The 115,343-nt window shown below is 70.7% G+C and carries 99 protein-coding genes, 2 tRNA genes, 1 other RNA gene and 2 pseudogenes (2 of these 104 running past the window's edge); 59 read left to right on the top strand and 45 right to left on the bottom strand.

From position 1 onward, the window contains the following. From IE250_RS03505 to IE250_RS03495, 3 genes are all read left to right on the top strand, one after another. Positions 1-900 carry the 3' portion of a M15 family metallopeptidase gene (locus IE250_RS03505; protein ID WP_189667845.1) on the top strand. The gene continues 222 nt to the left of window position 1, outside the view, so the window shows 900 of its 1,122 coding nt (coding positions 223-1,122); its start codon lies beyond the left edge, outside the window; the stop codon is at positions 898-900. A gap of 139 nt (positions 901-1,039) precedes the next feature. Next, positions 1,040-1,189, top strand: a complete 150-nt coding sequence (locus tag IE250_RS03500) for a hypothetical protein (RefSeq protein ID WP_189667844.1) — start codon at positions 1,040-1,042, stop codon at positions 1,187-1,189. A 405-nt stretch (positions 1,190-1,594) separates the two neighbouring features. Continuing rightward, positions 1,595-4,654: a right-handed parallel beta-helix repeat-containing protein gene (locus IE250_RS03495; RefSeq protein ID WP_229872100.1), complete on the top strand. Its 3,060-nt coding sequence runs from the start codon at positions 1,595-1,597 to the stop codon at positions 4,652-4,654. A gap of 239 nt (positions 4,655-4,893) precedes the next feature. On the opposite strand, the gene IE250_RS03490 is transcribed toward IE250_RS03495, so the two are convergent. From IE250_RS03490 to IE250_RS03475, 4 genes are all read right to left on the bottom strand, one after another. Beyond that, positions 4,894-5,106 (bottom strand): hypothetical protein, encoded by a 213-nt coding sequence (locus IE250_RS03490; RefSeq protein ID WP_189667842.1) that lies wholly within the window; start codon positions 5,104-5,106, stop codon positions 4,894-4,896. A 75-nt stretch (positions 5,107-5,181) separates the two neighbouring features. Further along, positions 5,182-5,712 carry a hypothetical protein gene (locus tag IE250_RS03485; RefSeq protein WP_189667841.1) on the bottom strand — a complete coding sequence of 177 codons (531 nt, stop codon included), beginning with the start codon at positions 5,710-5,712 and terminating at the stop codon, positions 5,182-5,184. A 113-nt stretch (positions 5,713-5,825) separates the two neighbouring features. After that, entirely contained in the window at positions 5,826-6,398 is a 573-nt protein-coding gene (locus tag IE250_RS03480; RefSeq protein ID WP_189667840.1) for an RNA polymerase sigma factor, read from the bottom strand. A 416-nt stretch (positions 6,399-6,814) separates the two neighbouring features. Further along, positions 6,815-6,891, bottom strand: a tRNA-Ile gene (locus IE250_RS03475). Positions 6,892-7,105: 214 nt separating this feature from the next. Here IE250_RS03475 and IE250_RS03470 point away from each other — a divergent pair. The 5 genes from IE250_RS03470 (at position 7,106) to IE250_RS03450 (ending at position 12,620) form a co-directional block, all read left to right on the top strand. Beyond that, complete coding sequence (locus IE250_RS03470; RefSeq protein WP_189667839.1) at positions 7,106-8,704, top strand: MFS transporter; 1,599 nt, start codon at positions 7,106-7,108, stop codon at positions 8,702-8,704. Between the two features lie 99 nt (positions 8,705-8,803). Beyond that, positions 8,804-10,042: an RtcB family protein gene (locus IE250_RS03465; protein WP_189667838.1), complete on the top strand. Its 1,239-nt coding sequence runs from the start codon at positions 8,804-8,806 to the stop codon at positions 10,040-10,042. A gap of 157 nt (positions 10,043-10,199) precedes the next feature. Further along, positions 10,200-10,739: a potassium channel family protein gene (locus tag IE250_RS03460; protein ID WP_229872099.1), complete on the top strand. Its 540-nt coding sequence runs from the start codon at positions 10,200-10,202 to the stop codon at positions 10,737-10,739. 55 nt (positions 10,740-10,794) lie between these two features. Beyond that, on the top strand, positions 10,795-11,703 hold the full coding sequence (locus IE250_RS03455; RefSeq protein ID WP_189667836.1) for a DUF5819 family protein: 909 nt from the start codon (positions 10,795-10,797) through the stop codon (positions 11,701-11,703). Beyond that, positions 11,700-12,620, top strand: coding sequence for an HTTM domain-containing protein (locus IE250_RS03450; protein WP_189667835.1), 921 nt, complete (start codon positions 11,700-11,702; stop codon positions 12,618-12,620). Before IE250_RS03455 ends, IE250_RS03450 begins: the two co-directional genes overlap by 4 nt. Before the next feature lie 30 nt (positions 12,621-12,650). Here the strand turns inward: IE250_RS03450 and IE250_RS03445 are convergent, their stop codons facing one another. The 3 genes from IE250_RS03445 to IE250_RS03435 form a co-directional block, all read right to left on the bottom strand. Next, the gene (locus tag IE250_RS03445) at positions 12,651-13,148 is read right to left on the bottom strand and encodes a DUF3145 domain-containing protein (RefSeq protein WP_189667834.1); all 498 of its coding nucleotides are present in this window, start codon (positions 13,146-13,148) and stop codon (positions 12,651-12,653) included. A 277-nt stretch (positions 13,149-13,425) separates the two neighbouring features. Continuing rightward, the gene (gene def / locus IE250_RS03440; RefSeq protein ID WP_189667833.1) at positions 13,426-13,911 is read right to left on the bottom strand and encodes a peptide deformylase; all 486 of its coding nucleotides are present in this window, start codon (positions 13,909-13,911) and stop codon (positions 13,426-13,428) included. A 116-nt stretch (positions 13,912-14,027) separates the two neighbouring features. After that, on the bottom strand, positions 14,028-14,693 hold the full coding sequence (locus IE250_RS03435; RefSeq protein WP_189667832.1) for a TetR/AcrR family transcriptional regulator: 666 nt from the start codon (positions 14,691-14,693) through the stop codon (positions 14,028-14,030). 104 nt (positions 14,694-14,797) lie between these two features. Here IE250_RS03435 and IE250_RS03430 point away from each other — a divergent pair, with 104 nt between their 5' ends. From IE250_RS03430 to IE250_RS03410, 5 genes are all read left to right on the top strand, one after another. Next, complete coding sequence (locus IE250_RS03430) at positions 14,798-16,471, top strand: ABC transporter substrate-binding protein (RefSeq protein ID WP_189667831.1); 1,674 nt, start codon at positions 14,798-14,800, stop codon at positions 16,469-16,471. Between the two features lie 100 nt (positions 16,472-16,571). Next, a complete protein-coding gene (locus tag IE250_RS03425; protein ID WP_229872098.1) occupies positions 16,572-17,579 on the top strand; it encodes an ABC transporter ATP-binding protein in 1,008 nt (335 codons plus the stop codon). Then, the gene (locus IE250_RS03420; RefSeq protein ID WP_189667829.1) at positions 17,576-18,556 is read left to right on the top strand and encodes an ABC transporter permease; all 981 of its coding nucleotides are present in this window, start codon (positions 17,576-17,578) and stop codon (positions 18,554-18,556) included. Before IE250_RS03425 ends, IE250_RS03420 begins: the two co-directional genes overlap by 4 nt. 1 nt (position 18,557) lies before the next feature. Next, positions 18,558-19,565 carry an ABC transporter permease gene (locus IE250_RS03415; protein ID WP_189667828.1) on the top strand — a complete coding sequence of 336 codons (1,008 nt, stop codon included), beginning with the start codon at positions 18,558-18,560 and terminating at the stop codon, positions 19,563-19,565. After that, entirely contained in the window at positions 19,562-20,653 is a 1,092-nt protein-coding gene (locus IE250_RS03410) for an ABC transporter ATP-binding protein (protein ID WP_189667827.1), read from the top strand. The genes IE250_RS03415 and IE250_RS03410 overlap by 4 nt, the downstream gene beginning before the upstream one ends. A gap of 85 nt (positions 20,654-20,738) precedes the next feature. On the opposite strand, the gene fabF is transcribed toward IE250_RS03410, so the two are convergent. The 5 genes from fabF to IE250_RS03385 form a co-directional block, all read right to left on the bottom strand. Then, on the bottom strand, positions 20,739-21,983 hold the full coding sequence (gene fabF / locus IE250_RS03405; RefSeq protein ID WP_189667826.1) for a beta-ketoacyl-ACP synthase II: 1,245 nt from the start codon (positions 21,981-21,983) through the stop codon (positions 20,739-20,741). 125 nt (positions 21,984-22,108) lie between these two features. Continuing rightward, complete coding sequence (locus tag IE250_RS03400; RefSeq protein WP_189667825.1) at positions 22,109-22,357, bottom strand: acyl carrier protein; 249 nt, start codon at positions 22,355-22,357, stop codon at positions 22,109-22,111. 127 nt (positions 22,358-22,484) lie between these two features. Next, the gene (locus tag IE250_RS03395; protein ID WP_189667824.1) at positions 22,485-23,486 is read right to left on the bottom strand and encodes a beta-ketoacyl-ACP synthase III; all 1,002 of its coding nucleotides are present in this window, start codon (positions 23,484-23,486) and stop codon (positions 22,485-22,487) included. Beyond that, positions 23,483-24,469, bottom strand: a complete 987-nt coding sequence (locus tag IE250_RS03390; RefSeq protein WP_189667823.1) for an ACP S-malonyltransferase — start codon at positions 24,467-24,469, stop codon at positions 23,483-23,485. The genes IE250_RS03395 and IE250_RS03390 overlap by 4 nt, the downstream gene beginning before the upstream one ends. Positions 24,470-24,587: 118 nt before the next feature. Beyond that, a complete protein-coding gene (locus tag IE250_RS03385; protein WP_189667822.1) occupies positions 24,588-25,913 on the bottom strand; it encodes a PucR family transcriptional regulator in 1,326 nt (441 codons plus the stop codon). 99 nt (positions 25,914-26,012) lie between these two features. Between IE250_RS03385 and IE250_RS03380 the strand changes: the two genes are divergently transcribed. Then, a complete protein-coding gene (locus IE250_RS03380) occupies positions 26,013-26,705 on the top strand; it encodes a hypothetical protein (RefSeq protein ID WP_189667821.1) in 693 nt (230 codons plus the stop codon). Positions 26,706-26,802: 97 nt separating this feature from the next. On the opposite strand, the gene aceE is transcribed toward IE250_RS03380, so the two are convergent. Beyond that, positions 26,803-29,550 (bottom strand): pyruvate dehydrogenase (acetyl-transferring), homodimeric type, encoded by a 2,748-nt coding sequence (aceE, locus tag IE250_RS03375; protein ID WP_189667820.1) that lies wholly within the window; start codon positions 29,548-29,550, stop codon positions 26,803-26,805. 438 nt (positions 29,551-29,988) lie between these two features. On the opposite strand from aceE, the gene IE250_RS03370 reads away from it, so the two are divergent. The 9 genes and pseudogenes from IE250_RS03370 to IE250_RS03330 all read left to right on the top strand — a co-directional run bounded on the left by IE250_RS03370 (position 29,989) and on the right by IE250_RS03330 (position 36,248). Continuing rightward, positions 29,989-30,396 (top strand): DUF3052 domain-containing protein, encoded by a 408-nt coding sequence (locus IE250_RS03370; protein WP_189667819.1) that lies wholly within the window; start codon positions 29,989-29,991, stop codon positions 30,394-30,396. Between the two features lie 61 nt (positions 30,397-30,457). Then, positions 30,458-30,913 (top strand): peroxiredoxin, encoded by a 456-nt coding sequence (locus IE250_RS03365; RefSeq protein ID WP_189668314.1) that lies wholly within the window; start codon positions 30,458-30,460, stop codon positions 30,911-30,913. Between the two features lie 76 nt (positions 30,914-30,989). Further along, positions 30,990-31,063: transfer RNA gene (locus IE250_RS03360), tRNA-Val, on the top strand. Positions 31,064-31,253: 190 nt separating this feature from the next. After that, positions 31,254-31,589, top strand: a complete 336-nt coding sequence (locus tag IE250_RS03355; RefSeq protein ID WP_229872097.1) for a hypothetical protein — start codon at positions 31,254-31,256, stop codon at positions 31,587-31,589. A gap of 77 nt (positions 31,590-31,666) precedes the next feature. Beyond that, positions 31,667-32,236 (top strand): YcxB family protein, encoded by a 570-nt coding sequence (locus IE250_RS03350; protein ID WP_189667817.1) that lies wholly within the window; start codon positions 31,667-31,669, stop codon positions 32,234-32,236. 200 nt (positions 32,237-32,436) lie between these two features. Next, positions 32,437-32,934: pseudogene (locus IE250_RS03345) on the top strand (GNAT family N-acetyltransferase); the annotation flags it as partial. Between the two features lie 262 nt (positions 32,935-33,196). After that, on the top strand, positions 33,197-35,044 hold the full coding sequence (locus tag IE250_RS03340) for a polymorphic toxin-type HINT domain-containing protein (RefSeq protein ID WP_189667815.1): 1,848 nt from the start codon (positions 33,197-33,199) through the stop codon (positions 35,042-35,044). A gap of 3 nt (positions 35,045-35,047) precedes the next feature. After that, the gene (locus IE250_RS03335; protein WP_189667814.1) at positions 35,048-35,575 is read left to right on the top strand and encodes an SMI1/KNR4 family protein; all 528 of its coding nucleotides are present in this window, start codon (positions 35,048-35,050) and stop codon (positions 35,573-35,575) included. Between the two features lie 133 nt (positions 35,576-35,708). Then, positions 35,709-36,248, top strand: coding sequence for a hypothetical protein (locus IE250_RS03330; protein WP_189667813.1), 540 nt, complete (start codon positions 35,709-35,711; stop codon positions 36,246-36,248). 106 nt (positions 36,249-36,354) lie between these two features. On the opposite strand, the gene IE250_RS03325 is transcribed toward IE250_RS03330, so the two are convergent. Next, positions 36,355-37,176, bottom strand: a complete 822-nt coding sequence (locus IE250_RS03325) for a cation-transporting ATPase (RefSeq protein ID WP_189667812.1) — start codon at positions 37,174-37,176, stop codon at positions 36,355-36,357. 168 nt (positions 37,177-37,344) lie between these two features. Between IE250_RS03325 and treY the strand changes: the two genes are divergently transcribed. Continuing rightward, positions 37,345-39,888, top strand: a complete 2,544-nt coding sequence (gene treY, locus IE250_RS03320) for a malto-oligosyltrehalose synthase (protein ID WP_189667811.1) — start codon at positions 37,345-37,347, stop codon at positions 39,886-39,888. Next, entirely contained in the window at positions 39,885-41,696 is a 1,812-nt protein-coding gene (treZ, locus tag IE250_RS03315) for a malto-oligosyltrehalose trehalohydrolase (protein ID WP_189667810.1), read from the top strand. The genes treY and treZ overlap by 4 nt, the downstream gene beginning before the upstream one ends. A 20-nt stretch (positions 41,697-41,716) precedes the next feature. Here treZ and IE250_RS03310 read toward each other — a convergent pair whose 3' ends face one another. Then, entirely contained in the window at positions 41,717-42,943 is a 1,227-nt protein-coding gene (locus IE250_RS03310; RefSeq protein WP_189667809.1) for a tetratricopeptide repeat protein, read from the bottom strand. A 113-nt stretch (positions 42,944-43,056) separates the two neighbouring features. Between IE250_RS03310 and IE250_RS03305 the strand changes: the two genes are divergently transcribed. Both IE250_RS03305 and IE250_RS03300 read left to right on the top strand, forming a co-directional pair. After that, on the top strand, positions 43,057-44,346 hold the full coding sequence (locus IE250_RS03305) for an ATP-binding protein (protein WP_189667808.1): 1,290 nt from the start codon (positions 43,057-43,059) through the stop codon (positions 44,344-44,346). Positions 44,347-44,359: 13 nt separating this feature from the next. Next, the gene (locus IE250_RS03300; protein WP_189667807.1) at positions 44,360-44,722 is read left to right on the top strand and encodes an HAD domain-containing protein; all 363 of its coding nucleotides are present in this window, start codon (positions 44,360-44,362) and stop codon (positions 44,720-44,722) included. Between the two features lie 62 nt (positions 44,723-44,784). Here IE250_RS03300 and IE250_RS03295 read toward each other — a convergent pair whose 3' ends face one another. After that, on the bottom strand, positions 44,785-46,194 hold the full coding sequence (locus tag IE250_RS03295) for a family 43 glycosylhydrolase (RefSeq protein ID WP_229872096.1): 1,410 nt from the start codon (positions 46,192-46,194) through the stop codon (positions 44,785-44,787). Between the two features lie 83 nt (positions 46,195-46,277). Here IE250_RS03295 and IE250_RS24785 point away from each other — a divergent pair, with 83 nt between their 5' ends. Continuing rightward, on the top strand, positions 46,278-46,514 hold the full coding sequence (locus IE250_RS24785) for an ADP-ribosylglycohydrolase family protein (RefSeq protein WP_268247774.1): 237 nt from the start codon (positions 46,278-46,280) through the stop codon (positions 46,512-46,514). A gap of 267 nt (positions 46,515-46,781) precedes the next feature. On the opposite strand, the gene IE250_RS03285 is transcribed toward IE250_RS24785, so the two are convergent. After that, on the bottom strand, positions 46,782-47,600 hold the full coding sequence (locus IE250_RS03285; protein ID WP_189667806.1) for a TIGR02452 family protein: 819 nt from the start codon (positions 47,598-47,600) through the stop codon (positions 46,782-46,784). Between the two features lie 123 nt (positions 47,601-47,723). Here IE250_RS03285 and IE250_RS03280 point away from each other — a divergent pair, with 123 nt between their 5' ends. From IE250_RS03280 to IE250_RS03270, 3 genes are all read left to right on the top strand, one after another. Further along, the gene (locus tag IE250_RS03280; RefSeq protein WP_189667805.1) at positions 47,724-48,326 is read left to right on the top strand and encodes a hypothetical protein; all 603 of its coding nucleotides are present in this window, start codon (positions 47,724-47,726) and stop codon (positions 48,324-48,326) included. 162 nt (positions 48,327-48,488) lie between these two features. Beyond that, on the top strand, positions 48,489-48,905 hold the full coding sequence (locus IE250_RS03275; RefSeq protein ID WP_189667804.1) for a hypothetical protein: 417 nt from the start codon (positions 48,489-48,491) through the stop codon (positions 48,903-48,905). A gap of 253 nt (positions 48,906-49,158) precedes the next feature. After that, complete coding sequence (locus IE250_RS03270; protein WP_189667803.1) at positions 49,159-50,580, top strand: ricin-type beta-trefoil lectin domain protein; 1,422 nt, start codon at positions 49,159-49,161, stop codon at positions 50,578-50,580. 83 nt (positions 50,581-50,663) lie between these two features. On the opposite strand, the gene IE250_RS03265 is transcribed toward IE250_RS03270, so the two are convergent. Continuing rightward, positions 50,664-50,897 carry an anti-sigma factor gene (locus IE250_RS03265; RefSeq protein ID WP_189667802.1) on the bottom strand — a complete coding sequence of 78 codons (234 nt, stop codon included), beginning with the start codon at positions 50,895-50,897 and terminating at the stop codon, positions 50,664-50,666. Continuing rightward, complete coding sequence (locus tag IE250_RS03260; RefSeq protein WP_189667801.1) at positions 50,894-51,553, bottom strand: RNA polymerase sigma factor; 660 nt, start codon at positions 51,551-51,553, stop codon at positions 50,894-50,896. Before IE250_RS03260 ends, IE250_RS03265 begins: the two co-directional genes overlap by 4 nt. A 495-nt stretch (positions 51,554-52,048) precedes the next feature. On the opposite strand from IE250_RS03260, the gene IE250_RS03255 reads away from it, so the two are divergent. The 4 genes from IE250_RS03255 to IE250_RS03240 all read left to right on the top strand — a co-directional run bounded on the left by IE250_RS03255 (position 52,049) and on the right by IE250_RS03240 (position 55,421). Further along, a complete protein-coding gene (locus IE250_RS03255; protein WP_189667800.1) occupies positions 52,049-52,465 on the top strand; it encodes a hypothetical protein in 417 nt (138 codons plus the stop codon). Then, positions 52,462-53,094 carry a GTP cyclohydrolase I FolE gene (folE, locus tag IE250_RS03250; protein ID WP_189667799.1) on the top strand — a complete coding sequence of 211 codons (633 nt, stop codon included), beginning with the start codon at positions 52,462-52,464 and terminating at the stop codon, positions 53,092-53,094. The genes IE250_RS03255 and folE overlap by 4 nt, the downstream gene beginning before the upstream one ends. Further along, the gene (locus IE250_RS03245) at positions 53,091-54,281 is read left to right on the top strand and encodes an NAD(P)/FAD-dependent oxidoreductase (RefSeq protein ID WP_189667798.1); all 1,191 of its coding nucleotides are present in this window, start codon (positions 53,091-53,093) and stop codon (positions 54,279-54,281) included. Before folE ends, IE250_RS03245 begins: the two co-directional genes overlap by 4 nt. A 129-nt stretch (positions 54,282-54,410) precedes the next feature. Beyond that, positions 54,411-55,421, top strand: coding sequence for a zinc-dependent alcohol dehydrogenase (locus IE250_RS03240; protein ID WP_189667797.1), 1,011 nt, complete (start codon positions 54,411-54,413; stop codon positions 55,419-55,421). Between the two features lie 90 nt (positions 55,422-55,511). On the opposite strand, the gene IE250_RS03235 is transcribed toward IE250_RS03240, so the two are convergent. Beyond that, the gene (locus IE250_RS03235; RefSeq protein ID WP_189667796.1) at positions 55,512-55,820 is read right to left on the bottom strand and encodes a hypothetical protein; all 309 of its coding nucleotides are present in this window, start codon (positions 55,818-55,820) and stop codon (positions 55,512-55,514) included. 212 nt (positions 55,821-56,032) lie between these two features. Between IE250_RS03235 and IE250_RS03230 the strand changes: the two genes are divergently transcribed. Continuing rightward, a complete protein-coding gene (locus IE250_RS03230; protein ID WP_189667795.1) occupies positions 56,033-56,623 on the top strand; it encodes a uracil-DNA glycosylase family protein in 591 nt (196 codons plus the stop codon). 144 nt (positions 56,624-56,767) lie between these two features. Further along, positions 56,768-57,784 carry a M15 family metallopeptidase gene (locus IE250_RS03225; protein ID WP_189667794.1) on the top strand — a complete coding sequence of 339 codons (1,017 nt, stop codon included), beginning with the start codon at positions 56,768-56,770 and terminating at the stop codon, positions 57,782-57,784. 38 nt (positions 57,785-57,822) lie between these two features. Here IE250_RS03225 and IE250_RS03220 read toward each other — a convergent pair whose 3' ends face one another. Then, the gene (locus IE250_RS03220) at positions 57,823-58,440 is read right to left on the bottom strand and encodes a VOC family protein (RefSeq protein WP_189667793.1); all 618 of its coding nucleotides are present in this window, start codon (positions 58,438-58,440) and stop codon (positions 57,823-57,825) included. 74 nt (positions 58,441-58,514) lie between these two features. Between IE250_RS03220 and IE250_RS03215 the strand changes: the two genes are divergently transcribed. Next, on the top strand, positions 58,515-59,477 hold the full coding sequence (locus IE250_RS03215) for a squalene cyclase (RefSeq protein ID WP_229872095.1): 963 nt from the start codon (positions 58,515-58,517) through the stop codon (positions 59,475-59,477). A 15-nt stretch (positions 59,478-59,492) separates the two neighbouring features. Here the strand turns inward: IE250_RS03215 and IE250_RS03210 are convergent, their stop codons facing one another. The 4 genes from IE250_RS03210 to IE250_RS03195 are packed head-to-tail and all read right to left on the bottom strand — an operon-like array spanning position 59,493 to position 64,649. Continuing rightward, the gene (locus tag IE250_RS03210) at positions 59,493-61,490 is read right to left on the bottom strand and encodes a glycogen debranching N-terminal domain-containing protein (RefSeq protein WP_189667792.1); all 1,998 of its coding nucleotides are present in this window, start codon (positions 61,488-61,490) and stop codon (positions 59,493-59,495) included. Beyond that, complete coding sequence (locus tag IE250_RS03205; RefSeq protein ID WP_189667791.1) at positions 61,487-62,341, bottom strand: carbohydrate ABC transporter permease; 855 nt, start codon at positions 62,339-62,341, stop codon at positions 61,487-61,489. The genes IE250_RS03210 and IE250_RS03205 overlap by 4 nt, the downstream gene beginning before the upstream one ends. Then, positions 62,338-63,387 (bottom strand): carbohydrate ABC transporter permease, encoded by a 1,050-nt coding sequence (locus IE250_RS03200; RefSeq protein ID WP_189667790.1) that lies wholly within the window; start codon positions 63,385-63,387, stop codon positions 62,338-62,340. Before IE250_RS03200 ends, IE250_RS03205 begins: the two co-directional genes overlap by 4 nt. 5 nt (positions 63,388-63,392) lie before the next feature. Continuing rightward, entirely contained in the window at positions 63,393-64,649 is a 1,257-nt protein-coding gene (locus tag IE250_RS03195) for a sugar ABC transporter substrate-binding protein (protein ID WP_189667789.1), read from the bottom strand. Between the two features lie 191 nt (positions 64,650-64,840). On the opposite strand from IE250_RS03195, the gene IE250_RS03190 reads away from it, so the two are divergent. Next, positions 64,841-65,854 carry a LacI family DNA-binding transcriptional regulator gene (locus tag IE250_RS03190; RefSeq protein WP_189667788.1) on the top strand — a complete coding sequence of 338 codons (1,014 nt, stop codon included), beginning with the start codon at positions 64,841-64,843 and terminating at the stop codon, positions 65,852-65,854. Positions 65,855-65,951: 97 nt separating this feature from the next. Here the strand turns inward: IE250_RS03190 and IE250_RS03185 are convergent, their stop codons facing one another. Together IE250_RS03185 and IE250_RS03180 are read right to left on the bottom strand one after the other, a co-directional pair. Next, positions 65,952-66,839 carry a zf-HC2 domain-containing protein gene (locus tag IE250_RS03185; protein ID WP_189667787.1) on the bottom strand — a complete coding sequence of 296 codons (888 nt, stop codon included), beginning with the start codon at positions 66,837-66,839 and terminating at the stop codon, positions 65,952-65,954. Next, the gene (locus IE250_RS03180) at positions 66,836-67,384 is read right to left on the bottom strand and encodes an RNA polymerase sigma factor (RefSeq protein ID WP_229872094.1); all 549 of its coding nucleotides are present in this window, start codon (positions 67,382-67,384) and stop codon (positions 66,836-66,838) included. Before IE250_RS03180 ends, IE250_RS03185 begins: the two co-directional genes overlap by 4 nt. A 112-nt stretch (positions 67,385-67,496) precedes the next feature. Between IE250_RS03180 and IE250_RS03175 the strand changes: the two genes are divergently transcribed. Both IE250_RS03175 and IE250_RS03170 read left to right on the top strand, forming a co-directional pair. Further along, the gene (locus IE250_RS03175) at positions 67,497-67,949 is read left to right on the top strand and encodes a hypothetical protein (RefSeq protein WP_189667786.1); all 453 of its coding nucleotides are present in this window, start codon (positions 67,497-67,499) and stop codon (positions 67,947-67,949) included. Then, positions 67,933-68,616, top strand: coding sequence for a cytochrome b/b6 domain-containing protein (locus IE250_RS03170; RefSeq protein WP_189667785.1), 684 nt, complete (start codon positions 67,933-67,935; stop codon positions 68,614-68,616). Before IE250_RS03175 ends, IE250_RS03170 begins: the two co-directional genes overlap by 17 nt. Positions 68,617-68,692: 76 nt before the next feature. Here IE250_RS03170 and IE250_RS03165 read toward each other — a convergent pair whose 3' ends face one another. From IE250_RS03165 to IE250_RS03135, 7 genes are all read right to left on the bottom strand, one after another. Further along, positions 68,693-70,429: an FAD-binding protein gene (locus IE250_RS03165; RefSeq protein ID WP_189667784.1), complete on the bottom strand. Its 1,737-nt coding sequence runs from the start codon at positions 70,427-70,429 to the stop codon at positions 68,693-68,695. Positions 70,430-70,516: 87 nt separating this feature from the next. Further along, on the bottom strand, positions 70,517-71,317 hold the full coding sequence (locus IE250_RS03160) for a glucosamine-6-phosphate deaminase (protein ID WP_229872093.1): 801 nt from the start codon (positions 71,315-71,317) through the stop codon (positions 70,517-70,519). Further along, positions 71,314-72,660, bottom strand: coding sequence for an alpha-L-fucosidase (locus IE250_RS03155; protein ID WP_189667783.1), 1,347 nt, complete (start codon positions 72,658-72,660; stop codon positions 71,314-71,316). Before IE250_RS03155 ends, IE250_RS03160 begins: the two co-directional genes overlap by 4 nt. After that, complete coding sequence (locus IE250_RS03150; protein WP_189667782.1) at positions 72,657-73,544, bottom strand: carbohydrate ABC transporter permease; 888 nt, start codon at positions 73,542-73,544, stop codon at positions 72,657-72,659. Before IE250_RS03150 ends, IE250_RS03155 begins: the two co-directional genes overlap by 4 nt. After that, entirely contained in the window at positions 73,544-74,503 is a 960-nt protein-coding gene (locus IE250_RS03145) for a carbohydrate ABC transporter permease (protein ID WP_189667781.1), read from the bottom strand. The genes IE250_RS03150 and IE250_RS03145 overlap by 1 nt, the downstream gene beginning before the upstream one ends. Next, complete coding sequence (locus IE250_RS03140) at positions 74,500-75,780, bottom strand: ABC transporter substrate-binding protein (RefSeq protein ID WP_189667780.1); 1,281 nt, start codon at positions 75,778-75,780, stop codon at positions 74,500-74,502. Before IE250_RS03140 ends, IE250_RS03145 begins: the two co-directional genes overlap by 4 nt. A 104-nt stretch (positions 75,781-75,884) precedes the next feature. After that, positions 75,885-76,991: a carbohydrate kinase family protein gene (locus IE250_RS03135; protein WP_229872092.1), complete on the bottom strand. Its 1,107-nt coding sequence runs from the start codon at positions 76,989-76,991 to the stop codon at positions 75,885-75,887. A 122-nt stretch (positions 76,992-77,113) separates the two neighbouring features. On the opposite strand from IE250_RS03135, the gene IE250_RS03130 reads away from it, so the two are divergent. The 3 genes from IE250_RS03130 to IE250_RS03120 are packed head-to-tail and all read left to right on the top strand — an operon-like array spanning position 77,114 to position 82,324. Continuing rightward, a complete protein-coding gene (locus IE250_RS03130; RefSeq protein ID WP_189667779.1) occupies positions 77,114-77,860 on the top strand; it encodes a DeoR/GlpR family DNA-binding transcription regulator in 747 nt (248 codons plus the stop codon). Next, the gene (locus tag IE250_RS03125; protein WP_189667778.1) at positions 77,857-79,197 is read left to right on the top strand and encodes a 6-phospho-beta-glucosidase; all 1,341 of its coding nucleotides are present in this window, start codon (positions 77,857-77,859) and stop codon (positions 79,195-79,197) included. The genes IE250_RS03130 and IE250_RS03125 overlap by 4 nt, the downstream gene beginning before the upstream one ends. Positions 79,198-79,231: 34 nt before the next feature. Beyond that, positions 79,232-82,324 carry an alpha-mannosidase gene (locus IE250_RS03120; protein WP_189667777.1) on the top strand — a complete coding sequence of 1,031 codons (3,093 nt, stop codon included), beginning with the start codon at positions 79,232-79,234 and terminating at the stop codon, positions 82,322-82,324. A gap of 25 nt (positions 82,325-82,349) precedes the next feature. Here IE250_RS03120 and IE250_RS03115 read toward each other — a convergent pair whose 3' ends face one another. Further along, a complete protein-coding gene (locus tag IE250_RS03115) occupies positions 82,350-83,000 on the bottom strand; it encodes a biliverdin-producing heme oxygenase (protein WP_189667776.1) in 651 nt (216 codons plus the stop codon). Positions 83,001-83,158: 158 nt separating this feature from the next. On the opposite strand from IE250_RS03115, the gene IE250_RS03110 reads away from it, so the two are divergent. The 9 genes from IE250_RS03110 to IE250_RS03070 all read left to right on the top strand — a co-directional run bounded on the left by IE250_RS03110 (position 83,159) and on the right by IE250_RS03070 (position 99,188). Next, complete coding sequence (locus IE250_RS03110; protein ID WP_229872091.1) at positions 83,159-84,049, top strand: alpha/beta fold hydrolase; 891 nt, start codon at positions 83,159-83,161, stop codon at positions 84,047-84,049. Positions 84,050-84,266: 217 nt separating this feature from the next. Beyond that, positions 84,267-85,634 carry an aspartate--tRNA(Asn) ligase gene (aspS, locus tag IE250_RS03105; protein ID WP_189667775.1) on the top strand — a complete coding sequence of 456 codons (1,368 nt, stop codon included), beginning with the start codon at positions 84,267-84,269 and terminating at the stop codon, positions 85,632-85,634. A gap of 85 nt (positions 85,635-85,719) precedes the next feature. Continuing rightward, a complete protein-coding gene (locus tag IE250_RS03100) occupies positions 85,720-89,574 on the top strand; it encodes a DUF4132 domain-containing protein (RefSeq protein ID WP_189667774.1) in 3,855 nt (1,284 codons plus the stop codon). 101 nt (positions 89,575-89,675) lie between these two features. Continuing rightward, positions 89,676-90,863 (top strand): ATP-binding protein, encoded by a 1,188-nt coding sequence (locus IE250_RS03095; RefSeq protein WP_229872090.1) that lies wholly within the window; start codon positions 89,676-89,678, stop codon positions 90,861-90,863. Further along, entirely contained in the window at positions 90,860-93,718 is a 2,859-nt protein-coding gene (locus tag IE250_RS03090) for a DUF5682 family protein (RefSeq protein WP_189667773.1), read from the top strand. The genes IE250_RS03095 and IE250_RS03090 overlap by 4 nt, the downstream gene beginning before the upstream one ends. Continuing rightward, a complete protein-coding gene (locus IE250_RS03085) occupies positions 93,715-94,881 on the top strand; it encodes a VWA domain-containing protein (RefSeq protein ID WP_189667772.1) in 1,167 nt (388 codons plus the stop codon). The genes IE250_RS03090 and IE250_RS03085 overlap by 4 nt, the downstream gene beginning before the upstream one ends. Beyond that, positions 94,878-96,701: a hypothetical protein gene (locus tag IE250_RS03080; RefSeq protein WP_189667771.1), complete on the top strand. Its 1,824-nt coding sequence runs from the start codon at positions 94,878-94,880 to the stop codon at positions 96,699-96,701. Before IE250_RS03085 ends, IE250_RS03080 begins: the two co-directional genes overlap by 4 nt. 30 nt (positions 96,702-96,731) lie before the next feature. Continuing rightward, a complete protein-coding gene (locus tag IE250_RS03075) occupies positions 96,732-97,271 on the top strand; it encodes a GNAT family N-acetyltransferase (RefSeq protein ID WP_189667770.1) in 540 nt (179 codons plus the stop codon). Positions 97,272-97,340: 69 nt separating this feature from the next. Further along, positions 97,341-99,188, top strand: coding sequence for a bifunctional 3'-5' exonuclease/DNA polymerase (locus IE250_RS03070; protein ID WP_189667769.1), 1,848 nt, complete (start codon positions 97,341-97,343; stop codon positions 99,186-99,188). Between the two features lie 20 nt (positions 99,189-99,208). On the opposite strand, the gene mtnN is transcribed toward IE250_RS03070, so the two are convergent. After that, positions 99,209-99,937 carry a 5'-methylthioadenosine/S-adenosylhomocysteine nucleosidase gene (gene mtnN / locus IE250_RS03065; RefSeq protein WP_229872089.1) on the bottom strand — a complete coding sequence of 243 codons (729 nt, stop codon included), beginning with the start codon at positions 99,935-99,937 and terminating at the stop codon, positions 99,209-99,211. Positions 99,938-100,035: 98 nt separating this feature from the next. Further along, positions 100,036-100,479, bottom strand: a pseudogene (locus IE250_RS03060) (S-ribosylhomocysteine lyase); the annotation flags it as partial. Between the two features lie 135 nt (positions 100,480-100,614). Here IE250_RS03060 and IE250_RS03055 point away from each other — a divergent pair. The 3 genes from IE250_RS03055 (at position 100,615) to IE250_RS03045 (ending at position 104,274) form a co-directional block, all read left to right on the top strand. Beyond that, positions 100,615-101,598, top strand: a complete 984-nt coding sequence (locus IE250_RS03055) for a Nif3-like dinuclear metal center hexameric protein (protein WP_229872088.1) — start codon at positions 100,615-100,617, stop codon at positions 101,596-101,598. An 85-nt stretch (positions 101,599-101,683) separates the two neighbouring features. Continuing rightward, positions 101,684-102,445 (top strand): zinc ribbon domain-containing protein, encoded by a 762-nt coding sequence (locus tag IE250_RS03050; RefSeq protein WP_189667768.1) that lies wholly within the window; start codon positions 101,684-101,686, stop codon positions 102,443-102,445. Positions 102,446-102,612: 167 nt separating this feature from the next. Next, entirely contained in the window at positions 102,613-104,274 is a 1,662-nt protein-coding gene (locus IE250_RS03045; protein ID WP_189667767.1) for a PHP domain-containing protein, read from the top strand. 6 nt (positions 104,275-104,280) lie between these two features. Here IE250_RS03045 and IE250_RS03040 read toward each other — a convergent pair whose 3' ends face one another. After that, positions 104,281-105,585, bottom strand: a complete 1,305-nt coding sequence (locus tag IE250_RS03040) for an MFS transporter (RefSeq protein ID WP_229872087.1) — start codon at positions 105,583-105,585, stop codon at positions 104,281-104,283. 131 nt (positions 105,586-105,716) lie between these two features. Further along, complete coding sequence (locus tag IE250_RS03035; RefSeq protein WP_189667766.1) at positions 105,717-106,544, bottom strand: YaaA family protein; 828 nt, start codon at positions 106,542-106,544, stop codon at positions 105,717-105,719. Positions 106,545-106,594: 50 nt separating this feature from the next. On the opposite strand from IE250_RS03035, the gene IE250_RS03030 reads away from it, so the two are divergent. The 3 genes from IE250_RS03030 to IE250_RS03020 all read left to right on the top strand — a co-directional run bounded on the left by IE250_RS03030 (position 106,595) and on the right by IE250_RS03020 (position 108,676). Further along, positions 106,595-106,978: a tautomerase family protein gene (locus IE250_RS03030; RefSeq protein WP_189667765.1), complete on the top strand. Its 384-nt coding sequence runs from the start codon at positions 106,595-106,597 to the stop codon at positions 106,976-106,978. A 64-nt stretch (positions 106,979-107,042) separates the two neighbouring features. Then, an RNA gene (gene rnpB, locus IE250_RS03025) (RNase P RNA component class A) lies at positions 107,043-107,441 on the top strand. 716 nt (positions 107,442-108,157) lie between these two features. Then, entirely contained in the window at positions 108,158-108,676 is a 519-nt protein-coding gene (locus IE250_RS03020; RefSeq protein ID WP_189667764.1) for a hypothetical protein, read from the top strand. 492 nt (positions 108,677-109,168) lie between these two features. Here the strand turns inward: IE250_RS03020 and IE250_RS03015 are convergent, their stop codons facing one another. The 6 genes from IE250_RS03015 to IE250_RS02990 form a co-directional block, all read right to left on the bottom strand. Beyond that, positions 109,169-109,429: a hypothetical protein gene (locus IE250_RS03015; protein WP_308434102.1), complete on the bottom strand. Its 261-nt coding sequence runs from the start codon at positions 109,427-109,429 to the stop codon at positions 109,169-109,171. Between the two features lie 65 nt (positions 109,430-109,494). Continuing rightward, positions 109,495-109,881 (bottom strand): hypothetical protein, encoded by a 387-nt coding sequence (locus tag IE250_RS03010; RefSeq protein ID WP_189667763.1) that lies wholly within the window; start codon positions 109,879-109,881, stop codon positions 109,495-109,497. 529 nt (positions 109,882-110,410) lie between these two features. Beyond that, positions 110,411-111,334, bottom strand: coding sequence for a phosphotransferase family protein (locus IE250_RS03005; protein WP_189667762.1), 924 nt, complete (start codon positions 111,332-111,334; stop codon positions 110,411-110,413). Between the two features lie 653 nt (positions 111,335-111,987). Continuing rightward, positions 111,988-112,410: a hypothetical protein gene (locus tag IE250_RS03000; protein ID WP_189667761.1), complete on the bottom strand. Its 423-nt coding sequence runs from the start codon at positions 112,408-112,410 to the stop codon at positions 111,988-111,990. Between the two features lie 117 nt (positions 112,411-112,527). Next, positions 112,528-113,091 carry a dihydrofolate reductase family protein gene (locus IE250_RS02995; protein ID WP_189667760.1) on the bottom strand — a complete coding sequence of 188 codons (564 nt, stop codon included), beginning with the start codon at positions 113,089-113,091 and terminating at the stop codon, positions 112,528-112,530. A gap of 261 nt (positions 113,092-113,352) precedes the next feature. Then, on the bottom strand, positions 113,353-115,343 hold the 3' portion of the coding sequence (locus IE250_RS02990) for a beta-L-arabinofuranosidase domain-containing protein (protein WP_189667759.1). 745 nt of this gene lie beyond the right edge of the window; the window shows 1,991 of its 2,736 coding nt (coding positions 746-2,736); the start codon falls outside the window, past its right edge; its stop codon occupies positions 113,353-113,355.

The raw sequence follows: 115,343 nt of genomic DNA, 5'->3' as shown, positions 1-115,343 counted from the left end.
CTGCTGGCGTCCTCCGACGGGAAGGTGGCCGAGCAGACGACCCGCGTCGCCCTCTCCGCGCAGATCGGCGAGGTCGACTCGCTGCTGGCCGAGCCGATCCTCACGCGGCTGACGATCGGGAAGGCGGACGTACGGGCGTCCCTCGGGGCGGCGTCGGACGCCGTCCAGGCCTCGATGGTGGAGTTCGCCCGCAGCGAGGTCACGACCGCGCGCAAAGGCTTGGCGACCGCCGGGAACCTCGGCGAGGAGGTCTACGCCGCCACGAAGGGCAAGGGGGCCGACGCCGCCGTCCGGGCCCGGCTACGGGCGGCCCTGGACACGGTGACCGCTGTCGACGTCGCCGCGAACAGCAGCCTCAGCGGTACCGACCTGGCCGAGCTGGAACAGGCCGCACTCGACCTGAGCGCCAACCGCTCGGTGGTCACCGTGGCGACGCAGGCGCTGTACGACGCACAGGACGCGGTCACCTGCCCCGCACCGGACCAGGTGTGGGACCCGGACAGCGGCGCCGTGCCGAAGTCGGAGCTGGCCCCGATCCCGTGGTCGCCCACGAACCTCGTTCGGGCCGACGTGCTCGACGGGCTGATCGCGCTCGACGCCGCGTACAGCAAGGTGTTCGGCGAGCACCTGACCATCAACTCGTCCTACCGCACGTACGACGAGCAGAAGGCGCTGTACAACCCGTCGTCGCCGATCGCCGCCCCGCCCGGCTGCTCCAACCACGGCCTCGGGCTCGCGGTCGACATCGGGGGCGGCGTGGAGACGTTCGGCACCGAGCAGTACAACTGGCTCAAGACCCACGCCAAGGCCCACGGCTGGGTGCACCCGGCGTTCGCCGAGCCGGACGGGCGCGTGCCGGAGCCGTGGCACTGGGAGTCGGTGCTGGCGCGCGCGAGCTAGACGCGCCACCATCGCCGCTGGAGGCGACCCGTGCCGAACGCGAGGTAAGTCCGTCTCGACATGCGAGTGGGAGCCGACGGGGAGAGTGTCGAAGGTAGCGCGGCGCGACCGAGCGCCGCGACCGAAGAAGGAGACAGTCGTGCCTACGTGGCTCATTCTCGTCCTGGTCGGCGTGGCCCTCGTAATTCTGGGGGTAGCCACCAACATTGGTCAGTTCCTCATCTGGATCGGCGTGATCGTCCTCGTAGTCAGCCTGATCCTCGGCCTCGTCGGCCGCAGCCGGGCCTAGCTTGTAACGGACCCCGTTGACTTCCAGGGCACGCAGCGCAAGCTGCGTGCCCTGTTGGTCTGTCCGACCCGCCGGCCGTAGCACGTGGCACCACTACATCAGGTCGAGGGGTATAGGGCTTGCCATCTGAGAAACCGGTTACTAGGATCCGGGAAACCGGTTACCCGCGGTCCTGCTTTTCATCTGGGTGTCTCGCTCCAGCGCCGGGGCGGAGGCGCTCGGTGATGCCGCCGGCGACAAGTTGCGTATCGATGCAGCCGGCAATGCCGGGAACCCCGGGTGAGACCGGTGCGGCGGATCGTCCGCCGAGACAGTACGGAACGCAGCACAGCAATGTCCCGCATTCAACGACGAACGTGAGGCAAAACGATGAGACGACCAAGAGCTGTCCAGATCCTCTCGGCGGTGGCTGCGGTAACCCTCGCAGTCACGATCGGAGTGACTGCCCAGTCCGCTCCCGACGCCGCGGCAGCCACCGGCCCGGTGACGGGGTTCGCCACGCAGAACGGCGGGACCACGGGCGGCGCCGGCGGGCAGACGGTACGGGCCACGACCGGAACCGGCATCCACACGGCCCTGTGCAACCGCGCCACCAAGAGCACCCCGATCATCATCGAGGTCACGGGGACCATCAACCACGGCAACACGAGCCAGGTCTCGGGACCGGGCTGCAGCACAGCTTCGGGCGTGATCGAGCTCAAGCAGATCAGCAACGTCACGCTCGTCGGCGTCGGCAGCGGTGCGGTCTTCGACCAGATCGGCATCCACATCCGCGAGTCCAGCAACATCATCATCCAGAACGTGACCGTGCAGAACGTGAAGAAGTCGGGCTCGCCCATCTCCAACGGCGGCGACGCCATCGGCATGGAGAGCGGTGTCCGCAACGTCTGGGTGGACCACGTCAGCCTGCTGGCCTCGGGCGGCGAGGCGGAGGGGTACGACGGCCTCTTCGACATGAAGAACGACACCAAGTACGTGACCCTGTCCTACAGCACCCTGCGCAACTCCGAACGCGGCGGGCTGGTCGGCTCCAGCGAGACCGACCTGACGAACAGCTTCATTACGTACCACCACAACCTGTACCAGAACCTCAATTCCCGCGTGCCGCTTCTGCGCGGCGGCACGGCCCACGTCTACAACAACCACTACGTGGGCATAGTCGAGTCCGGCATCAACTCGCGGGCCGGTGCCAAGGCGAGGGTGGACAACAACTACTTCAAGGACTCGAAGGACGTGCTCGGCACGTTCTACACGGACCAGGCCGGCTACTGGCAGGTCGCCGGCAACGTCTACGACAACGTGACGTGGTCGGGCCGCAGCAGTGACTACAACCCGGCCGGCCCCAACCCGACGTCGAACACCTCGGTGAGCATCCCGTACTCGTTCACGCTGGACGGGGCGAGCTGCGTGCCGGCGGTCGTCAGCCAGACGGCGGGTGCCAACAAGGGCAACCAGGTGTCGGACGGCAGCTGCACGCCGACCAACCCGACCCCGACACCGACCCCGACCCCGACTCCGACCCCCACGCCGACGAACCCGCCGACCGGCACCAACCTGAGCCTCGGCGCGGGCGCCGACGGCTCCAGCAAGGCCGACGGGACGAGCTACGGCAGCGTGCTGGACGGCAACACCAGCACCTACTGGTCGCCGGCGGGCTCGACCGGCCGCGTGTCGATCAAGTGGGCAACGGCCACCACGGTGTCGTCGATCAACATCCGTGAGGCTGCCGGCGCCGTCGGCAACATCGGTTCGTGGCGGGTCGTCAACAACGACAACGGCGCCGTCCTGGCGACGGGCAGCGGGGCAAAGGTCGTCAGCTTCCCGGCGACCTCGATGAGCAAGATCAACTTCGAGATCCTCAGCTCCACCGCAACACCGCGTATCGCCGAGTTCGAGACCTACGCCGGTTCGTCGTCGTCGGCCACCGCTGCCACCTCTTCGTCCGCCGCAGGGACCATGGAGCCACTGGCTGCCGCCGCGGTGCAGCGGATCGAGGCCGAGTCGTCGGCGGCGACCTGCGACGGCACCATCGACTCCAACCACTCCGGCTACTCCGGCAGCGGGTTCTGCAACTCCACCAACGCGTCCGGCGCGGCACTGCAGTTCAGCATCGGCGGCGCGACCGCCGGCACCGCCACCCTCACGGTCGGGTTCGCCAACGGCGGCACCTCGGCGCGCACCGCGGACCTGATCGTCAACGGCACGAGGGTCCAGTCGGTCTCGTTCGAGCCCACCGGGGCGTGGAACACCTGGTCCACGAAGTCCCTGACGGCCCAGCTGAGCTCGGGCACCAACACCGTCCGGCTCGTCGCGACCAACTCGGGCGGCCTGCCGAACATCGACTACCTCGAATCCCCGACCGGCGGGACCACCGAGCCGCCTACCGGGGACGCGCTGTACGTTGCGCCCGGCGGGACCGACGGCGCCGCGGGGACACAGGCGAACCCGACGACGCTGACCGCGGCGATCGACCGGATCGCGTCCGGCGGGACGATCTACATGCGCGGGGGGACCTACAACCTCTCGCAGACGGTGAACATCGAGCCGGGCAACAACGGCACCTCGGGCAACCGCACGGAGCTGTTCGCGTACCCCGGTGAGCGGCCGGTGGTGAACTTCTCGGCGCAGAGCGAGGACCCGGCCAACCGCGGGATCGCCATCGGCGGCGACTGGTGGCACCTGCGCGGCATCGTCGTCGAGCACGCCGGCGACAACGGGATCCTCCTCGGCGGGGACAACAACATCATCGAACGGGTGGTGACCCGGCACAACAACGACAGCGGCCTGCAGCTCTCCCGCTACACCGCAGGGGCGCCCAGCAGCGACTGGCCCTCGAACAACCTCATCCTGTCGTCGGAGTCGCACGACAACGTCGATTCCGACGGCGAGGACGCCGACGGGTTCGCGCCGAAGCTCACGGTGGGTCCGGGGAACGTCTTCCGGTACACGGTGTCCCACAACAACATCGACGACGGCTGGGACCTGTACACCAAGCCCGACACCGGCCCGATCGGAACGGTGACCATCGAGGACTCGCTCTCGTACGAGAACGGGACCCTGTCGGACGGCTCCCAGGCCGGGAACGGCGACCGCAACGGCTACAAGCTCGGCGGCGAGGGCATCGGGGTCAACCACATCGTGAAGCGCAGCATCGCCTTCGACAACGGCAAGCACGGGTTCACCTACAACAGCAACCCCGGGTCGATGACCATCGAGAACAACCTGAGCATCGGCAACACCGAGCGCAACTTCAACTTCGACGCCGGCACCTCGACGTTCCGCAACAACACCTCCTGCAACAGCGGGTCGTCCGACCGGATCATCGGCAACGACGCCGGCGGGAACCAGTGGTGGTCCGGCTCCAACGGCTCCCGGTGCGCGCAATACTCCGGGTCCCTGGCCTGGTCCTTCGCCTCCGACGGTCGCCTGGTGGTGACGATCGGGGGAACCACCGTCAACCTGTGACCGATCCGGCCGGGGGGCACATCGCCAAACCATGCCGGGTAGGGAGGTGCGGATGAACTGACTGTCTTGAGCGGTGTCCTGGGGGCGTGCGGCGCTGCATTCCCCCGGGACACCACCCGTTTCGGTGCCCCTACCGGTGGCCGCCGCTCGCGGTCAGTCCCTCCGCTGTCGGCCTGCTAAGGGAGAGGTCCCACGGAGGAGTCCGGCTCGGCGTCGAGCTCAGCGGCGGCGGCGTCCAGCTAGGCGACCCACCACCAGAACCGGGGTCCGGCGCCAGCGAGCAGCCAGCCGGGCAGGAGTGTCAGGGACATGCTCGACCAGTCCATGAGGAACGCGTCGCCCAGCGTGCTCAGGAGCGCTGCGCTACCGAACAGGAGTACCGCCGAGACCAAGGCGACGACCAACAGCTTTAGCGTCGCCCGGCGCACGCGGCGCCCGCAGACCTCACCCATGAGCGACCCTGCGTGGACCGCCCGTCCATGCCGTCGTACGGGTATGGACGGGCGGTCGTGATTGTCGCTGTGTCGTCAGCGTGTGCCGAATGCCTCTTCGAAGGACGCGAGGAGGTCGGGGGTCAGCTCGCCGGTGTAGCCGCAGCTGTTGACGAACCCGTCCTGCGCGGAGACCAGGTAGGTCTTTCCCTGGGTCATCTCCACGCCCTCCGACATCTCGGGGCCAGGCTTGGACACGCGCACTGTGGTGACGTCGTCCTGACCGCCGCGGAACCAGCGGTCAACCTTCAGGACCGCGCTGGTGTCGCCGACGTCGACGACCTCGCCCTGGAACGCCACCGGCATCCCCTGCAGGAACGCGAGCTCGAACTCCGCGCACGCCGGGGCGAGGCTCCCGTCCGGCAGCTGCAACGTCATCACCTGGGCTGCCTGGGGAGTCCGTTCCGGGGCCAGGGGCCCAAGCGCAATCGTCGTTCCCACTCCGCTGGTCACGAGGACGGCTGCGGCGAGGGCGAACACCACCCGACGGCGCGGCCGGCTCGGAACGGCGGCACGGGTGACGGGGACCGTCGTAGGGGTGCGGTGGTGGTCAACGGGGGTGCTCATGGTTCGCTCCCAAAGGGCTCGGGCCTGCGGGCTGGACGCGGCGTCGACCGGTTGGCCGGCCGCGGGGTCGCGGCGGGACAGGGCGGCCCTTAGCTCATCGTCATTCATCCGGCTCATCGGGCCTCCTTCTCGCTCACACGTACTTCCTGTCCCGCACTGGCCAGATCCTGTCGCGCGCCATGAGACGCGAGATACGACTTCATCCGTCGTTTGGCCCGCGACAAACGCAGGCTCACCGCATTCGCACTCGTTCCCAGGGCAACGGCAATCTCCCGGGGCGCCAGACCTTCCCAGGCCCACAGCATGACAACCTCCCGTTCCTTGGCGGGCAGCGACGCGAGCGCGGCATCCACGCCCTGCCCACTCTCCGCTGCCGACCCGTCGCGATCAGGTGTCACATGCAGCTCGTCCGCCAGCCGCAATGTCAGGCGCACGCGGCGATGGGCTGATCGCCGCAGGTTTGCCACGCAGTTGCGTGCCACGTTGTAGCACCACGGCAGCTCCGCCTCGGCGGGGACGTCATCGAGCCGTCTCCACAGAACCAACAGGGTCTCGGCGACGATGTCGTCAACGTCAGACGGATCGACCCGGCGCATGGCGTATCGATGTATCGGTTCGTGAACGAGCGCCGCCAGGCGTGTGAAGTGCGCCCGGCGGTCGTCCTCCCGTGGTTCGGCAGCTGTCATGTCTCTCTTCTGTCCGGCTCGGTCCGCGATCTGTCATCGTCCGCACACTCGGCCCGCAGAGATATTGGGCACTGAGATAGTGCTCCAGCAGCGACGCTGCCGCTGACGTCCCGTCTACCATCCGAGAACGATCCCCTCACTCAACAACGAGGCGAGAAAACCTCAGTGCAGTGCTGTCGCGTCCTTCGAGATCTTGTTCCGTGGCCATCGCGTCGCCTCGGGCTCGCTGGCCTCGGCTGCTCGCTAGCTTGCCCGCGCTGGTCCAGCCTCACACTGAGGTGTCCCTATTCGGTGGAACCCCGGGTGAAGCGCCGAGACAGTGTCCATGCTGGGTGTGATAGCGCTGGGTTTCCGCTGGGTCGGCACCGTGTAACGGAAGCAGAGAGAGGCCCGGAATCGGCGGGATTCCGGGCCTCTGGTGCCCCGTACAGGACTTGAACCTGTGACCGAGAGATTATGAGTCTCCTGCTCTGACCAGCTGAGCTAACGGGGCGTGCGCGGCACCATGCCGCGCAAGGATCCTACTGCCTCAGCCGGTCAGCGTAGGTGCGGCCCGCGTGGGCACGTCCAGGGCGCACTAGCGACGACGTCGACTTCAGGACGCTCGGGGCGACTGACGCCGTCCGCCTCGGTACGCTCGAAAGTGAGCGGCGGGCCGGCACCCGCAGGGTGCTACAGACCCCCCCGCGAGAGCCGAGGCGGGCGACATGAGTACCGGACCGGGCGAAGGAACCGAGCCTGGCGGCGCGAAGAGCCGACGGCTCATGCTGCTGCTGGCGGCAGCGATGTTTGTGCTCGTGGTCGACACCTCGTTGATGAACGTGTCGATCTCTGCGGTCATCACGGACCTGGACACCACGGCCGGAGGCGTGCAGTCCGCCATCGCGCTCGAAGCGCTGGTCTCGGCGGCGTTCATCCTGATCAACAGCAAGGTGGGCGATCTGATCGGTCGCAAGCGCGCCTACGTCCTCGGGTTGCTGGCGTACGCGACGGGGGCGGTGGCCATGACGCTCGCGCAGAGCCTCACGGCGATCGTCGTCTTCTGGGCCGTCATCGGCGGGCTCGGGGCCTCGTTGCTCCTGCCGGCGATGCAGTCACTGATCCATGGCAACTTCGCCGGTGCGGCCCAGAAACAGGCATACGCGCTGGTCGGCGCGGCGGCCGCCATCGCTGCCGCGATCGGCCCGCTGCTGGGCGGGTTCGTCACGACCTACCTGTCGTGGCGGGTCGGGTTCGCGCTGGAGGCGCTCATCATCGCCGTCGTCCTGAGCCAGATCAGACTGGTGCGCGAAGTCCCCTACACCGGCTCCCGCCAGGTCGACGTCGTCGGCGCGATCCTGTCCGTCGTCGGCATGGGCGGCGTGGTGCTCGGGATCCTGGTCTGGCAGGAGGGCGGTGAGCTCGTCGGCCTGCTCATCGTGGTCGGGGTCGTGGCGCTGGTGGCCCTCGCCTGGTGGCTCAAACGACGTGCGCGTGCGCACAAGGTCCCCCTGCTTGATCCCGACCTGTTCCGCCATCCCAGCTTCACCACCGGGGTCACAGGTCAGATGCTCCAGCAGATCACGCTCGGTGGGGCCATGATCGCCCTGCCGCTGTTCCTGCAGATGACCCTCGAGTACAACGCCCTCCAGGCGGGTCTGGCCCTGACCCCGCTCTCGCTGACGATGTTCGCGGCCGCGGTCGTGGCGGGCAAGAGGGCCGGACGCCGGCGTCCGGCCGCGATCATCCGCGCCGGGTTCCTGCTGGCCAGCCTCGGGATCGCCGTCATCATCCCGTTCGTCTCCCGCGTGGACAGCGGCTGGTACCTCGTGCTCCCGCTCGCCGTCGCAGGCTGCGGACTCGGCCTGCTCGTCTCGCAGCTCAACAACTACACCCTCGCCCCCGTCGAGGAGGAACGGGTCAGCGAGGCCGCCGGCGTCAACTCGGCTGCCGGTTCCTTCGGCCTCTCCTTCGGCCTCGCCATGTCGGGAGGTATCTTGCTGGCCGCCCTCGTGCTCAACTTCAACCAGCTGACCGAGGACAGCTCGATCATCCCCCTCGCCCAGCAGCAGCAGATCGCCGCCGCGCTCGAGGCCGACGCCGAGGTCATGAGCAACACCCAGCTCGCAGAGCAGATCACGGGCCAGCCCCCGGCAGTCGAGGCCGAGGTACTGGCCATCAACGACGACTCCCGCAACCGCTCGCTGCAGGTTGCCCTGCTGGTACCGCTGCTCGCCGGCCTCGTCGGACTCGTCAACTCCTTCCGCATGATGCGACTGCCCGACTACAAGCCGTCGTCCTCGCTCGACGGGACAGAGCTCGGCTGACCTCGCTCGGCCCGGGCGGTCCGCGAAATGCCTGGCGCGCGCTCGCCGTCGGCACTTAGGTTCTGCGAGCCATTCCCCTCAAAGACCTGGAGCACTCCCATGTCGTCGAACTTCCCGGTCGCCCTGTCGGGCGCCCGGGCCCAGACCCTCATGTGGGCGCACGAGCACGACGTGGACCACGCCGCGCTGAACCAGCTGCGAAACATCTCGGCCCTGCCCTGGGTCGAGGGTGTGCATGTCATGCCGGACGTCCACCTCGGCAAGGGTGCGACCGTCGGCTCGGTCATCGCGATGCGTGACGCGGTCTCCCCGAACGCCGTGGGCGTCGACATCGGGTGCGGCATGATCGGCGTCCGCACCTCGCTCACCGCGGCCGACTTGCCGGACGACCTCTCGCGCCTCCGTGCGCGCATCGAGGCTGCGATCCCGGTCGGGTTCAACTCCCACGACGAGCAGGTGGACCTGCGCCGCCTGCGACCCGTGAAGGGCTCGGGAGGCCAGGAGCGGCTGCGCGGCGAGCAGGCGTTCTGGGACCGGTTCGAGACGCTGAACCCGAAGGTGCGGCAGCTGGAGACCCGGGCGCGCAAGCAGCTCGGTTCGCTGGGTGGGGGAAACCATTTTGTAGAGGTATGTCTGGATTCGGATGACCAGGTGTGGCTCCAGCTCCACTCCGGGTCGCGCAACATCGGCAAGGAGCTCGCTGAGCACCACGTCGGCATCGCGAAGCGCCTCGAGCACAACGTAGGCCTCGTGGACCGGGAGCTCGCAGTGTTCCTCGCCGGCACGCCCGAGATGGACGCGTACCTCAACGACCTCTGGTGGGCGCAGGAGTACGCGGCCCGCTCGCGGGCGGTCATGATGGCGCTCGCCGTCCAGGCGGTCCGTGACGAGTTCACGGCGATGTCCGACGGCGGCCGCGCGCTCACCTTCGACGAGGGCGTGAACGTGCACCACAACTACGTGGCGCGCGAGCAGGTCGACGGCGCGGAGCTGATCGTCACCCGCAAGGGTGCTATCCGGGCCGGCCTGGGCGACCTGGGCCTCATCCCCGGGTCGATGGGCACGGGCTCCTACGTGGTGCGCGGCCTGGGCAACCCGGCGTCGTACTGGTCCGCGTCCCACGGCGCGGGCCGGCGGATGTCCCGGACCCGGGCCAAGAAGGAGTTCACGGTAGAGGACCTCGCCGCCCAGACCGAGGGCGTCGAGTGCCGCAAGGACCACGGCGTGCTCGACGAGATCCCGGGCGCGTACAAGGACCTGGACGCGGTGATCGCGGCGCAGTCCGACCTCGTCGAGGTCGTGGCCCGCCTGCGGACGGTGCTCTGCGTCAAGGGCTGACCGCCGCGGGCTACCGCGGTCTGCGCGAGGCGCGACCACCCGCGACGACGGGTGGTCGCGCCGGCAGCGGCACCGTCCGGACCCTCGCGTCCGGGACTGCGGTGGACGTCGCGGACCTCGAGGATCAGAGTGGGTCCAGGTTCAGGAGGTGCCCGACGTGCAAGCACGCGATCCGCAGCGGGACGACGCCGGTCCCGGCACGAGGCCTGGTTGGACGATGATCACGTTCGGCCTGCTGCGTTCCGGGGCGATCTCGGTGTTCCTGGTGGTGCTCTACTACCTGCTGCCCCTTTCGCGCGGTTCGGTGTCGTTCCTGGCGACCGCACTGATCCTCGGCCTCACGGCGCTCGCGGCGACGGCGATCTGGGAAGTCCGTGCCATCGTCCGGTCCAGGGCTCCCGCCATCCGAGCGATGCAGGCCTTGGCGACGCTCGTCCCGTTCTTCATCCTTCTGTTCGCGTCGACCTACTTCATCCTGAGCAACCAGGCGCCGACGACGTTCAGCGAGCCGCTCTCCCGGTCCGATGCCCTGTACTTCACCATCACCACGTTCGCCACGGTCGGTTTCGGCGACATCGCGCCTCGATCGGAGGCAGTCAGGCTGCTGGTCGCCGGGCAGGTGCTGCTGGACCTCATCATCCTCGGCCTCGGGATCCGGGTGATCTTCGGCGCGGTCAAGAAGGGCCGGACCGGCTGAATCCTGGAGCGGCACGGGCTGGAACGGGACCGGTGCCTCTGGCAACCTGTGCGCGGTGAGCAGCGCACAGGGCGGCGAGGGTGCCCGCCCCCTTCCATGCGGGCCGGCAGACGAGCCGACGTATCGGGCACCCGCCGTCTCCCGGCGCGTCCGCGGCCTCGTACTCGCGGTCTGGGCGCTCCTGGCCGCGCACCTCACAGCGACATTCCTATGGGCGGCACCGGGGTACGTGACCGGCCTGCCGGACGATGACGCGCCTCCCGGCCGGGGACCCGCCACCGCCGCGCATCGTGCCCTGGAGACCTATATGACCCCGGTCTTCGCCCAGAACTGGTCGATCTTTGCCCCCTCGCCCCTGCACGTGGAGTACACCCTGCTCGTGCGTGGCGTGTACCCCGGCGGGCCCGACGGCGGCCTCGTGCCCGGGCCCTGGATCGACACCACGGCGGTCGAGGTCCGGGCGCTGACCGGACACCTGCTCCCGGCGGCGACCGAACGCCCGTCCCGCCGTCTGGCATCCGACACCCGCAACGCCTACCTCGCGCTGTCCGAAGAGGCACGGGCCGTCGTCCTGGCGTCGCCCACGAGCCTGCGGAGCCGGGAGGCTGGCACAGCGGCCGACGCCAATCCCTGGCCCGGCCTGCGCACCGCGCTGCTCGACGCCGGGGCCACGCCGGACGCCGTCGACCAGTACCTCGGCGAGGACCGGGCCCTGGCCGCCTACGCGACGCAGGTGCTGCGCGCGGACGGACCGGCCGCGGCCGGCCACGACCCCGTGTACGTCCAGGCGAGCATCGTGCGCCGCGCCGTCGCGCCGTACGGTGCCGGCGAGCGGCCGGAGCCCACCGAGCTGGTCCTCGGAGCCCGGCCGCCTGTCGTCGTAGCCGGACAGGACGACGCCGCGTTCCGCGCCACCTGGGATGCGCTGCGCACCGAGACCGCGCCCGGCGGGGACGTCCAGTGAGCCGGCTGCTGGACGCCGGGGTGCGCTGGATGACGGCATCCGCCCACGCGACCTACGGCGTCGCGCTGATGCGCATCGTGTTCGGCCTGGGCATCGCCGGCTACGTGGCGGTGAACTTCCCGGCGCGCCACGCCCTCTGGGGCGCCGGAGCCCGCTGGACGACGACGATCGGCGGGCATGCGCTCACCAGCGGCCCGCTGCTCACGGTGGGCTGCATCGCGCTGCTCCTGGTGGCCGTGCTGGTCGCCGTGGGCTGGCGGGTCCGGTGGACGCTGCCGCTGCTGCTGTGCGGCTGGACGGGGCTGACCGCCGTGAATCCCCTGATCGCCGACCAGGGCGACAACATCTCGCGGATCCTGCTGGTCTACCTAAGCTTCGCCGACACGTCGGCCCGCTGGTCGCTCGATGCCCGACGCCGGGGGAGCGTGAGCGGCGCGTCGGCACGAGGGGCGGCACCGCTACCGGCGTCGGCCCTGCTGCAACCCGAGCGAACCCAGGTGCGCAACCTGCTCCACAACGCCGCCGTGCTGGCGGTGGGAGCGCAGATCTGCCTGGCCTACGTGCTGTCTGGGCTGTTCAAGCTGCAGGGTGCCCAGTGGCGCGACGGATCGGCCGTGTACTACCCGCTGATGCTGCCGCAGTTTCGGCCGTGGCCGCCGCTGGCCGACCTCGTCGCGGGCAGCGGATGGCTCGTGGCCGCGGTGACGTGGGGGACGATCGTGCTGCAGCTGGCCTTCCCGCTCCTGCTGCTGCAGCGGCACCTGCGGGTGGCCGGCGTGGCCGGGGCGCTCGTCATGCACGCCGGCATCGGCGTGATCATGGGGCTGCCGTTCTTCTCGCTGTTCATGATGGCGGGCGACTGCGTGTTCCTCCGGGACGCGACCTGGGCCCGCCGAAGCAGTCAAGTGGCGAGGTGACCGCTTGACTACTTCGGCGAACCGGGGTGATCAGCCCACCTGGTGCAGCCAGCGCACCGGCGCGCCGAGCCCGGCGTACCGGAACGGCTCGAGCTCGTCGTCCCAGGCGGCACCCAGGGCGAGGTCGAGCGCGTCCCTCATCGCGCGCGGGTCGGCGAGCTCGAGGGCGGCACGCACCCGGTCCTCCTGGACCACGACGTTGCCGTGCACGTCGGTCATGGCGTGGAAGATGCCGAGGTCGGGGGTGTGCGACCAGCGAGCGCCGTCGGCGCCGTTGCTCGCGTCCTCGGTGACCTCGTAACGCAGGTGCGACCACCCGCGGAGAGCGGACGCCACCTTGGCGCCCGTGCCCTGCGGGCCCTGCCAGGAGTATTCGGCGCGGTACAGGCCACGTCCTGCGGGCTGCGGGGTCCAGTCCATGGAAACGCGCACGCCGAGTACGTTCCCCGCGGCCCACTCGATGTGGGGGCACAGGGCACGAGGCGCAGAGTGCACGAAAAGCACACCCCGCGTGGTGACACCGGCCATGTCTTCCTCCCTGGGTCGAGGTACGTCTTCCCCTACGTCCTCACCCGGGCGGTGACGCTGTGGTCGGCTGCACAGCGGTGCTTCGGACCACATCCTGCACGATTCGCGGGTGACATGCGAGGCGAAAGGTGCACAGACGTCGAAAGAAGCAGGGCGTGCGACAAGTTCCTTGCGGCACATTCTTGCCTAAAAGGGCGTAGCGCCACTAGTGCCTCTTAGGAGTTTCTTGAGATTCATCCCATAGGCCGGATGTGTACTAAACGCCCTAGGCCGAGCCTCACAGGCGCGCGCGAAGCTCCCGCATCGCCGCGCGCCGCGTCTCCTTCTGGAGGCGGTCGAGGTAGACCGTCCCGTCGAGGTGGTCGCACTCGTGCTGGAGGCAGCGGGCCATGATCCCGGTGCCCTCCACGGTGATGGGCTCGCCGTCGAGGTTGATGCCCTCGACCCGCGCGTAGTTCGCGCGCACCGTCGAGTACCAGAGTCCCGGCACGGACAGGCAGCCCTCGCCGCCGTCCTGCTGCTCCTCGCCCAGCTCGACGATGCGGGGGTTCAGCACGTAGCCGATGTCGCCCTCGATGTTCCACGAGAAGGCCCGCAGGGACACACCGATCTGATTGGCGGCCAGTCCGGCACGCCCTTCGTCGTCCACCGTGTCTACCAGATCGGCGACGAGACCGCGGACTCGGTCGTCGATAGTCGTCACGGTGTCGCACGGGGTGCGCAGCACTGGGTCGGGAACCACACGGATCTCACGCATTGCCATGCGGGCATTCTTCCATGTCAGAACGAGGGGGGTCGGACCCGACAGGCCGCACTCCGGCAGGGTTCGCCACGAACCGCGTGGGCACGCCTTTGGCATGGCGGGCCGCGCCGCGGTGGTCAGTCCAGCGGCCGCGGGCGCCTCGCTCCGGCGAGCGTGGCCGCCAGGATCGCCTCGATCGCGAAGGCGGTCGTCTCGGCGAGGTCGACGGCCGCTGGGTCGAGAAGCCACTGCACCTGCAGGCCGTCCATGGCGCCGATGACGGCGCTGGCAGCACGGTCGAGCTCGGCGTCGCCGATCCCGACGGGCTCGGCGTCCTCGCCGGCTTCGCGCGCGGCCGCGACCTCGGCGTCGACGATCTCGCGCAGCGCCTGGGCGATGTCGGCGCGCAGGGTCGCGAAGCGGTTCCTGACCCACGGCGCGGCCGGGTGCCCGTCGGTGACGGACTCGCCGGTGAGCACGGCGTAGGCCTGCACGATGCCGCGCCGCTCGATGTTGAGGTTCACGAGGTGCCTGAAGAGGTCGAGCCCGCCGGGCTTGCCCTCGAGGTGCTCGATGTCGATGCGGTGGCGGTACTCGAGGACCGCCAGCAGGAGCTTGTCCTTGCTGCCGAAGTGGTGGAGCACCCCGGCATGGGTGATCCCGACCTGCTCGGCGACGTCGACGAGCGAGCTCGCGTGGTAGCCCTTCGAGCCGAAGACGCGGGTCGCCGCGCTGAGGATCTCCTCGCGCCGCTCTGCGCGCGAGGGGCGCGGGGTCCGTGTCCGAGTCTGTGCGTCCGTCATGCGGCAACCCTAGACGTAGATCTGGCCCTTACTAACCGGTAAGTATGTGTGGTTAGATCCTCCAAGTCGTCCCGCGAGGCCGGGACCGTGCAAGGAGGCACATCATGAGAATTCGCAAGCACTCTGGCTTGGCGGCGGTCGCCGTTGCCGTGGCGCTGCTCGCCGCGGCCTGCGGCCCTGCGGGTGGTACCGCTCCCACCGGCGGGGGAGGCGAGGGCGACGTGCTCACCGTCGGCATGCCGAACGGCGTGCAGACGGAGAACCAGAGCCCGTTCGCAACCGGTTCGTCCGCGCTGTCGCTCGGCTACGCGTTCGTCATCTACGAGCCGCTCATGATGGTCAACGACGCCCGCCCGTCCGACGACCCCACACCCTGGCTCGCCGACAGCGTGGAGTGGAACGAGGACTTCACCGAAGCGGTGATCACGCCCCGCGAGGGCGTCACCTGGTCCGACGGCGAGGAGTTCACCGCCGAGGACATCGAGTTCTCGATCCGGCTTCGAATGGAGTCCGAGGGCCTGAACACCGCCGCCCTGCCGTACAGCGACGTCTCCACGGACGGCTCGTCCGTCACCGTCACCTTCTCCGCGCCGCAGTTCGTCAACCAGTCCAGGCTGTACAAGCTGCTGATCGTGCCCGAGCACGTGTGGAAGGACGTCGACGACCCGGCGACCTTTGCGAACACCGAGCCCGTCGGCACCGGCCCGTACACGCTCGAGTCGTGGACACCGCAGGCCGCCACCGTCGTCGCCCGCGAGGACTACTGGGGCGGCGAGCCGCAGGTCCCCACGATCCGGTACTCGTCCTACAACGACAACAACGCCCTTACCACCGCCCTGACCACCGGTGAGGTGCAGTGGGGCTGGACATTCATCGCGGACTACCAGAACGTCTACCTCGCGCAGGACCCGGAGCACTACCACCAGTACGCGGCCGCGGGCCTCGGCATCGACGTGCTCTACCTGAACAACGAGACGAAGCCGTTCGACGACAAGGCGTTCCGGCAGGCGCTCAACATGGTGGTCGACCGCGCCGAGCTGGTGCAGATCGCCACGTCGGACGTGAACCCGGCACTGACCAGCGTCACGGGCCTGCCCCTGCCCGCCGGCGAGGCATTTCTCTCCGCCGAGTACGCCAACGCCGAGTACGAGGTCGACGTCGAGGGCGCCCGCGCGCTCCTCGAGGACGCCGGCTACACGTGGGACGGCGAGACCCTCGTCGACCCCGACGGCGAGCCCGTCACGTTCGAGCTGGTCAACCCTGCCGGCTGGAACGACTACCTGACCGCACTCGACCTGATCAAGAATGCCGCTGCCGAGCTCGGCGCCACGGCCACTGTCGACCCCGTCAACCAGGACGGCTGGTTTGCCGACATCATCCCGCCGGGCAGCTTCCAGGCCAGCCTGCACTGGACCGACGGCGGGGCCACCCCGTGGGACATGTACTCGAACATCATGGACGGCGCCCACTACAAGCCGCTCGGCGAGCCGGCGAGCTGGAACTACGGCCGCTTCCAGAACGACGAGGTGACCGCGGCGCTCGCCGAGTTCGCCGGCAGCACCGACGACGCAGCCCGCAAGGCCGCCATGGACACCGTCCAGAGGGTGTTCGTCGAGGAGGTGCCCGCGATCGCGATCTGGTCGCGCCCCGCGACCGCCCAGTACTCCACGCAGAGCTACGTGGGCTGGCCGTCGGAGGACGACCCGTACAACCAGCCGCAGCCGTTTGGGCCGCAGGCCGCCCAGATCGTCATGAACCTCGAGCCTGCGGACGGATGAGGGTAGTGAACGACGCACCATTCGCCCCCGGACGGGAGTCACCGCCGAGCCCCCGGTGCTGGTGGCGACCGGTCTCACGAAGCACTTTCCTGTGGGCGGCGTGGGGGTCCGCAAGGTCGTCCATGCCGTCGACGGGGTCGACCTGGAGCTGCGGCGCGGCAGCGTGCTCGCCGTCGTCGGCGAGTCCGGCTCAGGCAAGTCGACCGTGGCACGCCTGCTTGCCCAGCTCCTTCCCCTGACCGCCGGGCAGGTCCTGCTGGACGGTCACGACGCCCGCGTGCGCGGCCGCAAGGCCTTCCGGCGCTACGTCAAGCGTGTCCAGATGATCTTCCAGGACCCGTTCGGCTCGCTGAACCCCGTCCACACCGTCCGCTACATCCTCACCCGCAGCGTCCGCATCCACCGCGGACGCCTGCGCGGGGCCGAGCTCGAGGCGGCCCTCACCGAGCTGCTAGAGCGCGTGCACCTCACGCCCGCCGAGCGGTACGTCGACTCGTATCCGCACGAGCTGTCCGGCGGCCAGCGCCAGCGCGTCGCCATCGCGCGGGCGCTCGCGGCTGACCCCGAGGTGCTGCTGGCCGACGAGCCCATCTCGATGCTCGACGTGTCGATCCGCCTCGGCATCCTCAACCTCCTGCAGGACCTCCGGGACCGGCTCGGCATCGCGATCCTGTACATCACGCACGACATCGCGTCCGCGCGGTACTTCGCCGACCGGACGACCGTGCTGTACGCGGGGCGGGTCATGGAGACCGGCGACAGCGAGTCGGTGACGCAGGACCCGAAGCACCCCTACACACGGCTGCTCGTGGCCTCGGCGCCCGACCCGGACGACCTGGGCGGGACCGTGGGCGGCCTGACGGCGGGCGAGGTGCGGGAGAGCGGCATCGGCGGTGAGCCGCCGAGCCTCATCGACCCGCCACCCGGCTGCCGGTTCCACCCCCGCTGCCCGTTCGCGGTGGACCTGTGCCGTCGAGAGGTGCCGGACCTCTTCGACGTCGGGGCCGGCCGGACCGCAGCCTGCTGGGCGTACTCGGACCGGGGCGACCGGCCCGTCATCGGGCAGCGCACCACGGGCGTCCGCGCGGACGAGGAGGCCGCGCCATGAAGTTCCTCGCGCGAAGGCTCGCGTTCTACGCCCTGACGGCGTGGGCGGCGATCACCATGAACTTCTTCGTGCCCCGGCTGCTGCCGGGCGACCCGGTGACGGCCCTGATCGGCCGCATGCAGGGCCGCATCGACTCGAACGCGGAGCACTCGCTGCGCGTGCTGTTCGGCCTGGACGAGAACACGTCGATGTGGGAGCAGTACGTGCAGTACTGGGGTCTGCTCCTGAAGGGCGACCTCGGGCTGTCGTTCACCCACTTCCCGACGCCGGTCGCCCAGATCGTCACCCAGTCCCTGCCGTGGACGGTGGGGCTCGTCGGCGTCGCGACGATCATCGCGTTCGTCGTCGGCACCCTGATCGGGACGGCGATCGGCTGGCGGCGCGGCACCTGGGCGGACTCGCTGCTGCCGGTGTCCACCTTCTTCTCGGCCGTGCCGTACTTCTGGCTGGGCCTGATCACGATCACTGTGTTCGCCGTGAACCTGCGGTGGTTCCCGTCCAACGGCAGCTACGACCGCGGGCTCCTGCCGGGTCTCACCTGGGAGTTCGTCTCCTCGGTCGGCTACTACGGATTCCTGCCGGCACTCACCGTCGTGCTGTCGTCGGTGGCCGGCTGGATCCTCGGGATGCGCAACATGATGGTCACCGTGTCCTCCGAGGACTACGTGACGGTGGCGCACGCCAAGGGCCTGCCGTCGCGCCAGGTCGTGCTCGGGTACGCCGCACGCAACGCGGTCCTGCCGCAGGTGTCCAGCTTCGCCTTGTCCCTCGGCTTCGTCGTCGGCGGCACGCTCATCATGGAGATGGTCTTCTCCTACCAGGGCATCGGCTACACGCTCTACCAGGCGGTGTCCACGCACGACTACCCGCTGATGCAGGGCTGCTTCCTCGTCATCACGCTGTCCGTGCTCGTCGCGAACATGGTGGCGGACTTCGTCTACGTGGCGCTCGACCCGCGCACCCGGCAGGAGAGCTGACATGACAACATCGACCACTCTCTCGGCGGCCTCGGCAGCCTCGGTCGCCCCGGCCGCGACGGATCCAGTGCCCGTGGTGCCTGCCCGGCGCAGGGCGCCGCGTCTGTTGTTCGTGCGCAACGCGAAAGCCCTGACCGGCCTCGCGCTCCTCGGCCTCTTCGCGCTGCTCGCGATCGTCGGGCCGTGGATCACGCCGTACGACCCCAGCCAGGTCAGCGCTGACCTGCTCCAGGCGCCGTCGCCGGCCCACTGGCTCGGCACGGACCACACGGGCCGCGACATCCTGTCGCAGATCATCGTCGGGACTCGCGGCGTCATGGTCGTCGGCCTGGTCGCCGGCGTGAGCGCCACCGTCGTCGGCGTGATCGTCGGCGTCACGGCCGGGTTCATCGGTGGCATCGGCGACGAGACGCTGTCGGCCCTGTCGAACGTGTTCCTCGTCATCCCGCAGCTGCCGCTGATCATCATCATCGCGGCCCAGCTCCCGTCAGCGGGCGGGCTCACGGTGGCCTTGGTCATCGGTGCCACCGGCTGGGCGTGGGGCGCCCGGGTGCTGCGGGCGCAGACCCTGTCGCTGCGGCGGCGAGACTTCGTCGAGGCCGCCCGGGCGAACGGCGAGCGCACGTGGCGCCTCGTCCTCGCGGAGGTGCTGCCGAACCTGACGGCCGTCATCGCGTCCGGGTTCGTCGGGACGGTCACGTTCGCCGTCCTGTCCCAGGTCACCCTTTCGTTCATCGGCATCACGCCGGTGAGCGAGTGGAACTGGGGGACCATCCTGTTCTGGGCCCAGAACAATCTGGCGCTGCAGCGCGGGGCCTGGTGGTGGTTCGTCCCGGCGGGCGCGTGCATCGCACTGCTCGGGATGGCCCTCACCCTTGTCAACTTCGGCATCGACGAGTTCGTCAACCCCCGCCTGCGGTCCACCGGCCTGCACGCGCGGTCCCTGCGCCGGCGCGGCATCCGGCCGCGCGTCGGGTTCACACCGGTGGTGCGGGAGGAGAAGTCATGAGCGCGTCCATCACGACGACGGCGGAGCGCGGCGCGGTCCGGGAAGGCGGGCGTCCTTCGTCAGGCGGCGAACCGGTGCTGGAGATCCGCGACCTGTCCGTGGACTACGGCTACGGCGACGACCCCACGCACGTGCTGCGGAAGGTCTCGCTCACGCTGAACCGGGGAGAGGTGCTGGGGCTGGCGGGGGAGTCTGGCTGCGGCAAGTCGACGCTCGCGTACGCGGCGACGCGCCTGCTCGCCCCGCCCGGGCTGATCACGAGCGGCGAGGTCTGGCTGACGGGCCGCGACGGCACGCGTGCCGACCTGCTGCGGCTGAGCGACCGCGAGCTGCGCAGCACGCGCTGGCAGGACATCGCGATCGTGTTCCAGGGCGCGATGAGCTCGCTCAACCCGGTGTACCGGATCGGGCGGCAGATCGTGGACGGCATCCTGGCGCACCGGCCTGGGCTGAGCCGGTCGGCGGCCGCGGAACGGGCGGCAGAGCTGCTGGAGCTCGTGGGCATCCCGGCGGACCGGCTGCGGTCCTACCCGCACCAGCTCTCCGGCGGCATGCGCCAGCGCGTGATGATCGCGATGGCGCTCGCGCTGGAGCCGCAGGTGCTCATCATGGACGAGCCCACCACGGCGCTCGACGTCGTCATGCAGCGCCAGATCCTCGAGCAGGTCATGGAGCTGCGCGACCGGCTGGGCTTCTCGGTCGTCCTGATCACGCACGACGTGTCGCTGCTGGTGGAGGTCGCGGACCGGATCGCGATCATGTACGCCGGAGAGATCGTCGAGCAGGCGGACGCCGGCGACGTGTACCGCCGACCGCGGCATCCGTACGCGCACGGTCTGCTCGGCTCGTTCCCGCCCCTGCACGGGCCGCGGCGTGAGCTGTCGGGCATCCCCGGTTCGCCGCCCGACCTGAGCCGGCTGCCCCAGGGCTGCCCGTTCGCGCCGCGGTGCCCGCACGCGACGGACGTGTGCCGCGAGGCCCGGCCGGTGCTGGGCACGACGCGCTCAGCGGAGCACGGCCGCCTGGTGTCGTGCCACCTGCACGACCCGGAGCTCAGGGACGTCCTGCCGGCAGAGCTCGCCCGATAAGAAGGTTCCGCACGTGTCAGACGCCCAGGTCGCCGGAGCGACCTGAGCGTCTGACACGTGCGCCGCCCTTCAGGCGGTGGCGGGCTCAGGCGCTCTGGATGACCAGCGCGACGTTGTGCCCGCCGAAGCCGAACGAGTTGTTGATCGCGGCAATGTCGCCGCCCGGCAGCTTCACCGGCTCGTCGCGCACGAGAGGCACCTGCAGCTCCGGGTCGGGGTTGTCCACGTTGATCGTGGGCGGGGCGAGCCGCTCGTTGATCGCCTTGACCGCGAACAGCGACTCGATGGCGCCGGCGCCGCCCAGCAGGTGGCCGGTCATGGACTTGGTCGCCGAGAGCTGCACGTGGTCGGCGTCGGACCCGAGGAGCGTCCGGATGGAGCGCGTCTCGGTGAGGTCGCCCACCTTGGTGGAGGTGGCGTGCGCGTTGATGTGCACGATGTCGGCGGCGCCCACCCCGGCGTCCTGCATGGCGAAGCGCATGGCGGACACCTGGCCCGTGCCCTCGGGGTCGGGGGAGGTGATGTGGTACGCGTCGGACGACAGGCCGACGCCCGAGATCTTCGCGTAGACGCGGGCGCCCCGGGCGGCGGCGTGCTCGGCGCTCTCCAGCACCAGGACCGCCGCGCCCTCGCCGAGGACGAAGCCGTCGCGGTCGATGTCGTACGGGCGGGAAGCGCGCTGCGGGTCGTCGTTGCGCAGCGAGATCGTGCGCGACGCCGCGAACGCGCCGAGCGGCATGGGGTGGATCACGGCCTCGGTACCGCCGGCCACCACGACGTCGGCCCGGCCGGTGCGGATCATGTCCGCCGCGTAGCCCACTGCCTCGGCGCCGGAGGCGCACGCGGACACCAGGGCGTGCGTGCCGGCGCGGGCGCCGAACTCGAGGGAGACGTACGCCGACGGCGAGTTGGGCATGAGCATGGGAACGGTCATGGGCAGCATGCGCCGGGCGCCGCGCTCCCGGAGCGTGTCCCAGCCGTCCAGGATGGTCCAGAGCCCGCCGATGCCGGACGACACCACGGCGCCGAGCCGTTCACCGTCGACCTCGGGGCTGCCGGCGTCGGCCCAGGCCTCACGGGCCGCGACGATCGCGTACTGGGTGGACGGGTCCATCCGCTTGGTCTCGGGGCGGGAGAGGACCTCGGCTGGGTCCACCTTGATGGTGGCGGCGAACGTGACGGGCAGGCCGTACTTCTCGGCCCAGTCGTTCTCCAGGGTGCGCGCCCCCGATGCGCCTGCGAGGGCGGCCTCCCACGTGGATGCCACGTCCCCGCCGAGCGGGGTGGTGGCGCCGAGGCCGGTGACGACGACTTCGCGTGCGGAGGTCATGATGTTGCTCCCGAGTGTGGTGGGGCGAAGGGGGCAGTTGCTGATGGTGCTGCCTTGTGGGCAGCGAGTGCCCGACGGCGGCGCGGGCCGGATCAGATGGCCGCGCGGCCGCCGTCGGGGGCGGCTCAGGCCTGGGCGCTCTTGATGAAGCTCACGGCGTCGCCGACGGTTGCGAGGTTCTTGACCTCCTCGTCCGGGATGCGAACCCCGAACTTGTCCTCGGCGTGCGTGACGATGGTCATCATCGACAGGGAGTCGATGTCCAGGTCGTCCGTGAAGGACTTCTCGAGCAGGACGTCGGCCGTGTCGAGGCCCGTCTCCTCGGCGACGATCTCGGCGAGGCCCTCGAGGATCTCCTGGTCCGTGTTGGCCATGGGACTTCCTTATCTTTCGTAACGGTCACCGGCGCCGTCGGGCACCGGTGTCTTGCTGGTCAGATCTTGGCGCATCCCGTGACCGGAATGCACGGCGGGCCATTTCTCCCACCCTGCCGCACCCTGGCTACGGCAGCACGACGACCTGCGCGGCGTAGACGAGGCCCGCGCCGAACCCGATCTGGAGGGCGAGGTCGCCGGACTTGGCCTGTCCCTCGGACAGGAGCCGCTCGGCGGCCAGCGGGATGGAGGCGGCGGACGTGTTGCCGGTCTCGGCGATGTCGCGGGCGATCACCACGGTGTCCGGCAGACCCAGCTGCTTCTTCACCTGGTCGATGATCCGCATGTTCGCCTGGTGCGGGATGAAGGCCTGGATGTCCGCGGCGGTGACGCCCGCCTCGGCCATTGCCTTCTCCGCGATGGGCGCCATCTGGAAGCTGGCCCACTTGAACACCGTGGGCCCGTCCTGGCGCAGCGTGGGCCAGCCCAGCGAGGGGTCCTCGCGCAGCTCGGTCCAGGAGTGCGTCTGGCGGATCGCGGTGGCCTTGGAGCCGTCCGAGCCCCAGACCGTGGGGCCGATACCCGGCGTGTCCGACGGGCCGACGATCGCGGCGCCCGCGCCGTCGCCCAGCAGGAAGGAGATGGAGCGGTCGGTCGGGTCGATGACCTCGCTGAGCTTCTCGGCGCCGACCACCAGCACGTGCCGGGCCAGGCCCGCACGGACCAGCGCGTCCGCCTGGCCGATGCCGTACGCGTAGCCGGCGCAGGCAGCCGAGATGTCGTAGGCCGCGGCGGGCGTCGCGCCGATGCGGTCGGCCAGGACCGCGGCGGCCGACGGCGTCATGTGCATGTGCGTGATCGTCGAGATGATGATCGCGTCGATGTCGGCGCCGACGAGGCCCGCGGCGTGCAGCGCCTTGTTCGCGGCGGCCTCGGCCAGGTCGAGCACGTCCTTGTCCGCGCCGGCCCGACGTCGGGTGATGATGCCGGTGCGCTGGCGGATCCACTCGTCCGAGGAGTCGATGGGGCCTGCGATGTCGTCGTTCGTCACGACGAGCTCACCGCGCTCCGCGCCGATCGCGAGGATCCGCGAGAACTGCGTGGGCTGTGCCTGCTGGAGGGAGGTCACTTGGCTGCTCCGGTAGCGCTCGTGCCGGTGGAAAGGACGTCGCTGTGTGCCGCGATGAGCTCGCGGGCCGCGTCGAGGTCGGCCGGCGACTTCACCGCCACGGTCTCGACACCCTTGAGGCCGCGCTTGGCGAGGCCGGTCAGAACGCCGCCGGGGGCGAGCTCCAGCAGGCCGGTGACGCCGCGCTCGGCGAGGGCGGTCATGATCAGGTCCCAGCGCACGGGGGCTGTGACCTGGCGCGCGAGGTTGTCGAGCACGGCGGCCGCGGCGCCGTGGCCGTGGGCGCCGCCGGTGTAGGCGGTCCCGTCGAGGTCGGCGAGGAAGGGCAGCGTGGGATCGGTGGCGGCCCAGCCGAGGGCCACCGGCTCGAACTCCGCGCGCGCCGCCTCCATGTACGGGGTGTGGAACGCGCCCGCCACCTGCAGCGGGATCACGCGGGCCCGGGTCGGGGGGTTCTCGGCCAGCTTGGCGAGGTTCTCCAGGGCGCCGGCCGCGACAGTCTGGCCTGCGCCGTTGACGTTCGCGGGCCACAGGCCCGCGGCCTCGATGGCGGCCAGCACCTCGTCCGGGTCACCGCCCACGACGGCGCTCATGCCCGACGGCGCAGCAGCTGCCGCCGTGGCCATCGCCCGGGCACGACGTGCGACCAGGCCGGCCGCGCCGTCGTCGGACAGGGCGCCAGCCACTGCTGCTGCCGACAGCTCGCCGACGGAGTGGCCGGCGGTGACGTCGACGACCTCCTGGGCGGCGCGCCCGTCCAGCAGGATGCGGAACGCGAGCAAGGAGGTGGCGACGATCAGTGGCTGGGCGACGGCCGTGTCGCGGATCGTGTCCGCGTCCGACGTCGTGCCGTGCGCCACCAGGTCCAGGTTCGAGGCCTCGGATGCTGCGGCGAGGCGTTGTTCGGTACCGGGCAGCTCGAGCCAGTCGCTGAGCATCCCGGGGGTCTGAGAGCCCTGTCCAGGGCAGACGACGGCGAGCACGCGTCCACTCTGCCAACCCGTTGCGCCCGCAGGACGTCGCGACCTGCACCAACCTGGTCGAGGGGCCTTGTGGGGAACCTACAAGGCGCTGACCTCGGCGAAGAGTTAGGGCGAAAGGTCAGCCCCGGCCGAGCTGGCCCAACGCCAGCGCGACCTGCAGCACGAACGACTCCCGGGCGTCCAGCGGGTCCCAGCCAGTGATCTCCGACACCTTGCGGAGGCGGTAGCGCACCGTGTTGGGGTGAACGTACAGATGGCGGGCGGCGGCCTCCAGCGAGCGGCCGGTACCGAGGTAGGCCGAGAGGGTCTCCAGCACGGCGCCGCCGGCCTCCTGCAACGGGGTGAACGCCTGGGCGATGAGCGTGGCGCGGGCCGTGTAGTCGCCGGTGAGGACGCGCTCGGGCAGGAGGTCGTCCGCCATGACGGGCCGGGGCGCCTGCGGCCACGCCGGGGCGGCCGTCAGCCCGGCGAGCGCCGACCGGGCCGACCGGGCGGCGTCGGTCAGGCTCGGCACCTGGGTGCCGATGACTATCGGACCGGTGCCGAAGCGGGTCAGGAGCGACGTGGCGGCGGCCACGAGGTCGCCCTCGCCGCCGAGCACGAGCACGAGGCGGTCGCCGTGGATCCCGACGAGGGCGTCGCCCGCGGCGCGCCGGGCGACCCGGCGGATCTCGGCGGTGCGGATCTCGTCGAGCTCCTCCGTCGCGAGCCCCACCACCACCAGCGCGTTCCCGCGGCCGCTCCAGCCGAGCGCGGAGATGCGCGACCGGAGGGAGTCGTCGCCGTCGCCGCGGACGAGGGCATCGACCACCAGTGCTTCGAGGCGGGCGTCCCACGCGCCGCGCCACTCGGCGGCCCGGGCGTAGACCTCGGCCGCCGAGAACGCGACCTCGCGGGAGTAGCGCAGCACGGCCTCGCGCAGGTCACGCTCGCCGCCGGGTGCGGCGATCCGGTCGGAGTGCGTCTCCACGACGTCGACCACCACGCGCACGAGCTGCAGGGTGTGCTGCAACGAGATGGAGCGGGTCAGCTCGGTGGGGGCCGCGGCGAAGATCTCGCTGACGCCGTGCGGCGGCCGGTCCGGGTCGGTGAACCACGAGGTGAACGCGTTGATGCCGGCTTGGGCGACGAGGCCCACGTACGAACGGTCCTCCGCGGGAAGCTCGCGGTACCAGCCGAGGTCCTCGTCGAGGCGTCGCATCGCCGCGGCGGTCAGGAGGCCGCTGGCCTCTCGCACCCGCTGCAGGTTCATGGGGAACCCGGCGGGGTCCGTGGCCGCCTCCGGAGCGGGCCCTGGGGCCGTCTTGCGCGCTGGGCTGCCCGGGCCGGTGCCGCGGCCGGCAGCTTGACCGGTGTCCTGGTTCTCGCCGCGGTCGGCTGCTTGCCCGGCCTCCCGGTCGGTCTTGCGGCCGCTGGTTCGCGCGGCTCGTCGAGTTGCTGGCACACCGGCAGCATACGAGTCCGAGTTGTGGGGAGTCCACAAACGGACTTTCGAGACAGCATCATCACAGTGCAGGCCGGAGGAAAACTGTAGGGTCGAGGCATGGCCCTGATGCAACGGCTCCGCCGCCTCATCCGTCGGCCCCTGTCCGCGTCCACGGTCGGCGCTCGCCGCCCGTCGCCGTCGGCGCCCCGACGGGGGGACGCGGTACACGAGGATGCGCTGCGCGCTCAGCTGACCGACGATCCCAACAACGAGGAAGCCTTCGGCGCCCTGGCAGAGATCGTCCGCCGTCGGGCAGCCGAAGATCCAACGCTGGAGGACCCTCTCCGAGACTCCGAGGACATACCCGAGTCGAAGCAGCACGACGCCGACCTCGCGGTCTGGGCGCTTGCCGAAGAGCTGGCCGGGCACCCGCGAGGCTGGTACCCCCTGATCGAGCTGGGCCGGCTGTCGCTGGCCGACGACCCGGAGGGCGCCGTCCGACGGCTCAGTACCGCGGCCGAGCGGGACCCGGAGGGGCGCGCCCTGGCCGAAGGGCTCGCCATCCTGCGCGACGCGGGGATGCCGGTGGAGGCCCTCGGGCTGGGCGTGGGCCACTGGCGGGTGCGGGAGCACTCGCCGATCGTGGGCAAGCACCTGGTGCTGGCCGCGCTCGAGGCGGACCGAGCCTTCGAGGCGCGACAGCACCTGCGGGCGCTCGACATGCACCCCGACACGAGGGCGGTCAAGCCGCTGCGGGACGAGCTGGCGAGGGCGATCGCGGCGAGCGAGCAGGAGAAGTCGGGCGCCTGACGCCCCCGCGAACATCCGCTCCGAGAATGACTTGAGGTACCGAATCCGCGGATCGGATCGGTACCTCAAGTCGTTCTCGGAGCGGACCAGCCGTGGATCAGCTGTCGCCGCCCGCGTTGCCGGACGTGCCGGCGGTGACGTCGAGCAAGCGGTACTTCTCGACAGCCTTCGGCACGACGTCGGCCGGGACCTCGCCGCGGCGGGCGAGGACCTGCAGCGTCCGGACCACCATCGACGGGCCGTCGATGAGGAAGTAACGCCGCGCGGCGGCCCGGGTGTCGGAGAAGCCGAAGCCGTCCGCGCCGAGCACCGCGTAGTCGCCGGGGACCCAGGCGCGAATCTGGTCGGGCACGAGGTGGTCGTAGTCGCTCGTCGCGACGAACGGCCCCTCGGCACCGGACAGCTTCTCCGTGACGTACGGCGTACGCATCGGCGCCGACGGGTCGACCAGGGCGTCGTGCTCTGCAGCGAGGGCGTCGCGACGCAGCTCGTTCCAGCTGGTCACGGACCACACGTCGGCCGAGACGCCCCAGTCCTCCCGGAGGAGCTGCTGCGCCTCGAGCGCCCACGGCACGCCCACACCGGAGGAGAGGAGCTGGGCCTTGGGGCCCTCGGCGTCGGAGACCGAGATGCGGTGGATGCCGCGCTTGATGCCCTCGATGTCGACGTCCTCCGGCTCGACCGGCTGGACCATCGGCTCGTTGTACACCGTGAGGTAGTACATGACGTCCTGGTCGCGGCCGTCGGAGCCGTCGCCGTACATGCGCTCGATGCCGTCGCGCACGATGTGCCGGATCTCGTACCCGTAGGCCGGGTCGTACTGCACGATCGCCGAGTTGGTGCCGGCGATGAGCGGGCTGTGGCCGTCGGCGTGCTGCAGGCCCTCACCCGTGAGGGTGGTGCGCCCGGCGGTGGCGCCGATGATGAAGCCGCGCGTCATCTGGTCGCCGGCCGCCCAGAACTGGTCGCCCGTGCGCTGGAAGCCGAACATCGAGTAGAAGATGTAGACCGGGATCATCGGCTCGCCGTGCGTCGCGTACGACGTGCCGACCGACTGGAACGCGGCCGCGGAACCGGCCTCGTTGATGCCGGTGTGCATGATCTGGCCCTGCTCGGACTCCTTGTAGCTCAGCATGAGCTCGCGGTCCACTGCGAGGTAGTTCTGCCCGACCGTGTTGAAGATCTTGGCGCTCGGGAAGATCGAGTCGAGGCCGAAGGTGCGCGCCTCGTCCGGGATGATCGGCACAATGCGGTTGCCGAAGTCCTTGGCCTTGAAGAGGTCCTTGAGCAGGCGCACGAACGACATGGTCGTGGCGACCTGCTGCGTGCCGGAGCCCTTCTTCAGCAGCTCGTACGTCTTGTCCTCCGGCAGCGGGAGGGTCTTCTTCGCGGTGCGGCGCTCCGGCACGAACCCACCGAGCTGACGGCGGCGCTCCAGCATGTACTGGACCTCCGGCGCGTCGGGGCCCGGGTGGTAGTACGGCGGCAGGTACGGGTCGGCCTCGAGCTCGGCGTCCGAGATCGGGATGCGGAGCGAGTCGCGGAGCGTCTTGAGGTCGTCGCCCTTGAGCTTCTTCATCTGGTGCGTCGCGTTGCGCCCGGCGAAGCCCGCGCCCAGGCCGTAGCCCTTGACGGTGTGCGCCAGGATGACGGTCGGCTGACCGGTGTGCGCCCGCGCCGCGGAGTAGGCCGCGTAGAGCTTGCGGTAGTCGTGCCCGCCGCGCTTCATGTTCCAGATGTCTTCGTCGGTCATGTTCTCGACGAGCGCCTTCGTGCGCGGGTCGCGCCCGAAGAAGTGCTCGCGGATGAACGCGCCGGACTCCGCGCGGTAGGTCTGGTAGTCACCGTCGGGGGTGATGTTCATCAGGTTGACCAGCGCGCGGTCCTTGTCCGCGTTGAGCAGGGCGTCCCACTCGCGGCCCCACACGACCTTGATGACGTTCCAGCCGGCGCCCTTGAACTGCGCCTCCAGCTCCTGGACGATCTTGCCGTTACCGCGCACCGGCCCGTCGAGGCGCTGCAGGTTGCAGTTCACGACGAAGGTCAGGTTGTCCAGCTGCTGGTGTGCGGCGTGCTGGATCATGCCGCGGCTCTCCGGCTCGTCCATCTCGCCGTCGCCCAGGAACGCCCAGACGTCCTGCTGGCTGGTGTCCTTGATCCCGCGGTTGTGCAGGTACTTGTTGGTCCACGCCTGGTAGATCGCCGACGCCGGGCCGAGGCCCATGCTCACGGTCGGGAACTCCCAGAAGTCCTGCATGAGGCGCGGGTGCGGGTAGGACGGCAGACCGCCACCCGCGTGCGACTTCTCCTGCCGGAACCCGTCGAGCTGGTCCGCGGTCAGGCGGCCCTCGAGGTACGCCCGGGCGTAGACGCCGGGGGAGGCGTGGCCCTGGAAGTAGATCTGGTCGCCGCCGCCCGGGTGGTCCTTGCCGCGGAAGAAGTGGTTCAGGCCGACCTCGTAGAGCGTCGCCACGGACGCGTACGAGGAGATGTGGCCGCCGACGCCGAGGCCCTCGCGCTGGGCGCGGGTCACCATGACTGCCGCGTTCCAGCGGATCCACGAGCGATACCGGCGCTCCATGGCCTCGTCACCCGGGAAGTACGGCTCCTCGTGCACCCCGATGGTGTTCACGTAGGGCGTCGCCATCGACGCGGGGATGCTCACATTCCGTTCCCGTGCCCGCCGGAGCAGGTTGAGCATGACGTACCTGGCGCGGGGTCCGCCCTTGTCGTCGATCAGCCCGTCGAAGGACTCGACCCATTCCTCGGTCTCGGCCGGGTCGATGTCAGGTACGGCGCTGAGCAGACCGTTGATCAGCGGTCCGGTCTCGTCAAACGAAGCCACCAGCAACCTCTCTCGGTGTCGCGCGGCGCGGTCGCGGTTCGCGCTCCTCGCCGCCTCGTCAGGACCCGTCGCGTCGGCGGTAGCGTCACCACAGCTGGGGTTGCGGCTGTGCACGCCCACGCACAGGTGGTCTTCCCATTCTGTCCCCTCACAGCGTGTCCTCACACCATAGGGCGGTCAAGAGTGCGTGATCTGCGTTACGTCTGTGCCGGTTCGCACCACTATTGATACGCAGTATCGCAATAATGAGACTGAGTGCATGACCTGTGCGTTGCCCTGGTCTCATCGAATCATCAAATAGAAACCACACCTCCTGGTTGCGAGGCATGGCGGGGGTGCGTGCACTACCTTTGGCGACGGAGGGCCCGACGTAGGGCCGACAGAACAGGCACACGACCCGGCTGCCAGTGCCGGACAGAGAGAGGGACGATCAACCAAGTGAGCACGGACACCCAGGGCGCTGGGCGCCTCGGTTTCGAGGCCGGCCAAGTGGTGCAGGAATTCGGCTGGGGAGACGATGTCGACGAAGAGCTCCGGGCCGACATCGAAGAGATCATCGGTAGCGAGCTGGAGGACGAGGACTTCGGCGACGTGACCGACGGCGTCATCCTGTGGTGGCGGGAGGACGACGGAGACCTCACCGACGCACTGGTCGACGTCCAGACCGTCCTGGACGACGGCGGCCTCATCTGGATCTTCACGCCCAAGCCCGGTCGGGACGGGGAAGTGGGCCACAGCGACATCCAGGAGGCCGCGACCACCGCGGGCCTCCAGACCACCAGCACCTTCGCCATCGCGGAGGACTGGTCCGCGACTCGGCTCGCCTACCGGGGCCGCGGTCGCTGAACGGCCTGACAGGATTAGAGCCATGACCGAGTCTGCCGCCACTGCGCCGACCGTTCCCATGATGTCGCTGAAGCCGGGTGATCCCGCACCCGACTTCACGCTCCCTGATACCCACGGCACCCCGACGACACTGTCCGACCTGCGTGGCGCACCGGTGCTCGTGGTCTTCGTGCCGTTCGCCTTCTCGGGCACGTGCACGAACGAGCTGTGCGAGCTGCGCGACAACATCGAGGACTTCGAGACCGCCAGCGTACGGCTGCTCGTGGTCTCGACCGACGCGGTCTTCACGCTCAAGGCCTGGCAGGCGGCCGAGGGCTACCAGTTCGACCTGCTGTCCGACTTCTGGCCGCACGGCGAGGTCGCGCGCGACTACGGCGTGTTCGACGAGAGCACCGGGAACCCGCTGCGCGGCACGTTCCTGATCGACGCCGACGGGATCGTCCGCTGGTGCGTCGTCAACCCGCGGGGCAAGGCGCGCGACCTTGAGGACTACCGCCAGGCGGTCGCGGAGATCTGACACGCCGCCCCATGCAGGCCAGTTCGGAAAACTAGGCCCGATGTGTGGTGTGGGCCAGGTATTGTTGTCCGCTGCCGGGCTCGTAGCTCAGTTGGTTAGAGCGCCACGTTTACACCGTGGATGTCGGGGGTTCGAATCCCTCCGGGCCCACCTACCGCCGTTCTTGGTATCTGACCTGTTCACAGGCCGTTTTCACTCGGACGCGAGTGGGCAGATCTACCCCCACGGGGCCATCTGTAGATGGGACCGTGCCCGGCTACAAATCCCGCAGTGGACCGCGTAGCCTCGCGGCGTGCACTCGCATCTGCGCTTCGAGAACCCTCCTGCCCTGCCGCACGACGTGGTTGTCGAGACGCTGGAGCGGGCGATCGGGAACCAGGCGCATGAACCCGAGGCGGCGGACGCCCTGGTGGGGAGTGCCTTGAACGACGACGACCGGGAGTTCGTCGAGCACTGGTGCGTGCAGGTCGGAACACGTGCTGATTCCGGAAGTCAGCTGCTGGGGCTGGCCGGCCTCTGCCTAGGACATGTCGCTCGACGGTTCGGCCATCTCGGCGATGAGGCCCTTGCGCTGGTGCATTCCTTGGCGGCGCGTGCTGACGTGGATTCAGCGGACGTGGACGGCCGGGCGATCGACGGCCTCGACGACGTCAGGATCTTCCTGCACCTTCGGTGAGGTTGGCTCCCCGCGTGTCCTCGGAACCCAGGAGCTCTGCTACGGAGGCGGACCTTCGCCGGGCTAGGCTGCGGCGCGTGGCCGAAGAGAATCACGCGACCGGTGTCACCGACACCGGGCTCCGCCTGGCGTACGACTTCGTCCCGGAGCGGTCGGACTACGTCGCTGTGCTCCGGGCCATGCCCACGATGCGAGCGGTCACTGTGCTCTCCTGGTTGGTGCTCGCCGTCGTGCTCACGCTCGCGGTCCTGATGAGCTACTTCCTCGTCGACCGGGACGGCGAACCCGTTGCCGACCGCACGGACCTGATGATTCTGCTGGTACTCGGTGTGCCGGCGGCTCTGATTCTCCTCGGGTACTCACGGCTGGGCGGGCATGCCGCCTGGCGCAAGCCCGCGAACCGCGAGCCCGTGCGCGCCGTGCTCGACGCCGACGGGTTCAGCCATGCTGGGCCCAGCGGGAGCCAGTCCTTCAGGTGGCCCATTGCGTCCCGTGCCCGCGAGACGACTGAGGCGTACTACGTCTACGTCCCGAACGGGTTGTTCTCACTCGTGTACTGGCTGCCCAAGAGGGCGGTCCCGGTCGACGAGCAGGTGCTGGTCAGGGCGCAGATCCAGGCGCACGTCGGTCGGTACAAGTTGCGCTGACCGGTCGTGACCCGGCTCGGTATCGCGTCGTCGATGCGTCGGGCGAGGTCACCCGGCGTGCCCAGGCGATCAGCCGCGCGTCGTCGGACAAGTCAGCCGGGCGACCTCAGGGCATGCTTGGGCGCACGGTTGGGCCGGGGGCACCGTAGCCAGGCCGCTGAGGCACCACGGGCAGTTACACGTTCGCGCAAGCGCGTCGTACGCTCGGCCGGGTGACCGTCATGATCCGCGAAGCCGTCCCGGCCGACCTGCCCGAGATCCTGCACCTCGTCCAAGCGCTCGCCGACTACGAGCGCGAGCCCGACGCCGTTGAGGCCACGGTCGACGACTTCGCGCGTGCCCTGTTCCCCGAGGCCGGCACGCCGACGACGCACGCGCTGATCGCCGAGCGCGACGGCGCCGTCGTCGGCATGGCCGTGTGGTTCGTGACGTTCTCCACCTGGACGGGGCGCAACGGGATCTGGCTTGAGGACCTCTTCGTGGACCCGGCGCACCGGGGTGCCGGCGCGGGCAAGGCCCTGCTCACGCGCCTCGCCCAGATCTGCGTCGAGCGTGACTGGACCCGCCTGGAGTGGGCGGTCCTGACCTGGAACGAGCCGGCCATCGCGTTCTATGACGCCCTAGGCTCGACGCCCATGAACGAATGGCAGACCCGGCGCCTGCACGGCGAGACGCTGCGATCCCTCGGGACCGCCTGACCGGGCGCCCGCGACCGCACGACGCTCCGTTCCCTCCGTCCGTCTCCGACCTCCGGGGCTGGCGATACCGTTCGGCCTCCACCAACCCGCCGGTGACGACCCCGCGCCGCCGCGTCAGCGCATCTTCCGAGGGCCACTCGGAGTCAAGAGTCCTTATTGTCCGGTAATGAGGATTTTGGCATAGGCTCTTCGCCGAGGGGAATGCCTTCATGTCGGACAAGTGAGGGGTGGCGTTTCGTTGAGGCCGTCTGATTGGTCGCCGGTGGGGTTGGACTCGGACCCGACGCCGGGTGACCCGGTGCTGGTGCTCTCGGGTGGGCAGGAGTATCTGGAGGTTGCCAGCTCGATCGACAACGCGGCCTCGGCGATGAGTCGCCTGGATGTCGAGGGCACCGTCTCGCAGGCGGTGGATGCGTTGATGGCGACCAAGGAAGACACCGTCGGCGAGATCCGCAAGGCGCACGGCCGGTACGTCGCCGCGGGTGAGGCCCTGGTCGGGTATGCGTCCGCGCTGGAGCGGGTGCAGTCCGAGACCCTGTTGGCGTTGGACAAGGCGCGGGATGCGCAGGATGCGGCGCAGGCCGCGTCGGGGTCCAAGGACCGGTGGCAGGACCTGGCCGACTCGGCGAAGGACGAGACGGAGAAGGCGGAGTACGAGCAGAAGGCGCGGCAGGCCGACGGCGAGGCGGACCAGGCTGCCGGCGCGATCTCCTCGGCGAAGTCGAGCATCGAGTCCGCGGTCTCGGACCGTAACCGGGCCGCGGAGCATGCGATCGACCGGATCGAGGAGATCACCGGCTCGGATGATCTGAACGACGGGTGGTGGGAGGACTGGGGGTCCAAGCTCGTCGCCGCGATCGCTGACATCGCCGACATGATCTCCACCATCGCGGGGATCCTGGCCGTGATCGTCGCGTTCATCCCGATCGTGGGCACCGCCCTGGCGGGTGTGCTCATCGTCATCGCCGCTGTCGCGGCGATAGTCAGTGCGGTCGCGAACATCACCCTGGCCGCCACCGGCGAACGGTCCTGGGCCGAAGCCGGCCTCGCCATCGCAGGTGCGGCACTCTCGCTCATCGGCCTGGGTGCCGCGGCCAAGGCCGCGACCGGTCTGGCCAAGGGGATCAGCAAGGGTGCCCTGAGGTCGGGCAAGACGTGCAAGTTCGGGTTCGGCAAGTGCTTCGTCGCCGGCACCCTGATCCACACCCCCGACGGGCCGCGTCCGATCGAAGACATCGCCGTCGGCGACAAGGTCTGGGCCCACGACCTGGTCACCGGCCGGGACGAGCTGCAGGTGGTGCAGCAGACGTTCGTCCGCACCACCACCGAGCTGTTCCACCTGACCATCGCGGGCGCCGTCGTCTCCACCACCTCGGAGCACCCGTTCATGGTCTCCGGCCGCGGCTGGATCGACGCCGCGTTCCTCAACGTGGGCGACCTGCTGGTCACCCCGGAGGGCGCCACCGTCCCGGTCGAGGCCATCGAGACCGAGACCCGTGACGGGACAGACGTCGAGACCGTCTACAACTTCCACGTCGAGACCCATCACAACTACTACGTGTACGCGGGTGACACGCTCGTCCTGGTCCACAACGCCGTGCACGCCGCGGACCTGCAGAAGAACCACACCTACAAGATCAACGGCGCCAGCTACAAGGTGGACGGGCTCGGCAGGCCCTCCGGGATCGAGGTCAGGCTCACCAAGAACAACATCGGTGGCTCGACCAACCCGTCGGTCAAGCCGCTGGACTACGACCCGTCCATCCACCAGGCAGGCCACCTGCACGGCGCACAGCTGGGCGGGCCGAACAACCACGCGGCCAACTTCGTGTCTCAGTACAACCGGTCCAACAACCCCTGGCAGAGGGCCATCGAGGGCGAGGTGCGCAAGGTCGTCGAGAGCGGCGAGGACGTACTGTACAAAGTGACGCCGCAGTACGACGGGGCGTCGAACGTCCCGCACTCGATTCACCTCAGCGGTCAGGGGTCGAACGGCTACACCCTCGACTACACCCTGCCCAACACTGACCTTCCCCTGCTCAGTGCTGAGATGAAGGCCGGGAACGTCGTCAAGAACGCAGATGGATTCCTCTTCGGAACGAGGTCATGACGCATGGCAAGCCTGGATGAGCTGATCGACGCCGGAGGACTGGTCCCGCCCGGCGAACCGTTCGACTGGGAGCAGGCCGAGGACGTCCTGCAGCTCCGGATCCCGCAGGACTACCGGGCGCTCGTCGACGCCGGAGGCGCCGGCCTCTGGTTCGACTACATCCGGGTCTACGCACCGGGCGAGCAGTACAGCGACCGGAACCTGCTCGACTCGAACGGCGTGTTCGAGGACCTGCAGATCTTCTGGGACAACGAGTTGTCCACCCCGCCCGACGACCTGCCGGCCGGTGCACGCCTCATCGCCTGGGCCAGCACGGGTACCGGCCCGGTGCTCTACTGGCTGGTCGAGCCGGGCTCATCCACCGACCCGTACCCCATCTACGTCCAGAACGCCGACGGCGACGCGTGGGAACGGTTCGGGATGACAACAACCGACTTCCTGCGCGGGGTGCAGCAGAACACCGTGCGGAGCGCATTCTTCGCCGAGGAGTTCCTCGACCGCGCGCAGACGTTCCGGGCCTACTCCGCCTAGGACAACCTTCCCCTCGGCCGACCACCAGCGCCCGCACGGGCCGCACCCCTCTGCACATATGGAGTGACTAGTCCGTCGAACCGCATTGCAGGTATCGCCCGGCCGGCCGGCGACCATGGGTACCTTCACCAGCATGACAACCAGTGCTCAGCAGCTGATCGAAACGGCACGTCTCACACCGCCGGCCGGCCCGTTCGACTGGGAACAGGTCGAGCAGCGGCTCGAGGCGCCCGTGCCGCAGGACTACCGCAAGCTTCTCGACGCAGGGGGTGGCGGACTCTGGCTGGACTTCTTGAGGCTCTTCGTTCCGGCGCCCGGCCCCGGTCTGAAGCATGTCGATCTCGAGCGGTCGGGGCTGGAGTTCGAACAGCTCCAGGATCTGTTCGAGGACGAGGTCGTGGGACCGCCCGACGATCTCGATCCTGATGCCAGGCTGCTGCCCTGGGCCTCGACCGGCTCGGGGGTCACGCTCTATTGGCAGGTCTCGCCCGACGCGGCGGCCGACTCGTACCCGATCCGGGTCTCGGACCGGAACGGCGACCTGTGGGAGCGGTACGACCTGCTCATCACCGACCTTCTCCTGGGAGTCGTCCAGGGCGAGGTGCGCAGCGATTTGCTCAACGAGTCGTGGATGGACCGCGACGTGCTCTTCAAGCCCTACGCCGACGAGTAGCGCGGGCCGGGGTCGCCGGCAGCCCACCCTCGTGCCCGAACTGCTGCTGTCCTGTGTCGGGCACGAGGGGAGGCATCACGCGTCAGCCACGGTCACGCAGGGCGGCTCAGAAGAAGTTGCGCGGGTCGAACTTCTCGGCAATGTCCGAGAGCGGCTGGCCTGCCTCGGAGACCTGCTCCCCGAGCCCGGACACGGCACCGTCGGCCGAGCCTGCGAGGTCCTCGACGCCCGCAGTGGCCTCGTCGAGAGCGCCCGTGCCGAGTTCGTTGACGGACGACGTGAGCCCTTCGATGTCGACGCCCGACGCGAGCGCCTCGAAGTCGACCCCGAGGTTCGCCGCGTTCTCAAGGAGCGGGCCGGCCACGCTGCTCACCGCGGCACCGGCCGCGACTGCGCCCAGGATGCCCACCGCCCCCACGGCAACTCCCGCCACGGCTCCGCCCGTGCCGACCTTCGCGAGCACCGACCGCATGGAGCCGGGCCGGCGGGCCTCTGTACGTGCCGCCGCCCGGGACAGATCGGCGACCCCGGACGAGCGGGGCTGCTCGTGCGCCGGCAGCTCCGTCTGCATGCGCTTCAGCACCGACTCGCGCTGCGCCGGCGTCAGCCGCGCGAACGACTCGGCGTGGATCTGCTCGATCTGGTGCGGTTCGGCGGTGCGCATGAGGTAGTCGTAACGGGCGATGGCCTGCCGGTCGGCGTCGGTAGACGCCGGCGCGCTCGGCCGACCCTGCGGGGTGGTCCCGTAGCTCGGCGCCTGCGCAGCCTGGTCGCGCCCGCCCACCGCGGCGGCGACGTCCTCCAGGGTGGACCGCCAGGACTTCTGACCCGTCGAGCCGCCCTGCGGCGCGCCCTGCTGTTGCTGCTGTCCCGTCTGGGAGTCGAGCACCTTCTTGGCGAGGCCGATCATGTTGGAGAGCTTGGACATGCGGTCCGTTCCTTCCGTCGGTCTGGCGGACCACCTTTCCAGGCCATCATGAGAAATGTGTGAGAGCACGATGAGAGTTTCACCCAGTGGCCTGGCGCTGGAACTCGGGATCAGTGATCGTGTGGATCACGCGGGACGGCCGAATGACCACCGAGCGACGGAGGCACAGTGCATTCCCATCTCCCTGGACCGGGCCGCCGCACCCCGGTGAGCACCTACCGTCTGCAGCTCGGGCCTGGCCTGACGTTCGCGCAGGCGGAGGAGGCGCTGCCGTACCTCGACGCGCTCGGGGTCACGGACGTCTACCTGTCGCCCGTCCTCCAGGCCGCGCCAGGTTCCACGCACGGGTACGACGTCGTCGACCACACCCGGATCAGCGACGCGATGGGTGGCCGGGAGGGGCTCGAACGGCTCGCTGCCACGGCGCACGGGCGCGGGATGGGCGTCGTCGTCGACGTCGTCCCGAACCACATGGCGGTACCCACGCCTGCCTGGCACAACCGCGCCCTGTGGTCCGTGCTGAAGCACGGGCCTGAGTCCCCGTGCGCGAAGTGGTTCGACGTCGACCTCGCCGAGGGCGAAGGGCTGCTCATGCCTGTGCTGGGCGCGCGGATCGGGAGGGTGCTCGAAGCGGGGGAGCTCGTGCTCGACCGCGCCGTCGTGCCCGGCGACGGCGGCGCCGACGAGGAACAGCCCGTCCTGCGCTACCACGACCACATGTTCCCCGTGCGGCCGGAGACGGAGCACCTGCCGCTTGCGGAGCTGGTGGGCCGCCAGCACTACCGGCTCGCGTACTGGCGCGTGGGGAACGAGGAGCTCAACTACCGCCGCTTCTTCGACGTCGGGACCCTCGCGGGCATCCGCGTGGAGGACCCCGAGGTCTTCGACGCCACGCACGCGCTGCTGCTCGAGCTCTTCGACGCGGGCGTGGTCGACGGCTTCCGGATCGACCACCCCGATGGGCTGGCCGACCCTCGCGGCTACCTGCGGCGGCTGGCGGACGCCACCGGCGGGGCGTGGGTAGTGGCCGAGAAGATCCTCCAAGAGGACGAGGAGCTGCCCGACGACTGGCCCGTCGCCGGGACCACGGGCTACGACACGGCGTGGCGGCTGCACGCCCTGCAGGTCGACGCCGACGGCGCCGCGCCGCTCGCCGGCTTCATGCACGAGGTGACGGGCGAGCACACCACCCTCGACGACGTCGTCGAGGAGGCCAAGCGGCAGATCGTCGAGACCTCCCTGTACGCGGAGATCCACCTCCTGACGACCATGCTCGCGGACATCTGCCGCGAGGACGTCCGGCTCCGTGACCACACGTTCCGGTCCCTGCAGGACTGTGTCGTCGAGCTCGTCGTAGCGTTCGGCCGGTACCGCGCCTACATCGTGCCGGGGGAGGCTGCGCCGCCCGAGGCTGAGCGCCTCGTGCGCGAGACGGCAGACGTGGCCCGGTCCCGGCTGGACCCGGACCGGCACGACACGCTGGACGTCGTCGTCGACCTGGTGCTCGGGCGGGAGGTCGGCTCCGCGGGGCGCCGGGGCGAGGATCGGCGGGCCGAGCTCGTGGTCCGGTTCCCGCAGGTGTGCGGTGCCGTCATGGCCAAGGGCGTGGAGGACACCGCGTTCTACCGGTGGACGCACCTGGTGAGCCTGTGCGAGGTGGGCGGGGCACCGGACCGCTTCGGAGTAGGGCCCGACGAGCTCCACGAGCTGGCGCGGCGGACGGCCGAGTCGTGGCCCGCGACGATGACCGCGGGCTCGACGCACGACACCAAGCGCGGCGAGGACGTGCGCTCGCGCATCGGGGCCGTCGCCGCGCACGCGGACGCCTGGACCGCGCTCGTCCGACGCCTGCGCGATGCCACGGCGGACTCGCGCCCCGCCGACCTCGACGGCCGCACGGAGAACCTGCTGTGGCAGACGCTCGCGGGCACATGGACCGCGGCGGGACCGATCGAGGCCGAACGCCTCACCGCGTACCTGGTCAAGGCAGCGCGCGAGCAGAAGGCGTGGACCACCTGGACCGCGCCCGACCAAGCCCGCGAGGAGGGCTTGGTGCGGTACGCGACCGACCTGCTCGCCCACCCCGAGGTAGTCGCCGGGTTCACCGGCTGGGTCGAGCAGGTCACGCCGACCGTCCGGCGCTCGGTGCTCGCGACCAAGCTGCTCCAGCTCACGGTGCCCGGCGTCGCCGACGTCTACCAGGGCACCGAGGTCACGGGAACCTCGCTGGTCGACCCCGACAACCGGCGACCCGTCGACCTGGGGGCGCTCGCGACGACGCTCGCCGCGCTCGACGCGGGCCGGACGCCGTCGGACCTCGCAGAGGAGAAGCTGGCGGTGACGGCCGCGGCGTTGCGCGTCCGGCGGGCGCATCCCGGCGCGTTCGTCGGCGAGGACGCGGGCTACGAGCCGTTGCCTGTGACCACGGGCCGCGCGGTGGCGTTCGCCCGGCGGGACGCGGCTGGGCCGCGCGTCGCCGTCGTCGCGACCCGGCTGGGCGACACGCCCGGCCTTGCGGAGGCGACCGTCGTGCTGCCCGAGCCGACCCCGGGCGAGGCGTGGCGGTCGGTGCTCACGGGCTCGCCCGCCGACGGCGGCGCCGCGCGCCTCGGCGACCTCCTGGGCGCCTGGCCCGTCGCCCTGCTCGTGGCGGAGCCCGCCGGTCCGGCCTCGCCCGGGGACCAGGCGACAACGGACGGGGCGACCGCGTGACCGCGCCCTTGCGCGTCTGGGCGCCGCGCGCGTCCCGCGTCGACCTCATCCTCCCCGCTCCCGGCACCACGGAGCCCATGGCCGCCGACGACGGCGGCTGGTGGCAGACCCCGCGACCAATGCCGCCCGGCACCGACTACGCGTTCTCGCTCGACGGCGGCCCGCCGCGCCCCGACCCCCGCAGCCCCTGGCAGCCCGCCGGCGTGCACGGCCCGTCGCGCACGTTCGACGCCGCCGCACACCCGTGGACCGACGGCGCCTGGCCCGGCCGCGACGTGCTCGGCGCCGTCGTCTACGAGCTCCACGTCGGGACGTTCACACCCGCGGGCACGCTCGACGCCGCCGCCGGGCGCCTCGACCACCTGGTCGACCTCGGCGTCGACGTCGTCGAGCTCATGCCGCTGGCCGCGTTCGGCGGGCGGCACGGCTGGGGGTACGACGGCGTCGCCCCGTGGGCCGTGCACGAGCCGTACGGCGGGCCGGCCGCGCTGCAGCGCTTCGTGGACGCCGCGCACGCGCACGGGCTCGCCGTCTGCCTGGACGTCGTCGACAACCACCTGGGCCCGTCGGGCAACTACCTCGCCGAGTTCGGGCCCTACTTCACCGACCGGCACCAGACACCCTGGGGCGCGGCCGTGAACCTCGACGGCGAAGGCGCCGCCGAGGTGCGGGCCTTCGTCATCGAGAAGGCGCTGCGGTGGTTCCGCGACTTCCACGTCGACGCGCTGCGCCTCGACGCCGTCCACGCGCTCGCCGACGACTCGCCCCGGCACCTGCTGGCCGAGCTGTCCGACGCCGTCGCGGCGCTCGCCCGCGAGGTCGGGCGGCCGCTCTCGCTCGTCGCCGAGTCCGACGCCAACGACCCCCGCACCGTCACGCCCACCGGCGAGGCGTTCCAGGGCCGCCCCGGGCTCGGCATGACGGCCCAGTGGGCCGACGACGTCCACCACGCCCTGCACGCCCTCCTCACCGGCGAGCGGCAGGGCTACTACGTCGACTTCGGCGCGCCCGAGACGCTCGCCAAGGCCCTCAGCGCAGTCTTCGTGCACGACGGCGGCTGGTCCACCTTCCGCGGCAAGCCCTGGGGTGCGCCTGTGCCGCCCGACCTGGACGGGCGCCGCTTCGTCGTCTGCTCCCAGAACCACGACCAGGTGGGCAACCGGGCGCTCGGCGACCGACCGTCCCGGGTGCTGGCGCCCGGGGCGCTCGCGGTCGGCGCGGCGGTCGTGCTGCTCGGGCCCTTCACGCCCCTGCTGTTCATGGGGGAGGAGTGGGGCGCGACCACGCCGTTCCAGTACTTCTCCGACCACGAGGAGCCGGAGCTCGCCCAGGCGATCTCGCGCGGCCGTGCGAAGGAGTTCGGGGGGCACGGCTGGGCCGAGCTGTACGGGGCCGACGTCGAGGTGCCAGACCCGCAGGCGCGCGAGACGTTCGAGGCGTCCCGGCTCGACTGGGCCGAGCCCGGCTCGGACGGCGGACGCCGGATGCTCGACCTGTACCGGGCGCTGGTCCGGCTCCGGCACACCGAGCCCGCGGTCGCGTCTGGGGAGCGGCGGGCCACGACGGTGCGGGTCGAGGACGGGGCGGTCGTGATGACGCGCGGCGCCGTCGAGGGCGGCGACCGCGTCGACGTGGTGCTGGCGCTGGAGGAGGGGCCGGTCTCGGTGGTGGTCGAGCACGACGGCGAGCCACCGCGGCTCGTGCTCGACTCCGGGGTGGTGCTCGGGACCTATCCGGCGGAGGTGGAGAGCCGGCCCGGCGCGATCATGGTGACGGTGCGGGGTCCGGGCGTCGTCGTGCTGCGGTGAAACGCGCGCTACCGCGCCCCTCAGGCGAAGGCGGTGAACCAGGTGGCCGCGACGCCGCCCAGCAGCACTGCCATCACCGCGAGGCCGAGGCCGCCGACCCCGGCCAGGGTGCCGGCGAACGCCACCGTGGCGAGGACAGCTGCCACCCCGGCCCCGATGGTCAGCACCTTGACACGTCCGGCTCGGACCGTGTGGGCGGAGCCAATGGACATCGCCCACAGGCCCAGCCCAAGAGCAAGGGTCTGGAACATGGGGAGGCCGCCCACCAGGCCCACGGTCAGCACCACGACGCCCGCGCCGGCGAAACCGAGGAAGGCATAGGTCGCCAGCCGCTCCGGACGGCCCACGACATGCCGGTCGCGGCTGAGCAGCAGGACGGTGTTCATCAAGGGCTCGAGGCTCCAGCTGAGCACGACAGACGCGACCACGAGGACGAGCAGCACGGTCGCCCACATCTGGTCGTCGAACGGTCGCAGCAGCCGGGTCAGGATCAGCGGCAGGAAGACCATCCCCACCCGCAGCGCCTTCGGTTGCGCCTCCAGCCACATGCTGTACTGCAGCAGGAGGCCGTAGAGCGGGTTGCGCGACTTGAGCGAGACGGAGAGCCCCTCGCGCGCGCCGGAGTCCGTGGGCGAGAGGCGTAGCGCGGTCCGGTGTGCCTGGACAGCGGGCGCACCGCCACCACGGCGAAGCGCCAGCAGGCCCTGGACGCGGTGCGCGGCGACGTTCTCCGGGTTCAGGCGCAAGGCCTCGTGCACCGCAGCGTCAGCCTCCCGGAACCGCTGCATCTCGTACAGCACCGCGGCCTGCACCGCCGCGGCGTCGGAGTCCTCCGGGTGGAGGGCGCGTGCTCGTGCGACGCTCGCCAGTGCCTCGGCGGGAAGCTTCTGGGCCAGCAGCACGCGGGCCTCCTGGACGTGCAGCCCGGCGAAGTGCGGGGCCAGCGCGAGAGCCCGCCGGACTGCCTCGCGCGCATCGGACAGGCGATCGAGCCCAGCGAGGGACGCGGAGAGAATCGAATAGGCCATCACGTGCTCAGGGGCCGCGCCTACGGCCGCGCGACTGACGTCGTGCGCCTCCTGGTAACGGTCCTGCTCCAGGAGCGCCTGGGCCAGGTAGGCCAGAAGCTGCGGATCACCAGGGGTCGCGGCCAGCGCGGTGCGGAACTGTTTCTCCGCCTCCCGGCCACGGCCGAGGTCGAGCAACGCCCGGCCACGTTGCTCTGCGGCAGCTGCAGTCTCGTTCATCCCCACCCCAGCACACAGGTCATGGCTCGGGTTCGAGCACGAATCAGGCACACCGTAGAGGTCCGGGCACGACCAGTCAAAGTGGCCCGAAACAATCCGGTACCGTTCGGCGAATGACCCATCCGGTGATCGACGCACTGCTCGTCGCGCTGACCGCAGATCCCACCAATCACGCCGTGCGGGCACACGTTGCGAGACTGCTCGCGGAGGCCGGCCGCCCGGAGGAGGCGCTCACCCACGCCACCGCTGTGCTCGCGGCCGTACCGGATCACGTCGAGGCGCTGCGTGCCGCAGCCGGCGCCGCACGGGCGCTCGGTGACGAGACGAAGGCGGCGTCCTACGGCCGCCTCGCTGACGCGCTCGCTCCGGTGGACCCGCCGACCACTCCGGCCGGCGCAGCCGCGACGCCGTCCCCGGTCCCTCTCGCGGACGCACCGCACACGGGTGCGGCTGCCGTCCCGGACACCGCCGACGAGATCCTCGAACAGTGGTCCGGCAGCGAGCCCGTCGCGGAGCCCGCCCTCGGCACCCTCGGACAGGCAGGGGTCACGCTGGCGGACGTCGGTGGCCTCGCGAGCGTGAAGAAGCGCCTCGACCTGTCGTTCCTCACGCCGCTGCGCAACCCGGAGCTGAGCCGGGAGTTCGGCAAGTCCCTGCGTGGCGGGCTCCTGCTCTGGGGCCCACCCGGGTGCGGCAAGACGTTCATCGCCCGCGCGCTGGCGGGGGAGCTCGGTGCGAGCTTCTACGAGATCGGCCTGAGCGACGTCCTCGACATGTGGATCGGCAGCAGCGAACGCAACCTGCGCAGCATCTTCGACACAGCCCGTCGGAACCGGCCGTGTGTCCTGTTCTTCGACGAGATGGACGCGCTGGGCCAGAAGCGGTCGAACCTCCGCGGCGGCGGGTCGGCCATGCGGGGGGTCGTGAACCAGATGCTGTCCGAGCTGGACGGCGCGAGCACGGAGAACGACGGGCTCTTCGTCCTCGGTGCGAGCAACCACCCGTGGGACATCGACTCGGCGCTGCTCCGGCCGGGGCGGTTCGACCGGACCGTCCTGGTCCTGCCGCCGGACGTCGAGGGCCGCGAGGCGATCCTGCGGCTGCACCTGCGCGGCCGTCCTACCGAGCGGCTCGACCTCGCGAAGATCGCGCGGGCGACGGACGGCATGTCGGGCGCCGACCTCGCGCTGGTGTGCGAACAGGCGACGGAGACGGCGATGGAGGAGTCGATGGGGTCCGGCCGCGTAGTGCCGATCACCCAGCGTCACCTGCAGGAGGCGGCGAAGTCGGTACGGCCGAGCATCGGAGAGTGGATGGAGACCGCCAAGAACTACGCGATGTACGGCAACGAGGCCGGCGCGTACGACGAGCTCGCTGCCTACCTGAAGAAGCGCCGCCGGTAACGCAGCAGTCGCGTTGATCGTGTTCCTCGACGTCGACGGGACTCTCTTGCCGCTCGGTCCTGGCGACCGCTCGCAGGCCGTCGACGATCCCCGCGCGTGGCGGGCACAGTCCAACCCGCAGCTGGGCAAGCTGCGCCGGGCACCCAGCTATGACCTGGTCCGGCTCGGCGCCGAGCTCGTGTGGGCCACCACGTGGGGGCAGGACGCGAACGACGTCGTCGCGCCGATCTTGGTGCTGGGGCGGATGCCGGTCGTCGACTTCGAAGAGGACGACGATCTCCCGGTGCCCAGCGTGCCGCGGAAGTTGCGGGCGGCGAGTGTGTTCACGAGAGCTCCAGGCGGTGAGACAACGAGATGGGGTGTCAGCCATGGTTGACACCCCATCGCGTTGTCAACCAATGTTGACGCATCCCCCACGCCAACGTCGGCGCGTCTGGGTCACAGGGTCGGCTCGATCGGGACGATCGTGCCGTCGGTGCGGAAGGTCATCCGGTCGATGGCGACCTCGCGGTTGGTGCCGTTGCCCGCGGGGACGGCGAACCGGTGGTAGGCGACGTACCAGGTGTCGGTGCCGGGTGCCTGCACCACCGAGTGGTGGCCGGTGCCCTTGATCCCGAGGTCGAGGCGTTTGCTGAGCACGACGCCGCGCTTGGTCCACGGGCCGAGCGGTGACGTGCTGGTGGCGTATGCGACCTGGTAGTTCTCGTCCCGCGTGTCGTTCTCGGACCACATGAAGTAGTAGGTGCCCTGGCGCTCGAACACGAACGACGCCTCCCGGAAGCCGCTCGGGGTGATGTTCTTGACCTTGGCCGGGTCGAACGAGGTCATGTCGGCGTTGAGCGGCACGACCCACGCCGTGCCGTTGCCCCAGTAGAGGTAGGACTGGCCGTCCTTGTCGGTGAACACCATTGGGTCGATGGCCTGCCCGGAGTAGGTGCCGGCGCGCACCAGCGGCTTGCCGAGGGCGTCGCGGAACGGGCCCGCGGGGGAGTCGGCCACGGCTACGCCGAGGTGCTTGGCGGTGTCGCCGGACGCTGCGCCGCCGCTGAAGTACATGTAGTACTTCCCGTTCTTCGCGACGACGGCGGGTGCCCACGCCGAGTTGTCGGCCCAGGACACGTCCGGCCCGAGGTCGAGAACGACGCCATGGCTGGTCCAGGTCACGCGGTCGGTCGAGGACCAGGCGGTGTACGACGGCGATGACCAGCTCGCGTAGCCGTCCGTCGTCGGGTACAGGTAGTACCGGCCGTCGAGATAGGTGATGTGCGGGTCGGCGAAGAGGCCGGGAATCACCGGGTTGGTGTTCGTCTTCGGCGCCCACGGGGACCGGAGCTGGAACGAGCTGTCGGCGCGGAAGAGCGCTGTGTCCTGGTACGTGTCGATCCAGAGCGCAGAGTCGCGGTGCCGCAGGCGCCGCTGCGGGAAGTTGTACGACGTGAACGACACCGAGCCCGAGACCGAGCCCGTCTCGGCGCAGAACGTCGCGTCGCCGCGGAACGCGGCCGAGCCGTCATTCGTCTCCAGCCGCACCCGGTAGTCGCGGTGACGCAGGAACTGGCCGTTCACCGCCTGGAACGAGTAGCACGACGGCGACGCGAGACCGGGCACGACCGTGAACGACGCGTCCTGCTTGAGCTGGGCAGAGCTGGAGGACGTCACGGGGTCGATCCGGCCCAGCCAGTCCTGGTGCCGGACGAACCGCCCCGGGTAGTTGACCGACTCGAACGAGGCACGGCCCAGAGCGATCGTGGTGGGGGCCGCCTCTGCCGGCGGCACGAGCGCGGCCGGCACGAGGGTCAGCGCGAGCAGGGCGGCCAGACGGGTTCTTCGGAGTGCTGGGCTTCTCATGGTTCTCTCCCTCGAGGACCTTGCGGATGCGGGCATCAGCGCCCGACGTGCACAAAACGCCCTGATGTTAGCGCTCACACCGCGTGGGGGGAAGGCGACCACCACGGAGGTGCGGGCCGACCTACCCGACGGCGATCAAGGCCTGCATCGAAGCCGGTGGTGATATCGATACGACCGCCGCGATCGTTGGCGGGATCGTGGGCGCATACACCGGGCTCGGTGAGTGGGACGGCGTCGTGGGCGTGCCGTCCGCGTGGCTCAGTCATCGCGAACCCCTTCCCGCCTGGGTACCACCGGAGGCGTTGCGCTTCGGAGGCTGACCGCGGGATTCGTGTGACCGGCTTCGCCCGCCGCAGTCGTAGGCAATGTGCGATTTAGCGACGCTGGCGGGCTGTTTTCGTGCTGGATCTCGATCGAGCCTGGCGAGTGGTCGAGGAGTTTACGCAGACCGGGGATCCGGCCCGCGCAGGAAAGTGGTGCGAGTTGTAGCGCGCCGCTGGGCGGACCTGCTCTGCCCTGCATACGGAGCCAGCGCCTTGACAGAATGCCGATCTTCCAGACGCACTTTTTGGTCGTGGTCTCCTCGGTCAGCCCTGGCGCAAGCAACTTTCGAAGGCCGTCAGCACAGGGCGTCCAGGGCGAGGATCGAGAATCGCGAAGGTGACGTGCTCGAACCTCGGTCGGCCAACGAGAGCTTTGGCGAAGGCGGTCGCGACCTCGGCCGGGTCGTTGCCGAACACTCCGCAGCCCCAGGCGCCGAGGACGAGACGGTGGTTGCCGTGGGCAGCCGCCACGTCGAGCACACGGGCGGCCCTGCGGATCAGCGTGGCCGCGATCTCGCGCGTGGCGGCGGGCTGGCTGCGTGCGATCGCGGACCGGTTCGGAGCTGCCGCCGTCAGGAACGTGACCGCGTAGGGCTCGGCGAGCAGGGCGCCGTCGTCGTCCCGGAACACCGGAACGAGTGGCGAGACGATGACCCTGTCGCTGTAGAGCAAGGAGGCCTCTCGCCGGTGATGCTCGTAGAACTCGGGTACAGCGGTCTGGGTCGCGTACAGCGCCGAGCTGCGTGCCAACGCCTCCTCCTGGGCCTGGGCGCCGTTGAGGAAACCGCCGCCGGGGTTGCGTGCCGAGGCGAAGACCAGGCAGGCCGTGCCTGGGCCGAGGCGTCGCGCTGCTTCCAGGCTCGACTCGTGCCGTACCTCGATCGTGGTGGGCCCGGACCAGGTGGCGCCCCTCGCCAGCCGCGCGTCCGGGAGGATCAGCCGGGTGCTGGTGACCGCGGCGGCGACCTGTTCCGCGATGTCGACGCGTCGCCCGCCCGCGCGGTAGCTGCCTGCTCGGACGGCATCCACGGTCTCGGCTGCCAGGGCACGGAACCGGTCCCTGCTCCTGGTCATCGACGTCATGGCCGCAATGCTGGCCGCTGGCAACGTGGGCGGTCCACCGTATTCTCGTAGACCAGCTCGGTGGGGTGGGTGATTCGCCCACGCGACCTTCCTCCTCTACGTGCCGAAACGGACTGACTGCCGATGAGACCAGATCGCCGACGGCCCTGGCTCGGTACCGTCGAGATGCGGACCTACCTGTCTGTCGACCGCGAGTTCGTGCCGATCGAGGAGGCTCCGGTGCCCAAGCACTGGAGCGGGTACGAGGGCGGTGCGGTGCAGCTGGTGATCAACGGGCGCTCGATCATCAGGCCAGAGTCGTGGGACGACATCGAGCCCCTGTGGATGCTCCTGGCCGGCCTGGTCACCGCGATCGGCAAGGGGGCGTCGTACGCCACGGCGTCATTCCCCGACCAGCCGATCCCGGTCGGGATCGCGCTCCAGGCTGACGACCTGGTGGTTGTGGTCTGCGGGCGCGGCCAGCACCGGCGCCGGGCCGTCGCCGACAAGCGCACGTTCTTCGAAGCGTTCTGCCGAGCCGGGATCGACGCGTTCGATCAGTTCGAACGCCTCGGAGGCGGGCAGCACGCGGCTCTGGCCCGTCAGTCCTTGGTGGAGTGCCTGGATGATCTCTACCAGGGCGAATGGCCGAACCTTCGAACGACACCGTGTATTGGTGTGGAGAAGGCCGCAGCAGCTGAGCGAGAAGCGAAGGCGTTCTTCGGTGTTCAAAGGCTCAGCTGGTGACATACCGTCAGCCGTAATTTGGGCATATGCCCCAGTGTCGAAGTGCTCATGCGGCTGAGCGGATCGCTCAAGGAGCGTCTGGTCACCCGCCGCCGACGCTGGAGAACTCGGCGCCTTAATTCCAACCGCAAGGAGTGTAGGTGAAATACATACTGATGGCTCATGTTGAGCCTGACGTCCTGGAAGACGACGAGAGAATTCGTGGATTCGGTGATGGGTGAACTGGCCGATATTGACTTCCCGGATCGACGGTTCCAGCTGTGGGAGTACCGCGTGAGCCACGGTGGTCTCCTCATTCGTAGCCCGAGAGGTCCGAACGAGGCTGCCAACGTGGACCTGGTGTTTGACGGCGTCGAGTTCATCTCATGTCCTCGGTTGATGCGGGGGCTCCGCCTGGACTCCGCGGATGCGAACGACATGCGACGAGTTCGGGATGCCACCGGCCGAGAGATCGGTCCTCGTGATGAAGTCTTCGTGCTTGTGTCGCAGGGATCCCGCCACCTGGTGGTCGCATCGTCACTCCGGACGGACTGGCACAGCCGAGATATCTTCGACAGCCCATTTTCAGGGACCGGTTGACTCCATGATCGGTTGTCAGGATCCGCCGGGTCTCGACCTGCTTGCCGACGCACCTCCGCCGCCCGCCCGGCCCGTCGACGACGTCGCACCGACCGTGTGAGCCACTGGCCCAAGCAAAAATCCAGGGTGAAGCGTCCTTGCGCAACTGCCGATCTGCGTGCGATGTTTACGCAACCATTCGGCATCGGGCTGGCACTGGCCGCTTCGAGGCCTCGGACGGCGGCGCAGCGACGCGCCCCTAGATCGGAGTCCCATGACACGAGCAATCCGGACCGGCGCCCTTGCGGCCGTCGGCCTCCTCACGGCGGCAGTGGCGGTGGTTCCCGGTTCCGCTGTCGCCGCCCCGTCGGTCGGGCCGTCCGGCACCAGCGAGTTCCGCGGGGTCAACTGGGCAGACCCGCGCGACAACTACGCGGACGACGAGGTCGTGCCCTCCGGTCTGAGCACGGAGGACGACTACCTCACGACGTACGACAAGGCGACCGACATCGTCCTCGAGCTTCGGCACGAGACGCGCGCCAACACCGTGCGGCTGCCGATCAACACCTCGAGCGTCGGCACCGAGTGGTGGGACTCGTACCAGGGCGCCATCGACTCCGCCACGGACCACGGGTTCAAGGTCATCCTCAGCTACTGGGAGGCGGACAACGCCAAGGACGGCCGGGCTGACGACCCCGCCGCCTTCGACGCGATGTGGGACACGGTCGTGGCGGAGTACGGGCAGAACCCCAAGGTGTACTTCGAGCCCATGAACGAGCCGTTCGGTTACTCGCTCGACGCGTGGGTTGACCTGACCGCTGGATGGCTCGACGACCACGACGACGTGCCCCGCGGTCGCGTGATCATCTCGGGGACGGGCTACAACGACAACGTCACCGGTGTCGGCGCGGCCGAGGAGCTGAAGGGGACGCTGCTCTCGCTGCACTTCTACGGGTTCTGGGCCAACCACACGACCGAGGAGGAGTGGAAGGCAAACCTGCTCCCGCGCCTCGGCGAGTACGGCTGGCGCACGGTCGTCAGCGAGGCCGGCTCGCCGATGACGACGGGCCTCAACTACGGCAACCACGAGGGCGACGTCTACACCTCGTACCTCGGCGCGCTGACGGAGGTCGCAAGGGACCAGGGCATCGGGATCGTCTACTGGCCCGGCCTGCGCACTGGTGACGCCTACACGCTGACCGAGTTCGTCGGCGACGGCGACCTCGAGGTCACCAACGCCTCGGGGCTGTCCCAGATCCAGTGGGGCTGGAAGCTGCTCAAGAACGAGGTCCTGAACGACCTGCCGCCCGCCCCGCCAGGCGAGCCGCTCGTCAGCGTCCACCACAACGTGTGCGTCGACGTGCCCGGCTTCTCGACGACGGCCGGCACGGGGCTCGGCCTCTGGTACTGCAACGGGGGCGGCAACCAGTCGTTCAACTGGACCGCGGACAAGCAGCTCACGGTCTACGGCGACATGTGCGTCGCGCCGAGCGGCGCGCTCGCCGTCGGTGGCACGCTCGTCATCGCCGACTGCACGGGCACGGCCGAGCAGCAGTGGGAGCTCAACGCCGACGCGACGATCAGCAGCGTCGTCGACCCGAGCCTGTGCTTGGCGACTCCGGCGGACTCCTGGGGACTCATGCTCGCGAGCTGTGACGCGGGCGCCACGACCCAGCAGTGGAAGCGCTCGGCGTAGCGGGACCTGAAGCGGGCGGCTGCGCCGGACCTCCGGCGTAGCCGCCCGCCACGAGAACCGCACCCCAACTAGCCTTGGGCCCGTCAGCCGGCGTCCTGGCTGAGCAGCTCCCGCAGGGTTTCGGCTTCCTCGGCGCATGCGCCGCATCCGGCCAGGTGGGCCTTCATGGCGGGGTCCTCGTAGTGCGGGTCCGCGATCTTGCGCTCGACGTACTCGTCGATCTGGGCGAAGCAGTCGTCGCACGACAGGTACGGGCTCGTGTCAACGAGCAGGCTGCTGATCGTCGTGGGGCTCAGGCCGCGAGCTGAATCTGTCATGGGGTGCTCCGGTTGGGGCGGGCGTCGATATAGCCACCGTCGATGAGTGCGGCGCGCAGCCGACGGCGGGCGTCGTGCAGGGTCTTGTAGAGGGCGTTGCGGGTGCTGCCGAGCCGGTCGGCCAGGACGTCGATCGGCACGTCCTCCACCAGCAGAGCCAGCACCACGCGCCGTTGGTGCGGTGTGAGCTCGCCGGCGATCGCGGCCTGGACGGCACGGGCGAGCTGTGCGGCCTCGCTGTGTGCTTCCGGAGCCGGCGACCGGTCCGCGACGAGGGCCAGTGTGTCGGGCAGGGGAACCTCACGGTGCCGCCAGGCCTCGCGGCGCACTGCGACACCCGCGTGAAGCACCCCGAACTTGTAGGCCCAGGTGGTGAAGCGGCTTCGTCCCTCGAAGGTGCCGAGCTGGCGCAGCACGGCGACCAGGGCGTCGTTCGCAGCTTGCTGGGCCATGTCCTCGAGGTCTCCCGCACCTGCCCCGGGCAGGAGATCGCGTAGCCGCCAGACCTGGTGCCGGCTGGCCCGCACCAGAAGCTCACGGAGCCGTAGCAGCGCCTGCTGGCCAGCGGGGCCGTCGTCAGTCAGGTCGGCGAGCCACGTGTCATCCGAGGGTGGTGCGGGGGTCACGGCGGGAATCGCCCGGTTGACGGTGGTCACGGTGCCACCACCTCGCGAGGCAGTGGCGCCACTATGCGAACCGCCAGGTCGGGCGGGCAGCCGCGGTCGACCAGCTGCAGGAGGGCATGTAGGTCGAATCGGCCATCGGAAGCGACCGCGTCTGCGACCGCAGCCGGGAACCCGGCCTCGAGCAACCGACAGCGGCGCCACGTCTGGACGTCGACCGGGGGTCCGCTGCTGCATCCGGGTGCAGCCTGCGTCTTGTGCGGGGTCATGTCCTGTTGGTGTCGCCATGACGGCGCCGTCTTACCCCGCCCGGCCCGCGGGGGTAAGAGTCCAGCGGCTGCCGACACCAACATGGTCATGGCCCTCTCGACGACGTCTTCATCGTCACCCGCACCGCTGCGGGTGGTCAACGTCGGTGACGCGGACCTGCGCCAACCCAAGGAGACAGTGATGAGTTCATCGATCCTGACCAGACGCCGCGGCGGCAGCTTCCACTGACCCATGAAGAACGAGAGAGAGGAACTCCCGATGGCCATGAAGACTCCCGCCCCCGGCGCCACCCGAACGACCCTCGGCGCAGAACGCGCCTTCCTGCTGCTGCGTACCGTGTTCACCGTCGCGCCGATCGCCTTCGGCCTGGACAAGTTCGCCGGGCTGCTCACCGACTGGGAGCAGTACCTGGCGCCCTGGATCAACGACCTGGTCCCCGGCACCGCCCATGAGGCGATGATGGCAGTCGGCGTCGTCGAGGTCGTCGCCGGCCTCGTGGTCGCCTTCGCCCCGCGGTTCGGCGGGCCGCTGGTGGCCGCCTGGCTGGCCGGCATCATCGTCAACCTGGTGACCATGGGTGAGTTCTACGACGTCGCGCTGCGCGACTTCGGGCTCCTCGTCGGTGCGCTGGCCCTCACGGCGCTGGCCTGGGGCCGCCGCAAGGCGTCGGCGTGAGCAGCGTCGCGGCGATCTCCGCTGCTCGGGTCACGCCCGCTCGCCCCCGACCGCGCATCACGCATGCGAGGCCGGAGATCGACCCCAGGGCGGCCGAGGAGGCGGCTGCCGACCTCCTCACCGCCCTGGGGATGGACCTCACCGACGAGAACCTCGTCGACACGCCGCGCCGCATGGCAGAAGCGCTGATCGAGATGACCAGCGGGCCGGGCTTCGAGCTCACCACCTTCCCTAACGACGAGGGCTACGACGAGCTCGTGCTGGTCCAGGACATCCCGGTGCAGTCACTGTGCGAGCACCACATGCTGCCGTTCGTCGGCGTCGCCCACGTCGGCTACCTGCCCGGAAGCCGGATCGTGGGCCTGTCGAAGTTCGCCCGCATGGTCGAGCACCATGCCCGCCGACCCCAGACCCAGGAACGGCTCACCAGACGCATCGCCGAACACCTCCAGGATGAGCTGCGGCCCCATGGCGTCGGCGTCGTGATCGAGGCAGAGCACACCTGCATGAGCCTGCGCGGCGCCCGGACCCCTGGTGCCCGCACCTCGACCTCCACCTTTCTCGGCCGGCTGCGCGACGTCCCGGGCAGCCGCGCCGAGTTCCTCGCCCTCACCAGGAGCAAGCCGTGAACATCGTCGTCATCGGAGCCGGACTCACCGGAGCCAACGCTGTCGAGGAGCTGCGCAACCAGGGCTACGCCGGGGACATCACGCTCATCGGCGCTGAACCTCACCTGCCCTACGAGCGACCGCCCCTCTCCAAAGGGCTCCTGCTCGGCACGGCGGAGCCCGGATCCGTCTTCGCCCACGACCACGACTGGTACGCCGACCATCAGGTCGACCTCCGCCTCGGGTCGCCGGTGACCGAGCTGGACCTCGGCCGCCGCCGCGTCGGCGTTACCGGCACCCAGATCGCCTACGACCGCCTCCTGCTGGCCACAGGTGCCTCTCCTCGGCGACTGCCGCTCGCGGAGCCGTCGAACCCGGACGTCGTCTACCTGCGTACCCTCGACGACGCCCTCCGTCTCCGAGCCCGCCTGACCGGCCACATCCTGATCATCGGCGCCGGCTGGATCGGTCTCGAGGTCGCCGCCGCGGCCCGCCAGGCCGACGCAACGGTCACCGTCGTCGAGGCTGGGTCGCTCCCTCTTCTCGGCGTCCTCGGACCCGAGCTCGCACCACTGTTCGTCGGCCTCCACCGCGAGCACGGTGTGGACCTCCGGCTCAGCACGACAGTCGACAGCCTGACCGGAACGCAGGTAGACCTCTCCGACGGGACGCGGATCCACGCCGACACGGTCCTGGTCGGTATCGGCGCCAAGCCCGAGGACCAGCTGGCCGCACAGGCAGGCCTGGCCACCGACAACGGCGTGCTGGTCGACGCACGGCTCCGCACGAGCGACCCCCACGTCTGTGCCGCCGGCGACGTGGCCAACCACGACCACCCCCGGCTCCGGCGCCTCCGCGTCGAACACTGGGACAACGCCATCCAGCAGGGCAAGCACGCCGCCCGCACCATGCTCGGCGACGACACGCCCTACGTCCGCCAGCCGTACTTCTTCACCGACCAGTACGACCTCGGCATGGAGTACGTGGGACACGTCGGCCACGCCGGGTACGACGAGGTGGTCATCCGGGGCGACGCCGACACACGCGTCCTCACTGCCTTCTGGATCCGGGACAACGAGGTCCGGGCCGGCATGCACCTCAACGACTGGGACGCCATCGACCCGATCCGGAGCCTCGTCGAGCAAGGCACAACCGACCTGGACGCGCTGCGCGATCCAGAGGCCGCACTGCCCGTCCCCAGCGGGTAGTGCTCGGGACGTTCACCGCCGGCGCCGGGACCTTCGCCCCTGCTTCACGCATGCCGTTCGGAGGGATGTTGGAACCGGCGCCGCTCACCGCGGATGTCGGCCTCGCACCACCTTTCGAACGGAGCTGTCATGAAAGCCGCAGTCGTCACCGACTTCACCTCCCCGCTGCAGGTCATGGACGTGCCTGTCCCCGAGCCAGGGCCTGGCGAGGTGCTGGTCCGGATCGAGACCAGCGGCCTGTGCCACACCGACATCCACGCCGCCCGCGGTGACTGGCCGGTCAAGCCGACCCCGCCGTTCATCCCGGGGCACGAGGGCGTCGGCCGCATCGAGAGGCTCGGGCAGGACGTGATGGGCCGCACCATCGGCCAGCGCGTCGCGATCGCCTGGCTCGGCAACGCGTGCGGCGAGTGCCGCTACTGCATCGCCGGCTGGGAGACGCTGTGCGAGAAGCAGGCCAACTCCGGCTACTCCGTCAACGGCGCTTTCGCCGAGTACGCCGTCGTGCCCGCCGCGTTCGCCACGCCCGTCCCCGACGGCGTGTCTTCGCTCGACGCCGCACCCCTGAGCTGCGCGGGCGTCACCACCTACAAGGCCATCAAGGTCGCGAACGTCGCACCGGCCGAGACCGTGGCGGTGTTCGGCATCGGCGGGCTCGGCCACCTCGCGCTGCAGTACGCCCGGATCGCCGGCGCGTTCGTCATCGCCGTCGACGTCGAGGACCACAAGCTCGAGCTGGCCACCCGGCTCGGCGCGGACCACGTCGTCAACGCGGCCCGTGAGGACCCTGTCGAGGCCATCCAGCGGCTCGGTGGCGCCGACGTCGCGGTGGCGCTCGCCGCCTCGCCGGCCTCGTTCGACCAGGCGTTCCACTCGCTGCGCCGCGGCGGGCGGCTGGTCTGCGTCGCGCTGCCGGCCGACGGCACGATCGAGCTGCCGATCTTCGACACCGTGCTCAAGGGCATCTCGGTGATCGGCTCCATCGTCGGCACCCGCAACGACCTGGCCGACGTCTTCGCCCTCCACGCGGCCGGCCGCACCGAGGTCGTCGCCGTCGAGCGCAAGCTCGACGACGTCAACGAGTCCATCGCCGAGGTGCTGTCCGGCCAGGTGCCGGCCCGCATCGTCTTCGGCCTCTGACGGTCACCGATCGTCACCGCCGAAGTCGATCAGGTGCCCGACGCCCGGGAGTGACCTGCTGGTCCGCGGGCGTCGGGTCCTTTTCCGGTACTACTCCTCGAATGCGACGTTGCCGCGGCAAGCCTCGCCGGGGCTCGGCACGAAGTCCTTGAAGCCGTGGCTGACCCACTTGCCATAGGTCTGGACGTGCCCGTCCGTGACGAAGTCGTCGTCGAACTCGGGCGGCTGGTTCTCCTCTGCGTCGGGTAGGTCCTGACCCGAGAACGCACACGCCGAGCTCGCCATGTGCGCACCCGGGATCGGTTCGCCCCTGCCGTTGGTCTCGCCTGCTTGTGCCGACATGGCACCGCCCACGGTCAGGCCCGCTGTGACGACGAGCGTCATGATGACACGCTTCATAACACCACCTCCTTGTGGAGAAGGGCGCCCGGGTAGGTTGGTCGAACCCGGCCCGCCCCCCGAGGCTTTCAACGTACGTCTGGGTGGCGACGGGCACAGTCCGGTTAGCAGAGATCACCCGGGCGAACGGCGCGGTGCCCGCGCACCTGGCCGGGGGAAAGCCACTCGTGCAGCCAATCTTCACTCGGGCAGCCAACCTTGGAGGGGAGCTCGTGCTCAGCAACCTCGACCGGATCCGGGACGAGATCGTCGCGCACCAGTCCAACGCCTGGGCGCGCGACGCCGGCTACGAGCCGCTCTACTCGGCGGCGCCCGGCGCCCGGATCGCGCTCATAGGTCAGGCGCCCGGACGGAAGGCCCAGGAGAGCGGCAAGCCGTGGAACGACGCCAGCGGCGTCAGGCTGCGGGCCTGGCTCGGCGTCGACGACGCGCAGTTCTACGACCCCAACCTGTTCGCGATCATCCCCATGGACTTCTACTACCCGGGGAAAGGCGCGTCCGGCGACCTGCCGCCGCGCAAGGACTTCGCCGGGCTGTGGCACCAGCGGATCCTCGCCGAGCTGCCCGGTCTCCAGCTCACGATCCTCGTGGGCGGTTATGCCCAGAAGTACTACCTCGGAGACCGGGCGAAGCCGAGCCTGACCGAGACGGTGCGGGCCTACGCGGAGTACCTGCCGTCGACCATCCCGCTGGTCCACCCGTCGCCGCTCAACTTCCGCTGGCAGTCCAGGAACCCCTGGTTCGAGGTGGAGGTAGTGCCTACGCTGCGGTCACTCGTGGCCGGGGCGCTTGCGGGCTCGTAACGCAAATCCTCTCGCGTCGAAGGTGGCTACGCCTCGACCCCGCTGTAGATTTCGTCGATGCCGACCGAAACACCTCTCTGGCCTGAGCGGCAGGCGCCTCGGCGGCCCTCGTCGTCGGCGCGCGGCAGGTGGGAGCGGCAAGGCATGCGCAAGCGGTGGACGATCGGCATCGTCGCCGTCGCGGTGAGCCTGGTCGTGGCGACCGGTTGCGCGTACGCGCTCGGGCTCTTCGAGCCGGCCACACAGGCCACGGAACGGCCCTCCGCGGTGGCCGACGCGCAGGCCGCTGCCGCCGAGAGCGCGACGCTCCGCGCGGAGCTGACCACCGAGGTGCAGGATGCGCAGGCCGTCCTGAAAAGCCCGGACGGGAAGGCTGCCGAGCAGACCGAGCGCCGGGCACTCGGCGCGGCGATCAAGGACGCGCAAGGCGTGGTGACATCCCTGGGATCGGTGACCTGGTCGCCGTCGGGCACCGAGGAAGAGGCCACCGCCGTGCTGGAGCTCGCCACCACGCTTCACGCGGAGGTACCCGCCGTGCGGAGTGAGCTGCACGACGCGACCAAAGCGGTGGTCGCGTCGGGGCGGCAGGTTCGGCTGGAGCAGGCCGCGTCCGAGGCGCCGGAAGACACTGCGACAGAAGCTGACGCTGCCGGCACCGACCCCGCCGCCAACCCGGCCACCACCCAGGACACCGGCACCGACCCGGCCACCACCCCGGCCGGCACCTGCCCCGAACCGGACCAGGTGTGGTCCGCCGAGAACGGCCATCTGTCGTCGTCGGAGCTCGCGGAGATCCCGTTCGCGCCGGGCCATCACGTGCGTTCGGACGTCGTCGGCGGGCTGGCCGAGCTGAACGCCGCGTACGCTGCCGAGTTCGGAGTGAACCTGACGATCAACTCCTCCTACCGCAGCTACGAGCAGCAGGAGGCGCTGTACGACCCGTCGTCCGACACGGCGGCCCCGCCCGGGTGCTCCAACCATGGCACGGGCCTGGCAGTCGACATCGGAGGGGGCGTGGAGGCCTTCGGGTCGGCCCGGTACGACTGGCTCAGGGCCAACGCCGAACCATACGGCTGGGTCCACCCGCCCTTCGCCGAGCCGACGGGACGCAACCCGGAGCCGTGGCACTGGCAGTCCGTCCTGGCGCCCAACAGCTACTGACGCACCGGACGGAGCCGCCGCGGCTCCGGGCCGCAGCCCTACCGGCTCACCCGAACCGGCTCCCACGCGAACCCGTCCGGGTCCGTGAACTCTCCGAGGTCGCTGTTCACCGCGAGCCGGTGCGAGCCTGTTCCCTCCGGCGGCACCCCGGCGTCCTTGGCCAGCGCGGCGCGCTTGTACAGCCCGAACCCGATCGGGCTGGACCCCATCTTGAAGTCGACGTAGGAGCCGAAGCTCTTGCCCACGGTCAGGCCGCGCTCCACGTAGAACTTCTTGCTCGCCGAAACGTCTGTGGCGCCGATCAGGAGCACGATCTCGTCGATCTGCCGGGAGGCCGGGCCGGTGTCCTTCTTGGCGGAGGTTGCGACCTTCCAGATGGTTCCGTCGGGCGCCTGGACCGCGCCGCCGTGGCCCCACATGGACTTGGCCACGGGCTTGAGGACGGTGGCGCCGGCGTCGACCGCGGCGTCGAACAGGGCGTGGACGTCGGCCGGCTGGGAGGCGATGACGGAAAGGTGGAATCCGCGGAACCCGCTGGTGGGCGCGTCGGTCTCGCGGAGGTGGAGCCTGTCGCCCAGGTCGAAGGCGGCGTCGTAGAAGGAACGTGCGGTGCTGAGGTCGGTCACCTCGAGGGTGACGGAGTCGATGTTTGCCATGCCCACCACGCTAGATTCCGCGCGGCACGGAGTGCTTCTCGATTCCTGACCGACTCGCGCAGTAGCCTCCTGCCGTGCCCTACGCACCGGAGCTGCTCGACTGGTTGCTCGACAGTGACCCAGCGCTGCGCTGGCAGGTCGAACGCGACCTCGTCGGCGCGCCGGAGGAGACATGGCGGGCAACCCGGGCCCGCGTCGCGACGGAGGGATTCGGGGCGCGGCTGCTCGCGCTGCAGGATCCCGACGGGCAGTGGGCCGGCGGGGCATTCTTTCCGGCCGGCTACCAGGGCGACGACGAGGGCCAGCCCTGGACCGCGACGACGTGGTCGCTCACCACCCTCCGCGACTGGGGCCTCGATGCAGCCGCGCTGGCCGGCACGGCCGAGCTCATTGCCGCGAACTCCCGCTGGGAGTACGACGACCTGCCCTACTGGGGCGGCGAGGTCGACTGCTGCATCAACAGCTACACGCTCGCCAACGGCGCGTGGCTGGGCGTGGACGTCTCAGGAATCGCCCGGTGGTTCGTGGATCACCGCCTGCCCGACGGCGGGTGGAACTGCGAATGGGTCGAGGGCTCGACGCGCTCGTCGTTCCACTCGACCCTCAACTCCCTGAAGGGCCTCCTGTACTACGAGGCCGCGACCGGCGGCAGCGATGCCCCCCGGGCGGCCCGTCACGCCGGCGAGGAGTACCTCCTGGAGCGCCGGCTGCTCCGCACCCTGTCGACGGGCGACCTCGTCGGCCCGTGGGCGACCCGGTTCGGATACCCGTTCCGGTGGGGATACAGCGCGCTGAACGCCGTCGACTACTTCCGGGGGGCAACGCTGCACGACGGCGTCGGGCCGGATCCCCGGCTTGCCGACGCGATCGAGGTGATCCGCGCCGCCCGTCGCCCGGATGGCACCTGGCTGCAGGAGGGTCGCCATCCGGGGCGGGTGTGGTTCGAGGTGGACGTGCCGCCCGGCGAGCCGTCCAAGTGGCTCAGCTTCTACGGCACGCGTGTGCTCGACTGGTGGGACGGGGCGACCGGCGCGTAGCCGTCGCCGCGGGCGCTAGCCGACGGCGGCGGCGTCGGCGCGGACGGAGCCCGCCACCGCCAGGCACGTGATCGCCGCCGCGGCCGACCACGCCTGCGGCCGGCACGCTGCCGGGTAGGGCGTGGGCACGCCGGCGCGGGTCGCCGGATCTCCCGAGTGGAGCTCGGGGACGCGGTAGTCGAAGCCCTCCGCCGCCGCGAGCAGCCCGGCCGCTGCCCGCTCGGCGTGCTCGGCGAGGCCCGCCCGGAGCATGCCGTGCACCGAGATCGCGGTGTCGTGCGTCCAGACGCTGCCGCCGTGGTACGACAGCGGCCAGTACCCGGCCGCGCCGGTGGACATCGTGCGGATGCCGAAACCGGTCGACATCGTCGGGCCGAGCAGCAGGTCGGCGACGTGCCGCTCGGCCGCGGCATCCAGGATGCCGGTGCCGAGCAGGTGCCCGATGTTGCTGGTGAGGGTGTCGACGGCGCGCTTGCTCCGGTCCAGCGCGACCGCGGGATACCGGCCCTCTGGGGTCTCGACCCAGTACGCCTGCGCGAACCGTGCGCGCAGGTCGGCGGCCCAGGCGCGGAGCGCGGCCGGGCGCAGGGAGCCTGAAGCCGCGGGGTCTGATGCCGCCGGGTCGAACGCCTCGAGGAGATCCGCGCCCGCGAGCGCGGCCTCGTAGGCGTAGCCCTGGACCTCGCAGAGGGCGATCGGCCCCTCGGCGAAGGTGCCGTCTCGCCACTGGACCGAGTCGCCCGAGTCCTTCCAGCCCTGGTTGGCCAGTCCCTGCCCGGAGCGGTCGATGTAGTCGATGAACCCGTCGCCGTCGCTGTCACCGTGCTCGAGCAGCCACGTCAGGGCCCCGCGCAGGGCGGGCAGAAGGGCGGTCACATCGTCGTCGGGCATACCGGCGCGCCACGCGTCGGCGAGGAGACACACCCACAGGGGGGTGGAGTCGACGCTGCCGTAGTACAGAGGCGGTAGGACGACGCCGGCGCCCGGGATCTCCAGTGGCGTCGCGCGCAGCTCGTGCAGGATCTTGCCCGGCTCCTGGGCGGTCGCGGCGTCGTCCGCGGTGCCCTGGAGGCGCGCCAGAACGCGCAGGGTGGAGGCTGCGATCCCGGTGTCGAGCGGGAGCGCCAGCCGGGCAGCCCACAGGGCGTCGCGGCCGAACAGCGTGAAGAACCATGGCGCGCCGGCGGCGAAGACGTCGTCGGCCGGGTGGTCGGGGAGGGTGAGCCGCAGTGCGTCGAGGTCGTCGAGCGCGGTCGAGAGCCAGTGGCCGAGGCGGGGGTCGGCGCTGGACGGGACGTCTGCCCGGCGCATGCCGGACCAGGTGCCGTCCGCGCCCCGCACGACCAGGGTGTCGTCGTGCAGGGCGAGCGACCAGACCGCCTCCGCCTCGCCGCGTGCCGGGACGTCGAGCGGCCAGGACGCCTCTATCGCACCCTGCGCGGTGGTGGTCACCGTCGCGCCCTCGGCCGTCAGCGTGAACGACCGGCCGCCGGACCGTGCAGTCGCCGAGCCGGGCGCCACGATGACATCGACCTCTCCCGCGCCATCGGTGGCGCCGCCAGGTGCCGCGAGCCCCGCCTTGACGTCGTGCAGCGACGTGAAGTCGGGGACGAGCCGCAGGCGCAGGGTCACGCGTGCGCCCTCGGCGCGGTGCGATCGCACCGTCCACGCCTCGGCCACTGAGCCGTCGGCGACGCGGCGCTCGCGCACCAGACGCACCTTGGGATCGGCCTGAGCGCCGTCGACCGCGCGCAACAGGCCGCCGAACACGACGCGCGAGGCGCCCTCCGGGGCGACCGAGATGTACTCGACCGCAGACTCGGCACACTCCAGGGCCAGGCGCCGCAAGTGCCGGACGTCGCCGTGGTAGACGCCGTCGATCGGAGCGCCGCCGAGGTCGCCGTCGCGGCCCGACCACACCTGGGTCGGGGCACGCAGCGCGATGACGGCGTCGCTGAGCAGTGGCTGCAGCGGCGTGGTGCGCTCGGTGGAGGGGGTCGTTCCCTTGCTCATTCCTTGACGGCTCCTTGGCTGGTGTTCATGATGCGCCGCTGGAACACGAAGAACACGACCGCTACGGGAACGGTCATGATCGCCGCTGCGGCGAGCTTGATGGGGTACTGGCTGCCCTGGCTGAGCTGGCCGCTCGCGAGCGACGCGACCCCCTTGGTGAGGGTGGTCAGCGAGGGGGACTGGGCGGAGACGATGAAGTGGCTCAGCTCGTTCCACGACCCCTGGAACGACAGGATCACGATGGTGACGAGCGCGGGTCGTGCCATGGGCAGCACCACGGACCAGAAGATCCGGAACGTGCCCGCCCCGTCGATGCGCGCCTGCTCCTCCACCGAGGTGGGAATCGACTCGAAGAAGTTCTTCATGATGAACACGCCCGCCGCGTCGACCAGCAGCGGCAGGACCATGCCCGCGTACGAGTCGTAGATGCCGAGCTGGTTGATGACGAGGAACTTGGGGATCAGGAGCACGACGGTCGGCACGGCCATGACGGCGACGAGCGCCGCGTAGACCACGCCGCGCCCCCGGAACCGCAGTCGGGCCAGCGCATAGCCCGCCAGCGAGTCGAAGAACACCCGCCCGGCGGTCACGAGCACCGTCACGACGGCGGAGTTGGCGAACCACACCGGGAAGTCGGACCGGAGGAACAGGCGCCCGTAGGCGGCCCAGGTCAGGGGGTCCGGGATCAGCGAGACGGGGTCGGCTGCGGCGTCGGCCTCCGTCTTGACCGACGTCGCCAGCTGGACGAGGAACGGGTAGACGTAGACCAGCGCCAGGAGGATCAGCAGGGCGTAGAGCCCGGTCTGCCAGGCGAGCTCCTTGCGCGGCAGCCGCCGCGTGGTGCGGTTCATCGCCGCTCCCGGAGGATCCAGCGCTGCAGGATCGTCATCAGCACGATGATGACGAACAGGATGAACGCGATGGCCGCGCCCCGGCCCCACTCCTGGGACAGGAACGCCGACTGGTAGCTGAGGTAGGCGGGCGTCAGGGTCGTCTTGCCCGGGCCGCCCTGCGTGCCGGTGTAGATCTGGTCGAAGACCTGCCAGGTGCCGATCAGGCCCAGGGTGAGGACCGTGAAGAGCGTGGGCCGCAGCTGGGGGAGCGTGATGCGCCAGAACCGCTGCCAGCCGTTCGCGCCGTCCATCATGGCGGCCTCGTCGACGTCGGGGCCGAGGTTCTGCAGGCCCGCGATGAAGAGCAGCATGAACGTGCCGCTCGTCGTGAAGACCGCCATGATCACGAACGCCGACATCGCCACCGAGGGACCGGCCAGCCAGTCCCACCAGGTCACGCCGAGGAGCCCGTGCTGGGTCAGGGCGTCGGGGCCGGACTGGACACCGAGCGCGCCCAGCAGGTTGTGCAGGACGCCGCTCGGGTCGTTGAACCAGTTCGGCCCGGTGATGCCTAGGCGCGCGAGGACCGCGTTGACGACGCCCGACGTCGAGAAGAGGAACAGCCACAGCACCGTGATCGCCACCGAGCTCGTGACCGACGGGAAGTAGAACGCCGTACGGAAGACGCCGCGGCCCCGCAGTACGGCGCGGTTCACGAGCACCGCGAGGAACAGGGACAGTGCGGTCTGGAGCGGGACGACCAGCAGCACGTACCAGGCGTTGTTGCGCAGCGCGACGCCGAAGTCGCGCTCGGCGAGCCCGCCGTCGGTGGTCACCGCCGCGTAGTTGTCCAGCCCCACGAATCCGACGTCGGACGACAGGGGGCTGCCGCGCCCCGACCAGTCCGAGAAGCTGACCCACAGCGCCATCAGGACGGGGACCAGCATGAACACACCCAGGATCAGCAGCACGGGGAGCGTGAAGATCCAGCCGGTGACGGCCTCGCCGTCCCGGATCCCGCGAGGGGAGCCGGCACGACGGGGCGTCGCAACGAGAGCAGCCATGCGGGCTACTCGGCGATCGCTTCGAGGTTGGACTGGACGGTGCCGAGGATCTCCTGGGGGTCGCCCGTCTCGAGCGACTCCAGCTGGGAGTTGAAGTCGGTGACGACGTCGGTGGCGCCGGCCAAGGTCGGCGGGAACTGCGCGTACTCGGCGCCGTCCAGGAACGCGACCAGGTCGGGGTTCGCGCTCGTCCAGTCGGGCGCGGCGGACTGGATCGACGGCATCGGGCCGAACGCCTCGGAGAACGCGAGCTGCTGCTCGGCGCTCGTGAGGTGCTCGACGAGGTCCAGCGCGGCCTGCTGGTTGGGGCTGTCGGCGGCCATGCCCCAGCAGTTCGTGAACTGCAGGGTGCCCGGGCCGGCGGGTCCGGCGGGCAGCTCGGCGACCGTGTACTCGAGGTCGGGGAAGTCGTTGGTCAGGGCCCCGGTGATCCAGTTGCCCTCGACGGCCATCGCGGCCAGCTCCTTGCCGAACGCCTCGCCGGCCCAGCCCGCGCCCAGGTCGGCCGCGTAGGCGAACGTGCCATCCTCCAGGTGGGTCTGCGCGTACTCGAGGCCCTCCACGCTGCCCTCGCTGTCGGCGACCGGCTCGCCGTCCACGACGAGCCCGCCGCCGGCCTCGGCCATGAAGACGCCGAGGCGCTGGTACTCCGCGCTGAGCGCGAGGCCGGCGCGGTCGTCGGTGGTCAGGGTCTCGGCGACCGTCGCCAGCTCTTCCCAGGTGGTGGGGGTGTCGGCGTCGGTGAGGCCCGCGTCCTCCCACAGCTGGGTGTTGATGACGAGCGCGAGCGTCGAGAAGTCCTTCGGCGCGCAGTAGAACGTGTCGTCGACGGTGAAGTTCTCCACGAGCGACGGGTAGAAGTCGTCCTTGTTCGCCAGGAGGTCGCCGTACGGCTGGAGCGACCCGTTCTCGGCGTAGCCGGAGATCGCGTCGGGGGAGAGGTAGAACAGGTCTGGCGGCGTGCTCGCCGCGAAGCCCTGGGAGAGCTGCTGAGGCAGGTCGCCGGCGACCTGGACGTCGGCCGTGACCCCGGAGTCCGCCGACCAGTCGGCGACCGCGTCCGTGACCGCGTCGGTCTCGGCGTCACCGGACGAGGCGATGAGGACCGTGAGCGCGTCGTCGGAGCTCGTGAGCTCGGTGGTCTCGCCCGCGGCGTCGGCGGGCTCCTCGAAGCCGGAACCGCCGCAGGCGGTGAGCGTCAGCGCACCGGCGACGAGGAGGGCCCCGGTGCCGGCGAGGCGCCGTGAGATGTGGCGTGTCATGTGTCTCTTCTCCTTTGATGAGGCAGCACGTGGTGGTGATCGGTCTGGCCAGGCTGGCAAAGTTTGAACGATCAAATTATGCTAGCCAGGAGATTAGGGAGGGGCTGGGTGCGGTGTCAAGGCGCGGCCGCCGCCCCATAGGATGGCGGTTCGAACGTTCAAGACAACGGCCAAGGCACGAGGGGGTCACGATGGCGAAGGCCCCCACCGTGGAGGACGTCGCGCGCGCGGCCGGCGTCTCACGTCAGACCGTCTCGAACGTGCTGAACTCCCCGGCCATCGTGCGCGGCGCCACCCGCGAGCGCGTCGAGCGGGCGATCGCCGAGCTCGGCTACCGGCCGCACGCGGCCGCGCGCCGGTTGCGCACGCGGCGCAGCTCGACCATCGGGGTGCGCCTCGACCCGTACCGGGGCGGCATCTCCGGAGTGGTGCTCGACCGCTTCGTCCACGCGCTCACCGAACGCTCCAGCGAGCGCGGCATGCGGGTTCTGCTCTACGCCGCACGCACACCCGCCGAGGAGATCGAGCGGCTGAGCGACCTGGTCGACGGCGGCGAGATCGACGCTGTCGTCCTGACCAACACGTTCTACGCCGACACCCGCACCAGCTGGCTGCAGGCCCGCAATGTGCCGTTCGTGTCGTTCGGCCGCCCATGGCGTGCAGCCGACGACGACGACGAGCCCCCACACCCCTGGGTCGACGTCGACGGCGCCGCCGGGACCCGGGCTGCGACCAAGTACCTGCTCGCCCACGCCGGCCCGCGCATCGCGTTGCTCGGCTGGCCCGAGGGATCGGGGACCGGCGACGACCGTGCCCGCGGCTGGCATGAGGCGATGTCCGCGGCCGGAGCTTCCGGTCCCCGCTGGAGCACCGAGGACAGTCTCGCCCTGGCACGTGACCTGGTCGGCGCGGAGCTCGCGGCCGACCCGACGATCGACGCGATCGTCTGCGTGGCTGACTCGCTGGCGATCGGCGCGCACCTGGCCGCCACGGCGCTCGGGCGGCCCGAGCTCCCGGTCGTCGGGTTCGACAACACCCCCGCCGCCGAGGCGCTGGGGATCAGCAGCGTCGAGCAGCTGCCCGAACAGGTCGCCGCCGGGGTGCTGGACCTGCTGATGGGGCCGACGGGCGGCGTCGTCCTACGCCGAGACCCGGCCGAGGATGAGGCACACGTGCTGGTCGAGCCCCGCCTCGTGGTGCGCTGAACCGGCTGTCGCCCGGCCACTCCTGACCTCGGTTCAGCAGGCTCAGGAGAGCCGTGATCCTCGGGTATACGGACCCCTGGTGCCTGCTGAACGAGAGTCAGTCGGTGATTCGCCGGTCCGCTACCGCCCACGTTGCGCCGTCCGGGTCCGTGAGGCGCACGGAGACGACGTCGTGGACGGCGACGTCGAGCACGCCGCCTGCCGAGCAGGTGTCCGCCTCCACGACGCACGGGCCGAGCGCGATCTCGCGAGTGCCGGCCGTGAGGTCCGGCCCGCCGGGGTCTGGTCCGTCTGCGCCGTGCGGATAGTGGTGGGCGGGGTCTGATCCGGCGGCTGCTCCGGCCTCTGCTCCGTCATCGACCGTGACGACGACGTCGTAGCTCGGTGCCGCTCCGGCGTCGCGGACCACCACGTACGCCCAGGACGGGTTGCCCTCGTAGAGGAAGACGGTGCCGACGGACTGTGCGGAGCCTCCCGACCCGGTATCCGTCGTGAGGTCGGCGGCCGCGAGGTAGCGGCCGTTCGCCGTTTCGAGCGTCGAGCGGTAGGAGGTGGCCAGCTCGCGGTCAGGTGCGGTAGCAAGCCACACGCCCGCGCCGCCGGCGCCGAGCAGGCCCACCCCCACGGCCGTGGCGAGGACGGCGCGTCGTGCGCGGTGCCGCCGGACGGTCACCGGATGGACGGGTTCGGCCGCAGGGCGGTCCGGCTCGGCCGGCGTGCGGAGGTCCTCCGCCGGTGAGCGGAGGTCGGGGTCGGGCGAGAGCCGGGCGAGCACGCGGCCCTCGAAGTCCGCCGAGGGCTCGCGCTCCGGGGCGAGCAGGAGCACCTCGTCGGCCGCCGCGGCCAGAGACGAGAGCTCCTCCCGGCAGCTGTCGCACGTGGCGAGGTGCGCCATGACCGCGCCCCGGGTCGTGCCGTCGGCAACCCCCAGCGCCACCTCGGTGAGCGCGTCGCGTAGTGCGGCGCACCGTTCGGACGCCGTCATGGTGTGTCCACCTCCCGCATGGTCGTCAGCTCGTCGCGCAGGTGCCGCAGTCCCAGCCGGATGCGGGTCTTGGCCGTCCCCAGAGGCACGCCGGTCCGTTCGGCGATCTCCGCCCCGCTGAGCCCGAAGACCGCCGCGAGCACCACCGCCGTCGCCTGCTCCCGCGGCACCCGGGCGAGCGCGGCGTTCACCGCGGTGCCGGTCGCTACCCGCTCTGCGAGCCGGTCGGGGTCGGCGATCGTCTCCACCATGGCCACCGGGTCGACGGGGATGTCGCGTCGCACGCGGAGCACGTCGATCGCCGCATGCCGGGCGATCGCGAGCAGCCACGTCGTCGCGCGGCCACGCCTCGGGTCGAAGGCGTCGGCGTGCCGCCACGCGCGGACGAACGTCTCCTGCGCCACCTCCTCCGCGACGGCGGGGATGCCGACCACGAAGAGTGCGAGCCCGTACACCCGTGCCTGGTGCCGGCGCACGAAGACGGCTGCCGCGTCCGGGTCGCCCGCGGCCATCCCGGCGAGGAGCGCCTCGTCCGATGCCGTCATGTCCTTCCCTACGTACGACTCCCGCTCGTGGATCTCGCACCGGTGCGAGAGATCCGTCCGGGTACCCCGCCGCGTAAGGAGAGGTGACGGACTACCGGACCGAGGAGGAACCATGTCCAGACTACGAGGAGCCAGGCTCGCCGCAGGAGCGGCGCTGACCGTCCTGCTCGCTGCGGGTTGCGGCGGGGCAGAAACAGGTGGCGGCGGCGATGGGGGCGACGCCGGGGATGCCGGCGGCATGACCCTCGAGATCACGTCGCCGGCGGACGGCGACGCGGTCGAGGTGCCGTTCACCGTCGAGCTGGACTCCAGCGAGGAGCTCGGCCCGACCGATTCGGGCCTTCATCACGTCCACGTGTACTTCGACGGCAACGAGGAGGAGTTCACGGTGGTCGAGAGCGAGAGCACCGAGGTCACCGACCTGCAGGAGGGCGAGCACGTGGTCACCGCATCGCTGCGCAATGCCGACCACTCGCCCGCCGGGGTGGAGACCGAGGTCACGGTGACCGTCGGGTCCGGCGGCATGGGGGACGACACGGGCGACGACGGTGGTACCGACTACTGAGCGGGGCGACTCGCGGGCCGGGACGATCGAACGTTACTCGCGGCCGGCCCGCTGGTTCCATGCTGGCGTCTACGTGACCGTCCTGGTGCTGCTCGGCACCGGGTGGTGGCTCCTGCTGGGGGGAGAGGGCAGCCCGAGCGTGCTCGCGCGCGCCACCGGGACCTCGGACGTGGACCTGCACACGGTCACCGGCTGGGTCCTCGCGGGGCTGACCGTGCTGGCCGTCGTGATCGGCGCCCGCGGGTGGCGCACCTTCTGGCGCGATTCCGTCAAGTTCTGCCGCGGCGACGCCGCGTGGTTCCGGCGTTGGCCGGCCGCGATCTTCACCGGACGGTTCGGGCGGCACGAGGGCCGGTTCGACCCCGGGCAGCGCATCGCGAACCTGGTGCTCGTCGCGACGCTGCTCGCCCTCGTAGTGTCGGGGGTGGGGCTGGTGCTCGTCAGCGGAGGCCCGGCGTTCGTCTGGCTCTCCCTGGTCCACCGGTGGTCGTCGTACGTGGTGACCCCCGTCGTCGTCGGGCACATGATCATCGCCTCCGGGGTGCTGCCCGGCTACCGCGGGGTGTGGCGGGGGATGCACCTGGGTGGCCACCTCCGCCAAGCCGATTCGCACCGCGTGTGGCCGGCCTGGACGGAGCGAACCACCAACCGGCGTCCCGACGAATAGCCCTTTGTTGTGGGCGCGATCGTTGCGCCTGGAACGGACGGATAGTCGCAACGATCCCGCCCACAACCAAGGCCTGTTACTCGACGAGCTTGCCCGCCGTCGAGACCTCCTGCTGCTGGATCAGGGCGGCGATCTCCTCCGGGACGGGCGGGATCTCCTCGCGCTGGACCCCGGTGCGCGGAGACCAGACCAGGTTCACCTGCAGCGCCGGGTCCAGGTCCGGGTAGTCCGAGCGGTTGTGGCACCCGCGGGTCTCGCGCCGTTCGAGGGCGGCCTCCAGCGTGGCGCGCGCGGCGATGAGGGACGCCTTGAGGTCGAAGGCGTGCGCGAGGTCCTGGAACCCGGCGATGTCGGGGTGCACGCCGATCTGCGCGGTGCGCTCCTCGATCTCGTCCAGCTCGCGCAGGCCCGCGAGCAGGCCCTGCTCGTCCCGCACGACGCCGGCGTGCTCGGTCATCGTGTTGCGGACGGCGCGCTGCAGCGCCCGCACGTTCTCGTGCCCGTCGGCGACCAGCAGGTCGGCGACCTCCGCGCGAGCCCGGGCCTCGGCGTCGTGCGACCGCCGCTGCGCCTCGAGGCCCGCGGAGTAGGCGGCCGCGGCGCGGCCGACGATGCGGCCGAACACGAGCAGCTCGATCAGGGAGTTTCCGCCGAGGCGGTTGGCGCCGTGCAGGCCGCTGGACGCCTCGCCGATCGCGTAGAGGCCGTCGACCTCCGTGCTGTGGTCCTCGGGCCGCACCCACACCCCGCCCATGGAGTAGTGGGCGGTGGGGGCGATCTCGATGGGCTCGGCGGTGATGTCGAGCATCTGCAGCTCGAGCATCGTCTGATAGACGCGCGGCAGGCGCGTCATGATCGTCTCCCGGGGCAGGTGGGAGACGTCGAGCCAGACGCCGCCCTTCTCGGTGCCCCGCCCCTCCTTGATCTCGGTGTAGGCGGCGAGCGCCACCCGGTCGCGGGTGGACAGCTCCATCCGCTCGGGGTCGTAGCTCTTCATGAACCGCTCGCCCAGGGCGTTGCGCAGGATGCCGCCCTCGCCGCGCGCGGCCTCGGAGATCAGGGTGCCCGCCGCGTTCTCGGGCTCCAGGATCCCGGACGGGTGGAACTGGACCAGCTCGGGGTCGCGCAGGCGCGCCCCGGCCTCGACGGCGAGGCGGAACGAGTCGCCGGTGTTCTCGTCGCGGCGGGACGACGTGCGCCGCCAGATGCGGTTGTGGCCGCCCGCCGCGAGGATCACGGCGTCGGCGTGGATCAGGTAGCGGGTGCCGTCGGTGAGGTCGAACCCGTAGGCGCCGAACACGGCGCCGTCGTGCACGAGGATCCGGGTGACGTAGACCGAGTCGAGGATCGGGATGTCGAGCTGCGTGGCCCGGCTGACCAGGGCCCGCTGGATCTCCAGGCCGGTGTAGTCGCCGGCGAACGCGGTGCGGCGGTACGTGTGCGCGCCGAAGAACCGCTGGGAGATGCGGCCGTCCTCCTCCCGGGCGAAGGCCATGCCGTACCGCTCGAGGTCGGAGATGCCCTGCGCGGCGCCCTGGGCGACGATCTCGGCCGTGTGCGGGTTGGCCAGGAAGTAGCTCTCCTTGATGGTGTCGGCGGCGTGCTGCTGCCAGCTGTCCTCCGCGTCCATCGTGCCGAGCGCCGCGTTGATGCCGCCGGCGGCGAGCGACGTATGCGTGTCCATCCGGGGCCGTTTGCCCAGGGCCAGCACGTCCACCCCCTGCTCGGCGAGCTCGATCGCGGCGCGCAGGCCGGACCCTCCGGTCCCGATGACGAGCGCGGTGGTGGAGATGCGGCGTTCGATGGTGTCCATACTCAATCCGACCACCGGCGGGACCGATTCGTGACAGGGTCAGGGTGTGAAGAATCTCATCAGGTGAGATGGGTCATCGGGTGTGTGTCACACCGGCGGGAGCGCCTCGTCGTCGGCCACTACCGTCACCGACGGGTGGGTCCGCAGGAACGACGCCGGGACGGCGGCGGTGACCGGACCGCGCAGCGCGGCGTCGAGCGCCCACGCCTTCGTCGCGCCCGAGGCCACCATGACGATCGTCGATGCGGTCAGGATCGTCGCGATCCCCTGCGTGATGGCGTGCGAGGGCACGCGGTCCGCGTCGCCCGCGAAGTATCGCGCGTTGGCGGCGCGCGTGTCGTCGCTCAGGGCGACCACGCGAGTGCGGGAGTGGCGGCTCGAGCCCGGCTCGTTGAAGCCGATGTGGCCGTTGCGCCCGATCCCGACGACCTGCAGGCCCACGCCACCCAAGCCACGCAGGGTGGCCTCGTACCGCTCCGCGTCCTGCTGCGTTCCGCCGCGCGGGACGAGCACCCTGGACTCGGGGATGCCGAGCGGCTCGGCGATGTGCCGGACGACGTAGGAGTGGTACGACCGCTCGTCGCCAGGGTCGATGCCCACGTACTCGTCGAGCGCGGCGAGCGTGAGCCCCTCGGTGACCAGCCCCTCCGCCCGCAGCTCGGCGAGAGCGGCATACAGGCGGAGCGGGGACGCTCCCGTCGCGACGCCGAGCACACCCGTCGGGTGGCCTCGTACGTGGTCGGCGACGAGCCGCGCGGCGACGACACCCACCTCGTCCGTGGCCGCCGCGAGAACGAGGGGGCCACGGACAGGGTGGGCGACGGCGCTCGGGGCGGGCGAACCCGATCCTGAGACCGAGATCGAAGCCGAGGCCGACGCGTGCGTCAACCGTCCTCCCGCAGGAACAGCTCGACGACGGGGATCGCGACGTCGGGCCGCCGGACCGGCAGCCACAGCGTCAGGGTGTCGTCACCGGTGCCGGCGGCGCTGGTCATGTGCGACTCGGCGTCCGTCGACAGCACCTCCATCGGCACCTCCGAGGCGTCGTGCAGGAGCTGGGCGTACTCCACGCGTCCCGCGAGCCCGGGCAGGTGCACCGCCTCGAACGGCCAGGCGAACAGGTGCAGGTAGAGGCGGTTGCCGCGCTGGGTGTAGCGGCAGTCCGGCGGCGGGGTGTACGCGGCGGGTCCGGCGCCGTAGATCGCCCGGCCGTGGTGCGACATCCATCGTCCGATGGCGCGGAGGGTGTCCACAGCCACGGGGTCCAGCTCGCCTCGGGCTGTTGGCCCGACGTTGAGCAGGAGGTTGCCGTCCTTGGCGACTGTGTCGACGAGCATCCGTAGCAGCAGCTCCGGTGACTTGGCCGTGGTGTTGTCCCGGTCGTATCCCCAGCTGCCGTTGATCGTCTGGCAGGCCTCCCAGAGCGCCGGCACGCCGTCGATGGTCGGCGGCTCCGCCGGCTGGTACTGCTCGGGCGTGATGTAGTCGCCCGGGATGCCGAGCCGGTCGTTGACCAGGATGCCCGGCTGCAGCGTCCGGACCGTGGCGAGCAGCTCCGCGCTGCCCCAGTCCCACGGGCCCTTGCCGCCCCAGACCAGCGCCCCGTCGTGGATGTGCTCGGGATAGGAGAAGTCGAAGAACAGCTGCTCGACGGGGCCGTATCCGGTGAGCAGCTCGGCGACCTGGGCGTGCAGGTACCGGCGGTACTGGGTGATGTCGCGCGCCTCCGACCGCGCGGCGGCGTCGTCGCGCAGGGGGTGCAGCCCGTCGATCGGGAACTGCGGGTGGTGCCAGTCGATGAGCGAGTGGTACATGCCGACGCCGAGGCCGCGCGCACGGAAGGACTCGGTGATCGGGCCGATCAGGTCGCGCCGCCACGGCGTCGAGGCGACAGAGAAGTCGGTGTCCTGCTCCGTCTCCCACAGGCAGAAGCCCTCGTGGTGCTTCGTGGTCACCACGACGTACTTCATCCCGGCGGCCGCGGCGAGGTCGGCCCACTCCACGGGGTCGAACAGGTCCGGCTCGAAGTGCTCCAGGTACTGCTGGTACTCGGCGTCGGGCGTCCGTTCGCGGTGCCGCATCCACTCGTTGCGGGCCGCTGCCGAGTACAGCCCCCAGTGGATGAACATCCCGAAGCGTCGCTCTCGCATCCGGGCGACGGCTTCGGCACGCAGGGTGTCGCCGTGCGAGGCGACCTCGTGCGAAGCGCCGTCGTAGGTGGAGGTTGTCATCGGATTGCGCCCTTCGCGATGTCGCCGATGAACTGCCGTGCGCCGAACAGGAAGACCACCAGGAGGGGCACGGTCGCCATGAGCGCGCCGGCCATGATCATCCCGTAGTCCTGGCCGAACGCCGCTTGGAGCTGCGCCAGCGCCACCTGGAGCGTGATCCGGTGCGGATCCGTGAGGATCGTCAGCGGCCACAGGTAGTCGTTCCACGTGGAGATGAAGGTGAACAGCCCGAGGAATCCCAGCCCCGGGCGGATGAGCGGCAGGCACACGGTCACGTACTGGCGCATGAAGCCGCCGCCGTCGAGCACGCAGGCGTCCATCAGCTCGTCGGGCACGGCGGACTTGATGTACTGGCGCAGCCAGAAGATCCCGAACGCGTTGGCCGCCGCGGGGATGATGAGCGCCTGCATGCTCCCGACCCAGCCGAGATTCACCATCGTGATGAACTGCGGGATGATCGAGAGCTGCATCGGCAGCATGAACGTCACGAGGACTGCCGTGAACAGCGCATCGCGGCCGGGGAAGTCGAACTTCGCGAAGGCGAACGCCGCCAGCGAGTCGAAGAAGAGCACCAGGAAAGTCACCGCGAGTGCGACGAACAGGGTGTTGACCAGCGGAGCGACGAAGTCGATCTTGTCGAAGACCTTGCCGATGTTCTCGATCAGGTGGCTGCCCGGCAGGAGCTTGGGCGGCGACTTGTAGATGTCGCTCGTGGTGTTGCTCGCGATGACGAGGAGCCAGTAGATGGGGAAGAACGACAGGGCGGCGCCGGACCAGAGCATCAGGTAGAGCCCGAGCCGGCGGCGTCGGCGGTTCCCGGGGGACGGCGCGGGGCGTGCGACGCGGCGCGGTGTCACGGGTCGTGGCGAGGCGAGGATGCTCATCAGCGCGTGGGGTCCTCTCTCTTCACGCTGTAGCGCCAGCTGATGATCACGAAGACGAGGACGATGAGGAAGATCCCCCACGCGATCGAGGCGCCGTAGCCGAACTTGTTGTGGCTGAATGCCTGTTGGTAGAAGTACAGGACCATCGTGAGGCCGCCCTGCCCGGCGCCTCCGCTGTTCGGGTTGGTCGTGCTGGGGCCGCTGGTGAGCACCTGAGCCTCGGTGAAGCTCTGCAGCCCCGTGATGGTCGAGACGATGAGGACGAAGATCAACGTCGGCCGCAGCAGCGGGAGCGTGATGGAGAAGAAGGTCCGCACCGGGCCGGCGCCGTCCACCTTGGCCGCCTCGTAGACCTCGCTGTCGATCGACTGCATTCCCGCGAGGAAGATGATCGCGTTGTACCCGGTCCACTGGTACGTGATCAGGATCGAGATGGTCAGCTGGAGGCCGAGTGGTGTGGACAACCATCTGAAGTCCGGTATGCCGACCGCGTTGAGAAACGCGTTCATGAGCCCGAACGACTCGCCGAAGATCGCCCCGAAGAGGATCGCCATCGCCACCACGGACGTGATGTTCGGTACGAAGTACGCGATCCGCAGCGCCGTGCTGTAGCGCACGGCGTTGTTGAGCATCGCGGCCACCGCGAGCGCGAGGAGCATCATCGGGATGGTCGAGATGGCAAAGATCACGAAGGTGTTCCGGACGGAGAGCCAGAACGTGTCGTCGGTCGCCAGCCGCACGTAGTTGTCGAGACCGACCCACTCGGGAGAGCCGAGGCCGTTCCACTTCTGGAACGACAGCACGAGGGAATAGATCGTCGGATAGAGGCCGAAGCTCAGGAAGAGGATGAAGAACGGCGCGATCGCCACGTACGCGGGCCAGGCGCGCACGGCGCGACGCCGGCGGGAGCGCACAGAGGTGTGCACCCCCGCCGGCACCGTAGAGGCTGTGAGTGTCACGCGGACTCCAGAGCCTCCTTGGCCGCCGCGACTGCGTCGGCCCAGGCCTTCTCAGGGTCCTTGCCCAGCTCCACGTTCGTCAGCTCCGTGTAGTACGGGGCGGCGACCTGGTTGTCGAGCGGGCTGTTGTAGACGGTCGGCATGTTCTCCGAGGCCTCGACGAAGACCTCCACGGTGTCCTGGCCGCCGAAGAAGTCGTCGCCGTCGTGCAGGCCGGGCTCCTCGAAGGCCGTGGTGCGGGCCGGGAAGTTGCCGGTCTCGGTGTACATGACCGCCTCGTTCTCGGGGCTCAGTAGGGCCTTGATGACCTCGAGTGCCGCCTCCTTGTCCTCGGTCGCGGCCGGGATCGTGAGGAACGAGCCACCGATGTTCGCGGGACCCCCGGGCATCTGCGTGACTCGCCACTTGCCGGAAGTGTCGGCCGCGTTGCTCTTGATGTCGCCGGCGTACCAGGCGGCACCGCTCAGCGTCGGCAAGAGGCCGGCGTTGACGGCGGAGGCCCAGTCGGGGCTGCCGTCACCGATCCCGGCCACCAGGCCGCGGTCCCACGCCTCGATGGAGAGGTCCCAGGCGTTGCGCACCGCGTCGCTCTCGCCGAGGAACTCGCCGTCGGGGCTCACGAACTTGGTCTCGCTCTGGCCCATCACCTTGCCGAAGAGGCCGCCGGCCGAGACCTCGAGGTGGGCGTCCGGGACCGCCTTCTGGAGCTCCTCGCCGAACGCGAAGTAGTCCTCGTAGGTAGCGGTGGCCGCCCCGACCTCGGCCGGGTCGGTCGGCATTCCCGCGTCCGCCAGGACGTCCTCGCGATAGAACAGGCCGGCCGGGCCGATGTCGATCGGCAGGCCGAGCAGCGCGCCGTCCGGGGTCGTGGCCTCGGCGAGCTTCCACTCCGGGAACTCGCCGACGATGTCGTCGATGTCGAGCGTGTTCAGGTCGGTGAACAGCTCCGGGTCCTGGAGGAAGAACGGCATGTCCTCGCCCTTGACGCCGGTGATGTCGGGGATGTCCGCGTTGGCCGTGAAGCCGGTGAGCAGCTTCTGCTTGAAGTCGTCGCCGATGACGGACGTCTCGAGGCCAGGCGTGTCGGCCGTGACTGTCTCGACGACCGTGTCGCTGAGGCCACCCGGCCAGATCCACATCGTCAGGGATCCGTCGGAGGCGGTCTCATCGCCCGAGCCGCCCGGGGCGCTCGAGCACGCCGTCAGGCTGAGGGCCAGGGACGTGATCGCCGCGAACGCGGCGACACGGGGGCGGCCCCGTGAGGTGTTGAGGCTCATTTCGATTCTTCTCCATGTTCGGTCGAGCTGTTCGGTCGAGCTGTTCGGTCGAGCTGTCGGTGGAACTGTTCGGTGGAGGTCGGAAAGGGTGGAGGCGACGCCGCTCAGGGCACGGCGTCGCGGAGGAAGGCGAACCGCGCTGCGTCGGCCGCGGAGGGGTGTTGGTCGAGCCAGCGGACGAGGCCGGCACGGGTGGGGGCGGTGGCGGCGCCGCCGGGACGGGAGACCGTGATCGCCGCGGCGAGCGCCGCGAAGTCGATGCGCTCGCGCAGGGTCCAGTCCGTGAGCGACGCCACCGCCAGGGCGCCGACGAACACGTCGCCGGCTCCGGTGACGTCGACGGCGTCGACGGCGACGGGCTCGACGTGGACCCGCTCGCCGGTCTCGGAGTCCAGGGCGAGGACGCCGCGGGCGCCGAGCGTGACCACGCTGAGTGGCACGCGCGCTGCCAGCGACTCCAGGGCCTGCTCCGGGGTGTCGGTCCGGGTGAACGCCATGGCCTCGCCGTCGTTGGGGACGAAGGCGTAGCAGCCGTCGAGCCCGTCGAGGACCGTGGTGTCCCACGCCCCGCTGTCGTCCCAGCCCAGGTCCGCGAACACCCGCGTGCCGCGGTCGACGAGCGGGCGGACGACGTCGTGCGTGGTGTCGTCGACGTGGACGATGGCGACGCGGGGCCGGACGTCCGCGTCCAGGATCTCGCCGAGGTCTCGCGGCGCGGGCTTCCCGCCGGTGACGAGGGCGCGGTCGCCGTCGAAACCGAGCGAGGCCGTGACCGGCAGCGCCCACCCCGCGACGGTGTGGAGCCCCGAGGTGTTGATGCCCTCGCGTTCGAGGAGGCCCGCGCACAGTCCGCTGAGCGGGTCGTCACCCACGACGGCGCTGATCGCCGTCGACGCCCCGAGCCGGGCGGAGACGATGGCCATGTTGGCGATCCCTCCAGGGCCCCAGCCGAAGTCGGCGGTCCACGTCTCCTGGCCCGGGCGCGGGCTGCGATCCAGGCCGGCGAAGACGACGTCGAGGAAGAGCTGGCCCACCGCCAGGGTGTCCACCTGGGCGCCCATCGGGGCGTGCGCTTCAGGTCGCGCCTCGGATGCGCGCACCTCGGGTCCGCGCACCTCGGGTCCGCGCACCTCAGGGCTGAGCGCCCCAGGTCGCAGGCTCGTCGGAGCCGGTCCCATGGGTGCGTCCTGCGCGCCGCGTTTGATGGCCACGGTCCTCCTCGGTCGGGCAATCGTCCGTAAGGAATAGCACGACTCTGCGCGCCGCTGCAGTGTTTTGATTGTTACAGTTGAGTAAATGAGCGAAATTGAGCGACCGTGGTAGCGTGCTCCGCGTGAGAGATCTGCGTGAGCGAGTCATCCTGGATCACCTGCGCAAGACGGGAGCGGCCACGGTCGGCGAGCTCGCCTCCGTGACGGGGTCGAGCGTGGCGACCATCCGCCGCGACCTGCAGCAGCTCGACCAGGCGGGGACGATTCGGCGAGCCCACGGCGGGGCCGTGCTCGCCGAGGAGGACGCTCCGTTCGCCACCGTCGAGCCGGTTAACCGGGAGGCGAAGCAACGCATCGCCGCGCGCGCCGCCGAGATGATCGAGGACGGCGAGTCGGTGCTCCTCGACATCGGGACGACCACGCTGCAGCTCGCGCGGATGCTGCACGGCAGGCACGTCACGGTCATCACCCCGAGCCTCGCGATCTACGAGGCGCTGCGGGACAGCCGCAGCGTCCACCTCGTGATGCTGCCGGGGGACTACGACCCGGTGTACCAGTCGGTCTCGGGCCCGCTGACCACCGAGTGCCTGCGGATGATCCGTGCTGACCGCGCGTTCCTGGGGGTGAGCGGCGTGTCGGACACGGGCGACCTACGCGACACCACCATGGCCCAGGTGCCGATCAAGCAGGCGATGGCCGAGGTCTCGGTCGAGATCACCGTGCTCGCCGACCACAGCAAGTTCCCGGGCACCGGCCTCGGCCGCGTGAAGCTCCCGCCCAACGTTGCCCGGTTCATCACCGACGCGGAGGTGTCCGAGCCGGTCTCGAGCGCCCTCGCCGCCCAGCAGGTGGAGGTCGTCGTCGCATGAGACTGACCATGATCGGTGGCGGCGGGTTCCGCACACCGCTCGTCTACGCCGCGCTGCTGCGCGACCGCGCGCCCGGGCGAGTGACGTCAGTGGCGCTGGTCGACACCGACGAGGCCCGCCTGCGGACGATGACCCGCATCCTGGCCACCCAGGCCCAGGGCGTGGCCGACGCCCCCGCCGTCACCACCCACACGGACCTGGCCGAGGGCCTGCGGGGGGCCGACTTCGTGTTCTCGGCCATCCGGGTCGGGGGCATCGAGGGCCGGGCGAACGACGAGACCATCGGGCTGGCGCACGGGGTGATCGGGCAGGAGACGGTGGGCTTCGGCGGTATCTCCTACGCCCTGCGCACGCTGCCCACGGTCATGCACCTCGCCGAGGTCGTGAAGCGGGTGGCGCCGGACGCCTGGGTCATCAACTTCACCAACCCCGCCGGCCTGGTCACCGAGGCCATGGCGCAGGTGCTCGGGAGCCGGGTCATCGGCATCTGCGACTCGCCGATCGGGCTGGCCCGCCGGGCGCTGTCCGCGCTGGGCCTGCCGACCGGCCCGAACGTCGAGGTGGACTACGCCGGGCTCAACCACCTGGGCTGGGTGACCAGCCTGCGGGTCGACGGCGTCGACCGCCTGCCCGAGCTGCTGAGGCGGCCGCAGCAGATCGAGGCCTTCGAGGAGGGCCGGCTCTTCGGCGCCGAGTGGATCCAGACCCTGGGCGTGCTGCCGAACGAGTACCTGCACTACTACTCGTACCGGCGCGAGGTGCTCCACTCCGACCAGCTCGCCTCCCACACGCGGGCCCGCTACCTCCTGGAGCAGCAGGCCGCCTTCTGGTCCGACGCGCACGGCGCGCCCGACCCGCTCGCCGTCTGGGAGGCCGCGCGGCTCGACCGGGAGGCCACGTACATGGCGACCAGCCGCGACTCCGTGGGGATGGGGGAGCGCAACGCGGACGACCTGGTCTCCGGGGGCTACGAGAACGTGGCGATTTCGCTGATGCGCGGGATCGCGTACGACGAGCACTCGCGCCTCATCCTCAACGTCCCCAACGCGGGCACGATCCCCTGGCTGGACGACGACGCCGTCGTCGAGGTGCCCTGCATCGTCGACGCCTCCGGCGCGCACCCGATCCCCGGCGCCCAGGTGCCGGACTTCGGCCGCGGGCTGGTGACGACGGTCAAGTACGTCGAGCGCGAGACCATCGAGGCCGGGATCGGCGGCTCACGCGCGGCGGCGCTGCGGGCCCTGGCCCACCACCCGCTCGTCGACTCGGTCCGGGTGGCCGACGCCCTGCTCGACAGCGCTCGTGCCACGTTCCCCGAGCTGTCCTACCTCGACTGACCCGACTGACCCGACTGACCCGGAAGCAGACGCCATGCATCAGAACCAGAAGCTCGTCGAGGAGCGCATCCACCGGGTGCTCACCGAGCGGATCACCCCGGCCTGCTACTCGGCCCGGACGCCCGTCGCCCTCTCCGCGTGGGAGGTGCCCGACGAGCCGGTCCCGGTCGGCGAGGCGCTGCTCGCGACGTACTCGGACTTCGCTGTCGGCACGTCGTGGGGGCGGCCGTGGTCGACCTGGTGGTTCCAGGTCAAGGGTGCCGTTCCCGCGGACTGGGCGGGGCGCACCGTCGAGCTGGTCGTCGACCCCGGCTTCCAGGGCGACTGGCCGGGCAACCAGGCTGAGGGCCTGGTTTTCACCCCCGACGGCGTCCCCGTCAAGGGCATCCACCCGCGGAACATGTACGTCCCGATCGCGGACGTCGCCGCGGGCGGCGAGCGGGTGCACTTCTTCATGGAGGCCGCCGCCAACCCGGACATCCTCAAGAACGACTTCGTGCCCACGGTCTACGGGGAGAAGTCGACGGCCCCGGCTGACCCGGTCTACACGTTCGCGACCGCTGAGCTCGCGGTCCTCGAGCCCGAGGTCTGGGCGCTGCGGTTCGACGTCGAGGTGCTCTACCAGCTCGCCAAGGAGCTTCCGCCGGCCGAGCCGCGCAGGCACGAGGTGCTGCGCGCGCTCGAACGGGCGCTCGACGTGCTGCTGCTGGACGACATCGTCGGGACGGCGGCCGCCGCCCGGGCCGAGCTCACCGATGTCCTCGCGCGGCCCGCGAACGCGTCAGCGCACGTGCTCAGCGCCGTCGGGCACGCCCACATCGACACGGCGTGGCTGTGGCCGATCCGGGAGACCAAGCGCAAGGTCGGCCGCACGTTCTCCAACGTGCTCGCGCTCGCCGAGCGGTACCCGGACTTCCGGTTCGCGGCGTCGTCCGCCCAGCAGTACGCGTGGATCAAGGAGCGCTACCCCGACATCTGGCGTGGGATCCAGGCGGCCGTCGAGCGGGGCCAGTGGTTCGTCGTCGGCTCGCAGTGGATCGAGCCCGACGGAAACCTGCCCGGCGGCGAGGCCATGGTCCGCCAGCTGACGCAGGGCCTGCGCTTCTTCGAGCGCGAGCTCGGCGTCACCACCAAGGGCATCTGGATGCCCGACTCCTTCGGCTACACCGCCGCCTTCCCGCAGGTCGCCAAGCTGGCGGGCGTCGAGTGGTTCCTCACGCAGAAGATCTCGTGGAACCAGACGAACGAGTTCCCGCACCACACCTTCTGGTGGGAGGGGATCGACGGCAGCCGCATCTTCACGCACTTCCCGCCGGCCGACACGTACAACTCGACGCTCGAGGGCGAGGAGATCCACCACGCGGTCCGCGAGTTCCGCGAGAAGGGCAAGGCCACGACGTCGCTCGTGCCGTTCGGGTACGGCGACGGCGGCGGCGGGCCGATCCGCGAGATGATGGAGCGCCAGCGCCGCGTCGCTGACCTCGAGGGATCACCGCGGGTGCAGATCGAGAGCCCGGACGAGTTCTTCGCCCGCGCGCGGGCCGAGTACTCGGACGCACCCGTCTGGGTCGGCGAGCTCTACCTCGAGCTGCACCGCGGCACCTTCACGTCGCACGCGCGGGAGAAGCGCGGCAACCGCCTCGTCGAGCACCGGCTGCGCGAGGCGGAGCTCTGGTGGACGGCGGCGGCCCTTGGCGGCGCCGACTACCCGTACGACGCCTTCGAGCGCCTGTGGCAGACCACGCTCCTGCAGCAGTTCCACGACATCCTGCCCGGCTCGTCGATCGCCTGGGTGCACCGGGAGAACGAGGAGGAGTACGGCCAGAGCTTTGCGCGGCTCGACGAGCTGCTGGGGCACGCGCTCAAGCACCTCGAGGCGGACGGCGCGGTGGTCAACGCGGCCGACCACGCCCGCGTCGGCCTCGTGCTCGACGAGCACGGCGACCCTGCCGGCCTGGTGAGCGTGCCGGGCCACGGTCTAGCCCCCTTCGAGCCGCTCGAGCCCGCCCAGCCCGTGACGGCCGAGCGCGACGGCGAGCACGTCGTGCTGCGCAACGACCTCGTGCGGGTGCGCATCGACGCGCGGGGTCTCGTGACGTCGATCGTCGACCTGCGCGCGGACCGCGAGCTCGTGCCCGCCGGCCGTGCGGCCAACCTGCTCCAGCTCCACCAGGACCTCCCGAACGCGTGGGACGCATGGGACATCGACGCGCACTACCGGCACACCGTGCGCGACCTCGTCGAGCTCGAGTCGATCGAGGTCGTCGAGGACGGCCCGCTGCGCGCGCGGGTCGAGGTGGTGCGCACGTTCGGCGCCTCCCGCGTGACCCAGCGGATCGCGCTGCACGCCGACGACGCCAGCGTGCACCTCGAGGCGGAGCTGGACTGGCACGAGGGCGAGAAGCTGCTCAAGGCGTCGCTGCCCTTCGTCGTCCATGCCCAGCACCACTCGGCGGAGATCCAGTTCGGGCACCTCCGTCGTCCGACGCACACGAACACCTCCTGGGACGACGCGCGGTTCGAGGTCGTGGCGCACCGGTGGGTGCACGTCGAGGAGCCTGGCTACGGCATCGGCGTGGTCAACGCCGGGACGTACGGCCACGACATCACCCGGAGCGTCGGCGACGACGGCCAGGTCGAGACCGAGGTCCGCCTCAGCCTCGTGCGGGCCGCGAAGTCGCCGGACCCGCACCAGGACCAGGGGCACCACCTCTTCGCGTACGCGGTAGTGCCCGGCGCGTCCGTCGGCGACGCGGTGGCGGCCGGCTACGACATGAACCTGCCGCTGCGCCTCGCCCCGGGCACCACCGCACACCGGGCGGAGCCGTGGAGCGTCGTGTCGAGCTCGGACCCGGGTGTGCGGATCGAGGCGGTCAAGCTCGCCGACGACCGTTCGGGCGACGTCGTCATGCGCGTCTACGAGGCGCTCGGGCGGCGCGCCGAGGCGACGCTGTCGGCCGGGTTCGACGTCGCCGAGGTCGCCGAGGTCTCCCTCACCGAGCGGCCGCTGTCCGAGGGCATGCCCCGCGCGCGCTCGCTGCACGTCGCCGGACGCTCGATCACCCTGGGGCTGCGCCCCTTCCAGATCGTGACGCTGCGGCTCACTCGCGGCGTCCCCCACCCCTGACAGACCGCGCCCACAACCAACCGGGTCAGCAGTGGACCTCGGCGAGAGCCGAGAACACCGCACGGTTCAGCCGGAACGCGAGCTGCGCCTCCGAGACCGTAGCGGCGACCTCGTCGGGGCCGAGGGCGAGCTGGTCGAGCCGGTCGCGGTAGGCGTCCTTGAAGACCTTGACCTTCGGGATGTCCGGGAACGTGTAGAAGGCCAGCCCGCCGTCGGCGAGGCCGTAGTGGCGCTCGATCATGCGCTTGACGATCTGGCCGCCGGACAGGTCGCCCAGGTAGCGCGTGTACGCGTGGGCGGCATAGTGCGGCAGGCTGCCGCCGACCTCGCGCACGCGGTCCGCGTACTCGCGCGTCGCGGGCAGGATCCGGATCTCCTCGCGCCACGACGGCCCGTACAGGAAGGCCAGGTCCCGCTCGATCGCCGGGACCCGCGTGAGCTCGTCGAAGACGAGGCCGGCGCCGCGGTCGTCGGCGCGCACGTCGGTGCTCGCCGCTTCGAGGGCCTCGTAGACCGCGAGCTGCTGAGCCGCGAGGTCGGCGTAGGCGGCCCGGGTCAGTGCGCCGGACATGAGCTGCTCGATGAACCGCTCGGTCTCTGCGGCCGCGTGGTCAGTGCGCGTGCCCTCACGCAGCAGGGCGGACAGGGGGACGTCATCCTCGACGGGCAGGCTCACAGGGTCTCCTCCGACGCAGCGCTGACGTGCTGACAAAGTGTCATCACGTGGCGATCATAGCAATCAGAGTAAGGCCAGCCTAACTTCGCGAGCTCGGACCAGCGGGATCTCGGCGAGGCCGCCTCAGGGTCCGGGCGTCAGAGTTTTATCGTCGGGGCGTGACACAGCCTTCCGCCACGCCGCCTCCCAGCACGCAGCCGGTCCTGCCCGAGCCGGTCTTCGTCGACGTCGACGGCGCCGCCGTCGCCACCCATGTGCTCGAGCCGCCGGACAGGACCCCGCTCGCCGACGTCGTGCTCTGCCACGGCACTCCCTGGTCGGTTCACGTGTGGGCGCCGGTGGCGCTCGCGCTCAGCCGGGACTACCGCGTGTTCCTGTGGGACATGCCCGGGTACGGCGCGTCGTCGAAGGAGACCGGGCATCCAGTCGATCTCGTCGCCCAGCGGGAGCGGTTCGCGGCGCTCCTGCGGCGCTGGTCGCTGGACCGGCCCCACGTGGTGGCGCACGACATCGGGGGAGCGGTCGCCCTGGGTGCCCACCTCCTGGAGGGCGCCGACTTCGGGAGCCTGTTCCTGCTCGACATCGTGACGCTGGATCCCTGGGGGTCGCCGTTCTTCCGGCTGGTGGCCGAGAACGAGTCGGTGTTCGCCGCGGTGCCCGGACCGCTGCACGCCGCTCTCGTCAAGGAGTACATCGCCGGCGCGGCGAACCACGGCCTCTCCGCCGAGGCCGTCGGGGCGCTTGCCGAGCCCTGGCTCGGCGAGGTCGGGCAGGCCGCGTTCTACCGCCAGATCGCTCGGCTCTCGCCCGAGCACACCAAGCCCATAGTCAGCAGTCTCGGCGAGGTGCGCTGCCCGGTCCGCATCGGCTGGGCCACGGACGACCCGTGGATCCCGTTCGAGCAGGCCGCACGGCTCCGCGCGCAGCTTCCGGGAGAGCCGGAGGTGGTTGCGTTCCCGGGGCGCGGCCACCTGGTGCCCCTGGAGGACGACGCCGCCGTGGGCCAGGCCGTGCGCCAGTGGCTGGGTACCCGTCGCCCGGGCGTGTGATCGGGCAGGGAATGGGGTGGCGGGTGTGCCGCCGTCGGGCATAGCGTTTGGGTGGCGAGCGTGAGGCGTGACGAACCTCGGCCCGGGTGACCGGGCGAACGCCCTGCCCGCGCGTGCGGCGTACCGACGAGAGGCCGGGGTTCCCCGGCAAAGGAGTGGTGGCACCGCGACCTAGCCCCCGCCCGCTCCTCCAGGGCCTGCGCCTTCTGGAGGAATGATGAGACCACCTTTGCCGACCCCGAGCACGTCCACGAGCTCCCCGAGCCTGCCCACCAGTGCTCCTGCCCGCACCCTCGCCCGCGACCTGCCCGCGGCCGCGCCCGGAACGATGGTGCGCCTGCAGGGCTGGGTTCACCGCCGTCGCGAGCTGGCGACCGTGACGTTCCTGGTGCTGCGCGACCGCACCGGCCTCGCCCAGGTGGTGGTGCGCAACGGCGTCGGGCGGGCGCTGGAGGTACTGCCCGAGGAGACCACCGTCGAGGTCACCGGCACGGTCACCTCGAACCCGCAGGCGCCCGGCGGCGTGGAGGTCACCGAGCCCGTGATCACGCCGCTCACCGACGCCGCCGAGACTCCGCCCGTCGAGCTGTGGCGGCCGGCCCTGACGGCCGCCCTTCCCACGCTGCTCGACCATGCGGCGGTCGCCTGGCGGCACCCCGCGCAGAAGGCGCGCTGGGAGGTCGCGGCGGCGAGCCTGCGCGGGTTCCGCGCGACGCTGGACGCCGCGGGCTTCACCGAGATCTGCACGCCCAAGCTCGTGGGCACGGCCACCGAGTCCGGGGCGAACGTGTTCGCCGTGGACTACTTCGGCCGGCCCGCGTACCTGGCGCAGTCGCCGCAGTTCTACAAGCAGCAGATGGTCGGCGTCTTCGAACGGGTCTACGAGGTGGGCCCGGTGTTCCGGGCCGAGCCGCACGACACGGTGCGGCACCTCGCCGAGTACCGCTCGCTGGACGTCGAGCTCGGCTTCGTCCGCGACCACCACGACGTGCTGGCGGTCCTGCGCGAGGTCGTCGCCGGGATGGCGGACGCCGTGCGCGCCTCCGAAGCCGCCGAGCGGCTCGGCATCGAGGTGCCCGAGGTCCCGGCCGAGATCCCTGTGCTTCACTTCGCCGACGCCCTGAGGATGGTCGGAGCGCCCACCGACGAGCCCGACCTTGCCCCCGAGCACGAGCGGACGCTGGGCGAGTGGGCGCTGGCGGAGCACGGGTCGGACTTCATAGCGATCGAGGGCTACCCGATGGCGAAGCGGCCGTTCTACACGCACCCGCAGCCCGGCTCGGGTGTGGGCTCCGGTCCCGGAAACGAGCGGTGGAGCAACAGCTTCGACCTGCTGTTCCGCGGGCTCGAGCTGGTCACCGGTGGGCAGCGCCTGCACCGGTACGCCGACTACGTGGCGGCGATCGAGGCGCGGGGCGAGGACCCGGCGTCGTACGCCTCTTACCTGCAGGCGTTCCGGCACGGGATGCCGCCGCACGGCGGGTTCGCGATCGGGCTGGAGCGCTGGGTTGCGCGCCTCGTGAGGGCGGCCAACGTCCGCGAGGTGACGCCCTTCCCGAGGGACCTCCACCGGCTGACGCCGTAGTCATCGGTTAGCGTGTCAGTGGTCACCGCTAACTTGTGGCACGCGCTGCTGATGGCGGCGCGTCACAGGGGCGAGGTGTGCCCTCGTGACCTACGGCCAGGTGAGGGACGAGATGCTGCAGGAACTGGTGGACCGGGTCAAGGGCGGCGACGCGACGGTGCGGGCGGTACGGGACGCGCTGGCGCCGCTCAAGCTGCTGGGTACCGGCCTGTACGACGACGCCGTCGGTTACGTGCTGGAGGGCACAACACCCGAGGTGCTCACCAGGGTGCAGGGGTCCAGCACCGGCGACCTCGACACCCTGTTCGGCTCCCCGGCCCGGCTCTACAAGAGCTGGGTGTCACCTGACTTGGTCAAGCGGGTCGCGGCGGTGCACAAGGGCTGGAACGCCGAGAGCGGCGTCACCGCGCGCGGGCGCCTCTACGCGTCGGCCGACGTCCCGGTCGTGGCCCGCTTGGCGCGGCTGCTGGCGCAGGCCTGCGAGACCGCCGAAGTTCCCGCCGCTGCCGTACCCGAGTGGTTCTACGTCCTCGTCTACGACGGTGCCAGGAGGGGGAAGACCGACGGGCGCCACGCCAGCAAGTCGGCGGCAGGCGTCGCCGACCGGTTGACGCCCGCGTTCCTGGAGCAGGTCGCCATCGAGGGTGGGGTTCCCGACGCCGATGCGGTGCGCACCGTGCTCACCGCGCTCCTGCACCGGGCGACCGCCGAGCGCTCCTGGAACGCGGACCCGCGCCCGATCTTGGCCGAGCGCCAGGCGTTCGACGAGTACGTGTCGCAGAACGTCGGCACGCTTGCCGCCGTCACCGCAGGGCTCGGTGCCCACGGCAAGCAGGAGGTGCTGAACCGTATCGGGAAGCGTACGAGCGAGACGGGCCTGGCCGAGATCGTGGCGACGCTCGCCGTGGACAAGGCGAAGGGTGTCCGGACGAGCGCCCTGGACCGCCTCGCCTTGCTCGACGACGCCGTGCAGGTCGCGCTGCTCACGCCCCACCTCGTCAAGGTCCCCACCGGGCAGCTCGGTGAGGTGGTGACGCGGCTGGTCGGCCTGGAGGGTGGCATCGCCGTGCTCGACGAGGCGCTGGCCGCGATCCGGGACGAGAACGGGAAGGTCGCGGCCGGGCAGAGTGCGCGCGTGCGCCTCCTGGAGCAGACGGTGGAGCGGTCACGCGCGCTGGAGGCTCCCCTGCCGGGACCGGGCGCCGGCCCCGCTGCGGGCGTCCCGATCGAGATCCCAGGGTACGAGCCGCTGCCCGACGCGGCCGTGGAGCCCGGTTGGGCGGCGAAGGCCCGGAAGCTGCTCGACCAGGAGATCGCCAAGGCGCGGGAGCAGCTCGATCTCGCGAAGAAGCAGTCCGGCAGCGTGTCGAACAAGTACTGGATAGATCGCGCGCAGAGCAACCTGAAGGGCCTCCTGTCGATCACGGACGATGCCCTCGCGGCTGTCCCGGACCGCGTTACCGGGGCCGTTGCCACCACGGGCAAGACAAGTCGCCAGCACGCTGCCCTCTTCCAGTGGCTCACCGCGGAGATGCGGACGCTGTTCGCCGAACCCGGGCTCATGCTGGCGATCCGCCTGCTCGCGCTCCGGGACGGGGGCGTCCAGCCGAACTTCACCTGGGCCCTGCGCCCCTACCTCGACCACGTGACCGACCTGCGCCAGGTGCACGACGGGCTGGTGCGTGCCGGGGTGCCGAAGGCCGACGATCAGATCCGCGACATGGTGTTCCAGACCTGGTGGGGCGGCGACGCGCTGCCGCCGTCGGTCACCTGGCCCTACTTCGCCGAGCGGCCGGAGATCCTGGACCGCTACCTCGGCGGTGACACCGAGCTGCGCCAGACGGGCACCGCCCTGAAGATCCTGCGGGAGTTCCCGGTGCTACCGCCGGCGCTCCTGCCCCGGCTGACCGTTCTCGCGCTCGGGACCGGCAAGACGCACCGCCTCGCCGCGCAGCAGGTCCTGGAGGCCCACTCCGGGGCGCGGCACCTGGCCGAGCAGGCGCTCGCGGACTCGAAGGCGGAGGTGCGCGCCTCGGCCGCCGCGTGGCTCGCGCGTATCGGCGATGCCGCCGCGGTGCCGGCCCTGCGTGCAGCCCTGAAGAAGGAGCGGCGCGAGGCGGCCCGGGCGGCGCTGCTCGCTGCGCTGGAGACGCTGGGCGACGACATCTCGGCCGACCTCGCCCCGGAGACCCTGCAGGCGGAGGCCGTCAAGGGACTGGCGGGCAAGCTGCCCGCGAGCCTCGGCTGGTTCCCCTTCGAGCAGCTGCCCGAGGTGCGCTGGGCAGCGACCGGCGGCGTCGTGCCGCGCGACGTGGTCCGCTGGTGGGCCGTGCTGGCCACCAAGCTGAAGTCGCCGAGCGGCGAGGGCCTGATCGCCCGGTACATCGGCCTGCTGGACCCACCCTCCCGGGCCGCACTCGGCTCGTTCGTGCTGCGTGCCTGGGTGGCTCAGGACACCCGCGGCCCTTCGGTCGAGACCTCCCGCGCGTACGCCGACCAGAACGCGCAGGCGCAATGGACCAACCTCCAGACCGCGATCAAGCGGTATCCCGAGTACTACGGCGGCCAGGCGGGACAGACCGTCGAGGACTTCTGGAAGAGGCTCTACAAGCAGGACCAGGCGACCTACCTCGGCTCGGCCACACAGGAGAAGGGACTGCTCGCCCTCACGGTCGGGATGCCCGGGGCCGAGCTCGCCACCACCGCGCAGCACTACTTCGCCGCCCACAAGGGCCGTCGCGCGCAGGCCGAGTACCTGGTGCGTGCACTTGCCGCGAACGGGGACCGGGCAGCAGTCCAGCTGCTGCTCGCCGTCTCGCGCCGGTTCAAGCAGCGCAGCGTCCAGGAGACCGCGTCCGCGCTCGCGCAGGACATCGCGGACCGCAACGGCTGGGACGGCGACCAGCTCGCCGACCGCACGGTCCAGACCGCCGGATTCGACGACGACGGCATCCTGCGCCTTGACCTCGGCTCGCCCGACGGTGATGGAGCGGGTGAGCGGGTGGTCACCGGACGGATCACCGACGCGTTCTCGCTGGAGCTGCGCAGCCCCGCGGGCAAGGTCGTCAAGGCGCTGCCGGCGAAGCGGGCGTCCGACGACGACGAGGCCTACGCGGAGGCGAAGCGGCAGCTCAAGGAGTCGCGCGCCGAGCTGAAAGCCGTCGTGAGCCTGCAGAGCCAGCGCTTCGCTGAGGCCATGGTCACTGGTCGCACCTGGAGCACGGCCGACTGGCGCGAGTTCGTCCTGGGACACCCGCTGATGTCGCGCCTCGCGGCGCGCCTGGTCTGGGCAGCTGAGCTGCCGGGCGCCGGTGACCTGGCCGGCCCCGGCACCGTGACGTTCCGCCCGGGCGACGGCGGCGCGCTGATCGGCGTCGACGACGAAGACGTCACCCTCCCGGACGACGCGAGGGTTTCGCTGGTGCACGCCGCCACCCTCGGGGACGACGCCGAGTCCGGCGCGCCGGCCTGGCGCGGCCACCTCGCCGACTACGAGATCACGCCGCTGTTCGACCAGGGGCTGGGCACCGGGACGAGCGCGTCTGGTGCGCTGCCCGACGTACCGGACGACGCGACCGTGATCGACACCCGCAAGGGCTGGCTGAGCGACTCGTTCACGATCCGCGGGCGCGCCACAAAGCTCGGGTACGTGCGGTCTCAGGCTGAGGACGCCGGCTGGTTCTCCGCCTACTGCAGGGAGTACCCGACGCTCGGCATCACCGTCGAGATCGAGTTCACCGGAGCGTTCCTGCCCGAGGAGAACATCACCGCCGCCGTGTCCGAGCTCGTGTTTCGCCGTACCGGCACCTGGGGCGAACGGGGCCTCTTCGCGATCAAGGACGTGCCCAAGGTGCTGCTGGCCGTGTCCTACCGGGACTACCTGACAGTGGCCGACGGCGGTGCCTTCGACCCGGACTGGGAGAAGAAGAGCCAGTACTGAGCCGGTGATGTCAGCGACTCCCACCTTGATCGCACGCTGGGCGTAGCGCCCTGACCTGCGACGAAACGTCATTACTCGAAACGCAAGCACCGAAGGACACCATGACTAGCACGGGCACCACCACCGGTACGACGGCCGGCACGGGGATCGAACACGGCGGCGCGATCGACGCCGGTACTGATCCCGGTGCCGAGATCCGGCCGCCCGCCGAGATCCGCTACGCCGGGGAGCTGGCGACGCTCGACGCCTGGGACACCGAGCGCGGGCACGAGCGGCCGCCCGGCTGGCGGCTGAGCCCCCGTGCGGTGCGGGCGTTCGTCGTCGGCTCGGAGGAGCTCGGCGTGAGCCGGAAGTTCTATGGCGACGACCCGCTGGTGGACCGCGCCGTCGTCTCCCTGATGGGGAGGCAGGGCCTGATGCTCGTGGGCGAGCCCGGCACGGCGAAGTCGATGCTGTCGGAGCTGCTTTCCGCTGCGGTCTCGGGCTCGTCGACCCTGACGGTCCAGGGCACCGCGGGGACCACCGAGGATCACGTGCGGTACTCGTGGAACTACGCGCTCCTGGTGTCGGAGGGGCCGAGCGAGCGGTCGCTCGTGCCGTCGCCCGTCTGCACGGGCATGCGCGAGGGCCGGGTGGTGCGCTTCGAGGAGATCACGCGCTGCGCCCCGGAGATCCAGGACACGCTCGTATCGATCCTGTCGGAGAAGCAGCTCATGGTCCCCGAGCTCGGGCCCGACGCCCGGGTGGCGGCCCGGCCCGGCTTCACCGTGATCGCGACCGCGAACCTGAAGGACCGCGGCGTGCACGAGATGTCGGCGGCCCTCAAGCGCCGGTTCAGCTTCGAGACCGTGGCCCCGGTGCGCGACCGGGCGTTCGAGATCGAGCTGGTGCAGCGCCAGCTGGAGGCCGAGCTGGGTCCCGGGTCGGGTTCGGGCGGCGACCGGCCCGAGGTGCCGCTCGACGTGCTGGAGGTGCTCGTCACCGTGTTCCAGGACCTGCGGACCGGCAGCACGCGCGAGGGTGCGCCCGTGAAGCGGCCGGAGACGGTCATGTCCACGGCCGAGGCCGTCAACGTCGCGGTCGCCGCATCCCTGGAGGCCCGCTACTTGGGTGACGGTACGGTGACCGCCGCGGAGGTCGCGCGGCAGATCGCGGGTGTGGCGCTCAAGGGCGAGGAGGAGGACGCGCGCAGGCTGCGGCACTACGTCGACAACGTCGTGCGCGAACGCGCCCGGAACGACAAGCGCTGGAAGGCGTTCTTCACGGCAGCAGAGCCGCTGTGGCGGTGAGCGGCAGCGCCGCCTCAGCACGGGAGGGCGGAGCCGCGGCCCGGCGCGCGGATTCAGTCTGGGAGCGGGCGCCCGAGCGCCTGCGCGCTGGCGCCGACGCCGTTCGCCGGCTGCGGGCCGAGCGCGGTATCCACTTCGCTCCCGTGCGCCACCACAGCCCCGCGTGCGCGCTGGCGGTGCGTGCGGCGATCGAGGAGCTGCGCCCGGCGGCAGTGCTCATCGAAGGGCCGGAGGAGTTCACGCGGCTCATCCCCGATCTGCTGCACGAGGCGACGCGGCCCCCGATCGCGGTGCTGAGCCTCGGCGGCTCCGGTTCTGCCTCCAGCGCCGGAGACGGCGACAGCGGGGAGGGCGCCGGCTTCTACCCGCTCGCGTCATTCTCCCCGGAGTGGGTGGCGCTGCGCGCGGGGCACGACGTCGGTGCGGAGCTGGCGTTCGTCGACCGGCCGTTCGGGGAACGGTCGGCCGCGGAGGGTGCGCTCTCGGGTCGCGCCGCGTCCGGCCATGGGGAGGGCGGTGCGGACGGCGGAACGGGACAGGGCGATACAGGGCAGGACGACGCCGCTCGGCCCGACCCCTTCGCACGGACCCTCATGTCCGAGCGGTACCTGGCGCACTCGGAAGCGATCGCCGCGCTCGCGCGGCGGCTCGGCTGCCGCGACCACGACGAGGTCTGGGACCAGCTGTTCGAGGCGCGGCGGAGCGCCGAGCTGGCCGACTGGCGCACCGTGTTCGACGACGTCTTCGCCTGGTCCGCCCTCGCGCGCCTCGACTACGAGGAGAGCGTGCTCGCCGCCGACGGCTCCCTGGACCGCGAGGCGCGCATGGCGGCCCGGGTCGCCGAGACCGCTGACCGGTTGGCGGCTTCTCCCGGCGGCCCGGTGCTCGTCGTGACCGGCGCGTTCCACACGCTCGCGCTGGTGGAGGCGCTGTCCGGTGCCCCGGAGGGATCGGCGGTCCGCGACCGGCAGCCGGAGGGCGGATTCGGCCCGACGGCGCAGGGCGAGGCCTGGCTCGTGCGCTACGACCACGAGCGGCTCGACGGGCTGCGTGGCTATGGCGCGGGCATGCCCTCGCCGGGCTACTACGAGCGGCTGCACGGGGCGCACTTGCGGGAGCTGGGGCTCCTCGACGCCGCTCCGGACTCCGGTAGCGGCGATCCTCGTGGGAGATCCAGCGCCAGGCCGGCCCCGACATCGCGACCGGCCGGTCCTGTCGGAGCGCGCGCCCTCGCCACGGAGATCCTGGTCGACGTCGCGCGTGGCGCGTCCGGCCGAGGCCACGCGGTGAGCCTGCCGCAGGTCAGCTCGGCGGCCGAGTCCGCGACGCGGCTCGCGGAACTCCGCGAACGCGCCTACCCGTGTCGCACGGACCTGCTGGACGCTGTGCGGTCGTGCTACGTGCAGGACGACGGCGGCGTCGGCGGGCCCGGCGAGCCCGAGCGGCCGCTGGGTCTGGCCGTCGCCGAGGTGTTCGGCGGCCGGTCCCTCGGCGACGTGCCGCCAGGCAGTGCGTCGCCGCCGCTCGTGCGAGACGTCCGGGAGCGGGTGCGGGCGGTGCGGCTCGTCATCGACGACTCCGTGCCCCGCACGGCGCGCCTGGACGCGCGGCGGACGGCGGCCCACCGGGCGAAGCGCCAGGTGCTGGCGCTGCTCGACTTCGTCGGCGCGGGCTTCGGGCAGCTGGTCTCCGGTCCGGACCATGTGGCGGGCCGCGGGCTCGGCCTGATCACCGAGGAGTGGCAGTACTGCTGGACACCCCTCGTCGAGGCGCGCCTGGTGGAGATGGTGCACCTCGGCGCGACGCTGGAGGCGGTGGCTCTCGCGCGGCTGTACGAGGCGGAGGAGCGGCTGGCCGGCACGGGGACCGCGGCTGCGGTCGGCGCTGGGGCCGGAGCGGGCGCCGGAACGGGAGGGGCCGCGTCGGTCGACGCCGTCGCCCGGCTCGTGGCCCAGGCGCTGGTGATCGGGATGGGCTCGCACCTGCCCCGGATCGTGTCGCTGCTGCGCACCACCCTGGACACCGACCGAGACCTGGACTCCGTCGTGTCGGGGGCGCGGCGGCTGCTCGGGCTGTGGCACGCCCGGGTGGAGCTCGGCGCCGAGGAGCACGCGGGCGAGCTGCTCGACCTGGTGAGCCAGGCGCTCGCGACGGCCGCCTACCTGGTCGATGACCTGGGCAAGACGCGCGCCGAGGACGAGGATGCGGCCATCGGCACCCTGATCGACCTGCGCTCCCTGCTCCGGGACGCGGCGTCGGCGGGCGACAGCGGCAGCGCGCTGGGCGGCGCCGGCGGCGCTGACGGCGTCGGCGGAGCGAACCGCACCGCCGTCGTGCGCGAGCTCGCGCGCCTCCGGGACGAGAAAAGCACCGCGCCCGCCGTGGCGGGCGCGCTCCTCGCCCTGGGCTTCACGGACGGCGAGGTGCCCGACGACGTGCTGGTCACGCGGGTGCGCGGTGCCCTGACCGCGGGCGCGGACCCGGGCACGGCCGTGCGGTTCCTGGGCGGCGCGATGCGCGCGGCGCCGGACCTGATCCTGCATACGCCGGAGATGTTCGACGCCGTCGACGACGCCCTGCGTGCGCTCCAGGGCGACGCCTTCCTGGCGGTGCTGCCGGATCTGCGGCGGGCCTTCACGTGGCTGCGCCCCACCGAGACGCACCGGCTGGCGCAGCGAGTTGCGGAGCGGACCGGTGCGCGCGTGGACCAGGTGGACGTCCGGGTGGCCCTGTCGGAGGAGGACCTGGCAGCAGGCCTCGCCCTGGACCGGGAGCTGGCCGCGGTACTGGAGCGGGACGGTCTGGCCCATTGGGCCGGCAGTGGAGCAGCGGACTCGACCGGAGGAAAAGCATGAGCACGATCTCGGACGAGGAAGCCGCCCGGCGCTGGCGGCTGGTGCTGGGCCGGTACGCGGCCGATCAGCTGTCGGTGGGACAGCAGGACGAAGGCCTGGAGCGGTCCTTGCGCTACCTGTACGACCGCGAGTACACGGCGCGTGGGCACCGTGTCGGGACGGGCCGGGGCGAAGGTGGAGCGGCGGCCGGTCGGGGCGCCGGCCTCGGCGCCTCGCAGCCGCACGGCGTGGACGTGACGGCGCTCGGCTGGCTCAACGAGGCGGGCAGCCTGTTCCCGCGCGAGACCTTCGAGCGCATGCAGGTCGACGCCGTGAGCCGGTACGGCCTCACCGAGCTGCTGCAGGACGAGGCGGCGATCGAGGCCCTCGAACCCTCGCGTGAGCTCGCCGTCGCGATGCTGCAGGTGCGGGGCGCCCTGAACGACCAGGCGGCGGCGGGACTGCGGCGCGTCATCCAGCGGGTCGTCGAGGACATCGTGAAGCGCTTGCGGACCCGGTTCACCACCGCGGTCAACGGCCGGATCGACCGGTCACGCCGTTCGATGCATCGGGTCGCACGGAACTTCGACTGGAAGCGCACGCTCCGCGCCAACCTCGGCCGGGTCGACGCCGAGGGCCGCATGACGGTGCAGGACGTCCGCTTCTCCTCCCGGGCGAAACGGACCCTGACCTGGGACGTCATCCTGCTCGTGGACCAGTCGGGGTCGATGGCCCCGTCGCTGCTGTACTCCGCCGTCTGCGCGGGAATCCTCTCGGGCCTGCCCGGCATCAACGTGCAGCTCTACCTGTTCGACACGTCGGTGGTGGACATGTCGCACCTGGCCGACGATCCGGTCGCCGTCCTGATGACCGCGCAGCTCGGTGGCGGAACCGACATCGCGAGGGCCGTGCGGCACGCGGAGCAGCAGGTGCGCAATCCGTCCCGGACCGTGGTCGCGCTGGTCAGCGACTTCTACGAGGGTGGTTCGGTGTCGAGCCTGCTGACGACGGTGCGACGGATGGCGTCGTCGGGCGTCACCATGCTGGGGCTCGCCGCCCTGGACGAGGCGGCAGAACCCGTCTACGACCAGGGCACGGCGCGGCACCTCGCCGAGTGCGGCATGGAGGTCGCCGCGCTCACGCCCGAGCGGTTCGCCGAGTGGCTGGGGGAGGTGCTCTCATGAGCGACCGGAAGACTTTCGCCTGGGCGGCCCCGTACGCGGGCCTGGACGACGACGCGCTCGAGGCGCTCGGCAATCCGGGCCTGCTGCGCCGCGCCCGCAAGGACACGGTGACCGAGGTGTCCCACGATCCGAAGGGCGCAGTGCTCGACGTGTCCGGGGCGATGGTGCGCGTGGACGGCCGCGGCCCGGCGGCCGTCTCCTGCGACTGCCCGACGGCGGGTGTGTGCCAGCACGTCCTCACCGCCTGCCTGTGGGCGGTCCAGCTCGCGCCAGACGCACCGCCACAGGGCGCTGTCCCCGTGGTCGCGCAGGCGGTGCCCAAGACCTCCGGTGCAGCCGGGACGCGAGAGACGTCGGCAGCGAGCGGGATGCGCGAGCCTTCGGTGGTGCGCAGGCCGTCCGAGGCGGTGCGGAAGCGTCGCCGGGAGGCGCTCGCGGAGGTCCGCGAGGTCGTGGGCCGGCTCATGTCGGGCGGGCTGTCGCACCTCGGCCCCGACGACGCCGAGTCCCTGCGTGCGCTGGCCGGCCGGGTGCGCCTGGCCGGGTTCCAGCAGGTCGCGACCGAACAGGTCGGCGGGGTGCGGTTCGACGGTCTGCTGCGTGTGGCCGGGGGCCTCGTGGCAGGCCTCGCGGGGCGGGACGACGCCGTCACCGAGTCCGAACTGCTCGACGCGTTCGCCGAGGCCTGGGCGATGTGCGAGGTGCTGCAGCGCGCTCTGGACACGGACGGGACGGCTCACTCCGCGCTCGGTTCGGCCCCGGCGTCGGACAACGCGGATGACGACGAGGTCGACCTGGCGCGATGGGTGCCGCTCGGCGCCCGGTGGTGGACGTCCCAGAGTGGTTCGCGCGGGCTGGCCTACCTGGGCTGGGACGCGGGATCCGGCCAGGTGCGCCAGGTCGTGACGGGCCGCCCGTCGGGCACGGACCCGAGGTTCCAGCGCAGCTGGACCAGTCCGCTGCTGTGGGGCAGATCCCTGAGCGGCCTGTGCGAGGGCGTGTTCGCCCTCACCGCGGTGCGGAGCAAGCCGGACGGCAGCCTGGGCGCGGGCGGGAACCCGGTACTCCGCCGCTTGGATGACGGGTCCGACGGCGTCGGCTTCGGCCTCGATGAGCTCCGGGCGATCGCCGAGCGCACGGGCGCCGGGGTGGCGCCGCGCGACGTCGTCGGGTTCGGGCGCCGTCCGGCCAACGTGCGGCTCGTACTGGTGCGCGACGTCGGCGAGGTCGGGATCGACGAGGTGCGGCAGGAGATGACGCTCGTCGTCGTCACGGCGGACGGCGAGCCGCGCATGCTGCGCCTGCCGGTGTCGGACGAGCAGGCGGTCGAGACACTGCTGTCGGTCAGGTCGAAGCTGGTGGCGGTGACGATCGAGCGTCGGGAGGACCGGGACGAACCGGTCGGCCTGTTCGTGCGCGACAAGGGTGCGATCAGGCTGATCAGCCCCACGATCACGCCGGCATGGTCGCTCGAGGGCGGTTACTGGGACTTCTGGCGCAGACGAATGCGCAAGCTGAAGGCACAGGCCTCCTCGGCGAGGACGGTCCGGTCCGCGGCCACGCCGCCGTCCCCGGTGCGCCGCGTGACGCTGCTGCTGGGCGACGTCCTCCTGGCGGCCGCGGCGACAGGGCGACCGGCGCTCACGGCCCGGCAGCGGTCCGACGTCGAACGGGCGCGCGGGCTCGCCCGGGACCTCGGGCTCGCGACGCTGGAACGGACGGCCGGCGGGCTGCTGGCCGGCGACCTGACCCCGCCGTCGGTCCTCCATGCGGCGTTCGTGGTGGGCCGTGCCCGAGCCGTGGCCGACGTCGCGGGCTGAGTCGGCGAGGAGCCTGATACGTTCGGCGCCATGGAGCATCCCAGCGCGTGCGGGCGGGCGATCGTGCTCGAGACCGAACGGCTGCTGCTCCGGCCCTGGCGAGTGTCCGAGGCCGTTGTCCAGCACGAGATGTGGACCGAGCGTGATCCTCGTGTCCCTCCGCATCGTCGGATCGGCGCAGATGGCCGCCCTACTGTCGAAGATGTCGAGGACTGGATCCGCAGCCGGTCGGAATCCGACTTTCTCGGGCTGCCGGCAGCGGAACTGAAGGGATCCGGTGACGTCATCGGCTACTGCGGCCTGATCGAGAACACTCATGGCCGGGAGAACGAGCCGGAACTCGCATTCGAGCTGCTTCGCAGGGCCTGGGGCCAGGGGTATGCGACCGAGGCTTCGTGGGCGGTCCTCGGCTGGGCGCAGGCGTCGGGGTACCGGCGGCTGTGGGCTACGGTCCGGGACTGGAACGCTGCTTCCCGCGGGGTGCTGGCGAAGCTCGGGTTCATCCAGACCGACCGCGTGGAACCCGACGAGGTCCATGGGGACTCGCTGTTCATGACGAAGCAGCTGTGACCACCGCCTGATCTGTCGGCGCTGCGGGACCGGCCGCCGACTGTCAGTGGCTCACGGCAGACTGAGCCCGTGCACACGGTGATCTCGCGGGAAGGTTCGGATATCGGCCTCCGGTCGGTTTCCGACTCCGGTGCGCCCGCGGGCGAGCCGCGCATCGTCGAGGCGTCCCGCCTGGCTCACGAGGTGGCGGCCCACGAGCCGTCCCACGTCCGCTGGACCTGGGACGACACGAACAACTGGTACCCGGCCCTCCTCGCCGACAGTGTCCGGGTCGACCGCGCGCACGACCTCCGGCTCGCGCACGCGGTCCTGCGCCGCTCTGCACTGGCCGCACACACGGCCCTCGCCGAGGCAGGACCCACGGCCTGGGACCGGTTGGCCCCGGTCCCGCCCCCCGGCGGCCCGACGGCCGCCGCTCTGGTCCGCCCCGAACGCCATCCCGGTTCCGAGCCGCTCTTCGACCTCGGCGAGATCAGTGCGCCCGCGCCCCGGTCCGAACCCGCCCGCGGCGCCAGGGATGAAGCCGCCCGAGGCGGCACGCACGCGCCCGGTGAAGGGCCGGGTGACGAGTCCCTCGACCCCGCGGCAGAGCTGGCCGCCCAGCTGGTGGCGCTCAAGGACAGCACCGACGCCGGCCGCCTCAGGCTCCTGCTCGCGGCCGAGTCCGCCGGGGCGCTCGCGGCAGCCGAGATGCACCACGCCGGACTCCCGTGGCGCGGCGACATCCACGACGAGATCCTCACCGAGGCGCTCGGCCCACGGCCCCGGCCGGGTGCACGCCCCGCGAAGCTGGAAGACCTGGCCAACCGGATCCGGGAAGCCCTCGACGCCCCGCCCACGCTCAACCCCGACTCACATCCCGACCTGCTGCGCGCCATGGAGTACGCGGGCGTGGGCGCTCGCAGCCTGCGCAAGTGGGAGCTGGAGAAGCTCGACCACCCGGTGATCGCCCCGCTCCTGGAGTACAAGGGGCTGTACCGCCTCTACACGGCGAACGGCTGGAACTGGCTGGACACCTGGGCGCCGGACGGCCGGTTCCGCATGGAGTACGTGGTGGGCGGCGTGGTCACGGGCCGCTGGGCGAGCACGGGTGGCGGCGCGCTGCAGCTACCGCACAACGTCCGGCGAGCGGTGGTCGCAGACCCGGGCTGGACCTTCGTCGTGGCCGACGCCGCCCAGCTCGAGCCGCGCGTGCTGGCCGCTCTGGCCCGCGACGAGCGCATGGCCGCGGCCGGCCGCAGCAAGGACGGAGCGAGCACCGACATGTACGCGGGGATCGTGGCGACGGGCGCCGTCGACTCCCGGGAGCACGCGAAGGTCGGCATGCTCGGCGCCATGTACGGCGGCACCACGGGCGTGAGCGCGCAGGTGCTGCCGCGGCTCGCCCGCGCGTTCCCGCAGGCCATCGACCTGGTCGAGCGCGCGGCGCGAGCCGGGGAGCGCGGCGAGGTGGTCAGCACCCGGCTCGGCCGCAGCTCGCCCCGGCCGGGGGAGTCGTGGGCAGCCGTACAGGGCTCTGCTTTCGACGAGGACGCCGGGGCCGACGCCCAGTCACGCGCTCGCAGCCAGACGCGCTCCTGGGGTCGGTTCACCCGTAACTTCGTGGTCCAGGGTACCGCCGCCGAGTGGGCGCTGTGCTGGATCGCGTCGATCCGCCGTCGGCTCTGGGCGCTGGGGGAGGCCACTGACAGCGCCCAGCCTGGGCTGGCGCCCGCGCCGTTCGATCGCCGACCGCACCTGGTGTTCTTCCTGCACGACGAGGTGGTGGTGCACGCCCCGGCAGCCCTCGGCGATGTCGTCGCACAGGAGGTGCGGGCCGCCGCCGAAGAGGCCGGCCGGCTCCTCTTCGGCGACTTCCCGGTGGACTTCCCGCTCAGCGTCGCCGTGACGGAGAGCTACGCGGACGCGAAGGGCTGAACCATCGCTCGCGTGGCCGGTCAGGCGGGCAGCAGGCCGAGCGCTGCGGTGACCACCCGCGCGGAGCGCGCCGCGGCGTCGTCCACGTGGGTGAGGAACTCGGTTCCGTCTGGTGCGCACAGGTCCGAGACGGCACGCACGGACACGAAGTCGACGCCGAAGTTGTGGCACAGCTGCGCCAGCGCTGCCGACTCCATGTCGATGGCGAGCATGTCGGGGAAGTCCGCGCGCAGCCGCAGCGCCAGGTCAGCGGTCGCGAACTTCTCGCCGGACCCGATGGTGCCCTCGCGCAGGACCAGTGGCTCCGGGGCCCCGGCGTCGAGAGTCGCCGCAGCGCGCCGGACGGCGTCGGCAAGCCCGGGGGCGGCGTCGTACGCCTCGGGCATGCCCGGGACCTGGCCGAGCACGTACCCGAAGGCGCGGGCGTCGGCGTCCGCGTTCACCAGGCGGGCGCCCAGCACGACGTCGCCCACGGCGACGTCCTTCGCGAGCCCGCCCGCACTGCCCGCGCTGATCAGCGGCACGTCCGCGCCGTGGCGCAGGATCGCGCTCACGCCGGCGGACGTCGCGTTGACGAAGCCGATGCCGGTGCGCACCAGCACGACCGGCCGGCCGGCCAGCATGATGCGCCGGTGCTCGGCGAGGCCCACGCGTTCCGGCTCGCCCACCTCGGACGCGAGGGAGAGGAAGGGCGCGGCCTCGTCGTCCATCGCGACGAGCACGACGGCGACGGGTCCTTCGGCGGTCACTGGCCGGTGGCCGCGTCGCGCGCAGCCGCCTCCCGCGCAGCCGCATCCCGCGCAGCCGCGTCCTCGGCCGACGCCTCGCCCGGGGCTCCGTCACCGAACACCTGCGACCACACGCCGCGCGCCGAGAGGAACACTGACGCCGCCTCCTGGGCTCCGGCCAGCGAATGGTTCGCCCCCCACCCGCACTGCACCTCGTTGGCCGCGGGTACCTCGTTGGCGGCGACGATGTCGCGCATCGTCGCCTCGACCAGACCCAGGACGTCCTCGTAGGCGGGCTCGCCCTGCAGCATCAGGTAGAAGCCGGTCTGGCAGCCCATGGGGGAGAAGTCCAGGACAGCGTCGGAGTGGTTGCGCGAGTGCTCGGCGAACAGGTGCTCCAGGGAGTGCACCGTCGGCATCTCCAGGTGCGCGGTGTTGGGCTGCGTGAACCGCACGTCGTACTTGACGATCACGTCCCCTCCCGCGAGCTGCTTGCGGTCGGCCAGCCGCACGTACGGGGCGGCGACGGCGCGGTGGTCCAGGTTGAACGACTCGACGTTCATGCGGGGTGCTGACTCGGTCACGACCCGAGCCTATGCCGTCAGCGGCCGACCGTCAGCGGCCGACCGTCAGCGCCCGACCTTCAGGCGATCCGCACAGACACGCCGCGCACAGCCTTGCGTACTACGCTGCATCGCGTGAGCAGCGACGCCCCCGCACGCGACGGGTCGAGGCCAGACAACTCCAGCGGTACCGCACACCCCACGCTGGCGCAGGTGGTCGGCGCCCTCGACGGCCTCTACCCGCCGTCGACGGCGGAGGGGTGGGACGCCGTCGGACTGGTCGCCGGCGACCCGGCCGCCGCCGTGCGCAAGGTGCTGTTCGCCGTCGACCCGGTGACCGCGGTCGTCGACCAGGCCCTGGACTGGGGTGCTGACCTGCTCGTCACCCATCACCCGCTGTTCCTGCGCGGCGTGAGCTCCGTGGCCGCCACCACGTTCAAGGGGTCAGTGGTGCACCGGCTGCTGACCGGCGGCTGCGCCCTGCACGTCGCGCACACCAACGCCGACGCCGCACCGCGCGGCGTAGCGGACGCCCTCGCCGACCTGGTCGGCATCACCGACCGACGGCCGCTCGAGGTGAGCGCCGCCGGCGAGACGCACGACCTGTCCCACGGCCTGGCCCCCGGCGCGGGTCACGGGACGGACTACGGCACGGACCGCGGCATCGGCCGCGTCGGACGCCTCGCCGAACCCACCACGCTCGCCGGCTTCGCCCGACGCGTCGCGGCCGCGCTGCCCGCCACCGCCCAGGGCGTCCGGTTCTCCGGTGACCCGGACGCGATGGTGACCACGGCCGCCGTCCTCGGCGGGTCCGGCGACGGCTACTTCGACGCCGTCCGCGCCGCCGCCGCCGACGTCTACGTCACCTCGGACCTGCGCCACCACCCGGCGTCCGAGCTGCGCGAACGGGCCGAGTTCGAGTCTCGCGCCGCGGGCGCCCCCGGGCCTGCGGGCACCCCGTTCCTCGTCGACACCGCCCACTACGCGAGCGAATGGCCCTGGCTGCGCTACGCCGTCGAGGACCTCGCAGCGGCGCTCGCGGCAGCGGGGTTCACGGTCGAGGCGCGCGTCAGTGAGCTCGTGACCGACCCGTGGACGGGCCAGGTCCCCTCCCGCTGACCCCGGCTGAGCGAGTGGACTCCACTCGGGCGGGCGCGAGGTAGCGTTGGACCACCCCCAGAACCCGACCGAGAGGACGCCTCCCGTGGCTACCGCACCACCCGAAGACCAGCGCAGGCTGCTGGAGGTCCAGGCGCTCGACACCCGGGCTCAGCAGCTCGCCCACCAGCGCAAGAACCTTCCCGCGCTCGCGAAGCTGACCGAGCTCGACGGCCGGATCGTCGACCTGCGTACGTCGCTCATCGAGTCGCGCACCCGGGTGGCCGACCTGAAGCGCGAGCTCACCAAGGCGGAGAACGACGTCGAGCAGGTCCGCACCCGAGCCGACCGCGATCGGCAGCGGCTGGACTCCGGTGGCGTGAGCGCCAAGGACGCCGTCGCGCTGACCGACGAGCTCAAGTCGCTCGCCGCCCGCCAGGCGGCGCTGGAGGAGATCGAGCTCGACGTCATGGAACGGCTCGAGGCGCACGAGGACGCGCTCGCCAAGGTCGAGGCCGCCAACGACGAGCTCGTCGCGGAGAAGACGAAGGTCGAGGCCGAGCGCGACGCCGGCTGGGCCGACATCGACGCGCAGGTCCAGGTGGTCGCGGGCGAGCGGGAGACGAGAGCCGAGGGGCTCGACAAGGCGCTGGTCACGCTGTACGAGAAGATCCGCACGCAGCTGGGCGGCACGGGTGCGGCGGTGCTGAACGGCAACCGTTGCGAGGGCTGCCGCATGGACCTGCCGCCGGCCGACGTGGCGGCGATCAAGGCCGCGGCGCCCGACGCCGTGGTGCGCTGCGAGGAGTGCGGCCGCATCCTGGTCCGCGTCGTGTCCGGCGCGACCACCGGCGCCGCCGCCGGATGACCGAGGCGCCCGGGTTCGGCACGCACCGGCGTGACTCCCCGGTCCCGGTCCGAGCGGAGGTCGCGGGCTCGACCGCTGGCTGACCCGCGCGCAACACCCGGCGTTCATGCGGGTGCAACATGGCGGCGGGAGCCTGTGTTGTCACTGTGCGCCCCCCAGGAGGACCCATGCACACCCCGTTCCGCGCCACCGACCTGCCACGCTGGGCCGACCCGTCGGTCCCGACCTCGTCCCTCGATCCCCAAGGCGCCTCGCGGCGCACGTTCCTGCGTCTCGGTATGGTCGGTGGGCTGGCGCTCGCCACTGGCGCGTACGCCGGTACCGCCGCCGCCTCGGGCCGCCACGGAGACCCGCAGCTCGCGTGGCTCGTCGGCGACCACCACGTGCACACCCGGTACAGCCACGACGCCAAGTACGACTTCGACCAGCAGGCCAAGAAGGGCGCGCAGTTCGGCCTCGACTGGATGGTCTTCAACGAGCACAGCAACTTCGGGCACGCCGACAAGGGCGCCGCCGCCGAGCACGCGGAGATCATGGCCGCGCGGGCCCTCAACCCGCGCCAGCTCATCTTCCAGGGCCTGGAGTGGTACATCCCCGCTGCGGAGCACGGCACCGTGTTCGCCGCGCCCGGTCAGCACGAGGTCGAGCTGCTGCGCGAGTTCGAGCGCCTGTGGGACGGCAAGCTCAACGGCTGGGCGGCCGACCTGCCCGAGAACGAGGGGCGCGCGGTCGAGGCGCTGCGGTGGCTCGCGGCCCGCAAGGCGGACCGGTACGTCGACGACGTCCTCATGCTGGCCAACCACCCGTCCCGGCTCGGCATCGACTCGCCCCACGAGATGCGGGCGTGGCGCGACGCTGCGGCCGGCATCTGCGTGGGCATGGAAGGTGCGCCGGGTGCCCAGGGCGACGCCGATCCTGCCTGGGTCGCGTACCGCGGCAGCACGCGGGCCCAGCGGGGCGAGTACAGCAACGCGCCGCGTACGGACTCGTTCTCCGGCTACCCGCTCGAGGCCTACCGCACGTTCGGAGGCTTCGACTGGATGACTGCCACCGTCGGCGGCATGTGGGACGCGATGCTGGCCGAGGGCACCCTGTTCTCGATCACGTCCAACTCCGACAACCACCGCACCATCTGGGACACCTGGCGCGACGGCGACATGCCGGCCGGTGAGACCTTCGACTCCCTCGGCTGGAAGCCGTCCCCCGTCGACACCGGGACACCTCAGCCGGGAAGCGACTTCTGGCCGGGCGAGTTCAGCCGCACCCACGTCGGCGTGACCCGGCACGGCTATCTCGACGTCATGGGCGGCCTCCGCCGCGGCCGGGTCTGGGTGGACCACGGACATCTCGTGGACGGAATCGACGTGCGGCTCGTCGCCGCGGGTCGGGATCGCGCCACCGGCACCACTCTCGGCGGCCGGCTCACTGTGGAGCGCGGGACCTCCGTGGAGCTGAGGGTCACGGTGCGCAGCGCGCACCGGCCCAACCCGCATGGGGTGCTGCCCCGGCTCGCTCACCTCGACGTGATCCGGGGCACCGTCACGGGACCGTCGACCGACCGGGACACCTGGCGTGCGCCCGAGACGCGCGTCGTCGAGCAGGTCGACACCAGCGGCCGTTCCGGCACCTACGGCCTGCGCATCCCGCTCGGCCGCATCACCGAGTCCTGCTACGTCCGCCTGCGCGGCAGCGACGGCAACCGCCACGGCGCCGGCTATCTCGGAGCGTCGGTCGACCCCACGGGACCCCTGCCCCATGCCGACAACGACGGCGACCCGTGGGCGGACACCTGGCTCTACACGAACCCGATCTACATCGACGTGCGCTGAGCTGATCTACGGACGGCTGACCGGGCCGGCGACCGGTTGGCCGCCCGGACGCTTCAGCGTTCCGCGGGCGAAGGCCGGCGCGAGCGGCACCAGCGCAAGCACCAGGACGGCGGGCAGGGCGAACCCGAGGCGGAGGTTTTCCGCCCCCACGAACCCGGTGGCCACCGAGCCGAGCAGCGCGCCCACGTAGTTGAACTGGTTGAAGCGCGCGATCACGGCGTCGGTACGGGCACGGTCGGGCTCGGGCGCCGGGCCGGTTGCTGCACCGGCAACGGGGTCGGCTGCCGTGCCCGCCGTGCCCGCGGCGATCCGGCCCGCGGCCGAGAAGCTGAGCGGCGCCACGAGGGCGATCGCCGCGCCGAGCACCGTGAAGCCGGCGACCGCGAGGGGCCACGACGGCGCGAGCGCCACCAGCGCCAGCGCCCCGCAGGCGATGATCGCTCCGATCCGGAGCACCGGAGCCACGCCGAACCGCGTCACGAGCTGCCCGCCCGCCAGGCGAACCACTATCGACGTCACGAGGTAGGGGAAGGTGGCGAGCGCCACCAGGTTGCCGGGTGCGTCGAACGAACGCGCGAGGTAGACCGGTCCCCAGGCCGCTGCTGTGGTGTCGACCATGTAGAACACGACCAGCCCCGCTCCTACCAGCCAGATGGGCCGCCACGGGATCGGAGCTGCGTCCGACGGGACAGGACCCGACGTGGCAGCCGCGGCTTCCGTCGGGACCACGTGGCCGGGTCCGCCGTCGGACACCCCCGCGACGTCCGTGGCGCGCGGGATGAACGGCGCGAACGCGATGGCCATCGGGACCAGGACGACGAACGCGCCGAGCTCGGGGGAGAGGTGCCCGGTGGCGAGTGCCACCACGGCGGCGATGATGCCACCGGTGGTCCAGTAGCCGTGGGACGACGGCAGGATGGGGCGGCCGTACCGGTGTTCGAGGTCGACGCCCTGCATGTTGGTGGTGGCGTCGACCAGACCTAGCGCGATGCCGTAGAGGGCCACCCCACCCACGAAGAAGCCGATCGCGGGGGCGAGCGTGAGCACGGGGACGGCGACGACGATCAGCCCGAGGCCGAGCCGCAGCATCACCGCGCTGCCGACATGCCGCGCCGCGCGCTCGGTGACCAGCGAGCCGACGCCGGCCAGCAGCACCATCATGAGCAGCAGCAGCGAGAGGGCGACCTCGTCGAGCCCCCACCGCTCCAGGAACCGCGGCAGGCGGGTGGTCAGGCTGATGAAGACGAAGCCCTGCGCGAAGAACGCCGCGGCCACTGCTATTCGGGCGCCCGTCAGGCTTCTTGTCTCCATGACCGGTCATCCAACCGGTCGGAGGGCGCCAGCACCAGAGCTACCCAGCTTTCTCTTTGTTGTGGGCGCGATCGTTGCGCCTAAAACGGGCGCGTAGACGCAACGATCGTGCCCACAACAAAGAGGGCGGCTCAAGCGAGAACGAGCTCCAGCGTCCGCGGGCCGCGGGGCTTGCCGTCCAGCAGGTTCGCCTCGATCAGGGTCTGGTCCTTGCCCGAGCCGATCTCGGTGAGCATCACGGAACCCACGAGCTCCTGCGCGGCCTTGAGCACGTCCTCGCTGGTCCGGGCCTCGGCCTCCCGGCGCAGCAGGTGTCCGGCCAGCACGCCCCGCGTGTGCTTGGCGTTGTGCGAGACGACGGTCCGCTTGCCGTCGGTCTCGCGCAGCACACGCACCTCGACCCACTCGGCTGCCGCGGCGCCCGTCGTCCTCGGCCGCCACGCGGCGACGTACGTCGCGGAGCGGCAGTCGACGACGACGTCGCCCGCGGCCCGCGCATCGAGGACCTCGGTGAGGGCGGGCTTCCAGAAGGTGGCGAGCCTGCCGACGTCGGGGAGCCCGACGCCCATGCTGAGCCGGTACGCGGGGATGCGGTCGCCGGGAGCGACAACGCCCCACAGGCCGGAGAAGGTGAGGACGCTCTCCTGGGCGCGCCGCGCGGCGCCGTCGGGCAGGGTGGCCAGGCCGGCGGCCGCGTACAGGACGCCCGTGTAGACCTCGGCCGCGCGGGCCGCTGGCGCCTCGCGGAGCGCCGTGTTCCGGGCCACCTCGTCGGCGAGTCCGTCGCTCACGCCCAGTGCCGACGTCGCCCCGGGCTGCGCGCTGACCTTCGCCAGGCCGGACAGGACCTGCTCGCGCCGCGCAGTGAGCTCCGGGTGGGCCAGCGCGTTCAGGTCGAGGGGAGCGGCGCCGTCGGGCGCGGGCGTCTTGCCCTCGGAGGGCGGGAGGAGCAGCATCACGCGCCCAGCCTAAGGTCGCCGGGCAAGGCGGCTCACTAGGGTTGGCGAACATGGCGCAGATCAAGGTGTACGGGAACCGGTCGGTGTGGGATGAGCGGCGCGGAGAGATCTCCGACGCGCTGCACGAGGCACTGGTCAGCACCTGGAGGCTTCCTGCGGACAAGCGGTTCCACCGCTTCCTCCTCCTGGACGACGGCGACCTGGTCGCTCCGCGCTCGGACGCCTACCTCGTCGTGGAGATCGTCTGCTTCACCGGTCGTAGCCGCGAGGCCAAGCGAGCCCTGATCGCCGCGCTGTACGACTCGGTTGCACCGCGACTCGGGCTCGCCGCCGAGGATCTGGAGATCGTGATCCTGGAGAGCGCGCGCGAGAACTGGGGAATCCGGGGGATGTCGGGGGACGAGCTGGCGCTCAGCTACCGCGTGGACGTGTGACGGGGCGAACCTGTTGAGGCTGCTCCGGTGTAGTTGCATAGGCAGGTAGGATTCTTCCTGCGGACGAGTCGGTCGGACGGTCGCGTTGGGTGCCCCCGGGCACCCGCCGAGGAACGTCCGGGCTCCACAGGGCAAGGTGGTGGTTAACAGCCACCCGGGGCGACCCGCGGGACAGTGCCACAGAAAACAGACCGCCTCCGGTCCCAGGACCGGGGGTAAGGGTGAAACGGTGGTGTAAGAGACCACCAGCGCTGCCGGTGACGGTAGCGGCTAGGTAAACCCCACCTGGAGCAAGGTCAGACAGACTGTGTTTGAGGGCTGCCCGCCCGACTCTCTTCGGAGAGGCACAGTCGGGTAGACCGCTCGAGCCCTGCGGCAACGCAGGGCCTAGATGGATGACCGTCGCCCGCGCGGGGGTAACCCTGCGCGGGAACAGAACCCGGCGTACAGACCGGCTCGTCCGCACGACCTCGGTCGCAACCGCAGAACGGCGGCTGACCTGCATTTTCGTCTCTCGACGTTGTGCAGTGTTTGCCGCCGTTTCTCATGCTCCCGTGTAACTCTCGTGTAATTCCCCAGGTCGCCAGTGCGGGTCTGGGCCTCAGCCATACTCCCGGCTCGGGGTCCCTGATCCTCCGTCATCCGTTGGCGCGGGCACGTCTCGGACATCGGTTCTGCCGGCAGTGCAACAGGTCCCGCCGTCCAGCTCCAGGTGCGGTGGTGCTCTCTGGTCGGGCGGGACCTGTTGCACTGCCGGCGGGTTCGGTGTCAGGTCCCGATCAAGCCAATGGATGACGTAGGAGCAGGGACACCGCGGTCCCCTCGATCCTCTTGACTCCTGCGGTGCCCGCCGGAGGCACTAGTACTACAGCCGTAGATCAGGTCGCTGACCGTGGGTGATGTCGTCTCGTCGCTGGGAGTGGGCTCGGTGCTGGTGGCGCGCCGTCTCGCACCCGCGCGACCACCGAGCAAATCCTGTCCTGGTCCCGCTGGCTACGACGCCACCAACACCGAGCCCGCACCGCCCACTACCGTAGACGCGAAACGGCAGGCCACAGCCCCAATCTACGGCCGTAGTACTAGGCCGTGTCCGGTGAATCGCGAGGCCCGAGTCGCTGCTCGGCCTTGTCCGAGCAGCGACGATCAGATGCAGCCGGTACCACGCGGTATGTTCTCGGCATGCCCACGATCGATCCAGACGCTGCTTCTGTTCTCGTCGGCACGATCGTCGGCGCGGGAATCGCAACTCTAGGGTCGTGGCTCACTACCCGCCAGCAGACGGACTCAGCGAAGATGCTTGATGAATCGAGGGCTGCGGAGCAGAGGCGCATCGCGATGACCGAACGCGTGGGCCAGTTCCTTGCTGCCACCTACCATGGCATCACCTCGCTCAGGCAGCTTGCGCTGGCTGAATCCGAACTGAAGTCGACGGTAGAGAAGGTGGAGGTCTGGCCGATAGTAGATCGGCTGAACAGCGCACTCGTGGCGATCGAGGTAAATGACCCGGAGGATGTCGTTGACACTGCACGTCGCATCGACCGTGCGGTTTATGCGCTCTCTAAGGCCGCTGGTTCAGAGACGTTCACGCAGGAGTCGTGGCGAGCCAAGCGTCAGGAACACATGGCGAATCTTCCGGTGGAACTCAAGCAGATCGTTCGACAGCACGCCACGCGACTCCAGGCTGGCATCCTCTCCTAGTAGCTTTGAGCAACGAAAGACGGTCCTGGCGAGTGATCCAGGACCGTCTTCGTCATGTGTGGGGTGAGCGCCGGAGGTGCCGGGTGGGGGAGGCGCAAGGGCGCCCGCGCCCGCCGCGCCCTTGGGGGCCCTTCACCCGGCGCCCGGCGGCGCGCCTTGATCTAGTAGAGGTCAACTCCACGATGGCTGCCTCATCTTCGGGCGGATCGTGGGTTGGAAGGTGACCTTGCCAGTCAACGCAGGGATAACCGACCGGAAGTCCGCATGAGCCCCGGGCACCACCAAGGATTGACGACGCGATCGCAGTCCGCAGATAGTCCGCAAGAGGTCCGCACCAGCCCCGACCCCAACACGACCAACGGCCGGGAACGTTGGAATTCCAACGTTCTCGGCCGTTGTCGCGTTTGTCAGACATGCCGGTGGGCCGGACTGCGATCCACGAACTGTCGCCGGCGTCGATGGCGATAAGGGACTCTGCGCGGACCAGCGTGGTCAGGGGTTGATGACGCCGTCGAGGGCGTCGGTGTACTCCACCGGCTTTCCGGTCTCGTGGGCGTACCGGATCTCACGTCGCGTGGCCTCCCCGATGTACCCACCCGGGTTGACCACCATGACGCGGTCGGCAAGGTCGATCTTCGCGAAGTGCAGCTTGCCGAGCGCAGCGTTCTGTTCGTCGGTGATCTGGTCGCCGGCGTGCTCGAACTCAGCGGGTGCGACGACGATTGCCCCGGCGAGAGTCAGGTCACGATTCACCGCGCGGAACTGCTCAGCGAATCGAGTCGAGCCGCACAGGCACACAATCTGCGGGCGGGCTTCCATCACGGCCGCAGGATCGATCCGTCGTCGCTGACCATGGCGACAGCCACTCCGTGCTTGGCAGCCAGCGCGGTGAAGGTGGCTCGCGCCGTCCGTGCCTGGCTCCAGGAGAACGCCCCGTAGACCAGCGAGGTGCCGATGCTGTAGTCCGACATCTGGCTTACGAGCTCGATGTCGTTGTGCCAGGTCTCGTACGCCGGCGCGCCCGGACCATTCATCGGCGGGTAGGTCTGGATCAGCTCGTTGTAGAAGGACCGCAGATTCACCGTCGTCACATCTGGGTCGTCGTACGAGTGGTCCTCGGACCACTGCGACTGCACCTCCCACCACGCAGGGAAGTCGGCGTCGGCGACCGCTGCCGGGTCGAACGCGAGGATGTCGTAACTCATGGGCGCACCGTAGCCGCCTCATTGGTGCGTTGATCGTCACCCGTCGTTGACGGGTAATTGCCGGGCCTACCCAAGGCTTGGGGCGCCCCGTGCGATGACGGGGCGCCCCCGGACTCGGCCCGGCTTGAACGGGCTGCCACCCTCTCCAATCGGGCGCGGTCATCCGGAGCCAGCGCGCCTTGAGCGAGGACCATGCAGAGCCTACTGGCGACGTTGGCGGCGACGACTGCGGGCGAGCGGTACACATTGGGTACACATGAACGCCGTCAGAGCCCGTATGACGCCAACCTCACCACCGCGCTGCGACCCCAAAGAATTCCCGAGACTCCAACGATCTCGCGGTGCCCAACCAACTCGTCGGACACCAACCGCGAGACATACCGGTACACCCTCCGGGAGAACCCGGCGTACAGACCGGCTCGTCCGCTTTTAATGCCCTGACCAGGGCATTCATGCTGCGGCGTCGCCCCGAGAGGGATCGGGAGCGCGCGCGTTACGCCGCGCACCCAGCACGGAAAACGAGGCACCGTCACACGAGCAGCGCCTCGAGTTCTGGAAGTCGGCCGAACATGTCGGGGAGGCCGCGAATGCCGTTCCGCGCGGACTCGTGCGACTGCGTGAGGTCGGGACCGGTGTTCGCCTCGGCACCGGCGAGGCAGCGAAGGATGTTAAACCTCGTGTGCCCGAGCCAGCCGCCGATCATGAAGACGAACCAGCTTGGGCCGGACGGCGGCAGCGTCCCGCCCCCTGCGACGTACCCGTCGAGGACCGAGCGGAAGATGGTGGACTCGATGTTGTCGAAGCCAGGTCCTTTCGCGAGGCTCAGCGCGGTCGAGCCGAGCTCACCGGACAGGTCGAGCATCCCCGAGAGCTCCCAGTCGAGCAGGACCGGCCGACCGGCTCGAGCGAGCAGGTTCCACGGTTGGATGTCCTTGTGGGTCAGCACGACGGGGCCTGGCCGTTCGCACGTGTCGACGAAGTGGGCAATCGCGAGGAACGTCTCGACGTGGGAGGCGAGCTCGTCGGCCCACGGCTGTCCGGTCGCCGCCGCCCGCTCGGCGAGCTCGGGCCAGTCCCGTGACGTCGGGTCCTTGACCGACACGTCGGTCCACTCGACGTCGAGCGCGTGGATGCGCGCGAGGATCTCACCGATCTCGAACGCGTACGCCGCCGACGCCGGCGCTTCGGGCACCTTCTCTCCCTCGACCCACCGGTGTACGAGCGTGTCGTGGCTGGCCGAGATCGGCTCTGGCATCGGAATGCCGGCGGCGAAGGCCGCCCGCTCGAACCTGAACACGTCCTCGGCGTGGTAGGTCCAGCGGCGGTCCACGAGGTTGAGCTCCTTCACCGCGAACGACCCCTGGTCGGTGTCGAGCCGGTACATCCGGTTGGCGAACCCGCCGTGGACGCGGATCATCGGCCCGATCGGCGTCCCGAGATGCGAGAGGTTCACGCAACGCAATCTAGGGCTCGTAGTTCATCGAGGCACCGGAATTACCCGGTGCCTACCGCAGGACGTCTCAGGGGTTCGCCCTAACCCCGCCCAGTCCGCGCCGAGTCCGCAGATAGTCCGCAAGAGCCCCACGAAGCGCCGTCGGACCTCAAGGTCCCCAACGCTCGCGAGCCGCAGAATTCCAACGCTCTCGGCAGTCTCCGCCGGGTACCCCGACAGGCCGTGAAACCTGCCAGGGAAACCCGGCGTACAGACCGGCTCGTCCGCACGACCTCGGTCGGAACAAAAAAGGCGGCTGACCTGCATTTCGTCTTACGACGTTGTGCAGTGTCTGCCGCCGTTTCCCATGCTCCCGTGTAGCTCTCGTGTCCCCAGGTCGCCAGTGCGGGTCTGTGACCCAGCCATACTCCCAGCTCTGGGTCCCCGGTCCTCCGTTTGCGCTGGGCACGTCTCGGACGTCGGTTCTGCCGGCAGTGCAACAGGTCTCGCCCGTCATGGTCAGGTGCGGTGGTGCTGGGTGTCGGCGGGACCTGTTGCACTGCCGGCGGGTTCGGTGTCAGGGTCCCGGTGAAGCCAATGGTTGACGGAGGGGCAGGGGCACCGCAGTTCCCTCGGTCCTCTTGATTCCCGGGTGCCCGCCGGAGGCTCTTGCCCTACCGCTTGTCCGCGTCTGTTGCCAGCGTGCCGAGGCGTTCCCGTGCGATGAGGAATTCGACGGCGAAGGCCACAGGTGCAAGGGCTGTCGCAGGCCAGGTGCCGAGTGTCACGCCGACGATTCCCTGCAGCAGGATCGCGGCTCCGTAGGCGAACCCAAGTGCGATCAGGCGGGGGCGGAGTCGGGCTCCCACGCGGGCCAGGTCGCGTGCCCAGCGTCGCTCAGTGATCAGGACCGTGAACGTCGGGATGCCTGAGGCGCCGGAGAGCGCGGTAACGATCCCGACCCACCACCACGGCATGCCTGTGATCGCGAAGAACAGGACGAAAGCGATCGAGAGGATGAACGTGCCCTGGGCCCGTAGGCGCCTGTGGTAGGCCGCAGTCTCAGCCGGGCTCTCGGAGGGGAAGCGGAAGGTCATCGGACCCATCCGGTGCCCGTCATTGGCTCGCTTTCAGGGCCCGTTCCGTCTGTCATAGCGGGAGGTTAGCGGACGGGGCCGGTAGGCCATCAGGGGCCCCTCGCGGAAAAATCGCGCTCAGCGCCTGGTCTCGTACCTGTTCAGGACCACACCGCCGGGAAACGTCCGCGTCTCCACCAGGTTCAGGTTCACCCAGCTGTCCAGCGCGGTGAAAAACGGTGTGCCGCCGCCCACCAGGACCGGATGGGTGACGATCGCGTACTCGTCGATCAGCCCGGCCCGCATGGCCGCCCCGGCGAGCGTCGCGCCACCGACCCTCATCGGCCCACCGTCCTCGGCCTTGAGTCGGGTGATCTCCGCGACCGCGTCGCCGGCGACCAGGCGAGTGTTCCAGTCGACCTTGTCGGTCGTCGACGAGAACACCACCTTCGGCGTGTCCCGCCAGTTCCGCGCGAACTCGATCTGCGCCGGGGTGGCGCCCGGCTGCTGGTCGCCGGTCGGCCAGTGGGAACTCATGATCTCCCACAGCTTGCGCCCGTACAAGAACAGCCCGATCGCCCGCTCCTGGTCGAGCCACCACTGGAACAGCTCGTCGCTCGACCCGCCCCAGCCGATGTCGTCGCCGGGCGCGGCGATGTAGCCATCCAGGGTCAGGTTCATGCCGTAGAGCAGTTTCCGCATGGCTCCATGCCTTCCGTCAGTCGGTCTCGAGTGCAGAGACCGGCACGGCGCGGGAAACTCATCGGTGCGGGAGAACCCGGCGTACAGACCGGCTCGTCCGCTTTCGAGCCTCTGACCTGATCAGCCGGCCCGCTGAGCCCGCTTCCTGGCTGCTTGGTCCGCAACCCGGAGATCGCCCGGGGCATGGATCAGTGAGCTTCGTCGCGTTGCTGGGCGGCCGTGAGGCCCCCGACCGTGGGGTCGAGGGCCTCACGGGCAGGCTCACACGAAGCGCCAGAGATGGTCGTTCGTGCCGTTGTCGTCCCAGACGAGCACCTGCGCGCCCTGAGCGGTCGACATGTTCAGGACGCCAAGAACGCGCCCGCCTGCAGCCTGGATTCGGAACGTCTCACCGGATGTGTACCGGAGCCGCCACTGCTGGCTCGTGGCCCCGGTGTCGGTCGTCTGCACGGCGCGGGTGCCGTTGGCCGTGCCGCCGGACTCCACCGCGAGGACCTTGCCCGTGTGCTGGTTGCGCAGCCGGAAGTACCCGTTGGTGCCGACGACGGCGGTCCACAGGTGGTCGGCGGTACCCGTGTCGCCCCACTGGATCACGAGCGCGCCGTCGGCGGTGGACATGCCGGTCACTCCGAGCACCTGGCCACTGTTGACATTCTGGATCCGCCGGGCGCCCGTCGGGACGAACCGCCACCGGTTGTCCGCCGAGCCGTTGTCCGGGTCCATCACGACCTGGGCGCCCCGGGCCGTCGAGCCGCTCGCGGTGCCGAGCAGTTTGGTCGTGTGGTTGTTGCGCACCCGGTGCGTGCCGTCGCCGTTGTCGAGGATCGTCCAGAGGTGGTCGGCGGTACCCGTGTCGCCCCACTGCAGGACGCGCGCGCCGTCAGCCGTGGACATGTTCTCCACGCCGAGCACCTTGCCGCTGTTCACGCAGCGCAGCTTGACCGACGTGCCCGAGACGACGGGCACCCAGTCGTGGTCCGTCGTGCCGTTGTCGTCCCACTGCAGCGCAAGGGCGCCGTCCGCGGTCGACGCGTTCTGGATGCCGAGCACCATGCCGCTCGCGACGTTGAACAGCCGGAACGGGGAGCCAGCAGCGCCCGAACCGTTGACCGACCAGTACACCGTGTAGTTGAAGCCGTGCGCGTCGTAGAACGGCCCGAGGTTGACGTCTGTGCCGTTCGCGGTCGCGGTGAACGCGAGCGAGCTGCTGCTGGTGCGGGTCACCGAGGAGGCCGTGAGGGCCGGAGGACCCGACAGGCTGCTGCTGCCGTAGTTGCCGGCCAGGACGACCGGTCCGTAGAAGATCGCGGCGACGTTCGGGTTGTCGTTCGACGACTCGACCCGCACCGCCATGGGCAGCCGGACCGTGACGGTGTCACCCGAGGTCCAGGACCGAGTCAGCGTCGCGTACGTGCCGGGTGTGGTCGCGATGGACTGCGCCACGCCGTTCACGGCGACCGTCGCCCCGGTCGCCCACGCCGGGATGCGCACACGCAGGGCCCACGAGCCGCTGACCGAGCCGGTCACGGTGAGCGTGGTGGTGTCGCTGACCGGGTACGACGTCGTCTGGGTGACCGTGATACCCCGCTCGGTCCACGTCAGGACCGATGGCATGAACAGGTTCACCGTGAGCGTGGTGCCCGAGCGGAAGTAGATCGAGTCCATGAGCTTCGTGTTGGTCTCGAGGCCGGTGCCCTGGCAGCACCAGAAGGAGGCGTAGTCGGTGCTCCACGTACCGCCACCCCACTTCGGGCCGACGCCGCGCCGGCCGCCGGGCTGCAGCGGGGTGAAGTACGTGACGTGACCGTGTGCGTCGGCGGCGTTCTGCGCCCCGATGAGGTGGTTGAGCAGGGCGCGCTCGTAGTAGTCGAAGTACCCGGCGTTTTCCGCATCGAGCAACCACAGCTCGCGCGTGAGCTTGAGCATGTTGTACGTGTTGCACTGCTCGCAGGCGTCGTTGCTCAGGAACGTGGAGATCGCGTTCGGTGCCCGGAAGTGCTCGTCCTGGCTGTTGCCCCCGATGGCGTACGTGTGCGCGCCGACCGTGATCGCCCAGGCGTTGCGGGCGATGTCCCGGTACCGCGCGGTGCCCGTCGCCTTGTACTCGCGCGCGGCGCCGATCCACTTGGGCACCTGGGTGTTGGCGTGCAGCCCCGCGAGCTGGTCGGAGTTGTTTGCGAGCGGGTCGAACACGGCGGCGTGGTCGAACCGCTGGGCAACGGTCAGCCAGCGGGCGTCGTTGGTCATGAAGT

Origin of the sequence: Promicromonospora soli (assembly GCF_014653785.1) — a bacterium.
In the GTDB taxonomy this organism is placed as follows: Bacteria; Actinomycetota; Actinomycetes; order Actinomycetales; family Cellulomonadaceae; genus Promicromonospora; species Promicromonospora soli.
The sequence above is the reverse complement of the archived record's forward strand: the minus strand, read 5'-3'. Positions and strand labels throughout refer to the sequence as shown.

Bases quoted from the DNA above. Each gene is read 5' to 3' on its own strand.
- IE250_RS02995 (WP_189667760.1), bottom strand. From the start codon at position 113,091: ATGCGGAAACTGCTCTACGGCATGAACCTGACCCTGGATGGCTACATC.
- IE250_RS03480 (WP_189667840.1), bottom strand. From the start codon at position 6,398: ATGACAGCTGCCGAACCACGGGAGGACGACCGCCGGGCGCACTTCACA.
- IE250_RS03400 (WP_189667825.1), bottom strand. From the start codon at position 22,357: ATGGCCAACACGGACCAGGAGATCCTCGAGGGCCTCGCCGAGATCGTC.
- IE250_RS03415 (WP_189667828.1), top strand. From the start codon at position 18,558: ATGACAACATCGACCACTCTCTCGGCGGCCTCGGCAGCCTCGGTCGCC.
- IE250_RS03195 (WP_189667789.1), bottom strand. From the start codon at position 64,649: ATGACACGCCACATCTCACGGCGCCTCGCCGGCACCGGGGCCCTCCTC.
- fabF (WP_189667826.1), bottom strand. From the start codon at position 21,983: ATGACCTCCGCACGCGAAGTCGTCGTCACCGGCCTCGGCGCCACCACC.
- IE250_RS03435 (WP_189667832.1), bottom strand. From the start codon at position 14,693: ATGACGGACGCACAGACTCGGACACGGACCCCGCGCCCCTCGCGCGCA.
- IE250_RS03410 (WP_189667827.1), top strand. From the start codon at position 19,562: ATGAGCGCGTCCATCACGACGACGGCGGAGCGCGGCGCGGTCCGGGAA.
- IE250_RS03030 (WP_189667765.1), top strand. From the start codon at position 106,595: ATGGCGCAGATCAAGGTGTACGGGAACCGGTCGGTGTGGGATGAGCGG.
- IE250_RS03240 (WP_189667797.1), top strand. From the start codon at position 54,411: ATGAAAGCCGCAGTCGTCACCGACTTCACCTCCCCGCTGCAGGTCATG.
- IE250_RS03140 (WP_189667780.1), bottom strand. From the start codon at position 75,780: ATGAGCCTCAACACCTCACGGGGCCGCCCCCGTGTCGCCGCGTTCGCG.
- IE250_RS03220 (WP_189667793.1), bottom strand. From the start codon at position 58,440: ATGGCAAACATCGACTCCGTCACCCTCGAGGTGACCGACCTCAGCACC.
- IE250_RS03205 (WP_189667791.1), bottom strand. From the start codon at position 62,341: ATGAACCGCACCACGCGGCGGCTGCCGCGCAAGGAGCTCGCCTGGCAG.
- IE250_RS03095 (WP_229872090.1), top strand. From the start codon at position 89,676: ATGACTAGCACGGGCACCACCACCGGTACGACGGCCGGCACGGGGATC.
- IE250_RS03270 (WP_189667803.1), top strand. From the start codon at position 49,159: ATGACACGAGCAATCCGGACCGGCGCCCTTGCGGCCGTCGGCCTCCTC.
- IE250_RS03040 (WP_229872087.1), bottom strand. From the start codon at position 105,585: ATGGAGACAAGAAGCCTGACGGGCGCCCGAATAGCAGTGGCCGCGGCG.
- IE250_RS03080 (WP_189667771.1), top strand. From the start codon at position 94,878: ATGAGCGACCGGAAGACTTTCGCCTGGGCGGCCCCGTACGCGGGCCTG.
- IE250_RS03235 (WP_189667796.1), bottom strand. From the start codon at position 55,820: ATGAAGCGTGTCATCATGACGCTCGTCGTCACAGCGGGCCTGACCGTG.
- IE250_RS03210 (WP_189667792.1), bottom strand. From the start codon at position 61,490: ATGAGCAAGGGAACGACCCCCTCCACCGAGCGCACCACGCCGCTGCAG.
- IE250_RS03285 (WP_189667806.1), bottom strand. From the start codon at position 47,600: ATGACGTCGATGACCAGGAGCAGGGACCGGTTCCGTGCCCTGGCAGCC.
- IE250_RS03225 (WP_189667794.1), top strand. From the start codon at position 56,768: ATGCGCAAGCGGTGGACGATCGGCATCGTCGCCGTCGCGGTGAGCCTG.
- IE250_RS03485 (WP_189667841.1), bottom strand. From the start codon at position 5,712: ATGAGCACCCCCGTTGACCACCACCGCACCCCTACGACGGTCCCCGTC.
- IE250_RS03010 (WP_189667763.1), bottom strand. From the start codon at position 109,881: ATGAGTTACGACATCCTCGCGTTCGACCCGGCAGCGGTCGCCGACGCC.
- IE250_RS03200 (WP_189667790.1), bottom strand. From the start codon at position 63,387: ATGGCTGCTCTCGTTGCGACGCCCCGTCGTGCCGGCTCCCCTCGCGGG.
- IE250_RS03075 (WP_189667770.1), top strand. From the start codon at position 96,732: ATGGAGCATCCCAGCGCGTGCGGGCGGGCGATCGTGCTCGAGACCGAA.
- aspS (WP_189667775.1), top strand. From the start codon at position 84,267: ATGAGACCACCTTTGCCGACCCCGAGCACGTCCACGAGCTCCCCGAGC.
- IE250_RS03295 (WP_229872096.1), bottom strand. From the start codon at position 46,194: ATGAGAAGCCCAGCACTCCGAAGAACCCGTCTGGCCGCCCTGCTCGCG.
- IE250_RS03175 (WP_189667786.1), top strand. From the start codon at position 67,497: ATGTCCAGACTACGAGGAGCCAGGCTCGCCGCAGGAGCGGCGCTGACC.
- IE250_RS03465 (WP_189667838.1), top strand. From the start codon at position 8,804: ATGTCGTCGAACTTCCCGGTCGCCCTGTCGGGCGCCCGGGCCCAGACC.
- IE250_RS03265 (WP_189667802.1), bottom strand. From the start codon at position 50,897: ATGACAGATTCAGCTCGCGGCCTGAGCCCCACGACGATCAGCAGCCTG.
- IE250_RS03365 (WP_189668314.1), top strand. From the start codon at position 30,458: ATGTCGCTGAAGCCGGGTGATCCCGCACCCGACTTCACGCTCCCTGAT.
- IE250_RS03330 (WP_189667813.1), top strand. From the start codon at position 35,709: ATGACAACCAGTGCTCAGCAGCTGATCGAAACGGCACGTCTCACACCG.
- IE250_RS03045 (WP_189667767.1), top strand. From the start codon at position 102,613: ATGCACACCCCGTTCCGCGCCACCGACCTGCCACGCTGGGCCGACCCG.
- IE250_RS03165 (WP_189667784.1), bottom strand. From the start codon at position 70,429: ATGGACACCATCGAACGCCGCATCTCCACCACCGCGCTCGTCATCGGG.
- IE250_RS03180 (WP_229872094.1), bottom strand. From the start codon at position 67,384: ATGACGGCATCGGACGAGGCGCTCCTCGCCGGGATGGCCGCGGGCGAC.
- IE250_RS03325 (WP_189667812.1), bottom strand. From the start codon at position 37,176: ATGTCCAAGCTCTCCAACATGATCGGCCTCGCCAAGAAGGTGCTCGAC.
- IE250_RS03020 (WP_189667764.1), top strand. From the start codon at position 108,158: ATGCCCACGATCGATCCAGACGCTGCTTCTGTTCTCGTCGGCACGATC.
- IE250_RS03280 (WP_189667805.1), top strand. From the start codon at position 47,724: ATGAGACCAGATCGCCGACGGCCCTGGCTCGGTACCGTCGAGATGCGG.
- IE250_RS03335 (WP_189667814.1), top strand. From the start codon at position 35,048: ATGGCAAGCCTGGATGAGCTGATCGACGCCGGAGGACTGGTCCCGCCC.
- IE250_RS03150 (WP_189667782.1), bottom strand. From the start codon at position 73,544: ATGAGCATCCTCGCCTCGCCACGACCCGTGACACCGCGCCGCGTCGCA.
- def (WP_189667833.1), bottom strand. From the start codon at position 13,911: ATGGCAATGCGTGAGATCCGTGTGGTTCCCGACCCAGTGCTGCGCACC.
- IE250_RS03190 (WP_189667788.1), top strand. From the start codon at position 64,841: ATGGCGAAGGCCCCCACCGTGGAGGACGTCGCGCGCGCGGCCGGCGTC.
- IE250_RS03185 (WP_189667787.1), bottom strand. From the start codon at position 66,839: ATGACGGCGTCCGAACGGTGCGCCGCACTACGCGACGCGCTCACCGAG.
- IE250_RS03420 (WP_189667829.1), top strand. From the start codon at position 17,576: ATGAAGTTCCTCGCGCGAAGGCTCGCGTTCTACGCCCTGACGGCGTGG.
- IE250_RS03430 (WP_189667831.1), top strand. From the start codon at position 14,798: ATGAGAATTCGCAAGCACTCTGGCTTGGCGGCGGTCGCCGTTGCCGTG.
- IE250_RS03000 (WP_189667761.1), bottom strand. From the start codon at position 112,410: ATGACCTTCCGCTTCCCCTCCGAGAGCCCGGCTGAGACTGCGGCCTAC.
- IE250_RS03380 (WP_189667821.1), top strand. From the start codon at position 26,013: ATGGCCCTGATGCAACGGCTCCGCCGCCTCATCCGTCGGCCCCTGTCC.
- IE250_RS03310 (WP_189667809.1), bottom strand. From the start codon at position 42,943: ATGAACGAGACTGCAGCTGCCGCAGAGCAACGTGGCCGGGCGTTGCTC.
- IE250_RS03125 (WP_189667778.1), top strand. From the start codon at position 77,857: ATGAGACTGACCATGATCGGTGGCGGCGGGTTCCGCACACCGCTCGTC.
- IE250_RS03155 (WP_189667783.1), bottom strand. From the start codon at position 72,660: ATGACAACCTCCACCTACGACGGCGCTTCGCACGAGGTCGCCTCGCAC.
- IE250_RS03120 (WP_189667777.1), top strand. From the start codon at position 79,232: ATGCATCAGAACCAGAAGCTCGTCGAGGAGCGCATCCACCGGGTGCTC.
- IE250_RS03255 (WP_189667800.1), top strand. From the start codon at position 52,049: ATGGCCATGAAGACTCCCGCCCCCGGCGCCACCCGAACGACCCTCGGC.
- IE250_RS03445 (WP_189667834.1), bottom strand. From the start codon at position 13,148: ATGGCCGGTGTCACCACGCGGGGTGTGCTTTTCGTGCACTCTGCGCCT.
- IE250_RS03085 (WP_189667772.1), top strand. From the start codon at position 93,715: ATGAGCACGATCTCGGACGAGGAAGCCGCCCGGCGCTGGCGGCTGGTG.
- IE250_RS03490 (WP_189667842.1), bottom strand. From the start codon at position 5,106: ATGGGTGAGGTCTGCGGGCGCCGCGTGCGCCGGGCGACGCTAAAGCTG.
- IE250_RS03470 (WP_189667839.1), top strand. From the start codon at position 7,106: ATGAGTACCGGACCGGGCGAAGGAACCGAGCCTGGCGGCGCGAAGAGC.
- IE250_RS03275 (WP_189667804.1), top strand. From the start codon at position 48,489: ATGTTGAGCCTGACGTCCTGGAAGACGACGAGAGAATTCGTGGATTCG.
- IE250_RS03305 (WP_189667808.1), top strand. From the start codon at position 43,057: ATGACCCATCCGGTGATCGACGCACTGCTCGTCGCGCTGACCGCAGAT.